Origin of the sequence: Oribacterium sp. P9 (genome assembly GCF_046365365.1) — a bacterium.
Classification (GTDB): Bacteria; Bacillota; Clostridia; order Lachnospirales; family Lachnospiraceae; genus Oribacterium.
In genome coordinates this window covers 1-115,343 of sequence record NZ_JBKEIS010000005.1, presented here as the reverse complement: position 1 = coordinate 115,343, position 115,343 = coordinate 1, and the positions used below count along the sequence as shown (strand labels likewise).

Below are 115,343 nucleotides of genomic sequence, written 5' to 3'. Positions count from 1 at the left end.
GATGTTCCTGTATCGTGATGAGTACTATAATAAAGATACGGAGCATCCGCATGAGGCGGAGGTCATCATCGCGAAGCAGCGTAACGGTCCGATCGGTACCGTCATCCTCGGATGGCAGGCAGAGTATACACGATTTGTAAACGCTGCCCTCGATCGCGACAATCACTGATCAGACGCAGGATGAGGATGTAAGAACGTGCGGCTTCTGCAGATTTCACCAGAATCAGACGGAAATCTGCGGTTGCACGTAAAAGTTTTATAAAATCTCATGTAGAGATTTGCATTTTATACCGCTTTCAGTTACTATAATCTGAATATAAATACCGGAGTTCTTCCGGTAGCGAAGGAGGCGCCATTATGAAAATTGAACGAATTGATGACAACTCCATCAGATGCACACTGACGAGCCTGGATCTGAGCTCTCGTAACATCAATCTCCGGGATATGACCTATGGGTCAGAAGCCGCGAAGCGACTGTTCACGGAGATGATGCAGAAAGCGCAGAACGAGGTCGGCTTCACCGCCGACAGCGGACCTCTGATGATCGAGGCCGTACCGCTTCAGGGCGGTTCGATTCAGCTCGTGATTTCAAAAGTAGATGATCCGGAAGAGCTCGACACACGCTTTTCGAAATTTACAGCGGCTGCCGCCGGCAGTCAGAGCGGCTGGATCTCTCAGCTCGCAAGTGAAATTCTCGAGGGTGCACATGGACTTCTTCAGGAAATGAAGGATAAGGCATCGCAGCAGGCGAATACACTGGATGGTGGAAACGCCGCGACGAGTGGACCGGACGGACATGCGGAAGCAGATGCGGATCGCCACGATGACGATACGGATGTTTATCGCATCTACGCCTTCCAGTCCCTGGATCGTGTCATCGATGCAGCGACTGCCATCGGTGACATCTATGATGGTCCGAATACCCTGTATAAGGACCCGCAGGACCATCACTTCTATCTCGTTCTTCATGCCGGAAAGGGTGGGGCCAATGCACTCAACCGTGCGTCTAATCTCCTCTCGGAGTATGGAAGCAAGCTGAAGGAGAATGAGCTATATGAGGCATATTTCAGTGAGCACTATGAGCTCTTCCTGAAGGAAAATGCCCTGCAGAAGCTGAGAAGCATCTGAGGATAGAAACATAGACAGGCTGCGGAACGCAGCCATGAAAGAGGAGAACACAATTATGACGATTACGAAGGATATGCGCATCGGCGATCTGCTTCAGATGAATGAGATGATCGCTCCATTTCTGATGCAGAACGGCATGGGCTGTGTGTACTGCCCGTCATCCATGATGGAGTCACTGGAAGAGGCCTGCATGGTGCACGGCATCGACTGTGATATGCTGACGGCCGACCTCAATGATGTACTGCTCGAGTACGAGGAGGCACAGAAGGCACAGCAGACAGAGCAGCCGGAAGCATAAATCCAAACCGAAACACAAAAACAGGGCGTCATGTGCGCCCTGTTTTTTTATACGCTCTGCAACCGTTCAGGCAGTACCGCCTCCTCCAGGTTCCCCACTGCCTGAATGGTTACGTATCCAGCATTCATATTTTATTTCGACTTCATCGAGAGTCCGCCGCTCAGCATATCGCCGGTGATGATGGCGAGCTCGTGTGGGGTCTCCTTCATGTTGCTCGAGAACCAGTACTGCAGCAGACTGATCAGTCCGCCGACGATGAAGGCATAGTAGCTGTCGAACTGCTCCGGGCGCTGCTTCTTCGTGATGAAGGACCACTCATTCAGGCACTTCTCACGGACCAGCTCCTTCAGACTGTTCAGGAAACGGATATCTCCGTTTTCGCCGATCAGGATGCGGATGAAATCGCCGTTTTTCATGCAGAGCGTATAGACACTCTCGAAGAAGCGGGTCGCGTCATCTGAAACACTCTTCTCGTCAAATTCGTTCAGCGTTTCCTTAAACTCCTCCAGGATATCATCCTCGGTCTTCTCCAGGAGATCGAAGACATCCTTATAGTGCAGATAGAAGGTGCCACGATTGACATCTGCGAGATCGGTGAGCTCTCGTACCGAGATATCCTTCACCTGCTTCACCAGCATCAGATTCGCCAGTGCACCCTTTAGTGCGGCTCTGGTCTTTCGGATACGACGATCCATCGTATCATTTTCTTTTATAGAACTTCCCATATCCATACCCTCCAAAGGCCATTAACAGCCTGAATATATAAATTTCGTGGTTTTTCACACGTGTTAGACACATATTATGAAAATGTTTATTTATAAACCAAGTGGCCAAAATTGACCATTGATAATTTGCACGCTCGTCTATATAATGGACAGTACCACAGAAATAGACATGTGTCAATAAATGAAACGCAGGTTAATAAAGAACTCGTATCAATTAAAACGCAAAATGTCGTGGATTCAGTGGCGGGACATACTAAAACTTGTTTTTTCATCGAAAAGACAGTGCAGGAGAGAGCAACATGAGCTTATTCAAGAAGAAAACGCAGGATACGGCCAGAGAAGCGTCTGTAAAGCAGGCACGAAATGAAATCCACCTTCCGGAGGATGAAGCCATCGAAGCCCACAAAAAGAAGAGGGAAGCGAAAAAAGCGAGGAAGCAGGAGTATAAGCACGGAAATCTCGCCGACTTCATCGTCGATCATAACAAGGGCATCCGAAATCTCATCATTCTGCTGGTGGTTTTCTTCGGTTTATGTTATCCACTCGTTTCGGTCAATTACGATCTGACGAAGTACCTTCCGAATGATGTGGATTCGAAGATCGCCATCAATAAGATGCGCGATGTCTTCGGCTATCCGGGTACCGGACGACTGATGCTGAAGGATGTCACTCTCTATGAGGCGAAGCAGTATAAGAATGAAATCGAGGCTATCGATGGTGTCGACCAGGTCATCTGGTGTGACCTGACGACGCAGGTCTATGGCTCCTCCGAGTTCATCAACTACGATGATATCGATGACTACTATAAGGATAACAACGCCGTCATGGATATCACCTTCGAAGAGGGCGATACCTCGAAGCGAACGCACAAGGCCATCCAGGAAATCGATGATCTGATCGGTGACCGCGGCTACCTCGTCGGCATGTCGCCGACGAATAAGTTCATCGAGGAAAACGTAAAGAAAGAGATGCAGCAGGTCATGGGCATCGTCGTCGTCCTGATCTTCATCATCCTCCTCTTTACGACGACCTCCTGGTTCGAACCGGTTCTCTTCCTGACGATCATCGGCTGTGCCATCGTACTGAATAAAGGAACGAACATCTTTCTCGGCGAGATCTCGTATATCACGAACAACATCTCGGATATCCTGCAGCTCGCCACCTCGATGGACTACGCGGTTTTCCTGCTCCATGCATATGAGCGACAGCGTGAGCAGGGCCTCGAAAAGGTCGCTGCGCTGAAGCAGGGCCTCATGAGTACCATCACGACCATCCTGGCCTCCTCACTGACCACCTTCTTCGGCTTCATCGTCCTCGTCTTCATGCGATTCAGCATCGGCTGGGACATGGGTATCGCGATGGCGAAGGGTATCATCTGTTCCCTTCTGATGGTCATCTTCCTGATGCCGTCCCTGCTGCTCAGCTGGTCTGACCGTATCGACCGCATGAAGCACAAGCCGTTCCTGCCGAAGTTTCACCGCTTCAGTATCGCGGTCAATAAATTAAGCCCGATCATCCTGGTGGCTGCCCTCGTGGTGGCCGGTCCGATCTACTTCGCACAGGGCATGAACAAGTTCATGTACGGCCCGGATGCGACGGGTGCCGGACCTGGAACCTCGATGTATGAAAACTCCGCGGCGATCGACGAGGAGTTCGGTCGAAGCAATCTGCTCGTCGCGATCTTCCCGGATACCGATCGGCTGAAGGAGAAGGAGCTCTGCGATAAACTGGAAGATCTTCCATACGTGAAGAATGTAACCGGCATGGAGGCTTACCTTCCGGAGGGACTTCCGGAGAGCTTCCTTCCGAGCTCTGTGACCGAGCTTTTCCATAAGGACGGCTATGCGCGACTGCTCATCTATATAAGAACGAAACCGGAATCCACGACCGCCTTCAAGTACTCGGATGAGGTCTCCGACATCATCAAGAGCTACTACCCGGGCGAGGCGTACATCACCGGTAACACCCCGACGACCCAGGATATGGAAACCGTCCTGATCCCGGATTATAACCTCGTCAACGGTCTCGCGATGATCTGTATTTTCATCGTCGTCGCGATCTCGTTCCACTCGGTCGTGATGCCGATCATCGCGATGATTCCGATCATGATGGCGATTTACGTGAACATGGCGTTCCCGTACTTCGCCGGCCGGGAGCTCATCTTCATCGCCTACGCCGTGGTCTCCTGCGTACAGCTCGGATCCACCATCGACTATGCGATTTCGTCGACCGAGAACTACCTGCAGACCCGTGCCGTCGAGCCGGATAAGCGGAAGGCTGCGATCCGTGCGACGCAGCTCAGCTTCCCGTCCATCCTGACATCGGGTGTCATCCTGATCGTCTGCGGTTATGTCATCAGCTTCATGTCGTCCATCCCGGCGATCAGCCAGGTAGGCCATCTCGTAGGACGAGGCGCGATTTTCTCCGTGACCTTCGTTACCCTCCTGATGCCGTGCCTCCTGCAGCTGGCCGACCGCTTCATCACCGTGCCGGCTGCCACCAAGCGTGCACGCCGTAGAGCCGCGATCAATGAAACGATCCTCGGTCTCCGCGAACGCCGCCGTGCCCGTCACCAGCGGGTGAAGGAGCTCCTCGGTGGACATGGCACAGCCACTTCCGAAGCCAATGTCTCCACCGCGAAGATAGATACCTCCGCCGGAAGCATTGACCAGGGCACAGCGTCCGAAGCCAATGTCTCCACCGCGAAGGGAGATACCTCCGCCGGCAGCATCACGAAAGACGAAGTGAAGGAAACCGCATCTGAAAACAGTGACCACGAAGCATCAAGCGAAAAGTGAAGGAGTGAGGACAATGAGAAAGCATTCAGTCCAGAAAATGATGAAAAAAACGGCGGCTTACACAGTGCTTTTAAGCTGCCTTACCACAAATATCCTGGTCGCACCGATGACGGCGTATGCCGGACAGGCGACCGCAGATGTCGATGAGACCCTGTACCTGAACCTCGACTACTATGGCAACGTCAGTGATGCCAATGTCGTGAAGGGCATCAACTTCAACGGCACAAGCAGCTACACGGACTTCGGTGACTATCTGAAGATCACCAACATGACCGATGAGCAGAAGCCGGAGATCAAGAACGGTTCCATCACCTTCGAGAAAAACAAGAACGGAAAGTTCTTCTTCCAGGGCGAGCTGAAGCCGGATAAGATCAAGGCACCGTGGACCTTCGACATCACCTATAAGCTGAACGGCGTGGTGACCGATGCGGATAAGATCGCCGGTGCGTCCGGCCTCGTCGAGATGGACATCGACTGCACGCCGAACAAGAGCGTGTCGAAGTACATGCAGGACAACATGATGCTCTTCGTGGCGATTCCGGTCGACATCCAGAAGTGCTATTCGGTCGATGCACCGGAGAGCCAGACCATGACCCTCGGCCAGTATACCGGTATCGTGTTCACTGCGCTCCCGGGCCAGGAGGGACACTTCCAGGTTCGTCTCGGTACCGATCAGTTCGAGTCGGTCGGCGCGATCTTCGCGATGACCCCGGGCACCGTCGGTGCGCTGAACAAGATTAAGGATCTCAAGGACATCAAGGATGATTTCCGTGATGATACGAACGCCATGCTCGACGACTTCGATAACGTCCTCGATGATGTGACCGATGTCAGCGCACAGCTGAAGATCACAAACCAGATCCTCGAGCAGCTGCAGTCCGGCAAGAATAAGATCCACGGTAACGCGCAGGTCATCTTCGATGGCAATGACGTCGCCATCCAGGATCTCCGCGACCTGAACGGCACCCTGACCCCGCTGAACGACGATCTCAAGACTGCGCAGTGGATGGTCTATGATGTCAATCAGAACCTGAACACCCTCGACTCGGATCTCATGGACTCGAGCGCGAAGCTGAAGAGCCTGAGCACGAAGCTCAAGCGGCTCGGCAGCTCCATGAGCGGGACAAGCATCGACAACCTGCAGATTAAGGATATGTCGGATGAAATCCATGGCGTGACATCGACGCTCGGACAGGTGAATACCGATATCAAGAATCTGACGGATTCTAAGAATCGGGAGGAGTTCAAGGCGAGTGCGTCGGAACTTGCAGTCGGTGCCGGACTTTCACATGTAAAGAATCATACAACGGGTGTAAACGCAAACACATCAGCATCTGCCGCAGTAACAGATGAAATCGAAACTCGTATTAAGAAGATTCAGAAAGCAGCTAAGATTGCGCAGAGCGGTCAGGAAAGCAATGAAGAATATGTAGCGAAGGTTAAAGAAGTATGTACGGAAGCAATAAAGAATGAGTTTTCATCTGCGCAAACTGAGGCCGGATCGAACCTAAATACGAATTTAGGCGAGGCTGTGTATGAGGCGCTTGTGGCCAGTGGTGAATTACCAGAAGCAGCCTTGACTGCGCAGAAGAACACCATCTATATCCTCGCAACTGCGCTTCAGAATATGGGTATCACCGATACGAAAACCATAACAAAGTCTGTGGGGACAGCACTTGCAACAGCAGCGTCTGGTGGAGATGTGGCAACAGCACTTGCGCCAACGCTCTCTGCATCATCGAGAGGTGAGGAAGCAAAGGAAAAGGCTGTTAAAGCCCTGATCCAGACAGAAACTCAGAAGGCAATAGTAAGCAGTGGCTTAACAGATCAAGAGAAGTATGCTTACGGTAATCATCTTAAGGATTTCACAAAACTTCAAGAGGATGCTTCGGCTCTTAATAAGACTGCAATTGGCTCCAGTGCATCGCAGCTTGTAGATGATGTGAATGGTCTTACCGGTGCCATCGAAGATATCCTGAATGCGACCGACAGTCTCGTCGACAGTGATGCGGCTGAGAATCTGGTCGACTACATCAACAGCGTCACATCGGATCTCAATGAGATCATGGACAATGGTGGTGCGGTGGCGTTCGATGCGGCGAAGACGCTGAATACGCTTCGCAGCGTGATCAGCGACATCGATGAGCTCATCGGCATCATGAATGCGTACTATAATGATGTGCAGAAGACCCTCGAAGATTCCGAGAATGTGCTGACCCAGATTCAGAAGACCTCCGGTGATGCGGCGACGGCGCTTCAGAACCTGAACTCGACGCTTCGCTCCGCAGAGCCTGACTTCTCTGCAGCGGCAGACAACTCCTTCAAGGTCGGTCACATGGCGATCGACAACACGAACAAGATCGTCGACGATACGAAGGATTTTAAGTCCACCGGACGCAATCTTCGTGATACGATTAATAACAAGCTCGATGAGGAGGAAGCAGACAACAACTTCCTGAACATGGACCCGGAGGCGACGAAGGTTTCCCTCACGAGTGATCAGAACCAGGAGCCGACCTCCATCGCGATCATCTGCCGTTCGGATGAGATTTCCGTCGACGATGACACGACGAAGACCCTCGATGCGGAGGTTCCGGATGCATCGACGACCCTCCTCGGCAGAATCAAGGCGGTATTTGTGAAGCTCTGGAACACGGTTCGTTCCCTGCTCGGCATGGACGACTAAAACGTAGAGGAAGAGAAGATCCCCGTGGCGTGGCGGATCCGCAGCGTGCGGCAGCCCGAACGACACGGTTTCGCCGCATCCCCCGCAGCGAGGGCTGATGGAAGCATTGGCCCAGGACGCGGGCGGATGGCGCGGAAAGGAAGCACTATGAAAAAGATACAGAAAACACTGATGATCACCGGTGCGCTCGCAGCACTGATGGCGTCGCCGGCACTGGCGATGATCAAGTCGATCGAGATCAACGCGGACACGGATTCTATCCCGAGCTACAGCGCGGGCACGGCGTTTTTCCCGGAGTACGAGGTATCGGATGACGACGCAGACGGGCTGACCGTGGCCTTCTCCCCAGAGGCCAGGTCGGCGATGGGCAGCGCGAATCCGACGATTCCGGCGACCGTGAAGTTCACGATCCAGAGCGACAGCGAGGATCTCGATGACGACCTCCGGATCATCGGCACCGGCATCCGCAGCACCTATGTGGATACCGTGTCGGTGGATAACTCCGAGGCGACGGGCCGCCTGCTGGTGTACCCGTTCTACGAGCTGATCGCACCGACCGTGACGATCAACGGCACAGAGGCACATTGGGCCGAGGTGCCATACGCCGGAAAATACGAGATCGTGACGACCTATGTAAATAAGAGCGGCAACGAAACCACGACGCATCATACGACGAAGAACTGTCACTATAGCATCGCGTCGGCGGTGGCCAATGCTTATAACGGTCAGGTCGGTGTCGCGGTGCGCGCGCTGCCGACGGGCGATGAGGGCTATCAGACGCTCACCGTCGCAAACGGCGGCATCGTGAACGGCGTCGCGAAGTGGGATGCACTCACGGAGTTTGCAAACCAGTACGAGCTGAAGATCAGCTATACGCTGAACGACGGAAAGAAGCAGACCACCCGCTGCAAGACCACGGACACAAGCAAGGATGTCAGCGCGTATGTGAATTCCGCGGCGAACAACTCGCTCGTGGTGACCGTGCGTGCCCTGCCGAAGCAGAACGACGCGGCGTACTACAACATCGCGACCTCTGAGTGGGGACGTGCCGGCGGATATACAGCGGACACCTCGGACTATGAGATCGACGATAAGTGGGCATTCCTTTCCAGCTATCAGGCGACGGTCGAGGGTGACTTCGCGACGAAGCTTCGTGGCAGCGCAGCCCGCTTCGGCACCACGGCCTCGACCGGCAGCCAGGACGGCGCCTGGAACCGTGTCGCCTACCACTGGCAGTACATCGTGAACGGCACAGCGTTTAACCAGGGCTGGCGCCAGATCAACGGCAGCTGGTATTACTTCGACCCAGACGGCTACATGCACACCGGCTGGCTCGAGTGGAACGGCCATTGGTACTACCTCGAGTCGAAGGTCGGCGCGACCTGCGGCACCATGTATACCGGCACACAGCAGATCGGCGGCGCGACCTACAGCTTCGCAGCCGACGGCATCTGCCTGAACAGATAATTTTATATACGTGAAGTCGGGTCCCCGGAGGGCTGTCTGCAGAAGCACGATGCTGACAGCCCTCCGGGGACCTTTTGTGAATTCGTGATATAAATATCAGATATGGCAGATTCCACTTAACATTCCTGAGAAACTCCGTTATACTGTTTGTCGACTTTACATAGGGAGAACAGGCAGGGAAGCCTGTAAGAGAAGATGAATAAACAGTGGTTTTCAAAGGGCTTACGCGATGGCATTCCGATCGCGGCGGGATATTTTGCAGTGTCGTTTGCGCTCGGCATCGCGGCGCGGAACGCAGGACTCAACGCGTTTCAGGCGACGCTCGCGAGCCTGCTGTGCAACGCCTCCGCAGGTGAGTTCGCGGGCTTCACGGTGATCGCGAGCAATGCCTCCTACCTCACCATGGCGGTGATCACGGCGATCACGAATGCGCGCTACCTTCTGATGTCAGCGGCACTCTCACAGAAGCTGCCGGCGGATACGAAGCTCGGTCATCGACTGCTGGTTGGTTTCTGGATCACGGATGAGATCTTCGGTGCCTCCGCGACGGTACCAGGCAAGCTGAATCCATTTTATAATTACGGACTCGCGGTGTGCGCGCTCAGCTTCTGGGCCCTCGGCACCTGCCTCGGCGTCGTGGTCGGCAACATCCTGCCGGCGAATGTCGTGAGTGCGCTCGGCGTACTCCTGTACGGCATGTTCCTCGCCATCATCATGCCGCCGGCGCGGAAGGATCGGATCGTACGTCTGCTGGTAGCGGTATCCATGCTGCTCAGCTTCATCTTTGCACGTGCACCATGGATCTCACAGCTCAGCGATGGCACGCGCATCATCATCCTGACCGTGCTGATCGCCGGTGCCGGCGCGGTTCTCTTCCCGATTTCCGATGAAGAGGAGAAGGCCCAGGGTGAGGGGGTCGATATCAGCGCGGCAGATATGAAGAGTGCGCTGGATACAGAAGTGGAGAAGCTCGAAGAAAATGTGGATAACGCGGTCACTGCAGGAAAGGAGGCCACGAAGTGATGCATCAGAAATATGTGTATATCTTTATCATGTTCTTCGTGTCGTTCCTGATCCGTGTGCTGCCGCTGACACTCATCCGGAAGGAAATCAAGAACCGGACGATCCGCTCGTTCCTCTACTATGTGCCGTACGTGACCCTGGCGGTCATGACCTTCCCGGCGATCATGGACGCGACCGCGCAGCCGATGGCGGGCCTCGCCTCGCTCCTGCTCGGCATGATCATCGCCTGGTACGGCGGCGGCCTCTTCCCGACCGCCATCGCCTGCAGCGTGACGGTATTCGTACTTGAGATGATACTGTAACGGAAGACGCCAGAGAACGACCACTGAAAGCCATACGTAGAGAACGTGAAGAATCAAAATCCTACCCCTTAGAAGTACTTGGAGTAATTTTTCCTTAGCACCCTCTGCAACGCTGAGTTTTCATCAAGAAAACTCAGTGATTGCAGAGGGCCTAGTACTTCTTAGGGGTAGGATTTTAGATTCTTCCGTTCTCGCAGTACTGTGCTTCCAGTGGTCGTCCTCTGGTGGCTTTCGCTACGTCTTCAATTCGGTATAAATATCACGCTTCGAGACACCGCGGTCCTTCGCGACGGCCTTCATGGCGTCCTTCTCGCTCATGCCCTGATCGAGGTAGTGCTGCATATGCTCCGTGAGCGGCATGGCGTTCCAGTTCGCCTGCGCCTCCTCGGTGATGGACTCCGGAGAGCGCCCCTCGATGACGAGCACATACTCGCCGAGCGGGTCCTCCTCCTGATACAGCGCGATGGCGTCGCCGAGGGTGGTACGGATCGCTTCCTCATGCTTCTTCGTGAGCTCACGACAGAGGGAGATGCGGCGCTCACGGCCGAGGACGTCCGCGAGATCCTGGAGGGTGACACGTAGCTTGTGTGGAGCCTCGTAGAGAATCATCGTGCGGGTCTCGGTGCGCAGCTCCTCGAGGATGCGCTGACGCTCCTTCTTGTTCGCCTTTTCCGTCGGCAGGAAGGCCTCGAAGGCGAAGCGGCGGGTCGGGAGCCCGGAGATGGTGAGGGCGGTGACGGCTGCGACCGGTCCCGGCAGCGAGGTGACGGTGATGCCGGCCTCGACGGCCTGCCGGACGAGCTCCTCCCCCGGATCGGAAACGCAAGGCGTGCCGGCGTCCGTGATGATCGCGACGTTTTTCCCGGCGAGCATATCCTGCACCAGCGCCCGGGCCTTGTCGTATTTATTAAATTCATGGTACGCCGTCATCGGCGTTTTGATCTCGAAATGATTTAACAGCTTGATCGAGTTTCGTGTATCCTCCGCGGCGATCACGTCGACGGACTGTAAGCACTTCACCACGCGAAAGGTCATATCATCGAGATTACCGATCGGTGTCGCGCATACATACAGTGTTCCTGCCATTGTAAACCTCCATAACTGCAGCTTCCTCCGGGACCGTCACAATCCGCGTCGCGAGAACATGGGCGGTCGACGACATTGACCGATCGGCATACGTGGCCGGCGCCCCCGGCGGGAGCTGCATCGTTAAGCTCCATTGTAAACGAAACGCTTCCTATAAACTATTAATTTTTTTCAGAATGTTTAAGATTTCAGCACATTACTTGCAAATATAGTAGTGCTCTGCTATATTACGAATGATTAAAAGGCTCTTCGGGGCTTTATTTTTTACTTACAGAGTATATAAAATCGGTCGCCGGTGCTGCGTATATGCGCATATATCCGCGTAGTCACGTACCGGACGATGATGAGGAGAAAAAAGATGAAGAAACTCATGGCGATGCTTGTCCTGGCAGCGACGATCTGTATGGCAGTTGCAGGATGTGGTAAGAAGGCAGATGATCAGACACAGGAGACCGTAAAGGCAGCGGAGACCGCGCCGGATGGTTCTGCGGTTACGAAGGCAGCTGCAGAGGTAGAGACCAATGCAGAGAATGGTCTCCCGGCGAATCGTCAGCCGGATGCGACGGCACCGGTCGTAGATACCGTGATGGTATATGCGATGGTCAATGGCAAGATGTCTCAGGTGATGGATTCCGTAGAGGAGCTCAACGAGCAGGCACTGCTTGATAAGCTGATCGAGCTGGGCACCGTCGCAGAGGGCACGACCCTCGTCAGCTTCGAGAAGGTCGATACGGGTGAGACCGTTCTGGCCGGCCCGGGTGCTCCGGAGGGACAGGATACCATGTCGGTACAGGATGGTGTACTGACACTGTCCGGTTTCAAGCCGGGTGAGGGCCTCGATGAGGTAACCGCAGAGAAGGCTGTAGCCGACACCTACGCTGCAAACTTCGAGCTGAACCAGTGCACGGTAACACTTCAGTAAGACACGAGACGAAAACACCGCAGGGCCTCCTGCGGCGTTTTTTCATATTCGGGGACCGATGAGAGGAGGAAGCATGAATTTTAAACGTTTGGCAGCCATGGTGCTCAGCGTCGTGATGATGCTCGGGGCGATCGCGTGGACCGGTGGTGCAGAGGCATACGCGGCGAGCGTCGTGGGCCGAGGCGTGACGCGGACGGGCAGCCCGGCGGGGGACAATGTCTCCGGCGCAGGCAGCAGCACCTCCGCGGGCAGTGCTTCGGGCGCAGACAGCGGCGAGCTTCGCGGTGCGTGGTTTTCCTACCTCGACTGGCAGAACATGCCGACGGATGAGGCGGGCTTCAAGGCCGCGGCAGATCAGGTGATGTCCGACATCCAGAAGAACGGCATGAATGCGATTTTCTGCCATGTGCATAGTCACTCGGATGCGTATTATCCGTCCTCCGTACTTCCGACATCGAAGTTTCTCCCTGGAAACGGCCGCTTCGACGCACTCCAGTACATGATTGACAGTGCGCACCGGCACGGTCTCAGCTTCCATGCGTGGTTCAACCCGTACCGCGTGACGGGCTACCAGATGAAGTGGTCGGATGTGCCGGCGGGCTCCATCGTGAAGCAGTGGTATGCGTCTGGCAACCGGAACGTGCTGCTCTTCGACGGGAACTATTACCTGAATCCGGCGCAGCCGGCGGTGCGTGATCTCGTCGTCTCTTCGATCCGCGAGGTACTCACGAAGTATGCGATCGATGGCGTGCAGTTCGACGACTACTTCTACCCGGATCTCGGAAAGGATGCCGCGACGAACTTCGATTACCCGGAGTACCAGCTCTACAGCGGGAACGCGTCGATCACGGAGTGGCGGAAGGCCAATGTCTCGGCCCTCATCGCCGCCGTGTACCAGACCGTGCATGCGGTCCGTCCGTCTGCGGTGTTCGGCGTGAGCCCGGTGGGACCGCTCCGGAATCTGCGAAGTGAGAAGAGTTACTTCGTAGACATTGACACATGGATGAGTCACACGGGCTACATCGACTACGTGCTCCCGCAGATCTACTTCGATTTCGAACAGAAGACCGGCAGCGGTGTGGCGTCGGATGCTGCGTATGCGACCTGCCTCGACAGCTGGCTGAAGCTTCGCCAGAAGACCGGCGGGAAGGTGAAGCTCTACGTCGGCCTCGCGCTCTATAAGTGCGGTACGAACAGCTGGGACGGCAATGCGAAGCCGGAGTGGCTCCGCCGCAGTGACATCCTCCTCCGGGAGGTGCAGCTCGCACGGCAGAGCGGCCAGGTGAGCGGCTTCGGCATCTATGCGTACCAGAACTTCGATGATGCCGCGGCACAGGCAGAGCTCGCGAACTTAAGGACGGTATTTCAGTGATGACCTGGACCGAATTCACCAGTCGATTTCCGATACAGTTAAATCAGCAGCAGGAGAGCGCCGTACAGTCCGTCGAGGGCCCGGTGCTTCTTCTCGCGGTGCCGGGCTCCGGTAAAACGACCGTGCTCGTGACACGGCTCGGCTACATGATTTTCTGTAAGGGCATCGCACCGGAGCGGATCCTGACGGTGACCTATACGGTAGCGGCGACGAAGGATATGGCGGAGCGCTTCGCATGCCGCTTCGGAGCGGAGATGGCCGGGCGCCTCGAGTTCCGCACCATCAACGGCATCTGTGCCCGTGTGATCCAGTACTGCAGCTGGAAGAGCGGCCGCACCGCGTTTTCGCTGCTCACCGATGAAAAGCGCATCGCTGCGATGCTCGCCGGCATCTACCAGCGGATCGAGCACAGCTATCCGACCGAGAGCGACCTGCAGAATGTCCGTACACTCATCACCTTCATCAAGAACCGTATGCTGGGTGAGGAGGAGATCCGGGCACTCGAAAAGGACGCGGAGATCCAGCTTCTTCGGATCTATAAGGCGTACAATGCTGAGCTCCGGGAGCATCAGCTCATGGATTACGACGACCAGATGGTCTATGCCTATACCATGCTCCAGCGCTTCCCGTGGCTGCGCGAGCATTTCCAGCAGCAGTACCCGTACATCTGTGTCGATGAGGCCCAGGACACCTCGAAGATCCAGCACGCCATCATCGCCCTCCTCGCGTCCCGGACCGAAAACCTCTTCATGGTCGGCGACGAGGATCAGAGCATCTACGGCTTCCGTGCGGCCTATCCCGATGCGCTTCTCGAGTTTGAGCAGCATCATCCCGGTGCCCGGGTCCTCCTGATGGAAGAGAATTTCCGTTCGGATGCCAGCATCGTCCGCGCCGCTGACCGCTTCATCCAGAAGAACACCCTGCGCCACGAAAAGCACATGCAGCCCGCCCGACCGAAGCAGCGCGAGATCCGGGAAATCCCGCTCGCGAACCGGAAGGCCCAGTACAGCTATCTCCTGAAGGTGGCGGAGGGCTGTACGGCCGCGTATGCAGCGGATCAGGAACAACGGGCGGTCGCAGCCGACGAAGTGAAGGAGAGAGCGGATGGCGGCCCGGCGACCGACACGCTGCACGCGGACAGGCGTAGAAGCTTGTCTCCGATCGCGGTCCTCTACCGGGATCACGAATGCGCGCTCCCACTGATCGACCTCCTCGAACGAAACGGCGTGCCATATAAGATGCGGAACGCCGATATCGGCTTCTTCACGAACCGGGTCGTACTCGACATCTGCAACATCATTCGCCTCGCTGAGAACCCGCTGAACACGGAGCTTTTCATGCAGCTCTACTACAAGCTCGGCACCTATCTGCGCAAGCAGGATGCGCAGAGCATCGCAGACATCAGTCAGCTCGAGGGACTCTCCGTCTGGGACGTAGCACTCAAACACGGCGGGCTCAATGCCTATACCAAGGGAAAGGTCCGCGCCATTCAGACCCATATGCGGAACCTGCGGAAGGAGAGCGCCGGCCGCGCGGTCCATCGCATCGTCGAGTACATGGGCTATCGTGAGTACATGGAGCGAAGCGAGATCAAGGACACGAAGCTTGACATCCTCCGCATCCTCGCGGATCAGGAGGACAGCCCGCGCCATCTCGTCGACCGCCTCGAGAAGCTCCGACAGGTCCTGAAGGAGAAGTCGTCGGAGCGGGACTGCCCGTTCATCCTCTCGACCATCCATGCCAGCAAGGGCCTCGAGTACGACAGCGTGTATCTCCTCGACGTCATCGACGGTGTCCTCCCGGCGCAGATTCCGAAGGACCTGAAAAAGGCCGAAAAGGCGGAGCTCGAAGCCTACGAAGAAGAGCGACGCCTCTTCTATGTCGGCATCACCCGCGCGAAGGACCAGCTGTACGTCTTCACGATGAAGACCCAGCACTCCGCCTTCTGCGATGAGCTCTTCCAGCGGACGCCGAAGAAGAGCAGCGTGAAGCCGGCCCCGACGTACAGCGGCACCGCACCGAGCAGCTGGGGCGGCTACATCAGCATCACCGGACGGAACCGGCGCTGAGGGCAACAGTTCAGGCAGAGGGCCCGAAATGCGTCATCGGTCGCCAGTCCCCATGCCGGTTGCTGTCGCCCGCGCCCTCGGCGCCGATTCTTGCATTTACGCCCTAAATAAATTATAGTTAATAAGTTAATGCACCCACATACGGTGCGCAGATCTATACATCAGGTCGCCTTCCATTCGGGCGCCCGGAAAGCGAGTACTATGGAAAAGAAACCTTACTACATCACCACGGCGATTGCCTATGCATCCGGCAAGCCGCATATCGGAAACACATATGAGATCGTCCTGGCTGACGCCATCGCACGATACAAGAGATTCCAGGGCTACGACGTCCAGTTCCAGACCGGAACCGACGAGCATGGCCAGAAGATCGAGGAGAAGGCCGCTGCTGCCGGCATGACACCGAAGGCCTTCGTCGACAAGACCGCAGGTGACATCAAGACCATCTGGGATCTTATGAACACCTCCTACGACAAGTTCATCCGTACCACCGACGACTACCACGAGAAGCAGGTACAGAAGATGTTCAAGAAGATGTACGACAAGGGCGACATCTACAAGTCCGAGTACGAGGGCTGGTACTGTACCCCATGTGAGTCCTTCTGGACCGATTCTCAGCTCGTGGACGGCAAGTGCCCGGACTGCGGACGCCCGGTACAGAAGGAGCGCGAGGAGGCTTACTTCTTCCGGATGAGCAAGTACGCGGACCGTCTCATGCAGTACTACGACGAGCATCCGGAGTTCATCCAGCCGGTATCCCGTAAGAACGAGATGGTCAACAACTTCCTGAAGCCGGGTCTCCAGGATCTCTGTGTCTCCAGAACCACCTTCAAGTGGGGCATCCCGGTCGTCGAGGATCCGAAGCACGTCGTATACGTATGGCTCGACGCGCTCACGAACTATATCACCGGTCTCGGCTATGATGCGGACGGAAACAGCGACCCGATGTTCGACAAGTTCTGGCCGGCGGATCTCCACCTCATCGGTAAGGACATCATCCGCTTCCATACCATCTACTGGCCGATCTTCCTGATGAGCCTCGACCTCCCGCTTCCGAAGAAGGTCTTCGGCCACCCGTGGCTCCTGACCGCTGCCGGCAAGTCACAGGAAGGCATCAAGATGTCGAAGTCCCGTGGTAACGTAATCTATGCCGACGACCTTGCGAAGCTCTTCGGTGTCGATGCCGTCCGTTTCTTCGTCATCCACGAGATGCCGTATGAGAACGATGGTGTCATCTCCTGGGAGCTCATGGTGGAGCGTTACAACTCCATGCTTGCAAACATCCTCGGAAACCTCGTGAAGCGTACCATCTCGATGAGCAACAAGTACTTCGACGGCGTCGTCGAGGATAAGGGCGTGACCGGTCCGATGGATGAGGACCTGAAGAACACCATCCTCCAGGCGGTGAAGACCACGAGCGAGAAGATGGATCAGCTCCGCGTCGCCGACGCCCTGACGGCTGTGTTCGATATCTTCCGTCGCTCCAACAAGTACATCGACGAGACGGAGCCGTGGGTGCTTGCGAAGGACCCGGCACAGGCCGATCGCTTAAAGACCGTTATGTACAACCTTACCGAGGCGCTCAACATCGGTGCGTCGCTCCTCGAGAGCTTCATGCCGGAGACCGCTGAGTCGATCCTTTCCGAGCTCCATGCCGAGAAGCGTGCCCTCGAGGACATGGATCGCTGGGGTCTCTACAAGTCCGGTACGAAGGTGACCGATGCACCGGCAACCCTCTTCGAGCGTAAGAAGGAAGAGGAGGTTATGGTCGAGGTCGAGAAGATCGAGGCAGCGCAGCGTGCACAGTACGAGGCGCAGCAGGCGAAGGATGCCGCCGTTTCTTCCGAGGCCAATGCAGGCGACCAGGCAGCAGATACCGACGCAGAAGGCGATGGCATGCCAGAGGAGATCCTCGAGAACGGTGACTGTGCACCGGATACGCACATCGCGACTCCGGAAGCAAAGCCGGAAATCACCTTCGAGGACTTCGATAAGGTCGAGCTCCGTATCGGAAAGATCCTTCACGCAGAGGAGGTTCCGAAGTCGAAGAAGCTCCTGAAGCTCAGTGTGCAGGTCGGTGCCGAGACACGTACGATTCTCAGCGGTATCAAGAAGTCCTACAAGCCGGAGGACCTCGTCGGTAAGCGCGTGATGATCGTCGCCAACCTCGCTCCGCGGAAGATCGCAGGTGAAGAGTCCCAGGGTATGATCGTAGCGGCAGAGGATGATGATGGAAACATTGCCCTTATGAGCCCGATGGCGAAGATGCCGAGCGGCTGTCTCATCGGCTGATGTATAAACACGACCGGCGCGCAGGAAACTGTGTTCCGGTCGTCGCTTAAAATTATGTCTACATATCAAAGTGTTTTAAAAAGCACCCGAAAAGGAATCGGACTGTCCGGTGGCCTCCTGAAGCTCTTCGCGACCCTCATGATGACCGCGTACAGCTTCGCGGTCGTCATCATCAAGAACGGCAAGCTCTACGGATACTCCAAGGAATACTATCAGATGGCGATCGCCACGGCGGAAGGGATGCGCTGGCTCCGACTCTACGACATCCTTCATTTCTGCGGCTTTTTCTGCTTCCCGATCTTCGCATTTCTCTGCGTCGAAGGTTTCATCCATACGTCCGACTTCTGGAAATATTTCGGACGTATGCTCGTGTTCGCACTGCTGAGCGAGGTTCCGTTCGACCTCTGTATGTACAACGAGACCTATCACTTCGCGCTGCAGAACCCGATGCTCACACTCGCACTCGGACTCCTCGTGATGTATGGCATGAAACAGAACCGGAAGCGCATAGAGCGGAAGTGGCTCTGTGTCGTGGCCGGCTGTGCCGCCGCCTATATCGCACATCTCCAGTTCGGCGTGTTTGCGATCCTCGGTATGGCACTCATGTATAATTTTCATAAGGAGAAGACCCTGCAGATTGCGAGTGGCGTCCTGACCACCGCCGCCGGCTCCGTCAGCGCCCACTTCCTGCCGGTCCTCTGCTTCCTGCCGATCGGGTTCTACAACGGCGAGCGTGGCCGCCTGCATCCGAAGTGGCTCTTCTACCTTTATTACCCGCTCCACCTCACCGCGTTCTACCTGATGATCTATATCGGTGCGTTACTTTAGAAAAAATTAATGGGGTCTGACCCCATTAATTTTTTCTTACATGAACTTAAGGATTTCGTAAGGGGGTCTGACCCCATTAAATTTTTATGAAAAAAGCAAGTGAAATTTTTGACACCCACGCACACCTCTGCGATGCGGCCTTCGATGATGAGCGCGAGGCGATCATCGCGGATCTCGGCGCCCATGGCGTCGGTGCGTTTACAGAGATCGGCTTCGATCTACCGTCGAGTCGCGCGGCGCTTGCGCTCGCGGAGCGCTATCCGCAGGTCTATGCGGCGGTGGGCTTCCATCCGGACCACAGTGATCATCTGCGCGACGAGGATGTGGAAACGCTTCGGCAGATGGTGGAAAATAATCAGAAAATCGTGGCGATCGGCGAGATCGGCCTGGACTACCACTATACACGTGAAGGTATTTTGCGGCGGGCCGCCGCTTCCGGACAGGAACCGGACCCGGAGAGTCTCGCGACGGCCGATCCGGAGCCGGAGATTCAGAAGGCCTGCTTCCGACGGATGCTCCAGCTTGCGCGTGCGCTCGGGCTTCCGATCAATGTGCACTCGCGGGAAGCAGCGCAGGATACCTACGATCTCATCGTGGAGGAGCACGGATATGAAAATTCCGGCATCATCCACTGCTTCGGTTATCCGGTGGAGATGGCCGAGCGCTTCGTGAAGCTCGGCTTATATGTCGGTGTCGGCGGTGTCGTCACCTTTAAGAATGCCCGAAAGCTGAAGGAAGTGGTGGCGCGCATCCCGATCGAGCGCATCGTCCTCGAGACGGACTGCCCGTACATGGCACCGGTACCGAAGCGCGGCACCCGGAACGATCCACGAAATCTCCCGTATGTCGTAGAGGAAATCGCGGCGCTTCGCCAGATGGATCCGGCGGAGGTCATCCGCATCACCACCGAAAACGCGAAGCGCGTGTATCGCATCAGTGAATAAAGAAAACGCAGGCGGTCGTCCTCCGCGTAACCATGGTCAATGGCTCCGGAAGAACGACCGCCTGCGTTTTTATATTCTTGACGTACTGTGTTTCCAGGAAGCATTCACGGTCGCGATCTGCTCGGCGGTGCGGTAGCTGCACGGCTTTTTTCTATAGTGACGGCCTACGGTTCTGGAGATACGTAAGCAGCGTCCGGCTGACGACGGAGCTCGCTGTTTTTGAGAAGGCGAGGCCGAGGGTGCGGCAGGAGGCCGGCTCGAGCGGGCGGGAGACGACGCCGGGACAGCCGAAGGCCTGCATGACGAGCTCCTGCGAGATGGTGACGCCGAGGCCGCTCCGCACGAAGGCCATGATGAGCGGATCGTCGCGGAAGCTGTAGGCGATGTCCGGTTTCACCGGACACTTATGGATGAGGTGCTGGATGTCGTTATCACAGCCCGGGGTCTCGATAATCAGTGGATACTGAAACAGCTGCGGCAGGGTCACGCTTTCCTGCGCTGCCAGCGGATGCCCTTCCGGGAACACCGCGCAGAGCGGGTCATCGAGGAGCGGATAGAAGGCGAGATCATCTGCGACGATCGACGAGAGGAAGCCGCAGTCGATCTGTCCGTGGATGATCCAGTCGCGGATCTCGTCGTAGTTTCCATCCAGGATCGCCATCTCCACCTTCGGATAGTGTTTCTTAAAATAATGTACGACCTCCGGCATCCAGCGGGTGGTGATGCTGGAAATGCTGCCGACGCGCAGCTTTCCCTCAACCTTATGGTTGATGTTGAACGCCGCCTGGCGCAGCCGGTCCTTCTGGTTCGCGAGCTCCCGCACATAGGGAAGCAGCCGTGTGCCGTTGTCGGTCAATGTCACGCCGCGGTTGATGCGGGCGAAGAGCTGTACGCCCAGTTCCTCCTCGAGCCCCGCCATCATCTGGCTGATGCCGGACTGCGTATAGTTCAGTGCCTCGGCGGCCTTCGAAAAGCTGCCGGTCTCGCAGACCTTCAGAAATATCTCATATCGATCCTTCAGTTCCCGCATGATCAGAATCTCCATTGCTGCTATTTGGGCCAGCCGACAAACGGCTTCACATGTCGTCGATGTGGCACATCTACCAGGTATCAGTAAAATTAATATCCCGTCATAAAATCATTCGTTTCACTGATATAATACCCCATGCTATCTTATATTGCAAAAGATTATAGTAATCAGGGAGTCTTATAACTATGGAAAAGAAGTCAAGCAGTTTCTCAGGACAGATCGGATTCGTCCTTGCGGCGGCCGGCAGTGCCGTCGGCGTCGGTAATCTCTGGCGTTTCCCGTACCTCGCAGCGAAGGACGGCGGTGGGCTCTTCCTGCTGGTCTATCTCGTGCTGGTGCTGACCTTCGGCTTCACGCTGCTGACCTCCGACATCGCGATCGGACGACGCACGAAGCAGAGCGCCATCGGTGCCTATGCGACGATGAATCCGAAGTGGAAATTCCTCGGCATCCTGACCTTTCTCGTGCCGGTGCTGATCATGACCTACTATGCGGTTATCGGCGGATGGATCACGAAGTATGCTGTTGCGTATCTTTCGGGGCATGCGGCCGCTACGGCAGAGGATGGCTACTTTACAGGCTTTATTACCTCCCCGGTTTCACCGGTGGTGTTCGCCCTTCTGTTCATGGGCATCACCGCTATTATCGTATATAACGGTGTAGAGGGCGGCATCGAGCGTGTATCCCGCTGCATGATGCCGATCCTGCTCGTGCTGGTGATTGTGATCGCGGGCTATGCATTGACCCTGCATCATGAAGATGCCTCCGGACAGGTGCGTACCGGCATGGATGGTCTCCGTTACTACCTCACCCCGCATCTCGAAGGCCTGACCCTCGGCCGCTTCCTGCAGATTCTGCTCGATGCGATGAGCCAGCTGTTCTTCTCCCTCAGTGTATCGATGGGCATCATGATCACCTACGGCTCCTATGTAAAGCCGGAGGTCAATCTGAACACCTCCGTGAATCAGATCGAGATCTTCGATACCGGCGTCGCACTGATCGCCGGCGCGATGATCATCCCGGCAGTGTATGTGTTCTCCGGTACGGAAGGCATGAGCGCCGGTCCGAGCCTGATGTTTGTGTCCCTTCCGAAGGTCTTTGCAGCGATGGGGAAGGCTGGCGTCTTCGTCGGCATACTTTTCTTCGTCACTGCGATCTTCGCGACGCTCACCTCCTGCATCTCCGTGCTCGAATCCATCACCGCGAACTGCATGGAGATCTTCCACACCGGTCGTAAGAAGACGGTGCTGGTACTGTCGGTCATCTACCTCGCAGCGTCAGCCATCATCGCCCTCGGCTACAGCATCTTCTACTTTGAAGTGCAGCTGCCGAACGGCTCTGTCGGCCAGCTGCTCGACATCATGGACTACGTCAGCAACAGCGTGATGATGCCCTTCATCGCACTGCTGTCTACCCTCCTGCTCGGCTGGGTTGTGACGCCGAACTACGTCGTCGATGAAATGGAGCGGAACGGCGAGACGTTCCACCGGAAAAAGCTCTACTGCATCATGATTCGCTTCGTGGCACCGTTCCTCATGCTGATCCTCTTTCTGCAGTCGACCGGCATCCTCGCATGATATACATTGTGAGGACGAGATGATCTGAATTATGTATAACAAAAATCCGAATCCTTCTCGATAAAGCGCATGCCATACATGATATGACGGCCGGAAGAAGGACTCGGATTTTTCTGCGTTTATGTAAACGAATCAGAGCACATGTGTGTAAATAAAAAACTTCGGGGCCAGGTGTATCCACGTCACATAGAAGGATCCTCTTAGTGCTGCTACGTTCCCGTCCTGACACGGTTCGAGGGATCTATTGCGTGGGGCCCAGCGCCCGAAGCATAGAAAGTATAGCTGAAAATCGCGGAAATGGCAAGCTGTACTTGACATCCTGTGATATAATACCTTGATTCATGGTAACAGTTTAGACAGGCAGGGGACCCGCAGGGGCGGCAACGGAACTGTTATGATTCATAGTGATGTGAGGTTTTTATGAGCTTTTCGAGTCTGATTTTCATAGCGCTGTTTCTGCCGGTTTTCATGATCGCTTCTGTGCTTGCGCGTGGAAATCAGCGGAAGAACCTCGTGCTGCTCCTCTTTTCTCTGATTTTCTATGCCTTCGCGGGGCTCACGAAGCTTGCGCTGCTCCTCATGGTGACGATGCTCGCCTGGTTCAGCGGGCAGCGCATCGGACGGGCGCTACAGTTCGCGGCTTCGGAAAATCCGGACTATCAGGAGGGCGATGATGATTTCCAGAGTCCGGACGCGGAGCGGATCCGTGTCGAGGGGCAGAGGCGTGCCCGTGCGTGGCTGATCCTCGCGCTCGTGCTGCTGATCGCGGTGCTTCTCTTTTATAAGCTTGCCGGACCGATCTGCAGGAGTCTGTTTCTGACCAATGCAGACGACCTGGACGCAGGTGGTGGTGCCACGACGGGAATGGCTGCGGCCATCCTCGCGTATGTCCGAAACATTGGCCTCCCACTCGGCATTTCCTTCTATATATTTAAGCTGATCAGCTACGTCGCCGACGTCTATACGAAAAAGACGGAGCCGGGCGATTTCTTCCATGTGCTGCTCTATACCGTGACCTTCCACCAGGTGGCGCAGGGCCCGATCACGCGCTTCGGCGAGATGGCCGAGGAGATGGACCATCGGCGCGCGGATGCCGAGGATCTGGTAGAGGGCCTCTGGCGCTTTATGGTGGGCCTCGCGAAGAAGACCGTACTCGCGGATCATCTCGGCACACTCGCGGAGACCTTCCTGCCGCTCGCCGGTAACACCACGTTCTCCGTCGGCGGTGCCTACCTCGGTGCGCTCTGCTACATGCTGCAGCTCTATCTTGATTTCTCAGCCTACTCCGACATGGCGCTCGGCCTCGGTCGGATGATCGGCTTCCACTATCCGGAAAACTTCAACTATCCATATATCGCGGTTTCTGTGCGTGACTTCTGGCGTCGCTGGCACATTTCGCTGAGCCGTTTCTTCCGGGATTATGTATACATCCCGCTGGGCGGGAATCGTGTATCGACCGGACGGCTGATGCTGAATCTGCTTGCCGTTTGGGCGTTGACCGGCTTCTGGCATGGCAGCAGCTGGAATTTTATCCTCTGGGGACTTTACTACTTCGTCTTCATCGCGATCGAGAATTTCGTGAAGAAATTCCAGAAAGCGAAGGCAGTGTCTGGCACAGACGCTACGGACGGCGCAGTTGCCGCTGCAGGCCCGGCTTCAGCTGCGGACACGAAGCGCAACGCGCAGGCACCGCGTCGCTCGCCGCTGCCGGCGCTCACGCGTGCGCTTGGTCACCTCTACACCCTGATCGTCGTGTTCTTCGGCTGGGTGCTGTTCCGCTTCAGTGATTTCCAGGTGCTGCGCGAGGTGCTCCGCACGATGTTCTTCCTGAGCGGACGTGCGACGGTCGATGCGGCGGAGCTTTTGACCCTCCGCAGTAATCTGTTCTTCCTGATCTTTTCCATCATCGCCTGCACACCACTCGGTGCCCGTCTCGCCGCGAAGCTGCGGGCGTTCTATGATGCGAGCCTTCAGCAGGAGGCGCGCGAGAAGCAGCAGCTCGAGCGTGAGAAGGCGCGTTATCAGAAGGAAACCGAGATCGATCAGCAGGTGCAGCGCCTCGACGCCAGCATCGAGGGTCTCGAGGAGGAAGACGCCGAGAATCACGAGCGCGTCGCTACCCGGATGAAGCGTCGCATCACGAAGAGCAGCGAAGCCCGTCGCCGGAGCGAGGGCCTGTACTACGGCCTCCGCCTCCTCCTGATGCTCCTGCTCCTCGCACTCTCCATCGTCTCGATGGTCGGCGCCAGCTACACCCCGTTCCTGTATAATCAGTTCTGATGTCTCCGGCGACCCGCGGGCGTCGCGCGTAAAGCGCTGCGCCCGTTCCACGTCCATGGCATCCCGCGACCGGCTGAGCCGCCGGCCTATCGAAAAGCATGAAACCAGTTTCTGAAAATGAACATGAAAAACCGCATAAAGAGATGCGCGGCGTTCAGATCGTTGCGGTCGCCGCAGCGCTGATCGCCACCGTACTTCTCGGCATTGGCCTCGCCCTGCCACTCCGCCCGACGTACTCTGCCTCCGAGAAGCGCGCCCTCGCGAGCTTTCCGACCGCGACCACGGAGACCCTCCTGTCCGGTGCGTACTTCACAGACCTCGCGACCTGGTTCTCCGACACCTTTCCGTGCCGCGAGACCCTGCTCAGCCTCGGCGCGAAGCTCGAGAGCCTCTATGGCCCGCAGGGTGAGTCCTTCTACGGAAACCGGTCCACGGCCGTCGCGGATACGATTCCGGAGACCGCCGAGTCGCTCGCGCCGGTCATGACCCTCGCCGCTGCGGAGCCGGAGGGCGCCGCGGATGAGGCCAATGCTTCGGCCACGCCATCGTCACTTGCACATGACAAGTCGGCGACGGGTGCGCTCGATCAGTATGCCGCCCTCGTCGAGACGAATGCCGACGGTACGCTGAAGGAGAAAAAGGCAGAAAAAGCGGAGGTGAACGGCGAGCAGGCCGGCAGCATCTACGTCACGAACCACCGCGGCTACGAAATCTACTATTATAATCAGGGCGGTGCAGTGAAGTATGCGTCCATGATCAACACCTATCGGGCGCGCTTCCCGAAGTGTGAGGTCTACGATATCCTCGTGCCGAACAGCTTCGGCGTCGAGCTCGACCGCAGCACGCAGGCGGCGCTCGGCTCCAGCAACATGGAGGACGCGTTCAACTACATCTACAGCATGATCGATCCGGAGGTCCATAAGGTGTCCGTCTTCGAGACGCTTCTGCAGCATAAGAACGAGTACATCTACTTCCATACCGACCACCACTGGACCGGACTCGGGGCGTACTATGCCTACATGCGCTTCTGCGATGCGAAGGGCATCGAGCCGCACAGCCTCCGGGACTACCAGAAGGAGAGCTTCGATGGCTTCTACGGCACCTTCTACTTCTCGACGAACCGCTCTGAGGCGCTAAATCAGAACCCGGATACTGTCGAGGCCTGGCTGCCGATCGCGACGAACGAGATGGAGTACATCAACCAGCTCGGCGAGCAGGGCCATGCCCAGGTCATCAACGACGTCACGAATTCGAACGCCGGCGACAAGTACAGCGCTTTCATCCATGGCGATAATCCGCTGACGGTCATCCATAATCCGCATCGAAGCGACGGCTCGGCCTGCGTCCTCATCAAGGAATCCTATGGCAATGCCTTCGCTCCGTACCTCGTGGATCACTATGAGGATGTCTATGTCGTCGACTATCGTCACTTCGAGGGCAGCATCGCGCAGCTGATCGAGGAGTACGGTGTGCAGGATATCATCTTCTTAAATAACGTGATGGCGCTCAGCGAGCGGGCATCCGGGATGATGATGGGACTGCTCGGGTGAGCGCCTGGAGGGCTGGCAGCAGAAACGCAGTACCCCGAGCTCGGAAGACTCTAAAATTCCAGTCCTCCGGGCTCTCATGCCCGAGCGGTTACCGGCAGCAGAAGCAAAAAGTACAAACGCTTGCAAAAGCGTGTACACTCACTTATAATTTATAAGATTTAACAGTCTGAATAATGCGGTTCTTATGCTCTGCGCATAGGAAACTTACAGGAGATATATGGAACAGTTTATCATGAAAGGTGGCACCCCTCTTCACGGCGAGGTCGTGATCGGCGGGGCGAAGAATGCCGCACTGGGCATCATCGCCGGCGCACTTTTAACAGATGAAGATGTGATTATAGAGAATCTGCCGGACGTGCGTGACATCAACGTTATGCTTGAGGCATTGAAGGAGATCGGCGCCGTCGTCGAGCGTATCGATCGTCATACCGCGAAGATCAGCGCCGTGGGCGTGACGAGCGTATCGATCGACGACGAGTACATCCGGAAGATCCGGGCATCCTACTACTTTATCGGCGCACTGCTGGGCAAGCATCACATGGCGGATGTTCCGCTTCCGGGCGGCTGTGCGATCGGTTCCCGTCCAATCGACCAGCACATCAAGGGCTTCCGGGCCCTCGGTGCGAAGGTAGAGATCCGGAACGGCTGTGTACAGGCCGCTGCCTCCGAAGGACTTCACTCCTCCCACATCTACCTCGACGTCGTATCCGTCGGCGCGACCATCAACATCATGCTGGCTGCCGTTCTCGCAGAGGGCAGAACCATCATCGAGAACGTGGCGAAGGAGCCGCACATCGTCGATGTCGCGAACTTCCTGAACTCGATGGGGGCCAACATCAAGGGCGCCGGTACGGATACGATCCGCATCCGTGGCGTCCGCCGCCTGCATGGCACGACCTACGCCGTCATCCCGGACCAGATCGAGGCAGGCACCTTCATGTGTGCCGCCGCGGCGACCCGTGGTGACATCCTGATCAAGAACGTCATCCCGAAGCACCTGGAGTCGATCACCGCGAAGCTGCTCGAGATGGGCAACACGGTCTATGAGTACGATGAGGCCGTACGCGTCGTGGGCGCGCCGGTGCAGCATCCGACCGATGTGAAGACGCTCCCGTATCCGGGCTTCCCGACCGACATGCAGCCGCAGATGTCCGTGACCCTGGCCCTCGCCGATGGCACCTCGGTCGTCACCGAATCCATCTTCGAGAACCGCTTCAAGTATGTCGATGAGCTCGCGCGTATGGGCTCGAACATCAAGGTGGAGGGGAACGTCTCCGTCATCGATGGTGTGAAGCGCTTTATGGGTGCCAGTGTCAATGCACTCGACCTCCGCGCTGGTGCCGCTCTCGTCATCGCCGGCCTCGCCGCAGATGGCATCACGACGGTCCGTGACATCGTCTACATCCAGCGTGGCTATGAGCACTTCGAGCAGAAGCTGCAGGCCCTCGGCGCACAGATCGAGCTGGTGGACAGTGAGCGCGAGGCGCAGAAGTTCCGGCTGAAGATCGGCTGACGTAGAAAGAGACAAATCATATAGCTTGTGTAGAATAGAAACTGTTTTCAACAGGGTCTGAAAGAACATCGCCGTGCAGGCGGCACAGCTTGGGATACGAAAAGACAGTGTTGAGTCCATGATTCGATACTGTCTTTTGTGAATTTATGAAGGAGAAATGATTATGGATCTAAGAGCCATCGCTTTTATTTTGTTCATTTTAATGTATGTGATTATGATTGCGAAGCCGAACTGGAAGATCTACGCGATCTGGGGCGTCGCCATCGTCTTTATGCTGGTCGGGATCCTCCGGCCGAATCCGCTGTACATCCTGTCGGTCATCAACTGGAACGTCCTTATGATGATCGGCGGCACGATGCTCGTCGTCTGGTTCTTCATCGAATCGAAGATGCCGAATCTGCTGGCGGATATCATCCTCGATAAGTGTGCAAATGTCATGTGGGTCATCATCCTGATGTCGCTGTTTGCCGGTGCGGTGTCGGCGTTTATCGATAATGTCGCTACCGTCCTCATGATCGCACCGGTGGCACTTGCGGTATGTAAGAAGCTCGATATCTCGCCGGTATCGATGATTCTGTCCATCGCCGTGTCCTCGAATCTGCAGGGTGCGGCGACGCTCGTCGGCGATACGACCTCCATCATGCTCGGTGACTATGCGAACATGAACTTCATGGAGTTCTTCTTCATGCATGGGCGTCCGGGTATTTTCTGGTCCGTCGAGTTCGGTGCACTGATGACGGTACCGGTGATGATTTTTCTCTTCCATAAGTATCGACAGCCGGTGGAGGCCAGCGAGAAGACCGTGGTGACGGATTACTTCCCGACGATCGCCCTGTGTGGTATCGTCGTTGCGCTCATCGTCGCGTCCTTCATCCCGAATACACCGGATATGATCAACGGTATCATCTGTATGACGATCGCGGCGATCTGTATGATCTGTGACTATGCGCGGCATCGGAGTCACCTCAACCTCAAGCATGCGATCGCTTCGGTGGATGCGGATACGCTGCTGATCCTCGCGGGGCTGTTTATCGTGATCCGTGGCATCACGGATGTCGGGATCATCGATGCGGCCGCAGACCTGATCGTACGTGCAGGTGGCAGCAACATCTTCATGCTTTATACGATCATCGTGTGGGGCTCGGTGCTGTTCTCTGCGTTTATCGATAACATCCCGTATGTGGCGACTATGCTGCCGATCATCACGGGCATCTGTCAGCTGCTCGGGATCGAGCCGTATCTTCTGTACTTCGGGCTGCTGACCGGTGCGACGCTCGGCGGCAACATCACGCCGATCGGTGCGAGTGCGAACATCACGGCGGTCGGTATGCTGAAGGCTGGTGGCTATGAGGTATCGTTCGGCGATTTCATGAAGATCGGATTGCCGTTTACGCTGGCGGCGGTGCTCACCGGGTATGCGTTTATCTGGGTGTTCTGGGCGTAATTTTTCAGACTTTTCCAGAAAAGGCCCCGGAGGGCCAGCAATTGAAACACAGTACTGCGAGTTCGGAAAACTCTTCGTATGGTTTCAGTTGCTGGTCCTCCGGGGCCTTTACTGTGTTTTGGCTTCGCTATTTGTATGTGGTGAAAAATTATCTGAATTAGTGATTGACAATTAATTAACAGGTATGTATACTACTTGTAGTTTGATTGATAAATAATTAACGATAATTAATTATCAATCGACGTGAGATAATTTGATCTATAGTTGTTGCCACAAAAAGGAGATCACACATGAGTAAGGAATTAAAGAATCCGGAGATCGTTAAGGACATGGATTCTCTGCAGGCGAAGATCGCGGTTGTCAGAGAAGCACAGGAGAAGTACGCAAACTTCACACAGGAGCAGGTAGATAAGATTTTCAACGCCGCTGCAACGGCTGCAAACCAGATGCGTATTCCGCTTGCACAAATGGCAGTAGAGGAGACCGGTATGGGTCTCGTCGAGGATAAGGTCATCAAGAACAACTACGCCGCTGAGTATATCTACAACAAGTATAAGAATACGAAGACCTGTGGTGTCATCGATGAGGATCCGGCTTTCGGAACCAAGACGATCGCAGAGCCGCTGGGTCTCGTAGCTGCAGTTATCCCGACGACGAACCCGACGTCGACCGCTATTTTCAAGACGCTGATCTGCTTAAAGACCAGAAATGGTATCATCATCAGCCCGCACCCAAGAGCGAAGAAGTGCACTACTTATGCTGCGAAGGTCGTTCTCGATGCTGCTGTCAAGGCAGGTGCTCCGGAGAACATCATTGGCTGGATCGATGAGCCGTCTCTTGAGATGACGGATGAGATCATGCATGACGCAGACTGCATCCTTGCAACCGGTGGTCCTGGCATGGTAAACGCAGCGTACAGCTCCGGTACACCGGCACTCGGTGTAGGTGCAGGTAATGACCCTTGCATCATCGATTCGACTGCAGATATCCAGATGGCCGTTTCTTCCATCCTTCATTCGAAGACCTTCGACTATGGTATGATCTGTGCTTCTGAGCAGACCTGCACCGTCGTAGCAGATGTGTATGATAAGGTAAAGAAGGAGTTTGAGTACAGAGGTGCGTACTTCCTGAGTAAGGAGGAGAAGGAGAAGGTTGGTAAGGTTATCATCATCAACGGCTCCATGAACGCAAAGATCGTCGGCCAGCCGGCATGGAAGATCGCCGAGATGTGCGGCATCGAGATTCCGCACTCGAAGAAGGTCCTCATCGCAGAGGTGACCGATAACTCGAAGGCAGAGCCGTTCGCACATGAGAAGCTCGCGCCGGTACTTGGTATGTATAAGGCGAAGGATTTTGACTCTGCACTTGTAAGCTGTGAGAAGCTTCTGATGGAGGGTGGTCCTGGACATACTGCTTCCCTCTTCATCGATCCACGTGAGACCGAGAAGATCGCAAAGCACGCACATGTGATGCATGCCTGCCGTATCCTCCTGAACCAGCCGTCTGCCCTGGGTGGTCTCGGTGATCTTTACAACTTCAAGCTCACTCCGTCTCTGACACTGGGCTGCGGCTCCTACGGTGGAAACTCTGTTTCTGAGAACGTCGGTGTCAAGCACCTGCTGAACTATAAGACTGTGACAGAGAGGAGAGAAAACATGCTCTGGTTCCGTACCCCATCTAAGGTTTACTTCAAGAAGGGCTGCATGCCAGTTGCCCTCGCTGAGTTAAAGGAAGTTTATGATAAGAAGAAGGTGTTCCTTGTAACCGACTCCTTCCTCGATTCTGCAGGATACATCAAGCCGATCACCGACAAGCTCCATGAGCTCGGCATCGACTACCGCGTATTCTCACACGTACAGCCGGATCCTACCCTGGCCAATGCTGAGGAAGGCGCTGAGCAGATGCGTCGTTATCAGCCGGATTGCATCATCGCCTTCGGTGGTGGTTCTGCGATGGATGCCGGTAAGATCATGTGGGTTCTCTATGAGCACCCGGATGTAACCTTCGCCGATATGTCGATGCGTTACATCGATATCCGTAAGAAGGTTTACCAGTTCCCGAAGATGGGTGAGAAGGCACTCTTCGTAGCCATCCCGACCTCTTCTGGTACCGGTTCTGAGGTGACTCCGTTCGCGGTTATCACCGACCAGACCACGGGCACCAAGTACCCGATCACGGACTACGAGCTGCTTCCGAACATGTCGATCATCGATACCGACAACATGATGACACAGCCACGCGGCCTCACCGCTGCATCCGGACTCGATGTTCTCGTACACGCACTCGAGGCATACGCTTCCATGATGGCTACACCGTATACGGATGGTCTCGCTCTTCAGGCGATGAAGCGCGTCTTCGAGTACCTGCCGACTGCTTTTAACGAGCCGACCAATGTCAAGGCCAGAGATGAGATGGCACACGCATCCTGCATGGCAGGTATGGCCTTCGCCAATGCCTTCCTCGGTGTCTGCCACTCCATGGCACACAAGCTCGGTGCTTACCACCACATCCCGCACGGCATCGCAAACGCACTCCTCCTCACCGAGGTCATCCGTTACAATGCTGCGGAGCAGCCAGCAAAGATGGGTACCTTCCCTCAGTATGAGTATCCGCACACACTCCACAGATATGCAGAGTGCGCACGTTTCTGCGGTGTCGTTGAGAAGGATGATGCCAAGGCTGTTCAGAAGTTCTGCGATAAGATCGTAGAGCTGAAGCGTACTGTCGGCATCAAGGAGCGCATCCAGGATTACAACGTAACCGAGGAGGATTTCCTGAAGACCCTCGACGAGATGAGCACCAACGCATTCGATGATCAGTGCACCGGTGCAAACCCGAGATACCCGCTGATCTCCGACATCAAGGAGATGTACAAGCTTGCATTCTACGGCAAGGCTTACCAGAAGAACGACGCAACACCAGTCGAGGTTCTTCCTTGCATGGATGAGTACACCGCTTAATCAAATCGTTTGAACCTTGTGGCAACAAGTTCATAAATAAAAGCCGTCCGGACGTTTCCGGGCGGCTTTTTATTGCGGTGTCTTAAGAATTTCGTAAGGGGGTCTGACCCCATAAACTTTCACCCATTTATTTCTTCCCGATGGGGATTTGCGTTGAATTCAGCGCCTTGAAAACGGGGATTTCTGAAGAATCTGGTACATTGAGAACGGGGATTCCTGCAGGATTCAGCATTTTACGAACGGGGATTCCTCTTCCTGGTCTAATGAAAGAAGCACCCGGGCCATATGACTCGGGTGCTTCTGTATGGAGAAAAATGAATAAGTAAAATAACGCGTTACGCGACCTTCACAGCGAGGCCGGCGGCATTCAGAGCTCTCTCGAGTACCGGGATGACGATGCAGACCGCGATCATCTTCGCGCAGTCACCTGGCAGGAACGGGATCACACACGCACCGAGCGCGCCACCGAGTGTCGCCATGGCAGCATTGCCCTGTGCACCCATGAGGTACATGAACCATGCAGTTCCGAAGATATAGAGAATCACCTCGCCGGCGAGCTGTGCGACGAAGAGAAGCAGGTACTTCTGGCCGCCCTTCTGCTCACGACCGAACTTGTGGTAGATGAGGCCGGTCAGGAATGCGAGGAAAAGATAACCGATGAGGTAACCGGAGGACGGCTTCACGAAGGAACCGAAGCCACCGCTGTAGCCGGCGAAGACCGGAAGACCGAAGGCACCGAGCAGAAGATAGATCAGCACGGAAAGGGTACCGTACTTCGCACCGAGAAGTGCACCGGCGAAGGCAGCCGCGAGGGTTGCGAGAGAAATCGGAACACCGCCTGGAAGCGGGATGGACATCGGAGACAGCACGCAGAGAAGTGCTGCACATAAGGCCGTCAGGGTCAGAGTTTTCGTGGTTGTATTCGTCATAAGAAGTTAACCTCACTTTTTCTGCAAGTTTACTGAACGTGAAAATTATAAGAAGTTAACCCGCAGATGTCAATAGGTTGCCAGCAGAAGATAGTGATTTCAGTTATAGCAACTATAGTTGAAATTTTATCGATGAATGGTATGTTTGTCTCATGATATTTTATTCAAATTGATTTGAACAAACAGAGAAACTATATCCGTCCCTCTAAAAAGAAGACCTGTATAACGGAAGAAAACACGAATCGAGGAATTCTTATGAACACATCGAAGCCTTTAAATGGAAGAGTTTTAATCAGCGATGGGCTGGGCAGAGACAGCTTCAACACCCAGCTCCTCTACTTTACCTGCTCGTCACTCAGCGCGGATGACGAGCGCATCTATCTGATTTCGGACCGGGACGGGCATCCGAATGTCTGGATGCATGACATGTTCCGCGGAACAGACCGGAAGCTGACGGATAATCAGAAGGGCATCCTGAAGAGCTACGTCTATTTCGATGGCACGCAGGACGAGGGCCTCGGAAAGGCCAGTGTCTGCCTCGACTACATCCGCGAGCGTATCTATTATATTCAGGATGACAAAATCTGCCGCAGTGATCGGGACGGCAACATCCGGGTGCTGAACCGCGTGCCGGATGGCCGCATGACCGCATTCACGCACGTCAGCCTGGACGGTACGAAGCTGTGCGTGCCGATGACGGATGGGCGCATCCTCGATTTCGATCCCGAGACCGAGGGTGAGGGCCTCGACAAGCGTCCGAAGTACAACATCGACCAGCGGGCACAGGACGAGGGCCTCAACTCGTATCTCTGCGTGTATGACACAGAGAGCGGTGCGCTGCTCTATGAAAAGACGATCCCGCGCTGCTGGATCACGCATGTGCAGTTCCACCCGCTCGATTCGGACATCATCATGTATAACCACGAGTGGTCCGCCTTTGACTGTGGCATCCGCCGTGTAAACATCTACGACCACCGACAGGACATCTTCTACCATGTTCGGACGGAAGGCGACGATACGAAGGGGAATTCGCGTGGCTATGCGCGGAGCCGGAACGACTGGGTCTGCCACGAGATGTGGACGGACGACGGTCGAAGCATCATCTACCACGGCGGCTATGATCACGGCCCGGCGATGGTTGGCCGTTGTGACATTGACTTCACACACACCGACGCAGATGGCCTGCCCGTCCGCAACTTCTGGGAGATCGCCCTGCCGGATGAGTACAATGCTTACGGCCACTTCCTGATGGACCACCGCGGCAATCTGACCTGCGACGGCTACTATCGCATGCCGGGTGAAAAAATCATCGAGCGCGAGAATTCGACCGACAACGGCCCGGATCCGCATCGAAAGGATGGCGCATATATCACGAAGGTCGAGCCGGACTGGGATGAGGGCATCCTCCACTGGGTTCCACTCTGTAAGCATGACTCTGACTGGCTCGGCCAGGACGCGCATCCGCACCCGATCTACGCCCACGCTGGCGACCGCGTCTTCTTCAACAGCCGTATGGCGCATACGGTCAATGTCTACGCCGTCTCGGCACGCACGCCGCAGGAAGTTCGCGAGGTGTGAAATTACAACATAATAGAAGCACCCAGGTCGTATGATCTAGGGGCTTCTTTATGGAGAAAAATGAATAAGGATGGCACGGAGCGAATAGCTCCTTTAGAGCAAAAAACGGGCACTCACGCCCCATAATATTTATTCATGCCAGATATTTTTTATTTACGTAAAGATTATACCATGTTATAGTTACCCCGATAAAACATGGATTCGGAGCCAATGGGGGCGCCTTCAGGAAAGAACGGGCGCACTATGTCTTGGTATCCGGATTTTTTAAACTAAACCAAATAAGCTGTTCCTGAAGGAGGAAATTTTATGTCTTATGTTGATGAAGTTTACGAAGGATTAAAGGCAAAGCATCCGCACGAGCCGGAGTTTCTCGAGGCTGCAAAGAGAATTCTCGAGTCTCTGGACCCGATCGTTTCGAAGAACGAGGATGTATACCGTAAGAATGCTCTTCTGGAGAGATTTGTCGAGCCGGAGAGAATCATTACGTTCAGAGTACCATGGACCGATGATAAGGGTGTAAATCACATAAATCTCGGCTACAGAGTACAGTTTAACTCCGCCATCGGACCATACAAGGGCGGTCTCCGTTTCCATCCGTCTGTAAACCAGTCGATTCTTAAGTTCCTTGGTATGGAGCAGATTCTGAAGAACTCCCTGACCAGCCTTCCGATCGGTGGTGGTAAGGGTGGTGCGGACTTCGACCCGCACGGCAAGTCGGATGCAGAGGTGATGCGTTTCTGCCAGAGCTTCATGACGGAGCTCTATAAGTATATCGGTAAGGATACCGACGTTCCGGCCGGTGATATCGGTGTCGGCGGACGTGAGGTAGGCTACCTCTATGGCCAGTACAAGAGACTTACCGGCCTCTATGAGGGCGTACTGACCGGCAAGGGTCTCACCTTCGGTGGTTCCCTCGCTCGTCCAGAGGCAACCGGCTATGGTCTCGTTTACATCACGGATGAGGTAGTCAAGGGTGCCGGCAAGGAGCTGAAGGGAAAGACCATCGTCGTTTCCGGTTCCGGTAATGTCGCACAGTATGCGATCCAGAAGGCTGAGGAGCTCGGTGCGAAGGTTGTTACCTGCTCTGACTCCAACGGCTATATCTATGATCCGAACGGCATCAACTTCGAGGTTCTCTGCCAGATCAAGCAGGTCGAGAGAGCGAGAATCAAGGAGTACGCAAAACGCGTTCCAGGTTCCGAGTACCACGAGGGTGAGCGTCCATGGGGCGTAAAGTGTGACATCGCACTTCCGTGTGCAACCCAGAACGAGGTCAACGGTGAGGACGCGAAGAAGCTCATCGACAACGGCTGCTGGTGTGTATGTGAGGGTGCAAACATGCCTTCCGACGAGGCTGCGATCGATACTTACCTCGCTGCGAAGATTCTCTATATGCCAGCTAAGGCAGCCAATGCTGGCGGCGTAGCGGTTTCTGCACTCGAGATGTCTCAGAACTCCGAGAGACTGAGCTGGAGCTTCGAGGAGGTCGACAGCAAGCTTCACGACATCATGGTGAACATCTATAAGAGCGTTTCAGAGACTGCAAAGAAGTATGGCTATGAGAACAACTTCGTCGTTGGTGCGAACATCGCCGGCTTCGAGAAGGTTGCAACGGCTATGCTTGCACAGGGCCTCGTATAAGAGATATAAAATTGCAGCATATAAAACGACGTCATAGAGAAATCTGTGACGTCGTTTTGTTTTGCTCTGCGATGTTCTGCAAAAGAACCCCAATATGGAGGGATAATGTGCTATAGTGTGTAGAACGATGTATGAAAACACCACACGCAGTTAGCAGGGGGAATTATGAACAGAGCGCAGCAGTATCGATATCAGCCCGGACATAGAGGGAGTGGGCTCTTTTCGTATCTGGATACGTTTTTCAGAAAGTATGCCGACAGGGAGTTCTTCTTTATGGGGAGAACTGTGGCATACTTTTTCTTTTTTGCGCTGCTGTTTACGCTGAGCGCGTTCGCTGCGACGGAGGGGAGTGCAGCGCAGGTGCAGTCGGAGGATGTGGTCACAGGATCTGCGTCGCTGGATGGGCCGTCGGCGGCAGCTTCTTCGGCAGAGGAGGCGTCGGCGCTGGAAACGTCAGCGAGTGCCTCTGATATGTATGTCAATGTCCGTGCGGCCTGGTACGAGGATTCCTACCACATCACGAATCCGGATGGCGGTCGCAGTGGCTACGGCTACGAGTACGAGCAGGCGGTGGCATCTTACACCGGCTGGGATTACATCTATGTGAAGGATGACTGGACGACGCTGTTTGAGAAGCTTGAGAGCGGGCAGATCGAGATCATGAGTGCCATTTCATATACCGACGAGCGTGCAGAGCATATGCTTTTCTCTGAGCAACCGATGGGGAAGGAGCGCTACTATCTGTACGTGGATCTGGAGCATTCCGACATTTCTCCGACGAAGCTTTCGAGTCTCGAGGGAAAGCGCATCGCGGTGATGGAGAAAACCGTTCAGTACACGCAGTTCTGTGCGTGGGAAAAGAAGCATGACATCACGACCATCCACGTGCCGGTCGACAGCATTGACGAAGCGAAGGCGCTGTTTGAAGCTGGGCAGCTGGACGGCGTGGTGTCGACGGAGACCTCTATCTGGGCGGATGCGGGGCTGACGGCCATCATCGACACGGGCAGCTCGGATATTTACTTCGGTATCTCGAAGAGCCGCCCGAATCTGAAGGAAAAGCTGGACGCAGCGATGCGCGCGATGGAGAGGGATAAGCCTTTCTATGCGAACGAGCTCTACAAGCGCTACATCGCGACACAGCAGCTCTCGCCGCTGACCGCGGAAGAGAAGGACTGGCTTTCGCAGCATGGCAGCATCCGCATCGGCTATCTGCGAAACGATCCGGGCTTCAGCGTGGAGGATCCGAAGACCGGGCAGGTGACGGGCGTGCTCAATGACTACATCCTGCACGCGACGGACTGTCTCAACGAGACCGTCCATTTCGAGATCGTCGGCTTCGATACGCTGCAGGCCGCGCTTTCGGCGGTGCAGAACGGGAAGATCGATATGGTCTTTCATGTCAGCCAGAATCCATACTACGCCGAGCGGAGTGGCGTGTCACTGTCGAACACCGTACTGTCCATCCCGCTCGCCGTCGTGACCGCGCAGGATGCCTTTAATGAAAGTATGACGAATACCATCGCGATCGTAAAGAGCGATGCGCAGGCCAAGTGGTATATTTCGAACAATTATCCGTTCTGGACGATCGCGAAATATGACGGCTACAAGGAAGCGGAGCAGGCGGTCAAGCGAGGAGATGCCGATGGTATGCTCATCCGCTCCGCTGAGGCTATGCAGTATGTCAATGATAAGGCGCTCCACAGCGTCTACCTCACCCAGGCGGAGGATGTCTCCTTCGCTGTGGATCGTGGAAACCGCGTACTGAACTCGATCCTTAACAAGACACTGAAGACCATGCAGACTGCGAAGCTGATCGGCGCGGTCTCGATGTATGAGGATGTGGCGAAAAAGGTTACACTGCTCGATTTCGTGAAGGATAATCTCCTGCCGGTGACGATATCCTGTCTGTCTCTCTTCCTTCTGATCCTTACGGTGATTCTCGGCTTCCTTCGGAATGCGCGCCTCGCCGCGGCCCGTGCGGAGCGGCTGAATGCGAAGCTACAGGAGAGCGAGCAGGAGCTGAAGCAGGCGCTCACCGAGGCTGAGAGTGCCAATGCGGCGAAAACCACCTTCCTGAATAGCATGTCGCACGATATTCGTACCCCGATGAATGCCATCATCGGCTTCACCAGACTTGCATCTGCGCAGCTCGAGCATCCGGAGAAGGTGCGGGATTACCTCGGGAAGATCGAGATGTCGAGTGAGCATCTGCTCTCCCTCATCAATGATGTTCTCGATATGAGCCGCATCGAGAGCGGCAAGGTGACACTGCAGGAGAAGCCGCTCCATCTGCCGACCCTCATGGAGGATCTCAGTACGATGATCCGACCGTCGCTCGAGGAGAAGCAGATCGATTTCCGGATGGAGCTGCAGGATGTCGAGAACGAGGATGTACTGGCCGATCCGTTGCGTCTCACGCAGATCCTTCTCAATCTGCTCAGCAACGCGGTGAAATATAACCGCATGAACGGCAGCGTCCGCTTCCTTCTGCGTCAGGAAAAGAGCGGGCTGGAGGGCCGTGCCTGCTATCACTTCATCGTGCGGGATACCGGTATCGGCATCAGCGAGCGCTTCCAGCAGCATCTTTTCGAGAACTTCTCACGTGAGGAGACCGCGACGGTCAGCGGCATCCAGGGCACCGGACTCGGCCTCGCCATCACGAAGAGGATGGTCGACATGATGGGTGGCACCATCGAACTCAGCAGCGCCGAAGGACAGGGCAGTACCTTCGATGTCGGCCTCTGCTTCTGCTGCTGTGTGCCGGCGGAGAGGACGTCCGCTTCGGATACCGCTGCTTCTGAACCGACGTCGGAAACGTCCGCTTCTGGACAGACGCTGATCTCGTCGACGTGTCACTCCAGCGGGGAGCGGATCACAGCTGAGCAGAAAGAGGCTGATTTCCGTGGCAGGAAGATCCTTCTCGTCGAGGATAACGAGCTCAACCAGGAGATCGCCACCGAAATCCTGAAGGAGGCCGGCTTCCTCGTCGAGGTCGCGGAGGATGGTGCCATCGCCGTCGGGAAGATGGCGGACGCTGCACCGGGACAGTATGATCTCATCCTGATGGATGTCCAGATGCCGGTCATGAACGGGTATGAAGCGACGCGCCAGATCCGCGCGATGGACAGCGCATACTGCCGTATGATCCCGATTCTCGCGATGACGGCGAACGCCTTCGAGGAGGATCGGATGCTGGCGACCGAGGCTGGTATGAATGGGTACTTGACGAAACCGATCGATGTTGAGAAAATGATGAAAACGATCGCGTCATTTTTATAAAGAGGGTAGATACATCCATGCATAAATTTTTGAGATCCGTCGGATTTTCAAAACTGAATACAGAGCTGCAGCTCGAGCCACTGCTCGTGCGGGCCGAGAATGAAAAGTATCGTGTACAGACGATCAATGCCGGGGAGGGTGTCGTGACCGAGGAGTATCAGCTTCCGGTGGCACCGTCCATGGGCATCACGCTGGTCGGTCAGCGCACGCCGGATGGCGTGTTTCACCGGGAATACTACTTTCCGTACATGCGTTCCTACGATGGGACACTGACGGAGGAGGGGGCCGTCGAGCGGCATCTCGAGAAGGAGACCTATGCCGGCGTGCTCGAGGATTTCCGTTCAGGCATCCCGCTGATCTTTTACATCACGAATTCGGTGCAGCTCACCGAGCTTCGCCGTATGCAGATGCCGCTGCGCGCGCGTCAGGCCTTTCTGACCGGTCTCGCAGAGAGCGGCAAGATCCTGCTTCCGGTCGAGAAGCGTCCGGAGGATCCGGAGATCGTGAAGCATCGTCAGAATGAGCGGAAGCGACTCTACGAGGCGGCCCGTCAGGGCGACCCGGAGGCGATCGATACGCTGACAGAGACCGATCTCAACCTTATGCACGAGGTGCAGCAGCGCTATCAGACGGAGGATCTCTACAGTCTCGTGGAGACCACCTTCATGCCGACCGGTGTCGAGTGCGATATGTACCAGATCCTCGGCGAGATTGTCTCTCTCCGGGTGAAGGAAAATGTCTACACCCACGAAAATGTGGTGGACATGAAGGTCAGCTGCAACGAGTGTATCTTCCATGTCGCCATCAACGAATCGGATCTCACGGGTGTGCCGGCGGTCGGCCGGCGCTTCAAGGGAAAGATCTGGATGCAGGGCTCGCTCGAGATCGTCGAGGAGACCGAATAGAATTTGACAGAGGCCCAGTGGACCGGCATCAGAAGCACAGTACTCCGAGCTTCTGATGCCGGACCGCTGGGGCCTCCTGTTTTATTTCTTTTTATTGCTGAATTATAAAAGAAAATACCACTAAACCATGCTAGAATAGAGCTGTTCAGAATTTGAGAGATAAACAGAGGAATTTACTATATGAAGAAAATGATTTCGTGGAATGTGAACGGGCTTCGGGCGGTCATGGGGAAGAACTTCATGGAGGTGTTTGAAAGCCTGGATGCGGATATCTTCTGTCTGCAGGAGACGAAGCTGCAGGAGGGGCAGCTGGAGCTGGACCTTCCGGGCTATCACATGTACTGGAACTATGCGAAGAAGAAGGGCTATTCCGGTACGGCGCTTTTTACGAAGGAGGAGCCGCTGTCCGTGACCTATGGCATGGGGATCGAGGAGCATGATCATGAGGGGCGTGTGATCACCGCGGAATTTCCGGATTACTATGTCCTGACCGTCTATGTGCCGAACTCCCAGAATGAGCTGAAGCGTCTTCCGTACCGTATGACGTGGGAGGATGCCTGGCGGCAGTACATCGGTGAACTGAATAAGAAAAAGCCGGTGATCTACTGCGGCGATCTGAATGTCGCCCACGAGGAGATCGACCTGAAGAACCCGGCGACGAATCATAAGAACGCCGGCTTCTCGGATGAGGAGCGTGCGAAGATGTCGCGGCTGCTCGATTCCGGCTTCATCGATACCTTCCGTCTGCTGTATCCGGATGCCACCGATGAGTACAGCTGGTGGTCCTATCGTATGAAGGCGCGTGAGCGGAATGTCGGCTGGCGTATCGACTATTTCATCGTCTCCGAGCAGCTCCGCGACCGGGTCAAGGGCGCGTCGATCCACCAGGAGATCTTCGGCTCCGACCACTGTCCGATCGAGCTGGACATCGAGATCTGAAGTGAAAATCCGAATTCATGAATGCTATAATAGGTGTATACGAAGGTTCGGATACATCGCAGCAGCACATGCCATGTAGGGGGAAATGCTTGGCGACACGAGGATAGAGAAAGACAACGACAACGAAGAAGGGACATCATGCTAGGCTTAAAGAAGGAAAATGACCATTACATCTTCGAGGCAGCGGTTCGTACAGAGCAGCTGTTTCTGAATCTATATCATAAAAACAGACGTGTCCGTCAGATCGCCTTCGATCCGGCGGATCGGATCGGAGATGTCTGGCATCTGGAGCTGCTGGTCACATCCGAATCACGAAGTGGCGAGGGGGACGCTTGCAGGGAAGCTGCGGGCGCAGCGGATGCGCAGGCGAGGGTGCACGAGAAGAGGCAGCCTGCATTGGCCCTCCCGCTCACGGAGCTCAGCTACTGCTACGAGGCGGATGGCCGCATCTTCACCGATCCGAACGGCACGGTGTTTGAGGGGCGGAAGAGCTTCGGGAATCTGAAGGATGGTACCCGCATCCTGAAGACGCCGATCGGTGAGGCGACGGCGATTCCGGAATCGAGTGAGGCCTGGCGACAGGATCGGGCGCTCGATCTGCCGTACGAGGACAGCATCATCTACCGCCTCCATGTGCGCGGCTTCACCGAGCACCACAGTTCCGGTCTCGACCATGAGCTCCGGGGAAGCTTCCAGGGCATCCTCGAGAAGATTCCGTACCTCGAGGCGCTCGGCGTCACGACGCTCGAGCTGATGCCACCGTACGAATTTAACGAGGTCATGCTCCCGGACTACGGACATGATAACCCATACGAGGTCGAGCTCCGCCCGACGGGCCGCATCAACTACTGGGGCTTCACGAAGGATGCCCTGCAGCTCGCACCGAAATCGAGCTTCACCTCCGACCACAAAAATCCGCGGAACGAGTTCCGAAAGCTCGTGCATACCCTGCACGCGCACGGCATGGAGCTCGTGGTCGACCTGTACTTTACCAGTGAAACCATCCCGGATCACATCGTGAACGTCATGCGCTACTGGCGCATCCACTATCACGTCGACGGCATCCACCTGATCGGTGCTGCGCCGTATAGTGTCATCGCCCGTGATCCGTGGCTGAGTCGCTTCAAGATCTGGGCCGACAGCTGGCAGGGCCAGATTCCGGAGATGCCGACCCATGGCGCTGCGCAGGTAGCCGCACCGGGGCGTTACCTCGCCGATTATAACGACGGTTTCCAGAACGACATGCGCCGCATCCTGAAGGGCGACGAGAGCATGCTGCCGACGCTCATGCAGCGCGTGCGCGAGAACCCGTCGAACCGGGCGAGCATCCAGTATATGGCCAATGTCTCGGGCATGAGTCTGATGGATGTCCTCTCCTATGATCGCAAGCACAACGAAGAGAATCATGAGGATAACCGCGACGGTACCGACCAGAACTACAGCTGGAACTGCGGCGAGGAGGGTCCGACCCGAAAGAAGTCCATCAAGCTTCTCCGGAAGAAGATGTGGCGGAACGCGTGGCTGCTGCTGATGCTGAGCCAGGGCACCCCGCTGATCCACGCGGGTGACGAGTTCGGTCAGTCCCGCCTCGGGAACAATAACCCGTACTGTCAGGATAATCCGACAAACTGGCTCGACTGGCGGCTCATCGATCGGAATCGGGAGCTCTACGATTTCGCGCGTTATGCGATTCAGTTCCGTAAGCAGCACCCGGTGTTCCATCAGGGCACAGCGCTTCGACAGATGGACTACCGCTCCGTCGGTATCCCGGACATCAGCTTCCATGGCGAGAACGCCTGGCGGCCGGACAGCGAGAACTTCCGCCGACAGCTCGGTGTCATGTATGCCGGTGCCTATGCCGGCGATGATACCTTCCTCGTGCTCTACAACATGCACTGGGAAAAGCACAGCTTCCTGCTGGCGCATCCGCCGCTCGGCATGAAGTGGGCCGCGGTGATCGATACCGCCATGGAGGAAACGAACGGCATCTATCCGGAGGAGAGGATGCTTCTCGAGGAGCGGTATACCGTAGAGCCGCGCTCCATCGTCGTACTGAAGGCGGTGAAGGATCCGGACTTTCAGCCGAAAAAGAAAGTACATAAACGCCATCTGAAGCAGCGGGCGACGGCATTAGCCCAGGAAACGCAGACGGAGACGGCAGCGGCAGGCGTGGCATCCGGGCACACGGCGACCGAGAAGAGGTCGCCTTCCGAAGTGAAGAAACATCCATCTGATGTATGAGATGAAGGAGATAAAGCATGAATGAGAGATTAGAAGAGATCATGAACTGGGCGGAGGTGGAGGACGTCACCTACGCGGAAACCGCGAATCCGAAGAAGATCCTCGGTGCGCACATCATCCCGGAGGGGCTGCTGGTACAGAGCTTCGTACCGACCGCAAAATCGATCGAGCTCGTGCTCGGCGGACAGCGCTATCCGATGGAGCTCGTCGATGAGGCCGGCTTCTTCGCGACCCTCCTGCCGGTGGAGGAGGCCTGGAACGAGGCACTTCCGGCCTATACCTACCACATCACCTATGACAACGACACGACGGAGGACACCGAGGATCCGTATGCCTTCCCGTCGACCTATACCGACCGTGATATCAAGAAGTATCAGGGCGGCATCTGGTATGACATCTATGAGAAGATGGGCGCGCATCCGATCCGGATCAACGGCGTCGATGGTGTCGCGTTCTCCGTATGGGCTCCGAACGCAGAGCGTGTTTCTGTCGTCGGCGACTTCAACCTCTGGGATGGCCGCCGCCATATGATGCAGCGCCTGGGCGATTCCGGCGTATTCGAGCTGTTCATCCCGCACCTCACCCCGGGCAGCCTCTATAAGTATGAGATCAAGTGTCACCACCAGGAGCCGTTCCTGAAGATCGACCCATATGCCTTCGGCTTCGAGCTTCGTCCGGGCAATGCCTCCATCGTGGAAGACATCGGACAGTTTACGTGGACGGATGCGGCGTGGCAGCAGCAGAAGGCGGAGCGCGGTGTCGCCGGCGTCAAGGAGGAAGCGATGTCGGTCTATGAGCTGCACCTCGGCTCCTTCGCACGGAAGCAGCAGGCGGTCAATGAGGACGGCACCACACAGCTCGGCTCGGAGTTCTACAACTACCGTGAGCTCGCGGTGAAGGTGGCGGATTATGTGAAGCAGGAGGGCTATACGCATGTTGAGCTCATGCCGGTGATGGAGCATCCGCTCGATGCGAGCTGGGGCTATCAGGTGACCGGCTACTACGCTCCGACAAGCCGTTACGGCACCCCGGAGGACTTCATGTACTTCATGAATTACATGCATGAGGCTGGCATCGGCGTCATCCTCGACTGGGTACCGGCGCACTTCCCGCGCGACAGCTGGGGGCTCGCACAGTTTGATGGATCGGGGCTCTATGAGAATCCGGATCCACGTCTCGCGAGCCACCCGCACTGGGGCACCCTGACCTTCAACTACCGGAAGAACGAGGTGTCGAACTTCCTGATCGGCAGTGCGATGTTCTGGGCAGACCGCTATCATGCCGATGGTATCCGCATGGATGCCGTGGCCTCCATGCTCTACCTCGACTATGGACGTCAGGGCGAGGACGCACCACGGAACATCTACGGCGGCAACGAGAACCTCGATGCGGTGGAGTTCCTGAAGCATCTGAACTCCCAGTTCCACAAGCGCTTCCCGGGCACCCTGCTCATCGCAGAGGAGTCCACGGCATGGCCGAACATCACCGGTGACGTCGAGCAGGACGGCCTCGGCTTCGACCTCAAGTGGAACATGGGCTTCATGAACGACTTCCTCAGCTACATGGGCACGGATCCGTTCTTCCGGAAGGGCAGCTATAACCAGCTCACCTTCTCGATGATCTATAACTACTCCGAGGACTTCATGCTCGTGCTCTCGCATGACGAGGTCGTGCATGGCAAGGGCTCGATGCTCGGGAAGATGCCGGGCGAGACCTTCGAGGAGAAGGCGCAGAATCTTCGTGCCGCGTATGGCTACTTCTGGACGCATCCGGGCAAGAAGCTTCTCTTCATGGGCCAGGACTTCGCGCAGTATGACGAGTGGTCCGAGAACCAGGAGCTCGAGTGGAATCTCCTCGAGTACCCGGTACACGAGGGCGTCCAGGACTTCGTACGGGATCTCAATGCTGTCTACCGGACACATCCGGCGCTCTGGCAGCAGGATTACGTCACGGACGGCTTCGAGTGGATTAACTGCTCCTACCAGGAGGAGTCCATGGTGATGTTCGTTCGAAAGACCGACAAGCCGGAGGAGACGATCCTCGTGGTATCGAACTTTGATAACGTCGCGCATCCGAAGTTCCGTGTCGGTGTTCCGTTCATGTGCTCCGCGAAGCCGCTCATCTCCAGTGATGATAAGAAGTACGGCGGAAGCGGCGCAGTGAAGCGCACGGCACATAAGGCTGTGAAGGCTGACTGGGATGAGCGGGACTACGCCGTCGATCTCGAGATCCCGGCGATGTCGACCACCATCTACCAGCTGACACCATGCGCGGAGCCGGCACCGAAGGCGACGGAAGCGAAGAAGGCAGCTGCAAAGAAGACCGCTGCGAAAAAGACGGTGTCGAAGAAGGCTGGATCGGAAGAGAAGGCAGCGCTCGTAAGTCCGAAGAAGACGACCCGGAAAAGGACGACGGTGCCGAAGCAGATGACGGAGGCGAAGGCCGCCGCAGCACAGGCTGTCGAGGCGGCGAAGGCGGATTCGAAGAAGCCGGCCGCGAAGTCGACGGGCACGAAGGCCGCGGTACAGCGAAAGAGCGTGCAGAAGGCTGCACTCGACCAGAAGCTGACGAAGCGTCGCAAGGGCTGATCCGTGATCAAAAAAACTGCACGATCCGCAGGAAGGGGCGGGACTTGTGACATCCTTTGATATAAGGAGGGGGTTGAGAGTGAAAAAAGCAGGAATTTTGATGCCGGTGTTCTCACTGCCGGGAAAGTACGGCATCGGAACACTTGGCGAGGAAGCATATCGTTTTATCGATTTATTATGTGAGACTGGAAATAAGATCTGGCAGATCCTGCCGATGGGCCCGACGGGCTTCGGTGATTCACCGTACCAGGCATTTTCCGCCTTCGCGGGGAATCCGTATTTCGTGGACCTCGACCTGCTGGTCGAGGAGGGACTGCTGAGCAGAGAGGAGCTCGCAGATCCGGAGGCGTTTGACTTCGGTGATGCGGTCGACTATGCGGCGCTTGCGCGCGCCGAGGACGCAGCGAGGGCACAGAAGCAGCCGGCGGCAGATAAAACCGAAGAAGGCGCAGATGTATCGGATGCGAAGAACGCGCCGGCCATCTGGTTCGCGCATGATCGTGATGTGGCGTTCCGCGACCTCCGTCGCTGGCTGAAGCAGCCGGCGAATGTACGGCAGGAGGCAGGCGTGCCGGTCGACAGCATTGAACGCGTCAACTATGGAAAGCTCTACAGCAGTAAGAACAAGGCACTGAAGCTTGCCTTCACGCATTTCAAGGAGCAGGGCGGTGATGTCGAGGCGCTTTTCGCAGAGCTTCGTCCGGAGACGGTCGAGTATTGCGTCTTCATGGCCATCAAGGATTCGCTTTCCGGCGCGAGCTGGGATGTCTGGCCGGAGGAGCTGCGCGACTGCGATCCGAAGGCGGTGGCTGCGTTCCGCGCAGAGCACGCGGACGAGGTCGCGTTCTACGCCTTCGTGCAGTATGAGTTTAATAAGCAGTGGGCGGCGCTTCGCGCCTACGCGGCGGCGAGGGGCATCGAGATCCTCGGGGATATCCCGATCTACTGTGCACCGGATTCTTCAGATGTCTGGGCGCATCGCGAGCTCTTCCAGTACACGAAGGACGGCCATCCTTCGAAGGTAGCGGGAGTTCCACCAGATGCCTTCTCTGCGAGCGGTCAGCTCTGGGGCAACCCGCTCTATGACTGGGCCGCGCATAAGAAGACGAAGTACGCCTGGTGGTGTGCGCGCATGGAGTACTGCCTCTCGATGTACGACTGTCTCCGCGTCGATCATTTCCGGGGCTTCGAGGCCTACTATGCGGTGCCGTTCGGTGATGACACGGCGGAAAACGGCGCGTGGGTGAAGGGCCCGGGCATGGGACTGTTCCGCGCGATGTACCAGCACTTCGGTACGAAGGACCTGCCGATCATCGCGGAGGACCTCGGTGTCATCACCGACGAGGTTCGGAAGCTGATGGCCGCGACCGGCTTCCCGGGTATGAAGGTGCTGCAGTTCGCCTGGGATTCGGGTGCGGGCAATGCTTATCTGCCACACAACTTCACCACGCCGAACTGTGTCTGCTACACAGGGACGCATGATAATGACACCCTTCGCCACTGGTTCGAGACCATCCCGGACTGGCAGCGGGACTATATGTACCAGTACATGAGTCGTTCTGGCAACGACTGGAATGCGATGCCGGAGCTGCTGATTAAGCGTGCGATGGCGTCCATCGCGGATACCGTGATCGTGCCGGTGGGTGACTACCTCGGCCTTGGCGGAGAGGCGCGCATCAACCAGCCGGGTACCGCCGGTCACAACTGGCAGTGGCGTATGACAGAGGACGCGTTCACTGAGCATGAAAAGCAGGTGATCTGTGGGATCCAGCGCACCTATGGTCGCTTCTATGAAGCGCCGGCGAAGCCAGAGAAGCCAGAGAAGTGACATCTATACAGGGCCCCGGAGGGTTGCCGGTAGAAGCACAGTACTCTGAGCTCGGAAGACTCTAAAATCCCATCTTCCGGGGGCTCTGAAAGAATACATACAGAAAAAGCTGGTCGATCCGACCAGCTTTTTTGATGAAGTTTAATTCACGGAGAAGTTCGCGGAGCTTTCGTTGTCGGCGAGGTCGCGGATATAGACGGTGATGGCGTCGCCGGCCATGGAGAAGGTGACGCGACCGGTCTGCTTATTGATGTCGGTCGGCTTTACGTTATTGCCGAGCGAGTCAACACCGTAGATCGAATCCCAGTTCACACCGGACTGGGTGTCGGAGACGGTGAACTCGAGGTAGCCGGCACCGAGATTGACGGACTCTTCATCGACGGTCGGACCGACGTCGTCGAGGAGATTGATCTGTACATAGGTCGTCTTCGACATGCCGTTGATGGACTTCGCGTTCAGGGTCAGGGTTCCGTTCTTCGTAACATCGGCGGTCCAGATCGAACCGGACTTCTCGAGCGGAAGCTCTGCGCCGTCCATGGTCGCGGTCAGCGACTTCAGCGGCACCAGGGAATCGACCTTGATTTCGATCGAAGCCGTCTGGTAATCCTTCGTATCCGGTTCGGTCGTCTCGATCGTCGGCTGCTGGATCACGAAGAGGAGAATCAGGCCGTTGATGATCAGGTACGGAAGCAGGTAGCAGAGGATGAAGTGCAGAACGCGCGACTTCGGTTTACTTTTTACGAGCTGTCCACGGGCGTCGTAGCGAAGCGACGGCCCCGGGGTGGATCTATAATTTTTCGCCATAATAACCTTCTTTTTAATAGGGATTGTGCCGCTAGTATAACAAAATGAAACTTGCGTTACAAGGGCACGGTTGTTATACTTATTTTACGATTTTCCTAATTTCTTCGTTTGACGAACATGATTTCAAATCGATGATTTCCGGAGCGGTCTTTCCCGTATCCATGAATTCCAGATTTTAAGATAGCGTTTTATACATTCCCTTAACGAAACAGTACAGGTATGCACGGAAGCTGAGTCATAGCTGCGGTGTTTTGGCCTTCGTTCGACATGTATTCCAGTATGCATCCGACAGAGGACCGACACAGCTGAAACAGCTTTCGGCTGGCAGAAAAAGTAAACAGCGGAGCGTTTCCGTAAACATAGCATGGTTTCAGAGAAACCATATGGAGGCAGTATGGCAGCAGAAGAAGAGAAGAAGACAGCGGTCGAGCGCAAGCCGAGAGGACGGAAGCCGAAAACTGCAGAGACAGTGGATGCGGCGGCAGTGGCAGAAGAGAGTAAGCCGAAGCGTACTACCCGAGCACGCAAGGTGAAGGAAGAGAAAAGTGCAGAGGTGGTTCCGGTGACCGAAGAAAGTAAGCCGAAGCGCACGACTCGTGCGCGGAAGCCGAAGACAGAGGAAGTTGCAGAGACAGCTCCGGTGGCCGAAGAACGTAAACCGAAGCGCACGACCCGCGCCAGAAAGACGGAGGAAGGCAGGGAGATGCTGGAAAGCGGTGAAGAAAGCACACCGAAGCGCACGACCCGCGGACGAAAGCCGAAGACAGCGGGAGTAGAAGCGCATGAGCAGAAGCGCACGACACGAGGTCGACAGTCTCAGAGCGGGGACACCGGTGAGGCTGCGACGCCAGAAGCAGTGGAGATGACGCTGTCGAAGAGCACAGAGGTGCAGACGACGGAAGCGGCTGCCGTACCGGAGAACTCCGGGGCGGTGGTGGTTGCAGAAGAAACGGGCGCAGCCGCTGTGGCGGAGCCTGCACAGGATCGTGCGGTAGTATCCGAAGCACCGGCGAAGGAAGCCACCCGAGCTTCGGCGGAGACATTGGCCGACGACACGAAGGGCAGAGCAGCAGAGCCGGGAAGTCTGGCCGAGCAGGCGGAACGTATCCGGGCACGGCGCGCGAAAGCATACGCCGGCCGTAGCAGTGGAGCGGCCGCGGGGCAGGGCGAGCGGATGGAGCGTGACAGCGATGCTGCAGCGTCGGATGCCATGTCGACAGCCCATGATGGTGAGACCGCGCGGACGGAAGTCGTTGAGAAGACGGACGAGCTCGACAACGAGACCCAGAAGGCACCGAGCGGTAATCCGTGCGGCGGCATCCTCGAGGTCATGCCGGACGGCTTCGGCTTTACGCGCTCGGATAACTTCATGCCGGGTGACAGTGATGTCTATGTGAATCCGGCGATCATCAAGCGTTACCGCCTGAAGACCGGCGATGTCATCCATGGTCTGTCGAGGGCGAAGAATCCGAACGAGCGCTATGCGGCGCTTTCCTACATCGAGACGGTCAATGGCAAGCCACTTTCCGAGATGTTCCGTCGGCGGAGCTTCGAGTCGCTGACCCCGATCTTCCCGAATCAGCGTATCCGCCTCGAGGTGCCGGGGGAGAGAACCTCGACCTCGCTTCGTATCCTCGACCTGCTGGCGCCGATCGGAAAGGGACAGCGTGGTATGATCGTATCGCCGCCGAAGGCTGGTAAGACGACGCTGCTGAAGCAGGTGGCGAAGGCCATCGTGAAGAACGAGCCGAAGATGCATCTGCTGATCCTCCTCATCGATGAGCGGCCGGAGGAGGTCACCGATATGAAGGAAGAGGTCGAGGGCGGCCTCGTCACCGTCATCTACTCGACCTTCGACGAGGTCCCGGAGCACCACAAGCGGGTGGCCGAGATGACCATCGAGCGTGCAAAGCGTCTCGTGGAGCAGGGCGAGGATGTCACCATCCTGCTCGATTCCATCACCCGTCTCGCGCGTGCCTATAATCTCGTGGTACCGGCGTCCGGACGTACGCTTTCGGGCGGTCTCGATCCGGCAGCGCTCCACATGCCGAAGCGCTTTTTTGGTGCGGCCCGTAATATGCGTGAAGGCGGATCCCTGACGATCCTGTCCACCGCACTCGTCGAAACCGGCTCCCGCATGGATGATGTTATCTACGAGGAGTTCAAGGGCACCGGCAACATGGAGCTCGTCCTGAACCGTGAGCTTCAGGAGCGCCGGATCTTCCCGGCCATCGACATCGTGAAATCCGGAACCCGTCGTGACGACCTGCTCCTCTCAGAGCTCGAGCAGAGAGCGGTCGACATCATTCATAAGCGCGTGTCGGATGAAAAGGCCAGCTCCGCGGAGGAGGTGATCCAGCTCTTCGAGCGCACCTCCAGTAACGAAGAGGTCTGCCAGTTCGTCGTAAACGGAAAACCGATTTCGAGCATGAACTCGCGGACAGGCAGTGGCTTCCGTGGAAATACGGATCTGAGTACAGGGCCGAAGCCGGGGATGAACTCAAATCCTGGAATGAAAACAAATGGAAATTCAAACAGCAGCACACAGAAGACCGGCGTAAAACCAGGCAGCAACCCGAACAGCCGCCTCGCGATTAAAATTAACCGCTGATACGCAGGCAGGCGCCGATTTCAGAAGTATTTTTATAACAGTTCAGCCGGGTTTATTTCTTAATCCAGTTGTGTTTTTAAGGGACGTCCAGACCGGGCGTCTCTTCTTGTTTGTTTGCCCACCCCATTCGACGTTCTGTATCTATTTACTTATCGGACCCGCCCCATGCAAACAAACAAAAATCGACGCCCATGCATCCTGACTGTGGGGAAATCTGATGAAAATCTGGGGATCGGAGTTTTAGGAAGGTAGCATGTGAATTGTACCCCTTGTCAAGAACACAAGAGATTTTAGTTGCCCCAATTTTTAGACAGCTACGTGTATCACTAATCATGACGATTTCCGAAGTTTTCACAAAAACTGTTGATAGCACTCTTGCGCCATTAGGTTTTATAATCTTTGTTACGAACAAGCGGTTTTCAGTCTGAGCGGCATTAGATGTTTTTCGCAAAGATAGGATTTCATAGAGCGATGCCATTATATTTTCTGGGATTTGTTACAAACGGGGCGTTTTCAAGAGTCGTGCCATTAAGTGACTTTTACAAATCATAGATTTCGGGGATCTGTGCCATTAGATTATTTCACAGACAGGGAAATATTCGAAGCTGTGACATTAAGTATTTGGCTTCATAGAGGGACAAAGAGGCGATTTATGAAGAAAAATCTGGTCGGAGATAAAGTCACTGCTTCCGAAAAGGGCGGTTTTGCGTCAAAAACCGGGTTTTTATGATGCAGGAACAAAACTGGATTCGTCGGCACCTGTATTTCCGTTTGGCTGTAATGAGAGTCAGTATCAGGCAGTTGTGAATGCTCTTTCAAATCGAATCAGTGTGATCGAAGGGCCTCCGGGGACAGGAAAGACACAGACAATTCTGAATATCATTGCAAACCTTATACTTCAGGGGAAAACCGTTCAGGTGGTCAGTAATAATAATTCCGCGATCGATAATGTGATGGAGAAGCTGGCTTCGTCGAAGTATAAGCTGGATTTTATGGTTGCCCAACTGGGACGTGATGAGCGTAAAAGTGCATTTATCGCAGCACAGACCGGAGCCTATCCGGATATGTCCGACTGGAAAAGCGCTGAGAATGCATCATCAGAATTTTCTGATTCTATCAGAGAAAAGTCCGTAGCACTGCAGGAAATCTTTCGTGAGAAGAATAGATTGGCTAAATTGCGTGAGGAACGAAATAGAGTTCAACTTGAATGCGAACATTTACATGCCCTGATTCAGGATAATGAACTCATTCTTTCGAGCAAGAATCTATCTTCTGATCAATTGATGGAATTCTGGCAGGAGTATCAGGATATTCAGGATGGAACGAAAAAAGCGGGCTTGATATATCGGCTTATGCGTAGGATTTCTCTGGGGATTCGCGTTGGAAAGCTTTTGAAAGAAGACACGGCAGGTGTTATTAACAAGCTGCAATATATATTTTATGAAACCCGGTTAAAAGAAATAGATACTGAAATATCAGATATTACCGTGAAATTTGAAAACGATGATGCGGATGCACGAATGGATGAACTTATAGAGCTTTCATTGTGTTGCTTTCGATCTCGCCTCGCAGAACGATATTCAGATAAAAATAGTCGCCGCGTTTTTGTAAAAGATGATTTATGGCAGCATCCGGAGGAATTTATAAAAGAATATCCGGTTGTACTGAGTACAACGTATACTGCTCGAAGCAGCTTGGGGAGACAGGCCCAGTTTGATTATGTCGTTATGGATGAGGCCTCACAGGTGGATGTTGCAACCGGTATGCTTGCGCTTTCCTGTGCAAAAAATGCGGTTATTGTCGGTGATACGAAACAGCTTTCTAATATTGTGAAAACGCAGCAAAGAAAACCACTGGAAACAATTTGGAATGCGCATAAAATAAGCGCAGAATATAATTTTGCAGAGTACAGTTTTCTGTCGTCGTTGTGTTCACTTATGAGTGAACGGATACCACAGGTTGTTTTACGCGAGCATTATCGTTGCCATCCGCAGATTATCGGCTTTTGTAACCAGAAGTTTTATAACGGTGACCTGATCGTCATGACGGATAGCAACGGAGAGAGTGCGCTGAAGCTTGTAACCACTGTGCCAGGAAACCATCAGCGTGACCATATGAACCAGAGGCAGATTGATGTGATCTGTAAGGAGATTCTGCCGGCACTGGATGAACCTGAGGATGAAGTCGGTATCATTGCTCCCTATCGTAATCAGGTTGCTCAGATGAAGAAGGAGCTGGGAGATACTGCGATAGAGGTTGCAACTGTACATAAGTTTCAGGGACGCGAAAAGAATGATATCATCCTGTCTACAGTTGACGACACGATTACAGAGTTTTCGGATGATCCAAATCTTCTGAACGTTGCGATTTCCAGGGCAAAGAAGCAGCTGATCCTTGTTGTAGCTGATCAGGAGCAACCGGCAGGAAGCAATATAGCCGACCTTATCGGATATATTCGCTATAACAACTGTGATGTGCAGCACAGTAAAATCAGTTCCGTTTTTGACTATTTATATAGTCAATACCCCGAAAGCAGGCTTGAGTATCTCAAACGGCATAAAAGAATTTCGGAATATGATTCAGAGAATCTTATGTACGCGCTGATTCAGGATGAACTGAAAAATTGCGGTAATGTTGCGCTTGGGGTGGTATGCCATCAGCCGTTGCAACTACTATTCCGTGATTGCTCCAGAATGAATGCTGAAGAACAGAGATTTGTGAATACTGGACTTTCCCACATTGATTTTCTGATTTTTAATAAGGTCAGCAAAGAGCCAATGCTTGCAATTGAAGTAGATGGTTTCCACTATCATAAGGATGGAACGAAGCAGGCAGAAAGAGATAAGCTGAAAAATCATATTCTTGAAGTCTACGGACTGCCACTCGTGAGATTTTCGACGAATGGTAGTGGGGAGAAGGAAAAATTAAGGGAAAAGATTGCAGAGATCACAGCATGAATACTGCTCGATTTCCATAGAATCATCGCGTGCGGCCCGGAAATTCTTACTGGCGAACCGGGTGAAATAGATGAAGATGGATGGCACTATCCAATAACCAGTTGTTTTCGAAATCGTGGATATTTTTAACACCATCTATCATTTTTGTGTACGGAGCTAAACTATCTAAGATTTTCAAATAGGGCGCTTATTGGATAGGTTTCTGCAAAATCAGGCATACGCATATAAGCGTACTATCGAATAATTCTCGCTTTTTTTAATGGTGGATATGCATTTTTGACTTCAGAGAAGAGTTTCTTTCGGCTGATATCTAATAAACCTTCTTTTTTGAAATACTGGATATGCGAGTGTGGATTCCTCTTAGGAAATAAGGCTTTTCGTATCCAGTATTTTTGAAATTGCCTAAGAGTGGATATTTTGCAGCCACCTGTCATGCTTACAGTCAAAAAACATATCCAGTATTTTTATAATCAAACCATATTGGATAGGAACGTTGGCCAGGGGCGACGAAGGGGCGGCAACGGAGTACTGTGCCTCCGTTGCTGCCCCTCCGGCTCTTGCCTGATCAGTACACGAGTGAACAGTAACAGTCGTTGTCTAATGCTTATCTAATGTCTGTACAATGTTTCGAACGTACTGTATAATGTCTGTACAATGTCCGGATGGTGAAATGGAGGAGCACTATGAAGATTTCGGAATTATTCCCTGATGTCGTAACGGAGGATACGGAATATGAGTTTAAAGCGCTTCTTAAGCAGGATAATCCTGTGAAATGGGCGAAGACCATCGTCGGATATGCGAATGATCAGGGTGGCATCATCTTTGTGGGTGTGTCCAATGATGGCGAAGCCTTCGGTCTGGATCTGAACGAAATCGATCAGACAAAAAATCTGGTGGCGAGGGTAAATGACCGGAATATTTTTCCTCACGTGAAAATCAGCTACATGATGCGAAGTGTAGATGAAACGGCAGATCATTTTGTGCTGGGGATGAAAGTGCTGCCTGCGGAATCCGTTGTCAGATATCGGGAAGGGGATTTCAACGAAACTGTATACATCCGAGGAAATGGTAATTCTACACCTGCAACACCAGAAGACATTATTTCATTATCCAAAAGACGTTATGGTGTGGACAATGAAACAACCGAGGTGCGCTATCGAGAGGAAGAGTGGACAGATTATCTGACGCTCTGCAGGGAGTATCGAAATGATGGTGCTGTGCCGTCTTTAAAAGAGTTGCAGAGTGAGGAAATCGTATCAAAGGATGGCTTTGCAAAATCAGGATTCATCATGTTCCGCGATGGGTATGATCGGGATGACACGATGATCTGCTGTCGTCTCTGGAAGGGGATGAATAAAGCCGGCACCGTGCTGGATAGTGCGAGATTCAAGGGCTCGATCGCGCTTGTCTTCGAGAATGCGCTGCGTTTTATCGAGCGAAATACGAAAAGCGGGTGGCAGAAGACGGCGAATGGTGGACGTAAGGAAATCCGTTCCTATCCGAAGGAGGCGATACGAGAGGCACTGGTGAATGCCATCGCACACCGTGATTACTCGATTTCCGGGACACAGATCGATGTGGATATCTATAATGACCGAATGGAAATCGTTTCTCCGGGATCATGGTTACTGCCGAAGGGATATGCGGAATATCCGGTAGGCTCGATACCGTCGATTCGAAGAAATTCGATTATCGCCGCTTGTCTGGATGCTGCAAACCTGATGGAGCGTGGAGGAACCGGATTTCTCACGATGATGGAGGCCTATAAGGCGTTCTCTGAACAGCTCCAGCCGGTGATTTCGATTTATCCGGGATTTTTAAATCTGAAATTATATGATGTTTTATATCGTGTGGATGAAGCACCGCGTTCGGTGGAGTATACGGCGAGTGAAAATAAAGTGTGGAAACTTCTGAAAGAAAATGGACCGATGAAGGTTAAAGATCTCCAGTGCGCCTATGGCTATTCGAATCGATCTCGATTTTTAAAGGATGTGATCAACCCGATGATTGAAAGGGGCGACATCTATCGGGATGGAAGCACGAAATCCCCGACCGCAGTCATTAAAATTAAGCGCTGAGGTCTTGCAATATTTTTCGCTTTATGGTAGCTTATAAAGGCTTAACTATTTTCTAAGCGGTCGAGTCTCGTGAGTGCACTGCATTCAGCGGCCGACACGCAAGCTGGCATGGTTGGGAACCATGCAGAAAGAGGTACGAGATGAAGGAAGGAATCCATCCAAAGTATTATCAGGCTACCGTTACCTGCAACTGCGGTAACACATTCGTAACTGGCTCCACAAAGCCGGAGATCCACGTCGAGGTTTGCTCGGCTTGCCACTCATTCTACACTGGTAAGGAGAAGGCATCCAGCCTGAAGGGTCAGATCGATAAGTTCAACAAGAAGTTTGGTCTTGCTTGATTTATACGAAGCTGAAAACACAGTCCCATACCTGTATCCGAGAGGTGCAGGTGTGGGATTTTTTTGTACAGATTCATGTATATGGCATCGTTTCTTTATACATATCCATGAGAGCGTCGCCCGCCGTCATAAAAGTTTCACTTTCCTGTTATTGAATTCATGTTTTCCATCGTTTACACTTAGGTGCGTGGAATTTTATAATCATGATGTGTTTTTCTTCCTTTTAGCAGGTATTTACTATTCTGGTACCTGTTCAGGAACAGGATATGAAGTAGTTTGAGAAGCAGATGTGAAAACATCACTTTTGATATAAAAAAAGAAATCCAGAAAGCGATATGACAGATACAGAAAAGAATTTTTCAAATGATACAACAAATGCAGAAGTCCCGGCAGAGAATAGGACGCCGTCATCGCTCCCACACACCCAGATCTACAGTGGTATCGGTGGTCAGGCCGTCATCGAGGGGATGATGATGCGAAACGGTCAGCGCTATTCGGTGGGCGTCCGGAAGCCGGATGGCTCCATCGCCGTGATGGAGGACACGTACATCTCCATGACGGATAAGCATCCGTTTCTGAAGGCACCGCTGATCCGTGGTGTCTTTTCCTTCGTAGATTCCATGGTGCTCGGCATGCGCTGCCTCACCTTCAGTGCATCCTTCCTCGAGGATGATCCGGAGGAGGCGGAGAAGGAGCCGACGAAATTCGAGGCCTGGCTGGACCGTACCTTCGGCGATAAGCTCGAGCCGGTGCTCGAAACGATCGTCATGATCTTTTCCTTCGTGGTCGCGATGCTCCTCTTCGTGATCTTTCCGACCTGGATCGCCGGCTTCCTGAAGCCGGTGTTGCCGCATGCATCGCTGCTCGGCCTCATCGAGGGCGTGATCCGTGTGCTGCTCTTTATCATCTATATTAAAGTGATCTCCCGTACGCCGGACATCGCGCGTACCTTCCAGTACCACGGTGCGGAGCATAAGTGCATCAACTGTGTCGAGCATGGCCTCCCGCTGACGGTGGATAACGTCGCCGCCTCCAGCAAGGAGCACAAGCGCTGCGGCACCAGCTTCATCGTCTATGTCATGCTGATCTCCATCCTGTTGTTCATGGTGATCCGCGTAGATACCCTCTGGATGCGCCTCCTCAGCCGGATTATCCTGATTCCGGTCATCGCCGGCGTCAGCTTCGAGGTGCTGCGCCTCGTCGGCACGCATGATAACGCGCTGACCCGACTTCTCTTTATCCCGGGTATGTGGATGCAGGGCCTCACCACGCGCGAACCGGACCGCGATGAGATCGAGGTGGCCATCGCCGCCGTCGAGCGCGTCTTCGACTGGCGCGCGTTCGAGAAGCAGACCTTCGGTCTCGACTTCTCCGACCGCCCATCCGACGTGCACTCCACCCTCGTGGACATCCCGGTCGTCGATGGAAAACCGGTGATCGAAAATTCATAGCGGATCGCATGCATCGATTCATCACGCAACGGCCTTTTCGAACGCACATAAGGAGATAGGTCATTATCTGCGCTGCATATTCTGCGAGGCTCATTGCATCATCATGTGCCGATTTTCGGATGCATTTGTGAAGGAGTATCATGCCGATCACCACGCTGCGTCAGCTTCTCGATGAAGCGACGGAAACACTGAACACCGCCCAGGTACCGGACCCGCGCTATGATGCGCGGGCTCTTCTGATGTCCGCCTATCAGCTCTCGCCTGCGCAGTATCTGCTCTACGAGCACGACGCGCCGGAGACCCTGATCCCGCGGGTGCTGCCCGACGCGGAGGCCCTGTCGGCTGCGGCTACTGTATTTCATGCCAATGTTGACCGCCGTAGTCGACGGGAACCCCTCCAGCAGATCCTCGGCACCGCCGGCTTCTATGGGCTCGACTTCCTCGTGACGAAGGACGTGCTCTGCCCGCGTGCCGACACCGAGACGCTCGTGGACGCGGTGCTCGGAAATCTCATGCCGGAGCAGATCGGGGCTGTACACGCAGCGCCGTCGGTCGACCCGACATGCGCAGCGCGCACGGAGGTGGAGAACCTGGCAGTGGACACGTCCTCTTCCGAGCACACGGTGGATAAGTGCCCTGATTTTCTGGCACATGTGGATAACGATGGCGCGTCGCTCCTCGATGTCTGCACCGGCTCCGGCTGTATCGCCATCGCCCTCACGAAATTCGGCACTTTCCGCGATACCACGGCGGTGGATATCTCCGACGCTGCGCTCGCCATCGCGCGCCAGAACGCCGAGCGACTGTTGATAACGGAGGCGGATACCGCCGCGACCATGACGCCGTGCGCTGTGTCGGCGGACGAAACCATGGTCGCTACGTCGACGCGGATGAACCCAGGTCCGCGGACGGAGGTGCATCTTCAGCACGCGGCGGTCGACTTCACCCTTCTGCGGAGTGACATGTTCTCTGCATTGGCCGAACGCACGGAAGATGGGGCGCTGAAGCGATACGACGTCATCGTCTCGAACCCGCCGTACATCCCATCGGCGGTGGTGGACGAGCTCGAGCCCGAGGTCCGGGACTACGAGCCGCGCATCGCCCTCGACGGCACCGCCGACGGACTGCGCTTCTACCGCATCCTCGCGGAGGAATCCGTCCGCTACCTGAAGCCCGGCGGGCGCATCTACCTCGAAATCGGCTACGACCAGGGCGAGCGCGTCCCGGCGCTCTTCGCAGCCGCCGGCTTTCGCGACATCACCGTCATCCGCGACTTCGGCGGAAATGACCGCGTGGTCGCTGCACATCTATAAATGAAGAATTGCAAAGTCGGAGGTCCGGAGGGGCGGCAACCGAGGCCATACGGAGAGACCGTGTAAAATCAAGCCGAGTCCCCTGGACTGACTGCTATGAAATATAAAGGAGTATTACCATGGATATGTTTGACCGTCTGGAGTCCATCTCCCGACACTATGAGGAAATCCAGCGCTTCATGACGGAGCCGGATATCGTAAACGATACAGAGAAATACCTGAGGCTGATGCGGGAGTCGAGTGAGCTTGAGCCGCTGTACACGACCTACAAGCGTTACCTCGAGGCCGTGGCCGGCGAGAAGGAGGCCCTCGAGATGCTGGCGTCCGAGAAGGATCCGGAGATGATCGAGCTCGCGAAGGCAGAGCTTGCCGAGGCGAAGGAAAACCAGCCGACCCTCATCAAGGAGCTCCAGATCCTCCTGCTTCCGAAGGACGAGAACGATGATAAGAACATCATCATGGAGATCCGTGGCGGTGCCGGCGGTGATGAGGCGGCGCTTTTCGCCGCAGAGCTCTACCGCATGTACATCAACTACGCGGAGCGTCGTGGCTATAAGACGGAGCTGATGTCGGTCAATGAAACCGGCATCGGCGGGATGAAGGAGGTGGTTTTCGTCGTCACCGGAAAGGGCGCGTACAGCCGTCTCAAGTATGAGGCGGGCGTGCACCGTGTACAGCGTGTGCCGGTGACCGAGTCCGGCGGACGTATCCACACCTCCACCGCAACGGTCGCTGTGATGCCGGAGGCTGAGGACGTCGATGTCGAGATCAATCCGGCGGATGTAAAGATGGAGGTCTTCCGTTCCTCCGGTGCCGGTGGACAGCACATCAATAAAACTTCATCTGCGGTACGACTCATCCACATCCCGACCGGTATGGTGGCCGAGTGTCAGGAGGAGCGTTCTCAGCTTCAGAACCGCGAGAAGGCGATGCGACTTCTTCGTGCGCGCCTATATGAAATAGAGTATAATAAAAAGCACGACGAGGCGGCGGAGGCCAAGCGCTCCCAGGTGGGCACGGGCGACCGTTCCGAGAAGATCCGTACCTACAACTTCCCGCAGGGACGTGTGACGGATCACCGGATCGGACTGACGCTGTACTCGATCGATAAGGTACTGAATGGAGACCTCGATCCGCTCCTCGACCCGATCATCGCCGCCGACCAGGCAGCGAAGCTCGCGGAGCTGAATCAGGAGGTTATCTGACATAAGCGATGATTCTGCACACCGGCTGTCTGGTGCTGCAGGATGCCGCCATTTTCTGCAGCATGTGGCGTGTCCGGAGCCGGGAAGCGCAGCGCCTGCAACAGGGGGCCGTGCGCCGGGATCGGACGCAGACAGAAGAAGGAGAAAAAAGTGGCCAGGGAAAGAATATCTGTGGATCCGCATCAGCGCTCCCGTCGCCGGCAGCAGCCGGGCGGTGGAAAGCACTTCATGCCGGCGATCATCGGACTTCTCATGCTCCTCGTGTTTGCCGGTGCCGCCGGTGGATACATCTATGAGAAAAAATATGCGCCGACGAAGGAGCTCGCCGACCAGGCGGACTACTTCGGTGTCAGCGGCGATGAGGTGACGATCTACCTCGATGAGGAGCAGCAGGCGGATGAGAACGGAAAGCTCGTGCTGGCGAAGTGTGTGAACGGCGGCGTCTTCCTCCCGTATGAGTGGGTGATGTCGAACCTGAACCGCCGTTTCTTCTGGGCCTCGGATGCGACGGAGGTCCTCTATACGATGCCGACCGAGACCCTGAAGTACGGGATCGGCGACACACTGAGCGATGGCTCGACGCCGTTCCTGAAGCTCGGAAACGGCACGGAAAATCTGTATCTGAACGTAAAGCTCGTCGCGGAACACACAAACATCCGCTTCACGAGCTACGTGAGCGCAGAGCAGAAGCGCATCTTCATCTTCGACGACTTCTCGCCGTATACCGAGGCGACCGTTCAGAAGAAGGAGGCGGTGCGTCTCCTCGGTGGCGTGAAATCACCGGTGCTGACGACGCTCGAGCAGGGGGCCAATGTTAAAATCCTCGAGGCGATGGAGAACTGGTCACGGGTTGAAACCGAAGACGGCTATATCGGCTGGCTCCGGAACAAGCGTCTCTCCGACGAGCGTTCGGTGACCCCGGAAAGCACGTTCACTGCGCCGGAATATACACATAAACTCCTCGATCAGAAGGTCGTGATGGGCTTCCATCAGGTGACCTCGCAGGCGGGCAACGCAAGCTTCGCGAGTGCGACCTCGCAGCCGGGCAGCACGATGAATGTCATCGCGCCGACCTGGTTCATCCTGAATTCCGATCAGGGTACCTTCACCTCCTACTGGAGTGCGGACTATGTGCAGGCAGCCCATGCAGCCGGCTACCAGGTCTGGGCCGTGGTCAATAACTTCGACGCCGGAAACATCGACGAGTCGGTCTTCCTCGAGAACACCGCGCTTCGTGCGCAGCTCGTCGCTTCCCTCGTGTCCACCGCCGTCGCGGGTGGCATCGATGGTCTCAACATTGACTTCGAGCTGATCCCGACCGGCCTCGGCCGCGCGTATATTCAGTTCATGCGGGAGCTCGGCGTCGCCTGCCGTGAGGCGGGACTCGTGCTGTCTGCGGACTGCTATGTACCATATAATTACAACAGTCACTACGACATCGAGGAGCTCGGCGAGTGCATCGACTACGTCGTCATCATGTGCTATGACGAGCACTATGCCGGCAGCGAGGAAGGCTCGGTGGCTTCGATCGATTACGTAAAGCGTGGCATCCGCGAAGCGAGCAGCGCCATGGACAGTGATCGCGTCATCATTGCCCTCCCATTCTATACACGCGTGTGGATCACCGGTGCGGATGGCAAGACCCGCTCCGAGGCGCTCAGCGTCCAGACCGCACTAAACTGGGTAGCGGAGAAGGGCGTGCAGCTCGAGTGGCAGGAGGACCTCGGCCAGAACTACGGCGAGATCACCGACGGCACGGAGATCAAGAAGGTCTGGATGGAGGATGATCAGTCCATGCAGCGGAAGGTCGATGCCGTGAAGGAAGCCGGCTGTGCGGGCGTCGCGGGCTGGAAGCTCGGACAGGAGCCGCAGAGTTTCTGGAGTATACTGAATCTCAATGCAGACAGCGCGGCACAGAACTGAGCCGTGGAATGTCGGCAGCGTGAGCGTGGACGCACTGCGCCTGAAGCGTGGTGCAGGTACAGAGAATATAGATGCGGATGCGCTTCGGCGCAGACGCTGAAAGATAGAAGGAAGTTAAGATGGAAACAATCGTAAAAGGTATGGAAGGCGTGCAGCAGGCGGCGGAAATCATCCGCCGGGGCGGCCTCGTGGCATTTCCGACCGAGACAGTCTATGGTCTCGGGGGCAATGCACTGGATCCGGAGGCGAGCCGGAAGATATATGCGGCGAAGGGACGGCCGTCGGATAACCCGCTGATCGTGCATGTCTCCTGTATCGACGAGGTCCCGCCGCTCGTGTCGGAATTTCCGGACAGCGCGCGGAAGCTGATGGAAGCGTTCTGGCCGGGACCGCTCACGATCGTGCTGCCGAAGGCGGCGATCGTGCCATATGAAACGACGGGCGGCCTCGAGACCGTCGCGATCCGCTGCCCGGAGAACCGCGTGACCCTCGCGTTTATCAAGGCGGCCGGTGTGCCGATCGCCGGACCGAGTGCAAACACCTCCGGCAAGCCGAGTCCGACGGAAGCGGCGCATGTGTACCATGATCTTCAGGGAAAGATCGAGATGATCCTCGATGACGGCCCGGTGGGTATCGGCGTCGAGTCTACCATCCTCGACCTCACCGGTGAGGTACCGACCCTGCTTCGACCAGGTGCGATCACCGTGGAGGAGCTGTCCGAGACGCTCGGCACCGAGGTCCGGATCGATCCGGCCATCATCGCCGGCGGCGTGAAGGAGGGTGTGCACCCGAAGGCACCAGGGATGAAGTACCGGCATTATGCGCCGAATGCGCGCATGGCGCTTGTGACGACCCGGCTATCGAAGGAGCGTGACTATGCGCTCTCCGAGGAGGAACGCGCGGAAGCCGATCAGATGGTGGCCGCCTGCATTGACCGACTCGTGGATGCGGACGAAGCCGCCGGCCTCCGGGTCGGGATCATCTGCTGCGAGGAGACGCGGGCGCGCTACCTCAGTGCGGGCGACCGCCGTGCGGACATCAAGGTGATCGGTCGCCGAAGCGATCCGCTGTCGATGACACATGAGCTGTTCCGTGTGCTGCGTGAGTTCGACGAGGACGGCACGGAGCGGATCTACGCCGAGAGCTACAGTGATCGCGGCGTGGGCTTCGCGCTCATGAACCGCATGCGGAAGTCCGCCGGGATGCTGGAGGTCTGCGCGGATGATCAGCCGACGGATGTTTTCCGGAACGGCATCTCCCCGCTCGCCGGCCTGCAGCCGCACGCGGATAAATAAAGGCAAGCGTTTAGACAGGGGCCCGGAGGATGGCAACGGAGGCACAGCACTCCGAGATCGGTGAGATCTAAGCCGGGGTCCCTGAGCTGAACCGTTACAAATAAAGGAGAATGAGATGGAAGAGAGTGGAAAGAGACGAGACTATATCACCTGGGATGAGTACTTCATGGGGGTCGCCGAGATGTCGGCGCGCCGTTCGAAGGACCCGAGTACCCAGGTGGGCGCCTGCATCGTGAGCCCGGAGAACAAGATTCTCTCGATGGGCTACAACGGCTTCCCGCAGGGCTGCTCCGATGACGCCTTCCCGTGGACGAAGATCCATGCGGAGGACGACCCGTACAATGCGAAGTACTTCTACTCGACGCATGCAGAGCTGAACGCGATCCTCAACTATCGCGGCGGTTCCCTCGAGGGCTGTAAGCTCTATGTCACGCTCTTCCCGTGCAACGAGTGTGCGAAGGCGCTGATCCAGGCTGGCATCCGGACGCTGATCTACTACTCTGATAAGTATGGCGACACGCCGTCGACCCGAGCCAGCAAGCGCATGCTCGATGCCGCCGGCGTCCGCTACTACCAGTACCAGCCGACCGGCCGCACCGTGACCCTGGCGCTGTGACGCCGGAATTTAATGGGGTCTAACCCCATTAAATTTTTCTAAACAGATTCTAAACTGGACTTTATGGGGTCAGACCCCCTTACGAAATTCTTAAGATGATGCCATGACGGGGTGATCGGAAAGAGGACGAGATGTTTGTAAAGGGAGAGAGCCCGGAGGCGCGGGAGAAGCGCGTCCGGGAGATCATGAAGCGGCTCGATGAGCATTATGGTGTCGAGCCGCCGATTTTTTTGAAAAGTGAAAATGCGTGGCAGCTGCTGTTCGCGACGATTCTGAGTGCACAGTGCACTGATGCCCGCGTCAATATGGTGACCGAGAAGCTGTTTAAGAAGTATACCTGTCTCGAGGATTTCGCCGAGGTGCCGATCGAGGAGCTCGAGGAGGACATCCGTTCCACCGGCTTCTACCATAACAAGGCGCGGAACATCAAGGCCTGCGCCGCCGATCTCCTCGCGCGCTATGACGGCGTCGTGCCCGACAGCATTGACGAGCTCACCTCGCTCCCGGGCGTCGGCCGCAAGACGGGGAACCTGATTCTCGGCCACATCTACAACAAGCCGGCGCTCGTCGTGGATACGCATGTGAAGCGCATCTCGAACCGTCTCGGACTCGCGGCGTCGAGCGACCCGACGCGCACCGAATTTCAGCTCATGGAGACGGTGCCGGAGGAGTTCTGGATCCGCTGGAACACGCACATCATCTCACTCGGACGGAGCTACTGTATGTCGGCGCGCCCGGACTGTGGCGCGTGCTTCCTTCGGGATCTCTGCCCGAGCTGCGACAACACGGAGCTGCTGGAGGCGACCCGCGCCGGCGTGACGAGCGGGAAGAGCCGGAAGAAGAAATAAAGGAAAGATTATGTCAGAATGTGAAATGTGTTTAAACTACGTCTACGATGACGACGATGAGGAGTATGTCTGCGAGGCCGACATCGACGAGGACGACATGGCCCACATGTGGGGCGGTCGCCGTCGGCACTGCCCGTACTGGCGCTCGAACGACGAGTACCGCACGGTCAAGCACCAGTCCATCGGCCACCTGCCAGGCTACAGCGACGCCGGGTATTTCGTGGATGATCAGAAGGAAGAACTGTCGGATGGGGAGGCGTAGGCCTTCGCGGAGTGTATGAGCGCGTCGGTGGCGCGCAGGTGTGTACGGCGTCGAATGCCCGGGCATGCCGGAGTGAGGGCGTGCGCGGGACTGGACTTCGGCGGCATGCCAGATGGAGAGCATGCGCGGTGCTGGGCTTCGGCGACATGCCGGGAAAGGTGATTTTATGCTACATGTTGTACTTCATGAACCGGAAATTCCGTTCAATACCGGTGCGATCGGTCGCACCTGCGTGGCGACCCACACGTCGCTTCATATGATCCGGCCGTACGGCTTCACCCTCGATGACCGCTACATCAAGCGTGCGGGCATGGACTACTGGGCGAAGCTCGATCTCCACGAGTACCTCGACTACGAGGACTTCCTCGCGCAGCACCCGGAGCTCCACTTCGCCGACGAGTTCGAGCCGGCCAATGCAGGCGATCCGGCAGCAGATGGTGCTGCGGATGCCTCGGCAGCTGGCGGAGCTGCGCAGGGCGATGGTGCCGGAAAGGATGGCGAGCCGGCGCCGGTGGATGTGGCGAGCCTTTGGGATGACGGCATGTACGCCGGTCAGGCGCACTGTGCGGACTGGTCTCAGGAGACCATCGAGACACCGAAGCTCTGGTTTGCGACCACGAAGGGCCGGCAGGTCTACAGCGACGTCCACTTCGGGCCGAATGACTACATCATGTTCGGAAAGGAATCCGCCGGCATCCCGGAGGAGATCCTCGTCCAGCACCCGAAGTCCTGCATCCGCATCCCGATGTGGGGTGACATGCGTTCCCTGAACCTCAGCAACTCCGCCGCGATCCTCCTCTACGAAGCCTACCGCCAGAACGACTTCGAAAACCTGGAAAAACGCGGAGAACTGCACCGGCTGCACTGGTAAATATCATGGGGTGCGCCGACAGGCGCGGGGACCCCATGATGCCCCCGGGCGGCGAGGCCGTTTTGCCACGAAGTTGGCAAAATCAAACGACAATGCCCGCGCCGTAGGCGCATATAATGGCATTGTCTCCTTGTAATCATGGGGTGCGCCGACAGGCGCAGTTAATGGGGTCCAGTTAATGGGGTCTGACCCCATTAAATTTTTCTAAACAGATTCTAAACTGGACTTTATGGGGTCAGACCCCATTACGAAATTCTTAAGATGAACGAATAGGTGGAAAGGAGTGCGCGATGGCGAGGAAAACTGAAAAGAAAGCCGGGCTGCCGATGGCAGTGACGCTGGTCGCGCTACTTCTTTTCGTCAGTGCCGTCGGGACCGTCCTGTACGTGAAGAAAGCGGGCAGCGGTGGGCCGGACGAGGCCGAAACGACGAGTGCAGCGGCAGACAGCAGCGCCGCTGACGTCGACGCTGCTGCCGGGGAGCCGGCGCCGGACGCTGCGGCGGCCGGTGATGAGGAAGGCGAGGATACGGCACTCATCGATGAGACGCTCGATAATGTGCCACACGCCTATCAGGCCTACCTCGAGGCGGTCGACGAGCTGGAAGCGAGCTTCGGCACACCGGCGGCGATCGAATCTGCCCAGGGCTACCTCGACCTCGACGCGAGCCACTTCGCAGATCTCAGCGGCCTCTGCCTCCTCGAGCTGATCGATTTCGACCGTGACGGCCTCGACGAGCTCGTGGCGGGCTATCGTGAGCCCACGGACGGCAGCTACCATTTCCGCGTTTACGGCTACGCGCAGGGCCAGCTTCACATGTACATCGATTCGATCATGGGCGGCGTCGGCCAGCCGGTGATCTACGAGCTCGCGACGGAGACCCTGAACGACGGCCAGGAGTACCTGATCACGCACGACGGCATCCGCGGTCACCGCATCTACGGCTTCGATGCGACGGGCCACTTTATGAAGCGCATCGAGATCGGCGCGCATCAGATCAACGGTGAGCCGGTCTATGACAACTCTGTCGTGAAGGCCATGCGCGCCTGGATCGCCGATGAGCAGACACGCTACCCGATGACGATGCTGCAGGATGCCGACGTCGCACTGCAGGCGATCGAAGCGACGCGTGCAGAACTGGAGGCCGGTGCAGCGCTGACCGATCCAGAGGTCCTCGAGGCCGAGGATCCGGCGTCGGCCAATGCAGACGACGCGGAGATCGTCAGCTACGCGGATGGTCCGACGGGCACGACCACGGATGGTCATCTGCATCTTGATCAGTCAGATGCGGCTCCGGATACGGAAGCGCATCTCGATTCGACGGAGGTCGGTCCTGCGGGTACAGACGAATCTGCATCCGAGCATGCGACGACGGCCGGCGATATCATCGGTGCAGCGAAGTCGACGGCTGAAACGACGGAAAGTGAGGATGCGGAGCCGCCGAAGCCACGTAACTGTACGGCGAAGCAGCTGCTGGCGCAGATCCACGACGTGACGGACGACAGCATTGCCGACTACCTCTATGGAGATTTCGATGGGGACGGCGTGCGCGACCTCGTCGCCCTCAGCCTGCACTGCACTCCGCCGAAGGAGACGGCTGCGAGCGACTGGAGCGCGATCTATGCGGCACCGGACGGAAGCGAGGACGGCGATGCGATGCGCTTCAGCAGCGGTACGGACTATACACTCAGCTGGTGGTTTGCGAATGGCGAGCAGGTTTATACCTTCGACAGCATGCGTGCCCCGGTGGTGACCGGCGCGAAACTTCTGAAGCTCGAGACGGATGTGGGACTCCAGCTTGCAGCGACGGTCTACTGGGAAGATGAGGACACGGATGCGGTGAACACGAGTGCCGGGACATCACTGTTTTCCGGCACCCACAGCGCAGCAGCCTATGCGGCGGACGCCGGCGCGAATCAAGGTGGACTCAGCGCCACCCGTCAGACCGACAGCACCAGCCTCATCTACCGCTTCGATGACAGTGGCGCGACGGAGCTCTTCCGTGAGGATGGCTACCGCCTCTCGAACCCGGGCGCGAACCGCATCGGTTTCTCCAGTGTTCACTACACGAAAGGAGACGACGGCAGTCTGAACGAAAGCTGCGCGTACGGGACACTCCGCTACAACACGGCGGACGACAGCTATCAGGAATATGCATTTTGATTCAGCGAGGGGACGAAGAATCCTCTCGCTGAATTTTTATAGAAATATATTGACATCCGCACAACATATGATAACATATTCATATGAACGATAATTCATTTGATGCGGCGTGACGATCGTCGCTGAACACATTGAAGGCACGCTCGAGGGAGCGCCGATACTGTGTCCGCATCCAGAATCCATCTATCTGATATCAAATCGCTATGAACGAAACGGAGGAAGCCATGCCGAACGCATACGACACAAAGAAAATATCTCATCTTATTCAGAATGTTTCCGAGGATGAGCTCAGCGATCTGGCAGAGCTTTTCAAGATTTTCGGGGATTCCACCCGGATCAAGATCCTGTTTGATCTCTTCCAGGGTGAGAAGAACGTCACAGAGATCTGTGATGACCTCGAGATGAACCAGTCCGCGGTTTCACATCAGCTGAAGATTCTGAAGGTGAGCAAGCTCATCACCTCCCGCCGGGATGGAAAGGCGGTGTACTACCGTCTGGCTGACGAGCATGTGAAGACGATCATCGCGATGGGTAAGGAGCATATCGAGGAGTAAAAACCGACGAAGAAAGGACCATTATGAAGAAGAAATTCAAGTGTGAGATCGATTGTGCAAACTGTGCAGCGAAGGTAGAGGATGCCATCAAGAAGCTCGATGGCGTGCAGGATGCGAAGGTAAACTTCATGCTTCAGAAGTTTACGCTCGAGGCCGCCGACGAGCAGTTCGACGCGATCCTCCAGCAGGCGATCGAGGTCGGAAAGAAGATCGAGCCGGATTTCGCCGTTGAGTTGTAATTCGCGCGTCTCGACTGCGCCCGCCTGTATGGGCATGCATATTTCCCACGCCCATACGGTGCAGCTGCGCCGGTGGACGTGGTTTTTTCGGACATTTTTCGAGATAAACCGGGCCACGGTGCATGAAAACAGCCACAAACAGCCGGAACCGAAGCTGATGTACAGCACGGAGACATGAAACTGACAGAAAAGAGGAGAGTTATGGAACCGAAATTAAAGAAGGAACTGCAGAAAATTCTCACCGCCCTCGCGATTTTCTTCGCCATGATGGTGGTGGATAAGACGGGCCTCTGCCCGCTGATCTTCGCGCACCGCCTCCCGAGCCTGATCGCGTACCTGATTCCGTACCTCCTGTGCGGCTATGACGTGGTCCGCAAGGCGCTCCTCGGCATCCGGAACCGCCAGCCGATGGACGAGTCGCTCCTCATGTTCGTGGCGACGATCGGTGCTTTCGCAACCGGTGAAAATTCCGAGGCCGTCGCCGTCATGGCCTTCTACCTCGTCGGCGAGTGGTTCCAGAAGTACGCCCTCGGAAAGTCCCGCAAGAACATCGCGAGTCTCATGGACATCGTTCCGGAGGAGGCCAATGTTGAGCGCGCGGACGGGTCCATCGAGACGGTGGATCCTGACGACGTCGAGATCGGCGACATCCTCGTGATCAAGCCGGGCGAGAAGATCCCGGTCGACGCCGAGGTCCTGAGCGGTGAGTCCATGGTGAACACCGCAGCGCTCACCGGCGAGTCCGTTCCGCGGAGCGTTCATGCGGGCGAGGCGGTCATCTCCGGCTGCATCAACGGTGAGGGACTCCTCCGCGTCCGGGCGACCAAGGCCTTCGAGGATTCCACAGTCTCGAAGATCCTCGAGCTCGTCGAGAACGCTTCCGAGAAGAAGTCGAAGACCGAGAATTTCATCACCCGCTTCGCCCGCGTCTACACCCCGATCGTCGTGTACTCCGCGATCGCCCTCGCGATCATCCCGTCGATCCTCACCCGCGATCCGGCGACCTGGATCTACCGTGCATGTACCTTCCTCGTCGTGTCCTGCCCGTGCGCCCTCGTGATCTCCGTTCCGCTCGCCTTCTTCGGCGGCATCGGCGCGGCCAGCTCGAACGGCGTGCTCGTGAAGGGCTCGAACTACCTCGAGCTGCTCTCGCACCTCCATACCGTCGTGTCGGATAAGACCGGTACCCTGACCGAAGGCAACTTCCAGGTGTCCGAGGTCCTGCCGGCTCCTGGCGTCGAAAAGGCCGAGCTTCTCCGCATGGCCGCCCTCGCCGAGGGCATGAGCACCCACCCGATCGCGAAGTCGATCCGCGACGCGTACGCGGCGGAGGTGCCGGGCGCGGAAATCAACACTGCCCTCGTTACGGACACGGTCAATGTCTCTGGCCAGGGTCTCATCGCGACCCTCCCGGGTCGCCGTATCTTCGTCGGCAACGCGAAGCTCATGCAGGCCTACGACATCGACTTCACGGAAGCGACGAACGCCGCCGCGACGGTATCGTATGTGGCCGTGGAAGAAGAACGCCGGTCGGCAGATACCAGCGCTGCGGCTGCCGTAGGCGGGAACCTCACGGGAAGTGACGGTGCAGACGGCGGAAGCATTGGCACTGGAAAAGAGAAGGGAAGCATCCGCTACCTCGGCGCGATCCTGATCCGGGATCAGCTGAAGCCGGAGGCGAAGGACGCCATCGCGGAGATGAAGCGCGAGGGCGTGCAGAGCGTCGTGATGCTCACCGGTGATCGAAAGGCGGTCGGTGAGGCGGTCGGACAGGAACTCGGACTCGACTGCGTCTATACCGAGCTGCTCCCGCAGGAGAAGGTCGAAAAGGTCGAAGCACTGCTCACGGAGCTCGACCGGCACGGACGGCAGCAGGACAGGGCAGAACTCGCCTTCGTCGGTGACGGCATCAACGACGCGCCGGTGCTGGCCCGCGCGGATGTCGGCATCGCGATGGGCTCGATGGGTTCCGACGCCGCGATCGAAGCCGCAGATGTCGTCATCATGGACGACGACCTCATGCGCATCCCGATCGTCATCCGCATCGCCCGCCGCACCGTCGCCATCTCGACCCAGAACATCGTCTTCGCCCTCCTCGTGAAGATCCTCATCCTCATCCTGACCGCCTTCGGCCTCACGAACATGTGGATCGCCGTCTTCGGAGACGTCGGCGTCGCCGTCCTCTGCATCCTGAACTCGATGCGACTGCTCACCATCAAGCGGACGATCTGAGAAAACAGAAGATCATACGAAAAAACAGCTGGAGACACATGGCGGTGTTCTCCGGCTGTTTTTTTACACTAGATTTAAGGCGGAGGCACTCGTAAAATATAATGCAACAGAAACACTTGAAGTGTGAATTGGAGATTCGTTATGGAGCAGGAAGAGTTAAGGTTTGGTGACATTGCCGGTATCTACTATGACTTCGTAGGGGAGAAGATGCCGAAGCAGATGGATCTTCTGGATACATGGTTTCCAGATCTGGTCATCGCGGTGGATGAATCGGATGGAAATACGAAGGTGCCTGCCGAGTATAAGGATCTGGAGTATAAGATCCATGCGGTGCGCTATAAGGGAAGACTGTATTCCGGAGAGAGTAAACGGGTCTCGCAGATTCTGGGCAGGCTGACCGGAACCGCTGCGGGAAATAAGGAGAAGGAGCGGAAAACAGCGGAGCTGATCCAGAAGCATGTCGTGGAACAGTTTATCGTCGATATGGAGCTGACGCCGCGTCTGAAGGATCATGTGGACGAGCTCTTTCAGCGCCTGACGGATGATCAGCTGGAGGAGATGTATCAGTTTCTTCTCGAGCATCTCTATGAGCTCATCCATTATCGGAAAAGCCTCGATGACTATCATCGAAAAACAGAACCATTCCCGTTTGACGATGAAGTGTTTGACAGCATCCTCTATAATGCGGCGTATCAGATGAATCTGGAGTCCTATGAAGGGCTTCGCAATGCCTACCTGTGGCTTCTGACCGGAGGGCTTCTGCGGAATGAAACAGGACGGATATTAAGAATGTATGACAGCTCGTTCATCGCCATTTATCGGCAGCAGGGAGCCACAGAAGATATCGAGGATAAGCTGAATTATTTATTTTATCCGGAGAATTACCACTCCTTTTATACGGGCGATGATCTCGATAAGCAGTTCCCCGGCATCGAGTGGTACTGCGACCAGTGCAGAGCACATCTGAATGAACAGGAAGGCTTCGACGATCATCTGCCGGAATGGACGTGCACACAGTGCGGATACATAAACCCGATCGGCATCGACCAGATCTATGAGACCGAAGAAGACTATCGACATGGCGTGCGCAAAGTAGATCACGTGGATTTCGCACATGCCATCGACGAGCGGCGGAAGGAAATCGAAGAAGAGAAAAATAAAAAATCATGATCCTGCCTTTGAACGTCTTTTATCGCATGGATTTTTGGAAAAAACTTGGGCATATAAATGAAGTGTTCCCCGGGGTACTCTATGTACAGGAGGGGAACAGAATGGAAAACAGGGGAGAAACGTACAGGAAAGAAGAAAAGCTGTATACGGTCGGTGAAGTCTGTGAGCAGATGGGCATTACCAGAAAAACGCTTTTCTATTATGATCAGATCGGACTGCTGAAGCCGTCCGAAAGAGTTTCCTCGCAGCAGGTGAAGCTGTATGACAACGAGAAAATCGCACGACTTCGATGCATTTTGCAGTATCGAGAGGCCGGGCTCCGCATTTCGGAAATCCGTGAGCTTCTCGACGATCAAAATGTACATCGTCTAAGTATTCTGCAGACGGCGATGACGCGTCTTCAAAAAGAGCGGGATGGTGTGGAACAGGAAATCGTCAATCTGACAAAGCTGATTGAAGCAGAAAAACGTGCAACTTCATCATGACGTATGTCCTTGACCGTTCCGTGGGGAACGGTGTCATAGTAAAGCCGGATACTTACAGAGAAATCAGTGAATATCCACAAGCGTATTTTATTGAATGTTCCTGCAGGCAATGCAGGAAACGTAAGAACAGCAAAGAAGGGGGATCATGATGGCTTTTTGTAAACAGTGTGGAAGTGAACTTGAAAATGGTGTGAAATTCTGCCCGAAATGTGGCGCAGCAGTTGAAAGTAGTGTGGAGGTTAATACCACACCGCCGACCGTTTCTGAATTCCGGCAGCAGCCGGAGGTAAAAGCAAAATCAGCCGATGCAGGGCATGGGCTCGCCATCGGCAGCCTGGTGTGCGGCATCATCGGCATCGTCTTATGGTTTTTCGGATATACTTGCCTTATTTCCGTCGTTCTGGGCATCGTAGGACTGGTGCTGGCCGGAAATGCGAAGAAGGAAGGAAACACAGAGGGAATCCGGACCGCAGGTTTCATCGTATCCCTGATTGCGCTGATTATCGGCATCATCATTACGATTTATCTCTGCCTGGTCGTAGCCCTGGTAGGAACCGCCGTAAATGGCGTTTTCAGTATGCTTCAGTGAATTCAGATAGAACAATATGGCTGTTGACGGAAATCACTGAATCGTATACGGAATGAATTTGGGTATACAGAAACCTGCCTTTTTGAAACTCTATAATATAGAGCGAAGGGCATGGATTCTTTTACCATATCAGTTGTGGCGAGACGACGAAAAGTTTCGCCCAACCTCCTTTCAGGCGGAGTAGTAGCAAGATACTGCTCCGCTTTTTGTAATGGTAGTTTTTTTCCCTTTTTTTCTTCTGTTTCAGAGTTAAAATGAATATGACATGCAATGATGAATATCAGCACAAGATGGAGGAATAGAGATGTTTGGTGCATTCGGCATTTTCAGTATGATCGTTGTTATTATGTTGATGATTCTTATGTTTAAGCTCACGCTGTTTACGTTCCGCGTCGTCGGCAAGGTGATCGGATGGGTCTGGGGGATCCTCGGATGGCTGATCGTCGGCATCCTGGCAGTGAGTGTATGCGGACTTGCAGTGGTTTTCCTGCCGATCATCCTGGTCGTCGGACTGTTTTCGATTTTCATGGCGATCGCAGGCTGACGATTTGAAATCATCATCAGAATAAGCTGGTTAGGCGAGGGCACGGAAGTTGACTTGATTTAATAACAGAGGAACAAGTTCTATGAATACATATAATAATCACGAAATCGTTGAATCTATGGACGATATGCATCTGAATTCACTTGTGGCGATGTCTCAGCAGGATGGTGAACATGACATTCAGAACCATATAGTGTTCAGCATCCCTGTTGCGGAGTTGTCAACATTGGGAGCGGGAATTTCTTTGCTTGTGCCGGCGTTTCATACGGTGACACAGACGATGTCGATTCCTGTAGATGGATTTTATAAGATTGCGAATGCAGCACCTGGAGATGTATTGAAAATAGCCCGAGATGGAAACGCCTGGGGTGCACTAAAAACAGCGGCAGGTAGATCGAAAATGGCAAAGTTCGAGCAGGTTGGCGCAGTGCCTGCCAGTGCACAAACGGTTGCCGCCTTTAATCCGGCAACGATGATGATGGCCGCGGCGATGTATTCGATTGAAAAGGACTTATCGGAAATCAGCGAAACGCAGAAGAAGATCCTGTCATTTCTTGAGGCGGAAAATGAATCTCAGATTGAAGCGGATGTAGATTCTTTGACGAACATCGCAGCTAACTACAAATATACCTGGGACAATGAGGTCTCCGTTGCAGGAAACCATAAGCTGGCGCTGGATATTCAGAACCGGGCCAGAAAAAATATCCGTCTGTATTCCAAGCAGATAGCGGGTACGATTTCGGCGAAACACATGATTGTGGCGCAGAAAGACATTGATCGGGCGCTGTCGGATCTGGAAAAGAAGTTTAAGTACTATAGGTTATCCTTGTTTATATTTTCACTGGCATCCTTGATGGGAATCATGTTAAGTGGCAATTTCGAGGAAGAATATATCGATAAGATAAAGGAGGAAATAGAAGCATTGTCGGATTCCTACCGTGAGCAGTTTGAAAAGGGGTCTCTGTATCTGGAGAGACTGGGCAATGCTGGCGCCGAGACAGCCATCGTAAAACGAGTCGCTTCGACAGGTAAAACGCTTGGAAAATTAATCGGAAGCATTCCGGTGGTCAAAGAAGGTTCTGTGGATGAATTCCTTCAGGAAAAAGGTGAACTGCTGCAAAATAAAGCGTGCGAGAGAGAAATGAAGGCGATCAGCACATTTTCTGCGTTAAGCAATCCTGGAACCAGAGTGTTTGTAAACAAAATGGAGGATATGATTCAGATCTATAACCATACTTCCAGTATTTGTGTGGATAAGCAGAATATCTATCTTATCGCGTGACATTTGCACTGCCGCGTCTCGATTTTTATGGCGATCGCGGGCTGAGATTATCGCTTAGCATATTACTTTAGGCTGCAGGATTTGTTTATTCATTGAGGAAGATTATGGAACAGAAGCATTCACTTCGAAGTGAAATCATCGTTGGAATCATAGGTGTGGTATTTATCGCCGGCATATGTATTCATGCATGGAAGGTAGCATTTTCGTCGAAGACGGAGAAGACTGCGGACCAGATCGAAACCACGGTGGACGATATATGGGATAAAGAGGCACAGGTCAATGCGGACGAAAAGCTCATCCTCTCGATGAAGGAAGCTGTGCTCGGTGAATCAGAGCAGCAGAAAAAGCTGCAGGTATTTATTCAGAAGGTGTCGGATGTAACGAAAATCACGGATGAAGGCGGAGCGCCGTTTAAGTGGGGAGAAAAATATCAGTACATCAAGTATTCCGGAACGGCCACCTATACGGTGGATCTCTCGAATTTCAATGAACAGCATCTCTCCGTCAATAAAGAACAGAAAACCCTCACGATCTATGTGCCGCATGCGGTGGAAAAGCTGGATATTGACGAGGATGAAACACAGGCTGGTGAAACGGAGCATGTGGGTATTTTCTCGATCGGTGATCTGAAGCTCACGGAGGATGCCCGGAAGGAAGTGATTCTGGACGTTCGAAAGCAGATGGAACAGAAACTGCTCGAAGAAAATGCCATGGAAAATGCGGATCGGATGGCGAAGATGAGCGTATGGGAAATCTATCAGCCGGTGGTTTCTAAAATCTGTCCGGATTATACCGTCGCTGTGGAATTTGAGAAAAACTGAGGGGATAGAAATGCTTGAAGAGAGAAGAATAAATCTGCCACTGATTATACTGATTATCTGCCTGCTGGGCGCTGTGTTTTCTGTGACATATCTTGGTACGACGTTTTCCAAACCGGAATCCTATGCGCCCATTACAGAGTCGCTGAACGAGAAGAAGGTCAATGTCGAAAAGCTGGCTGGGTCTGCAGTGGCAGCGTCCGCGGCCATTACCTTGATTCCGGGAGATATCGGAACGCCGATTGCGGAAAAGCTGGCGGATCTGTCCGGGTATTTTCTGATTATTCTATGCGTGATCTATATCGAGAAATTTCTGGTCGCACTGACCGGTTTTGTGGTATTTGAACTCCTATTGCCTATCGGTCTGGTACTTCTGGGTATCAGCGGTTATATTCGCTATCCACTGAAGAAAATGGCCCTGAAAATCATCGCGCTTTCTGTCGTATTAAGCCTCTGGGTTCCGATGAGCGTCTATATATCACATGTGATCGAAACACAGTACCACGATGAAATTCAGCAGACGCTGGAAAAAGCAGATGCCAATGCAGCTACACTGCAGGGCGTTTCAGACCAGGCAGATCAGGAGGATTCGAGCCTCTGGTCCACATTCGTTCAGAAAGTAAAGGGCGGCAGCGCCACGCTGATGTCAAAATTCAAGGACACCTTGAACGGTTTTGTAGATGCCATGGCCATCTATCTGGTGACCTCCTGTGTCATTCCGATTCTGACCCTGCTGCTGGAACTCTGGGTGATTAAAATGATCTTTCAGCTGAATGCACCGATACCCTGGGCTGAATGGAAATTTCAGAAAAACAGCTTATCTTGAAATTGCAGCGCAAACGAAAATTCAAGAAAACGGCTTTTCATGAAATTTCGAGACGAAATTGTCGTAGCAATTTCAAGTTCAGCGTTTCTGACTGGAAATCTGCCTTATCTGTTTCTCGATTTTTATGGCGATCGCATCATGAGATGCGATCGTCTGTCTTTTCGAAGCGATAACTCTGCCGGATATTCGGGTACTTCTCATGATCCACTTCTTCCATGAACATGTCATATGGACGGGCGAAGAGGCCCATGTCGTCATAGAGGGCCTGGTAGATCATGAGTGCTTCGCGGGTTTCGGAGTGTGTGGCGACACCGATGATGCGATACAGATAGCGGGTTTTATTTTCCGGTTTCGTCAGGTCAAGCGTCTCTCGTTTGAAGTGCCGGACGAGATCACCGGCGTGAAACGTTCTCAAATTCTCCATGGTTCTTATCCTCCATCTTCGTCAAAAATACGGCTTCCGCATAGCTTATAGTATGACAGCAGACCGGGCAGTTCAGATACAGAATGCGGCATAGAGCGGAACGATCTTCAGATTATTCTCTATGCCGAAGTTTTTCGCAGAAAGCTTGATGGCATACACAGGCTTGTAGCTGTCCATGTAAATCCGCAGGCTTTTCGCTCTGGTGTTGTCGGCAGATTTGACTTCGATCGGAATAAGCTGACCTTCGCGCTGAATCACAAAATCGATTTCAGCTCCACGCTCGGATGTCCAGTAGTAGCTACGGTAGCCGTTGATGGTGAGCTGAACATGAACATAGTTTTCCGTCATACCGCCTTTAAAGTCGTTGATTTCATCCACCATATAGAGGATATCATCGGCGGCGACATCCTTTTTCGCGCAGAGAAGTCCAAGATCAGATACATAGATTTTGAACGCATCGATATCCCGGTAGTTGTCAAGCGGCTTTTTGATCTGCTCCACCCGGTAGACCTGCGACACGATGCCGGACAGGCAGAGCCATTCGATCGCGTTTTCAAATTCAGAAGCGCGTGCGCCTTTCTTCAGCAGCTTATACTGGAAGCGGGTATTCGTTTTTGAGAGCTGCACTGTGATATTGTCGTAGGCCAGCCTCGTTTTTTTGATTTCATTCAGGGTATTATACTTGCTCATATCATTCAGATAGCTGGCAAGGATGGTATCCTGTGTATGCCGGACCAGAATATAATTTTTCGTGTTCACGAACTGCATCACACACTCTGGCATGCCGCCGACGACCAGATACTGACGATAGAACTGCATGGCTGCTTCGTGTAATGCAGACGGCAGCGGGGTATCGGTCTGGAAGCTCTGCCGGATTCTCTCCACCAGTTCCTTTTCACCGAGCGCCAGCATGAATTCTTCCATATCCATAGGATAGAGCGTTTTCATATCGACCTTTCCGACAGGAAAAGAGAATTTCGAGCGGTTCACTGCGACTCCGAGCAGACTGCCGGCGACGATGATGTGATAATCCGGCGCGCTCTCGCAGAAATACTTGAGAGAGGTCAATGCTCTTTCACAGAGCTGCACCTCATCAAATACGATCAGCGTTTTTTCTTTTACGATGGTCTGATCAGCGATACGGGAGAGGATAGGAATCAGATAATCCGGGCTGATGTCTTCATCGAAGGTCTCGCTCAGCTTCGGGTTTGTCTCAAAGTTAAAGTAGGCCACATTCTCATAGTGTGTACGTCCGAACTCGAGAATAGAATAGGTTTTCCCGACCTGCCTCGCCCCCTGTAAAATCAGAGGTTTGCGATGGCTGCTTTCTTTCCAGAATTCCAGAAAGTCAAAGATTTTTCTATACATGATCGGTCCTCCTTCGCTGTGATACATCCAGTATAGCAGATGCTCGCGCTAAATAGTGTAAAAAAACAGAAAAAGTTCGTGTAATAGCACATGAAAAAATATTAAAAAATTACACTAAATAACACGAATATTAAATAACTGGTATTTTAAGTTTGGTTTTATACAATGTTGTAAAAAATCAGCCGGATTTACAAATTCTTTCTTATAGCCAATAAAAAATGATAGTAATAACGTAGTGTTTGCTGATTATCATGAAAAACTATCGGCCACAGCAAAGTTTTTCCGCCTGTGGAGTAAAAACTATCGGTCACAGCAAAGTTTTTTCGGTTGAAAAGTAAAAACTATCGACCGCAGCAAAGCTTTTTTGCTGCACTGATATTACCTGCGCCTATAGCAGGTGAGAGCTTTTCCGTAATAGAATCCGCCCTGCGTCCATGATAGTCTAGTAAGAGGTGCCTCCGGCACCTGCGGACAGGACATCGCATCATGATGCCGCTCGTCCAGAAAGCAAAGGAGGCCATCGATGATCCAGCTTAGTACGACGCAGATTTTTCTTATGATTTTCATCCCGGGGCTCATCACGCAGCTCCTCCGGGCACTGCCGTTTGTGATGTTCGGACGCCGCGCGATTTCGCCGACGATTCGTACACTCGGCGCGACCCTGCCCTTCGTCATCATGGCGGTGCTGGTCGTCTACTGTTTGAAATCGATCCCGACCGGCAGCCTGAAGGAGAACCTCGAGCTGATCGCTGCGGTTCTGATGGTCGCGGGTCTTCACCTCATAAAAAAGAACACGGTCCTCTCGATCAGCGTGGGAACCGTGTTCTATATGGTGCTGGTGCACCTGATCTAATATCGGATGCCAATGTCGCTGTCGCCGCTTCATCGCTGTCCGCGGTGATCGTCGGCTGCCGGCGCATGGTTGTGCAGACACAGCAGCTACGGGATCGGGTGCCAGCATGGCCGATCTTACATCAGGAGCTGCGCGCTGAGCTCCATCACGCCGGTGAGAACCATGACGAGGATCGGGTCCCAGTGAAGCTTCCGGAGCATCACGAGGGCGATCAGAAACCAGGCGCACATGCGGACGTCAAGGGTGCTCGGCAGGCCGATGGCCGGCAGGAGGATCAGGAGCCCTGCGGTGAAGATGAGGGCGACGACCGCCGGGCGGAGCGTTTTCAGGACGCCCTGCAGGAGGCTCAGTTTCCTGTACTTTGTGTAGATGATGGCGATGATCGTGACGACGACGCAGCTCGGTAGAACATCCCCGAGGGTCGCCGCGACGGCACCGAGCGGGCCCGCCATCTGGAGACCGATGAAGGTCGCGGCGTTGATTGCGATCGGGCCGGGCGTCATCTGGGAAATCGTGACGAGATCGGTGAAGTCCGCCATGCTGATCCAGTGATAGTGGTTCACGACCTCCTCCTGGATCAGTGGCATCGCGGCATAACCACCGCCGAAGCTGAAGGCACCGATGCGGAGAAAGGCGAGGAAAAGCTGGAGATAGATCATGACTGCACCTCCTCACCTTTATTTCGCCAGAGTGTTACGGCGACGCCGAGGGCGATGACCGCGAGGATGATCCAGATCGTGGAGATGCCGAGGATGTAGTTCGCGACGAAGGCGGCGAGCATGATGACGAGGGATGACCACTTTTTATCGACCAGTACGCCGCTCGCCATGTCCCAGGTGACGGACATGATGACCGCGCTGACGCCGCAGCGCATGCCGGACAGCATGTGGTGGATCATGAAATTCGAGCGGAAGGCGGAGTAGAAGAGGGAGATGACGCTCAGCATCAGGAAGGGTGGGATGACGGCGCCGAGCACCGAGAGCAGGATGCCGGGGAAGCCGCAGATCTTGTAGCCTACGACGATCGCGCCATTGACCGCGATCGGGCCCGGTGCGGACTGTGCGATCGCGACGAGATCCAGCATTTCGTCCTCGCTGATCCAGTGCAGGTCGTCGACGAACTTCTTTTTCAGCAGCGACACGATGACATAGCCGCCCCCGAAGGTGAAGGCGCTGAGATACAGGGTCTCGAAGAAGAGCTTCCGGAGACGCGCGCCGGAGCCTGGAGCTATATCGGTAGATTTATTTATTGATTCACTCACGTCAGGATACCTCGTTTATTCTCTGGGTGATTTCAGGATGAACCGTGACAGAGACTGGAAAAGGGGCCTCTGCTGGTAGTATAAGCAGGGATTCGTTATATTTCAACGATCCATAGTATAGGACCAAACGAAATATATTATATTGCATAGATTTCAAAAAATCATATAGGGTTTTAGCGAGCCTGCTTCGAAAATAATAGACCATATCTATGAAAAATGGCCTTTCGTGAAAAATAATATATAAAAGTCTCGGAAATCCATAGGAAACGGGCGCACGGGTATATGAAATTTTCTGAAATGCTCATAATAATATAGTGAGCATCCTCCGGGAGCGAAGGGTGCTGCCAAAATGTATATTATTTTTTCGTATTATTCAAAGTTCATGTTTCTACGAAAAAACACGCATTTTCGAAACTTCTATATATAATGTAAAACGACTTGTTAATTCTGTGTCAAATTAACAATGTTCAAGTTTTTCATCGCATGTTATACTTTTTATAACTGGGCGATTTTATGTATATTTTTTTCAGGAGGAAAATATATGGTTACAAATGATAGGGGTGCGGTTTCCATCAAGCATGCTGTCATGGAGGGGCTCGCACGCGAGCTCTGGGAGCATGACGAGATCACACCAGATGCAGAGAATCAGCTGATTATGTCGATTTCACCGGGACCTCACGCAACATGGCGCTGCTGTGTCTACAAGGAGCGTGAGATTCTGAGATGGAGAATCCGTCTTTCTGAGAACATGGATGCAAATCCATACACGACGGAGAAGAATCCGAACGTCGTACAGGTCATCGATCCGGCCTGCGAGGAGTGTCCGCTATCCACTTATTCTGTAACCGATAACTGCCGTCTCTGCCTTGGTAAGGCGTGCCAGAACAGCTGCCGCTTCGGTGCGATCACCATGACCGAGTCGAGAGCGCACATCGATCCGAACAAGTGTAAGGAGTGTGGTATGTGTGCGAACGCGTGTCCATATGGTGCCATCGCGCATCTGGAGCGTCCGTGCCGTAAGCCGTGTCCGGTCAATGCCATCAGCTACGACGAGAACGGCATCTGTAAGATCGACGATAAGAAGTGCATCCGCTGTGGTCAGTGTATCCACAGCTGTCCGTTCGGCGCGATCGCATCGAAGATCGATGTGCTCGATGTCATCCGTGACATCAAGGCCGGCAAGGAAGTCTTCGCGATGTGTGCACCGGCGATCGAGGGTCAGTTCGGTAAGGACATCACCATGGGCTCCATCCGTGAGGCACTGAAGGAAGTCGGCTTCACCGACATGGTCGAGGTCGGTCTCGGCGGCGATATGACCGCAGCGTACGAGGCAGAGGAGTGGTCCGAGGCACGTAAGGAAGGTAAGAAGATGACGACCTCCTGCTGTCCGGCATTCATCAACATGCTGCGTATGCATTTCCCGGAGCAGTTTAAGGAGAACATGTCGGAGACCGTTTCCCCGATGTGCGCGATTTCCAGATACCTGAAGGCGACCCACCCGGGCTGCACGACTGTATTTATCGGACCGTGCATCGCGAAGAAGTCCGAGTCCCATGAGATGGGGATCGAGGGCAATGCAGACTACGTTCTCACATTTGGCGAGATGACCACGATGATGGCCTCGAAGAATGTGGAGATGAAGCCGGTGGTTGATCCGTATCAGGAGTCGTCCATCTGGGGCAAGAGCTTCGCAACATCCGGCGGCGTTGCAAACGCGGTTATGGAGGTGATGCGTGAGCGGAACGAGGATACGACCGGTATCAAGCTTCGTGCAGCAGCCGGTGGCAAGGAGTGCAACGTTGCGCTGACACTTCTCAAGCTCGGCAAGCTCCCGGAGGATTTCATCGAGGGTATGGTCTGCGAGGGCGGTTGCGTCGGTGGCCCAAGTAAGCACAAGACGGAGATGGAGCTTCGGAAGTCCCGTCAGGATCTTCTGAACCAGGCCGATGATCGTAAGATCCTCGATAACCTCGAGAAGTATCCGATGGATAAGTTCTCCATGATGCGTGGACATATGGCTCCGCCACACAGCGAGACGAAATAATTTCTAAATAAACCGAAGGGCGACTGTCAGAAGCGCAGTACTCCGAGGTCGGAAAAATCAAAAATTGGCCCCTAAGAACCAGTAGGCCCTCCGCAAACGACTGAGTTTTCTTTATGAAAACTCAGTGTTGCGAAGGGTGCTAAGGAAAATTACTCCAACTGGTTCTAAGGGGCCAATTTTGATTTATTCACGGCCTCTGCGTATGGCTTCTGACAGTCGCCCTTCGGCAGTATTTAAGAATTTAACTTAGTGCCGCGGACGATGTGTGCCGAGGCCGACGACGGTTTCCGTCTGGTTGATGAGGTCGATGACCTTCTCGATGGCGAGTTTTCCGTCCTTCAGCTCGAGGACCATCGCACCGCAGTTCGGGACGATGCCGCCGTCCCAGTAATCCGCGTCGCTCAGGTTCCGGACGATGCTCTCGACGCCGCGGAGGATACCGCCGTGGCAGGTCACCATCACGCGCTCATATTTGCCCTCGTTCGGGTAGATATACGTATCGAGGAAGTGCTCGATACGGTCCTTCACCTCGCGGATTGACTCGCCGCCCGGCAGTGGTGCCACGGTATCCGGGTACGCGAACCAGCGCTTCAGATGATCGAGAATCTCTTTCTCCGCCTCGGTATGCGGCACATCATCGCGCATCTCGATGCCCTCTCCGGTACCGAACGCGATCTCCTGGAGATCGTCGAGTGGTTCAATGCTGAGATCAGGGTGATTCTTCAGGATGATCTCGGCCGTCTTCTTCGCACGCACGAGCGGACTCGAGAATACTCGATCGAAATGCACATCCTTCAGTGCCTCCGCCGCGATGCGCGCGCCGGCGAGTCCCACATCATTTAACGGAATATCCTTCCGTCCCTGCAGACGATGCTGCTGATTCCACATCGTTTCTCCATGTCTGATCATATATATTTCCATCATCGTTTCCTCGCTGTCTATATGTTCTGGTGCATGATTCGCATGGACTGAAGTATATCATATTTCGACGGAAATAAGTAGTCATCAGATCGCTGAAGCGAATGAATTGTATTTATTTCTGTACAATGGCATGTAAACTGAAAAACTGGCATCTTTAAACGTTTACAACATTTACGGAAACATGGTATAAATAAATATTAGAGTAGTTAGAAAAGATAACATGGAAAATTCCGCTAAAGACAGCAGTGACATCGTGACGTTTTTATACGATTAGGGCTTGTTAATGGCTGGAAAAGCAAGGGCACGCGAGCGTAGTTTATGGGGTCAGACCCCCTTACGAAATTCTTAAGATGACGCCAGTGCCCGTTTTCCCGTATAAAAGCGAGCCCAATACTGAGAACTGGATCGGTGTCCCTGGCGCAGGTAAAACGGTACCGATCATTGTGAGCCGGGCAGATGGTAGTTATTATGTTCACACATCAACGACGGCATCGAGAACAAATAAAGGTAAAACGTATGTGACGATTTCAGACCATCTGAGTCAATCGTCTGTTAAAGACGGCGGCTATATTTCGGGTGCGAAATATGACACACTTGCAGAGGGCTTAGTGCCGCTTAGGGTCCCTGGCTTAGATTTTACCGGCTTCGAAGTACTGTGCTTCTGTTGTCGCCCCTCCGGGCTTTCATCTGGAACCGCATGATTTGCCGGAATTTCACCTGCGTTTCGCCGTTTTTTGCCCTTTTCCGGATTGTTTCCCGCCCGGCTCTTCCTATATAATGAGTAAATGACATTATAGAAATGAAAGGGGGATCGCGATGACGGACATGTATTTTCTCGTGCTTACCGCGATCAATTTATTTGCGCTCGCATTTATGTGTGTGCTGGTGAGCCTGAATGATACCTTAAATCCGAAGCAGACCCGCGGCTTCCTGTACACCTTTCTGCTGATTGCATTGATCTCGATCCTGGAGCTGATTACGGTGCTGGTAGACGGAGGGCCACGCTGGATGCGGCCCATCAACATCATCTCAAACTACCTGGGCTTCAGCCTGACACCCGCGGTGCCGCTCGTCATGGTCTACACGATCGATCAGAGCGGACAGATCAGTGAGAGTCTGAAGGTGGCGACCGCGCTGGAAATCGTGTACTTTCTGATCATGACCGTCTCGCTCTTCACGGGCGGACTGGTGTTTACGGTGGACGCGGCCAACCAATACTCGCGACTGGGCGGCTTCCCGGTCTACATGCTGATGTATTACGCCGGTATCGTCTTCCTGATGTACCATCTCCTTGAGATGGCGCGCTTTTTCCAGAACCGTGGCCGGGAGCTCATCTATGCGCTGGCGCTGTTTCTCGCGCTGGGAACGCTCGTGCAGATCCGGCTGCCGGGGATCCACGTGACCTGGCTCTGCGTGACCATACTGTCGATCCTGTACTACCTCTACTGCAACGAGATGTGGAACCAGCTCGATGGTCTGACAGGACTGCTCAGCCAGAAGAACTATCTGAACCGGACGCTGAATCTGCACGAAGAGGACCGGATGCTGATCGTACTCGACCTCGACGATTTCAAGCATATCAATGATACCTACGGGCATCTCGCGGGTGACCGCTGTCTCCGTGAAATCGCGCAGTGTCTGAAGAAGGCCTACGGCCGCTATGGCAACTGCTACCGCATCGGTGGTGACGAGTTCTGCGTGCTGCTCTGGAATCCGGAGAAGGAGGTCTTCTGCCGGGAGAAGTTCTACTGGAACCTGACGAAGCAGCGTGTGAAGACCTCGATTCTGCCGAATGTTTCGTACGGAAGTGCCCTCCTCGATGCGTATGAGAGCATCCGCGATACGAAGGCCCGCGCCGACCAGAAGATGTACCAGAATAAGAAGGAACATAAGGCGGAGAAACACTTCACGTAAAGCAGCAGGCCGCCGGCGTCCGCAAAACCCGATCTCCGACCTGCGCCGGAACATGTTCATAAAATCGTAAGAAAGCAGCTGATTGACAATCGGCTGCTTTCTTTTTATACTTCAGCTGTACTAATACAATTAATACACTTAATTCACTCAAATCACACGAATTAAATGAATCACCTGGCTACGCTTCTGCCGGATCTGATGCATTTGATTCACAGATTCAGGAAACGTACTGGAAAGGGGATAGCGGATATGATTCTCATCGATTACAAGGATCGACGTCCTCTCTATGAGCAGATCGTGGAAAAGCTGTCGGATCTGATGGTCCGGGGCGTGCTCGCGCAGGACAGCCAGCTGCCGTCCGTCCGAAGCCTCGCGACGGAGCTGTCGATCAATCCGAATACGATCCAGCGGGCGTATGCGGAGCTCGAGCGACAGGGCTATATCTACTCGGTGAAGGGACGCGGCAGCTTCGTGGCGGAAAATCACCAGATTCGAGCGAAGAAGCAGGTCGAAATCTGGCGGGAGCTCGCACTGCTGGTTGAGGACGCACGGAACGCCGGCATCACGATGGAGGCATTTCAGGCGCAGGTGGCGCAGAATTACGAACTGAATCCGGGCACAGGCGCAGGCCAGGGCACAGGTACAGAAACAGGATCTGGTGCGGGCCAGGGCGCAGGCACAGAAACAGAATCTGGCGCAGGCTCGGAATACGAAACAGAAACAGGAGGCAGAAGATGATAAAGGCGGACAATCTGACCAAGCGCTTTCAGGGCGTGACCGCAGTGGATCATATCCATGCGGAGATTCAGGATGGCACTGTGTTCGGTCTGATCGGCACGAACGGTGCCGGGAAGAGCACCTTCCTCCGGATGGCGGCAGGGATCCTGAAGCCGGATGAAGGCACGATCACCCTCGATGGGGAGGCGGTTTTCGAGGATATACGGGTGAAGGCGAGATGCTTCTATATCCCGGATGAGCCATATTTTCTCGGAAACGGTACAGCGGACGATATGAAGACATTTTACCAGGGGATCTACCCGAATTTTGATACGGACCGCTTCGGCAGGCTCCTGAAGAGCTTCGAGCTCGACGGACGCCGGAAGATCCAGACCTTTTCGAAGGGCATGAAGAAGCAGCTTGCGGTGCTGCTCGGCATCTGCGCCGGCACGGATTATCTTTTCTGTGATGAGACCTTCGACGGCCTCGATCCGGTGATGCGGCAGACCGTGAAGAGCCTCTTCGCAAACGACATCGAGGAGAGGCACCTGACACCGGTGATCGCCTCGCACAACCTGCGTGAGCTCGAGGATATCTGCGATCACGTGGGGCTCCTGCATCGGGGCGGCATGCTGCTTTCTAAGGACCTCGACGATATGAAGATGAATATTCATAAGATTCAGTGCGTGCTGCCTGCCGGGCTCGACCGCACGAACCTGCAGGATCTCGACATCATGACGACGGAGCAGCGTGGAAGCCTGCTGACGCTCACGGTGCGGGGACAGAAGGAGGAGATCCAGGCGCGGATGCAGAGCTATCATCCGGTCTTTTTCGAGATGATCCCGCTCTCCCTGGAGGAAATCTTTATCAGCGAAACGGAGGTGGCCGGTTATGACATCAAGAAGCTTATTTTTTAAATACATGAAGGAAAATACGAAGCAGCGCATCTGGAACCTGGCGCTCGTCCTGCTCCTGTGCTTCTTCGCCTTCCCGGTGACGACGGCGCTCTGGAGCAGCACGGCCTTCCGACCGGAGAATCTGAACAGCAGTCTCCCGGCGGATCTCGCACGGACACAGGCGCAGAGGGACTTCACGCGCGACATGCTGCGGATGTACTCCATGAAGGGTGGCGCACTCGCGTTCATGCTGACGATTGCCGCAGTGGTGCTGGCGGCCTCCGGCTTCGCGTACCTGCACTCGAAAAAGAAAACGGATTTCTACCATAGCCTTCCGATCCGACGGGAGATGCTGTACGCGGTGACCTGCCTGAACGGCTTTCTCTACATGGCCGTCGCCTATCTCGGCTTCCTGACGATCGCCGCCGTTATGATCCGCGTGAAGGGCGTGCCGTTCGACTGGGGCAGCCTGTACCTCGCGAGCGTCGAGCACCTGTGCTTCTTCGCCCTCGTGTACATGACCGCGATTCTCAGCATGCTGCTGACCGGAAATCTGGTGGTGGGCCTGCTGGGGACCGGCGTGCTTTTCAGCTGGGGACCGGTGATCTGCATGACGATCTCGGCGTATTTTTCGGAGTATTTCACGACCTTTTACGGCGACGACAGCTTCCTGCTGGCGCTTAGTGAGCGGACCTCCCCGGTCGCCTGGTATGTGAAGGCCTGCATGTCTTCGCAGCCTGGACGTATGGCGCTGTGGGCAATGCTGGCAGCGGCAGTGCTGTTCCTCCTCGGTATGCTCCTCTATCGCCGACGTCCGTCCGAGGCAGCCGGCCACGCGATGGCTTTTCCGATTACGGAGCCGATCATCCGCTTCCTGATCGCCGTGCCGTCGTCACTCCTGCTCGGCGCGATGTTCCACTCGATGATGTGCGAGGATGGCTGGACCGTGTTCGGTCTCGTCTGCGGACTCCTTCTCGTGAGCTGCATCATCGAAATCATCTATCACTTCGATTTCAAGAGTCTGTTTGCGCATAAGCGACAGCTCCTTGTGAGTGCAGTCTTTGTCGGCGTCGTCTTCGCGATCTTCCGCTTCGACCTCTTCGGCTACGACCGCTACCTGCCGGCGACAGAGAAGCTTGCGTCCGGCGGCATCTACAGCGACCTCCTCGACCCGGATGCGACGAGCCAGTACCACTCGACGGTGGAATATACCGAGGGCTGGTATGGCGTAACGTTTGACGCGATGCCGTCCTCGACGCTGGCGGATGAGATGCAGATCTCGGACGATCAGGGGCTCGAACTCCTCCATACGATCGCAGCGCAGGGTGTGCACGATGCGGCACAGGCCCGAGACCGCTTCCTGCGGGGCGGCGGGCGCTCCTATGATCTCGAGGAGGGCGATGAGGCGTTTCATAACGTCACGATCGCTTGGCACCTCCGGAACGGGCGGACCGTCTACCGCAGCTATCGGGTCAATGTCTCCGGCGTGAGAGCAGCGCTCGAGTCGGTTTATGATCTCGACGCCTACAAGACGGCGATGTATCCGGTACTGTCGCTGTCCGCGGACGACGTCGCGGGCATCAACTATAAGGAAGAGGACGAGTGCAGCCACGTGAAGCTCGCCGGAGCCGACGTGAAGGCGGCGCTGCTCGCGGCGTACCAGGAGGAGCTGAAGGCGCTGACGAGCGAGACCAGAGCGCACGAGATGCCGATCGCGGAGATCCAGTTTAAGACGAACGAGCAGCAGGCGCTCATCCAGAAGCTGCGCGACGAAGGCGGCAACTACACGCTTTTCAACTACTATTACTACTACCCGATCTACCCGTCCTTTACGAAGACCATCGCGCTTCTCCGGGCGTGCGGTGTCGAGGTCGGCGGGATGGTGACTCCGGAAAAGACCGCGAGCATCACGCTCTCGTATCAGGGCGTTGCAGTTTCGGAAGAGGAGATGGCACCGGCGGATACAGAACTCGGCCAGCGCCAGCGGAAGTACCTGAGTGACGACAGCCGTGCGATGCTGACCGTGACGGACCCGGAGCAGATTCGGGAAATCCTCGCGGCCTCCGCTTCACACTCGGTCGTTTCTCTGAATCCGCTCATGGAAACCGATTGCGGCATGGAAATCGTCGTGGATATGAAGCGGTCGGATACGAAGTTTACTGTGAACGTGGGTCAGCTGAGGAGCAGTGATGTGGCGACGGGAACGGATGCAGATGCGTTCGAGACTGCAGACGATGGCGATCTGGATACGTTCGATGACGAGGACGCGTACGATCTGGAAGAGGATGAGGAAGTCGAGGAAGAGGACCGCGGCTCCTTCGTAAGAAACTTCTACTACGGACAGATCCCGCAGTTCGTCATCGACGAATTCGGGCTGACACCGGACATCATGGAGAAGAATAAAGTATAAACGTTAGAGAAGGGAAGCCCGGCGGGACTTCCCTTCTTTTCGCTTCCGTAGCGTCTGGTTTCACAGAAATTCTGCTTACTGGAAATGCATGGTGATGGTTCCAACGTCCTTATTATAGTGGCAGGTGCTGCTTCAGGTACTCTGATGGGGTGACGCCGGTGGTTTTCATAAAGAGCTTCGTGAAGTAACGGGTGCTGAAATAGCCGACGCTTTCGGCGAGTTCTCGTACAGTCCGGCACCTGCCGGCGGCGACCATCTCGATGGCCTTCTGCATACGCACGTTCGTGAGATAGTCCGTGAAGTTCTCGCCGGTTTTCATCTTATAGGTCTTACTCAGATAATTCGGAGAGATGCCGAGGAGATCGGAAATCGTGTTGATGCCGATCTGATTCATATAGTTTTCGTCGACGTACCGATTGATTTTTTCGATGGTATCCGGGGTACTGTCGGAGTTATGTAGCTGCTGGATACTGTCGGTAAGCTGTGCGATCGAGCTGGTTTCGATGCGATGATGGAAGGTCAGATCAAAGACGCGAGCGAGGGATGCGTCACAGCGTGCGAGCAGTGCATCTCCGTTTTCCAGATTTCGCATCTCCGAGAGCGTCTTATGCAAAGTCACGGAGTCCTGCAGCTGCAGAGCGAGAATCGCCTTATCCAGCAGTGTGGAAAGCGGGAGATACGTCTCCTGCTCCTTCAGCTCATCAAGGAACATGCATTTTCCTAAGGATGTGCAGAGGTGAATGCTCTCGAGCTTCTGCACATAGGTGATGCGACGTAGTAAGTCCTCGATAGAATCTGCATAGTAGACGAATCCGGTTGCGAGGCAGGAGGAGAGCTTCTGGAAGTCCTCCGGGATGTGGGTGATGAGTGTGCGCGGCAGCTGGCCCGTCGTGATATAGATGAGCTCGCCACTCGGCAGGAAACCACAGCCGCACGGGAAGGAATACTTCTCTGACAGGGCAGTAAGAGAGGTGGACAGCAGATCGAAATTATTCTTTTTCGAGGACTTCGGATCATGATCGAAGTAGAAGATCATGACGGTGTAGGGTGGCTGCACATATTTCGGCTGCTGAATAAACTGGATGGAGAAGTAGAGATCGAGGATTTTTTTACATTCAAGCTCGTAATCCTTCTGGTACGCCGAAATCTCCTTTTGCTTGAGCTGCATGATTTTTTCCATGACCTTCTGTATATCTTCGAGCGCCGCCGGCTTTAGAATATAGTCGATGGCACCATAGGTCAGGGCTTTCTGTGCATAGGCGAACTCTGCATAGCCGGTCAGCATCACGACCGGAATATCCTTCGTATGAAACTGCGCGAAGGCGTCGAGTCCGGACAGCTTCGGCATGTGGATGTCGAGGAAAATGACATCCGGTGTATGGTCTTCGACATAGAGCAGCAGCTCTTCGCCGTTCGTAACCTCGATGAAGCTGTGCTGTTCCGGATACAGCTCCTCGATCATGCTTTTTAATCCCAAACGTGGTAGACGCTCGTCATCTGCCAGTATGATATTCATAGTCTATCCTTTCTGTTTCCGCGAACATGATTCCGCAGTTTCCGATCGTCTGGTGTCTACGCTTCGCCATAGAATGGAAGTCCTGCGTCACTACCCTGCGCTTATATCCGGGTACCGATGCCCTTCATCGGAATATACACCGTAAAACTCGTAATACCATCCTCGAGCGTGATATCCAGTCGTGCGTCCGGATCGAAAATCTTCAGTCGATTTTCGACATTCATGATGCCGACATGCTTCGAAGAGCGTAGCGTATCGAGGTCGATCGGAATACCGTTATTTTTTATCGAAAGCACCAGTGTGCCATGGTCAATGCAGGCAGCCGTCCAGATGGTGATCGACCGTCCATCCGGATCCATGCCGTGCTTCATCGCATTTTCGACGAAGGGCTGAATCAACAGACGTGGAATCTCAATCTCGCGGGTAGCCTCCGCACATTCGCAGACATAGGTGATACGCTCATCGAAACGAAGCTTCATGAGCTCGCAGTACTGAGTACAGAACTGAAGCTCCTGCGCGACAGTGGTCGTTTTTGAGTTGCTACAGGTATAGCGGAAGATATGCGTTAACTGCAGAATGCCGGCCTCCAGCTCCTTTTTCATTCCGAGACGATTCAGAGAGACGAAGCAGTTCAGCGTGTTATAGAGGAAGTGCGGATTGATCTGACTCTGTAGTGCCCGGTATTCCGCTTCCTGTCGCTGAATCTCGTTTTTATAGGAACGCTGAATATAGAGATCCAGCTGATGAATCATTTCATTCAGATGCTCTCCGATCATCGTAAACTCGTCCGCGACATAGAAATCGTTTCGCGCCATGAGTTCCTCCGGGATATGAATATCGAGATTTCCATTCGATGCAGATTCCATCGCGCTCAGAATTGAGTTCAGCACGATGGTCGTCTTCTGAGAGTTCTTCCGGAAGAAGAGACAGCCGGCGATGATGGTCAGTACACCGAGAATCGCCGCGAGAATCCAGATAAGGAGAATCGACTTCATGTTGTCATGGTAAGAGGACAGAAACACAAGCGTCCATGGCATCCCCTTGATGCTGCGCTGATAGCGGAGATAGGTATCACCGGAGGTCCGGATCTTAGCGTCTTCGCGCAGAAGATAAGGCACCGCTTCGTCATCCAGATAACCTTCGTGATAAATCGGTTTTCCATTCTGATCTACGATGATAAATCCGGAGTGCGGGGTCAGCTCGACACTGTCAAACATGCCCCGGATTGGTGCGAGCGACGAGTCGATGCGCAGGACACCAAGCTTTCGCTTCGTATTAATATTCTTCACCGTATGAAACGTTGCGATGACCTCGGACTGCGTATTCATAAATGGCAGTGGTTCCGTGATGGAGTAGCGAAACGGCTCATCGAGCAAAAATCCATCTGCAAACCAGTACTGATCATTATAGCGAAAGTCCGCCGTCTCCAGCAGATCCCGATTCCGACTCGTCGTCAGAATCATCTGGTTCTTCGGATTTTTCGGCATGAACGAAATCGAGAGGATATCATCGCGCGAAGTGATTATCAGACGCTGCATACAGAAGATATAGTTCTGCCGGTAGGACCCGATGCGATAGTTTGCCGGCCCCTCCACCGTGTACTGCGCGTTATCGACAGCGGTATAAAAATTAATGATGTCATCATAAATATACGGCGTCAGTGCCATATGCTGCAGATCGGAAAAGTAGGTGCTCATATTACTGGAAATTTCGTACAGCGTCGTCGAGAAGTAGGTCTCGTTTTCCTTCTGAATCCGGTTTTGCAGGTAAAAGGCGAGGCAGGACGAGAGGATCGAAATCGGCAGGATGATACTGAAAAGAAAAAGCAGGATGAGTTTGTTCTGAAAGCTCTGTGATCGGCGCATCTTTCTCCTCTGTCAAAATCCACAAAAAATTTGAGTGCTTATAATTCCTATTTATAATATTTGAATCAATCCGCCGCGTCAACTGTCTCCCGGGCGTAGACATGGTCCGAATCCAAGAAGAGGTAACCGTTCAGACAGAGTGAAGTCAAGGCGTGGCTCGGCGGACAGTAACAGAAAAGGGTACCAAAGTGTAGAATTGAGTCACTTCAAGATGAATCTGTGTCCTGTTACTATGGATGTACATGAAAAAGCGCGCTTACCACACGAAGAAACGAAAGAAAAGGAAGGAAATGATTATGAAGAAATTCGCTACCTCCATGCTGATCGCAGCGATGGCAGTTACATCTGTAGCATGTTCGAAGGCTCCGGAAGAGCCGAAGACCACCGAGGCCGCTGAGACGACCGCAAAGGCAGAGCAGGCAGACAAGGAAGAGAAGGATGCGCCGAAGAGTGACGTTACCCTCGAGTTCTTATACAACCTGAATGGTGAGGCTATCAGTGATGAGGTGCAGGCAGTCTGCAAGCAGTTCACAGAAGAGACCGGTATCGGCGTTGAGGCGATCATGCCAGGAAGTAACTTCTCTGACATCATGAAGACCAGAATGGCTTCTCAGCAGCTTCCGGACGTATGGACGACCCATGGCTGGGCAGTCGCACGTTACGCTGAGTACCTTGCACCGCTGAACGATTTCGAGTTCGCAAACCATATTTCATCCTCCATCGCAGAGCAGATCACCGATGCAGAGGGTAACCTCTATACTCTTCCGATCGACATGGATCTGACCGGTATTGTATACAACGTAAACGTACTGAATGAGGCTGGTGTCAATGTAGACGACCTTAAGACATGGGATGACTTCGATGCAGCCTGCGAGAAGGTAAAAGCCATCGGCAAGACTCCGATCCAGATCGGTGGTAAGGATAGCTATACCGTCGGTAATCTGATGGATTTCATCGCTCCGACCTTCATCTCCAACGAGGATGAAGCAAATCAGCAGGCACTGCTTGACGGTTCCTTCGACTGGTCGAAGTGGAACGTAGTCGTTGATAAGGTTGCCGGCTGGAATGAGGCTGGTTACTTCAACAAGGATGCCGTAACTTCTGACTTCATGACCGGCGTGAAGGCGATGGCAGCAGAGAAGTCTGCATTTATGTTCCATTCCGCTTCTGCCATTACTGAGATGTATGTACAGAATCCGGATACCGAGCTCGGATTCATGCCACTGCCTGCACGTGAGACTGGTTTAAAGACCTCCCTTATGACGGGTGAGCATTTCGCAATCGGTATGTCGAAGACGACAGAGCACCCAGAGGAAGTAAAGCAGTTCATGGAGTTCATGGCGAGAGAGGACATCTGTGGAAGACTTGCAACCAAGTGCGGTATGCCTTCTGGTCTTGATAACGTAGAGAGTGATACCGGCCGTCTCGAGGCATTCTACGGCAAGTATGCAAACAACCCTGAGATCCTGAACATTCCTTACTTCGATCGTAAGTACCTTCCAAGCGGTATGTGGAATGACCTTTGTGTAACTGGTGGCACCATTCTTTCCGGACAGAAGAACGCAACAGAAGATGCTGTCGCTCAGATGAAGAACAGCTACGAAGAGAAGAAGGCACAGGAGTAATGAAATGAAGGTACAAAAAAAGGGAGTAATTAATCTTTTTTACATTCCTGCTGTTGTACTGTTCCTGGTTTTCGTAATCTATCCGTTCCTGCATGGTATAAGAATATCCTTTACCAACTGGAACGGATATTCGCAGACCATGAAGTTTGTGGGAATGAATAACTACGTTCGCCTCCTGAAGGATCCGAACGTAAAGACCGCACTGGTCAATACACTGATTTATGGTATCGTGAGTACGATCATCCAGAATATCCTGGGACTCGCGTATGCCCTGTTCCTGAATACGAAGTTCCGGGGACGTGCCATCGTTCGAACCGTCATTTACATGCCGGTCATGATCGCCTCTCTCATCATGGGTTACATCATGTACTTCGTATTCCAGTATGATGGTGGTGCACTGAACGACATCCTCATCTGGCTCGGACGTGAGCCGGTAGATCTTCTGTCGAGCTCGAACGCGGCCATCGCCATCATCGTCATCGTTAACTCCATCCAGTTCGTGGGTGTCTCCATGGTTATCTACCTCGCCGGCTTACAGAACGTGCCGAGCATGTACTATGAGGCTGCGAAGCTGGACGGTGCCAATGCTGTTGAGATCTTCAAGAATATCTCTCTGCCGCTTCTGATGCCGGCCATTTCGTCGTCGACCATCCTGAACCTTATCGGTGGACTGAAGCTCTTCGATCTCGTTATGGCGCTCACCAGTGGTGGACCTGGATTCTCTACCCACTCACTGTCAACACTCGTAACCAACCAGTACTTCTCGGCCCAGTCCGCAGGCTATGCATCCGCCATCGGTATCGTATCCTTCCTGCTGATCATGGTCATCAGTAACGTGGTTATCAAATTCTTCGACAAGCGGGAGGTGGATGTATAATGCAGAAGAAATCAAATCTGTGGAAATATCTACTGGCGATTTTTATCGTTTTTGTCCACATCATCCCGATCTACATGGTGATCGGTCTTGCATTCAAGTCACCGTATGACCACTCCTCGAGATGGGTACTTCCGGGCTACATCTATACGAAGAACCTCTATACTGCGCTCGAAAAGAGCGGCATGATGCTGGCCCTGAAGAATACCATCCTGATCACCGGTGTATCGATCATCCTGATCACCGTCATCGGTGCGATGGCCGCTTACCCGATTTCGAGAAATAAGAGTAAGCTGAATGTCATCGTAAAGGGTTTCATCATGGGTGTCATGATGATTCCACCACTCAGCATCCTGGTACCGCTCTACTCCTTCATGGCGAACATCGGCGGTATCAATACCTACTGGGGCATCATCGTGGCCCTCGTTACCTTCCAGTTACCGACCAGTATCTTCCTGTATAGTAACTTTATCCAGTCGATTCCGGTAGCGCTGGAAGAAGCAGCAGCCATCGACGGCTGCGGACCGATTCAGATCTTCTTTAAGATCATCCTTCCGCAGTTAAAGCCGGTGACCGCATCGGTTATCATCATCACCGGTGTGTACTGCTGGAATAACTATCAGTTTGCACTGTACCTTCTTCAGTCACCGAAGATGAAGACCGTTACACTGGCGATCGCCGGATTCTTCTCCGCCGATGCAGCGAACATGAACGGTGCCGCTGCGGCCGCGTTCATCGGTATCCTGCCGGTTATCGTACTCTTCCTCTTCCTGCAGAAGTATTTCATCCAGGGTATGGTAGATAGCGCAATTAAATAAAATATGTTTATGGCCAGGCCAATCACGCAATGAAATAGAAGTAATTGTCGAGGCCTGGCTATCGTTGTAGAAATAGATGGAGGCCGTTATGGGCATCACTTTTAATGAAGAAAAAAAGGTGTTTCTGTTAAAAACAAAGAACACCAGCTACCAGTTCCGCGTGGCGGAATTCGGATTTCTGGAGCATTTATATTACGGAAGGAGAGTGGAGGAGGCCGTGGATTACATCCCGGTCCGCCTTCGCCATGGTTTCGAGGCGAATCCGTATGAGATGAAGCAGGACCGTACACTGTGTCTCGACGTACTCGAGCAGGAGTATCCTGGCTTCGGCGTATCTGATTTCAAGACATCTGCATGCAGTATCATCCACGCAGATGGATCCAACTGTATTGATTTTCGTTACGTTTCGCATCGCATCTATAACGGGAAGTATACGATCGAAGGCATGCCATCTCTTCGGAACAAGGGGGATGACTGGATGACGCTCGAGGTCGTACTGCAGGATGTCGCAACGAAGGTAGAAGTGACCCTGTTCTACGGTGTACTGGAGAGCTGTGATGTCATCACGAGACATGCGGTGATTCGAAATCTCGAAGATACCGAAATTACACTGCATGCAGCCCACTCCACCTGCCTCAGCTTCCCGACCGATGAGATGGACCAGATCGATTTTTACGGCAGCTGGGGACATGAGCGAAATGCACAGCGAACACCGGTCCGTCATGGCAAGACCGTCGTGGACAGTATCCGTGGCATTTCGAGTCACTACTATAATCCGACCATCGTGTTATGTGATCACGAGACGACGGAGACGGCTGGTGACTGCTATGGCGTCGCCCTCGTCTACAGTGGAAACTTCCAGATTACGGTTGAGGTCAATGACTTCAAGCAGACACGTGTGGTGGCCGGCATCCATCCGGACACCTTCTACTGGAAGCTGAATCCGGGTGAAACCTTTGCGACCCCGGAGGCAGTGATGTCTTTCAGCGCAGCAGGTCTCACCGGATTAAGCCATCATTATCATGATGTCGTACGGCACTTCCTGATTCCGGGACAGTTCGAGAATCAGCGCTGTCCGGTACTCCTCAACAACTGGGAAGCGACGATGATCGACTTCGATGAAGAGCAGCTTATGCAGATCGCAAGTGCAGGTAAGGAGCTCGGCGTCGAGATGTTCGTCATGGACGACGGCTGGTTTGGGCGAAGAACGAATGAGTTCCGTGGACTCGGTGACTGGCAGTGCAATCTGGAAAAGCTTCCGAGCGGCATCGCCGGCTTCTCGAAGCGGATTCATGGTCTCGGACTCAAGTTCGGCATCTGGATCGAACCGGAGATGATAAGTGAAGACTCCCGGCTTTATGAAGAGCATCCGGACTGGTGCATCGCTATCCCAGGCAGAAAGCCGACCAGGCAGCGGTATCAGCTGATTCTCGATTACAGTCGCGATGAAGTCGTCGAGTACATATTTGATCAGATTTATAATGAGTTCAAGGACGCGGAAATCGACTACATCAAGTGGGATATGAACCGCAGCATGACCGATCGTTTTTCACAGGCACTGCCGGCAGAACGACAGGGTGAGCTCTGTCACCGTTATGTGCTCGGCTTCTATAAGCTGATGGAGAAGCTCACCACGACCTTTCCGCAGATTCGTTTCGAGGGCTGCTGTGGTGGCGGCGGACGTTTCGATATGGGTGTTCTGTACTACGCACCGCAGATCTGGTGCTCCGATGATACAGATGCCATCGAACGGATCTGTATCCAGCATGGTACCTCCTTCTTCTATCCACCATCTGTGATGGGGGCACATGTTTCTGTCTGCCCGAACCAGCAGACCGGCCGTAGCGTATCGATCGATACGAGAGCCGCGCTTGCCTACTACGGCACCTTCGGCTATGAGCTCGATCCAAATGAGCTGAATGATGAAGAGAAGGAAGCTGTGAAGCGCCAGATTCAGTACTATCAGGAGCATGCGCTGACAAGCGCGTTTGGTAAGTACTACCGTCTGACCGGCGTGGGGCATGAATTCGTCGCCTTCATGTCGGTGGCGGATGATCAGAAGAGCGCCGTCTTCAGCTTCGTACAGCGACGTACCAGCGCGAACAAGGGCATCATTTACATCAAGCTGCGTGGTCTCAACGAAGCTGCGGTTTACACGATCCCGGAGCTCGGCCTAGAGTTAAGTGGTGCGAGCCTTATGTATGCCGGACTTCCGATGCCGGTGATCAAGGCAGACAACACAGCGAAGACCTTTACGCTGATTCAGAAGTGAATAGAAGTGAATAGAAGTATCATAGAATGAAAGACGTAGCCCGCCACGGGTATCTGCAGATGAGTTGCGCATCGGAGAGCTCTTCGGGCGTAGCTCTGCCGTGGATTGGAAACGTCAGATGGGTAGAGTATCAGGAGGATAAGAAAATGAAATTACGTTCACAGGAAGTACGTACACTGGCTCCGGAGAATGATCCGCTGAAGATGGGTATGGGCTGGAAGGTCGAGGACCTCGGTAAGCCGCAGATCATGGTGGAGAGCACCTTCGGCGACAGCCATCCGGGCAGCGCGCACCTCGATCAGTTCGTGAAGCAGGCGGTGCAGGCTGTCAACGAAAACGGTGGTAAGGCGGCCCGTTACTTCGCAACCGATATGTGTGATGGCATCGCACAGGGCCATGACGGCATCAATTACTCACTCGCACACCGCGATGCGATCACAAACCTCGTGGAGGCACAGGCAAACGCCAGCGTATATGACGGCGGTGTCTTCATCGCAAGCTGTGATAAGTCCATGCCGGCCATGCTGATGAGCATCGGTCGTCTCAAGGACATGAGTGCCATCGTTGTGACCGGTGGTGTTATGGAGGCGCATACCCTTCCGAAGGAGTACGTCGTTAACGATCCTGCCTGCGCGATCAACGAGCTTCTGACCCTCGAGCAGATCGGCAAGTTCGACGCCTGGGAGAAGACCGGCGTGATCCCGAACAGCCAGCTCGATTACTATAAGCACAACGCCTGCCCGAGCTGTGGCGCCTGCTCCTTCATGGGCACCGCCTCCACGATGCAGGTCATGGCAGAGGCCCTCGGGCTGATGCTTCCGGGCACCGCTCTGATGCCAGCCACTGCTCCGGAGCTCCGGCAGGCAGCGTATGATGCTGGCAAGCAGCTTATGGAGCTTGTGAAGAAGGGCATCACCGCAAAGGACATCGTGACGAAGGAGAGCTTCGAGAACGCGATCATGGTCCATGCCGCGATTTCCGGTTCGACCAATGCAACCATGCATCTTCCGGCCATCGCACATGAGTTCGGCATCGAGATCGATGCGGAGACCTTCGACCGTATGCACCGTGGCGCACATTATCTTCTGAACATCCGTCCGTCCGGCGACTGGCCTGCACAGTACTTCTACTATGCAGGTGGCGTGCCACGCGTCATGGAGGAGATCAAGTCGATGCTCCACCTCGACGTCATGACCGTCACCGGCAAGACCCTCGGTGAGAACCTCGAGGAGCTGAAGAAGAACGGCTTCTACGAGCACTGCGATGAGATCCTGAAGGAGAAGACGGCTGGACTGAACCGTGAGGTTACCCGCGAGGATATCATCCACAGCTTCGATAACGCAAAGGGCACCAACGGCAGCATTGCCATCCTCAAGGGGAACCTGGCACCAGAGGGCTGTGTCATCAAGCATACGGCCTGCCCGAAGGAGATGATGAAGGCGACGCTGACCGCGAAGCCATATGACAGTGAGGAAGCCTGCATTGCCGCCGTACTTGACGGTGAAGTGAAGCCGGGCGATGCGATCTTCATCCGCTACGAGGGACCGCGAGGCAGCGGCATGCCGGAGATGTTCTACACCGGTGAGGCGATCTGCGCGGATCCGAAGCTCGCATCCAGTGTCGCACTAATCACGGATGGTCGTTTCTCCGGCGCGAGCCGTGGTCCGGTGATCGGACATGTCAGCCCGGAGGCCGCGGTCGGCGGACCGATCGCCCTCGTGGAGAAGGGCGATCTCATCCAGATCGATGTGGAGCAGCGCCTGCTCGCCATCGTCGGTGTCAAGGGTGAGAAGAAGACGCCGGAAGAGATGGAGGCCATCCTCGCCGAGCGTCGCGCGAAGTGGCAGCCGAAGCCACAGAAGTACACGAAGGGCCTGCTGAAGCTCTATGCTCAGCACGCCGTCAGCCCGATGAAGGGCGCATACATGGAGTGATGTCGCTTCTTTGCAATGCAGACGCGGTGCACGCGGTGTAGGTAAGGAGCCGGCGGGATATCCCGCCGGCTTTTCAGCGCCTTTTTTCGCCTTAAGGTATGGAATCCTCGCCGACATGTGATACACTATGTGAAAGTATGGCCAGTCCACACATGAAAAAGATTCTTCCATAGAAAGAACAGGAGACATATATGAAAAAGGCGTTAATTACAGGTATCACAGGTCAGGATGGTTCCTATCTTGCAGAGCTTCTGCTGGAGAAGGGCTACGAGGTGCACGGTATCATCCGTCGTGCGTCGGTTTCCACGACCGAGCGCATCGACCACATCCTCGATCGGCTGATCATCCATGAGGGCGATCTGTCTGATTCCTCCAGCATCATCCGTATCGTGCTTCAGGTGAAGCCGGACGAGATCTATAACCTCGCGGCGCAGTCCCATGTACAGGTGTCCTTCGAGGCTGCCGAGTACACCGGTGACGTCGACGCGCTCGGTGTGCTTCGTATCCTCGAGGCCGTACACACCGCGGGTCTCGATAAGACCTGTCGTGTTTACCAGGCATCCACTTCCGAGCTCTTCGGTAAGGTCGAGGCGGTTCCACAGTCCGAGACGACCCCGTTCCATCCATTTAGCCCGTATGCGGTTGCGAAGCAGTACGGCTTCTGGATGATGCGTCAGTACCGTGACGCCTACGGCATCTTCGCCTGCAACGGCATCCTTTTCAACCACGAGTCTGAGCGCCGCGGTGACAATTTCGTCACTCGTAAGATCACACTCGCAGCCGGTCGTATCGCCTGCGGTCTCCAGGATCACCTCGAGCTCGGCAACCTGGATTCCCTCCGTGACTGGGGTTACGCGAAGGACTACGTCGAGTGCATGTGGCTGATTCTCCAGCAGGACGAGCCGGATGATTACGTCATCGCAACCGGCGTGCAGCACACCGTTCGTGAGTTCACCACGCTTGCATTTGCGCATGATGGCATCGAGCTCGAGTGGCGCGGCGAGGGCATCGACGAGAAGGGCTACGATAAGAAGACCGGTAAGATGCTCGTCAGCGTGAACCCGAAATGGTACCGTCCGACTGACGTCGTAAACCTCTTAGGTGACCCGACGAAGGCAAGAACCAAGCTCGGCTGGAATCCGCAGAAGACCAGCTACGAGGAGCTCTGCCAGATCATGGCCGAGCACGATCTTCAGCTCGCGAAGAAGGAAGCGGGGCTCCAGTAAGATCGGACGCCCATCGATGGCAGGCAGTGCCATCGAAGTGAACAGAGAAACATTGGCATGGGCAGGCGGCGCAGATCGAAACGTCGGCCTGCTCATGTGATTTATATGGAGAAGTATATGGAAAAAGTCCTGATTTTTGGCGCGGGCGGCTTCGTCGGAAGCTACCTCTCGCGCGAGTTTCTCGAGCATGGCTACGCCGTGGTCGGGAGTGATAAGGCCACGCGCGGGCAGCTGCCGCCGGAGGTCGCGTTCCACCCGGCGGATCTTCTGAACGCGGAAGAAGTTGAATCGCTGGTCAATGCTGTCGGCCCGGACGTCGTCATTAACCTCGCCGCCATCAGCAGCGTCGGGGCTTCGTGGGGCATCCCGCAGACGACGATCGAGGTGAACGTGGTCGGTGCGCTCAACATCCTCGAGGCCGCACGAAAGGCAGAGAAGAAGCCGCGCATCCTCTTCGTCGGCTCCAGCGAGGAGTACGTGATCACAGAGCAGGCGATCGATGAGGAAACGGAGCTCAACGCCAGCAACCCGTATGGCATCTCGAAGGTGACGCAGGAAAATTTCGCGGCGCTCTACCGCGCGCACTATGGACTTCAGGTCTACTGCGTGCGTCCGTTTAATCACACCGGCGTCGGCCAGCGCGATTCCTTCGTCCTCCCAAGCTTCTGTAAGCAGGTGGCGGAGATCGAGAAGAGCGGACAGCCAGGTACCATCCAGGTCGGCAATCTCAACATCGAGCGCGACTTCAGCCACGTGAAGGACATCGTCCGCGCATACCGCATGATCGTCGAGCAGGACGACTGCCGCGCCATCTATAACGTCGGCTCCGGCACGGCGTATAACCTGACGGAGCTGCTTCAGTACGTCACGAAGCTCAGTCACCAGCCGATCTCCATCGAAGTCGACCCGGCACGCTTCCGTCCGTCCGACCAGCCACGCATCTGCTGCGACCACAGCCGCATCACCGAAGAACTCGGCTGGACCCCGGAATACAGCGTTTACGACGCACTGAAAGAAATGTACGACGCATTTCTAAATGCCTGAGCGCCTGCGATGTACTCCAGGAAATGTACGACGCATTTCTGAATTCCGGAGCACCTGCGACAGGTCATGGAGGAAAAAGCAGGGGGTCCGGACAGGGATGTGTATCGGAACTGAAAATCAAAGATCGAAGTATCCGAAGCCGGCGGGAGATCCCGCCGGCTTCATTTATATATCGAAAAATTCGTGCAACAGGAATTTATTGCCGCACAGATATGGCTGGAGTAAAATGCAGAGTGAATTTTCGCATGGCAGAATTACAAAAATTAGGCAAAATAAACATAAAATCTGCATTTTTTTAAACATGCTTTGTAAAAAAATACTCAAAATTGAGTGAAAACATATTGACAGTCACTATATAACGTTATATGATGGCAGTACATTATAAGACGTCTTAAAGCAGTGAAGCACTATGGCAAATTTGGAGGAATAATTATGAAGCAGGAGCACATTGATCAGATCAACAAGGCCGTTGCGGCCGTTGCAGCAAAGAAGCACATTAACCACTTCTATTTCGTAGCATGTGGTGGTTCCCAGGCATTTATGATGCCGGCACAGTTTATGTTTGATAAGGAGCTGGAGACCCCGTCAGGTATCTATACATCGAACCAGTTTGTACATGAAGTGCCGAAGGCATTAGGCGAGGATTCCGTCGTTATTACATGTTCTCATTCGGGAAATACACCAGAGACTGTCAAGGCAACCGAGATGGCAAGATCCATGGGTGCAACGACGATCGCATTATCGAACCTTGTGGATTCTCCACTGTGGAACGCAGCAGAATATCCGATCCACTATGAATGGGGCAAGGATGCAGATGCAAGTGATTTGAATAAGGCTGTATTATATTCTCTGGTTTTCCGTATTCTGGATGCAGTTGCTCCGTGCGATAAGTATAAGGAAGGTATCGCATCTGTAGAGAATATCAATGATGTTCTCGAGAAGGCAAAGGCTCTGTATGCTGATAAGCTGAAGGAGTGGGGCAAGAAGTATAAGAGAGAGAAGATGATTTACACCATGGGCAGCGGCGCTTGCTATGGCGAGACATATTCTTTCGCAATCTGCCTGCTGATGGAGATGCAGTGGATCCACTCGAATTGCATTCACAGTGGTGAGTACTTCCACGGCCCATTCGAGGTAACTGATTTTGACGTACCATTTATCATCGTGAAGGGCATCGGTTCTACCAGACCGCTGGATGAGAGAGCATACAATTTCTGTAAGAAATATTCTGATTGCATTATGCTGATTGATTGTGAGGACTTCGATATGACCGGCATTGCAGAGAGTGTAAGAGAGTACTTTGCACCACTGGTAGCAGGCGCTGTTCTTCGCTCACTTGCAGATGAGTTTGCATATCAGAGAGGTCATGACCTTGGCGTTCGCCGTTATATGTGGAAGATGGAATACTAATCAGATATAAGGACGAAAGAACGACGGGGGTTCTGACAGGAAGATGAGTCAGGATTTCCGTCGTTCTGTCATAAATACAGATAAGGAGAAAGCGACATATGAAAATGAAGCGTGCTTTTGCTGCACTTATGGCAGCAGTAATGGGACTTTCCTTAGCAGCTTGCGGTAGCAGTTCCGGAACGGATACAACGACGGCAGCCAACGGCGCAGCGGCAACGGATGACGGAAAGGTTGTGATCAATTTCTTCCACCGCTGGCCGAATGATCCGAAGAACTCGATGTTTAAGGAGCTGGTTCAGGAATATATGGATGAGAACCCGAATGTAACCATTAACATGGATTGCATTCTGAATGATCAGTATAAAGAAAAAATCCGTATGATTGTAAGTACAGATGAAGTGCCGGATATTTTCTCTTCCTGGTCAGGAACATTTGCACAGGAGATGATCGCTTCCGGCAATGTTGCCTCATTAAACGATATGTATGAGTCCGATAAGGATTGGTCTTCGCAGATCGCACCGGCGAGTGTTGAAAAATTCACATTTGATGGACAGATCTACGGAGTACCATGGTCACAGGATGGTAAGGTATTCTATTACAACAAGAAGGTTTTTGAAGAGAATAATATCAGTATTCCGACAACCTGGAATGAGTTCATCGCTGTACTGGATCAGCTAAAGGCAGCAGGTTATGAGACTCCGATCATCGCGGGTCTGTCTGATGGCTTCGAGTCCCTGCATTATTTAGGCACGATGAACCAGAGAATGATCGATCCGGAGACGCTGGCGAAGGATTATGATCCTGCAACCGGAGAGTTTACAGATCCTGGTTACACTGAAGTGCTGAAGAAATGGCAGCAGTTAACATCCTATATGGGAGAGACCAGCACCGCGATTAATCATGAGACCGCCAGAAACACCTATTTTGCAACCGGTGAGGCGCCGATCATGTATTTGCAGTTTGCAGAGATTCCGATGCTTGAGAAGTCCCTTCCGGATGATTTCGAGTATGGATTCTTTAATTTCCCTGCATTTGAGGATGGCAAGGGCGATCCGAAGGAGCTGACCGGTGCACCGGAAGGCTTCATGATCAGCAATAAGGCGAAGAATCCGGAAGAGTGCCAGAAGTTCTTAAAGTGGCTGGTAAGCAAGAAGGGCGGAGAGGCTCTGACAACACAGTGCGGTGATCTTTCCTCTGTTGCAGGTGCAGTAGATGAGACGAATGCACTGCCGTCACAGTTAGAGGCGATGGATATCATCAAGAACGCAAGCAAGCTCACCCCATGGTTTGATAATGCATGCGATCCTGGCGTATATACCGTATACCAGCAGGTAGCACAGGCGATTGCGACAGGTGATGAAACACCGGAGAGCGGTATGCAGGAAGTACAGCAGGCTGCAGCATCCTTACATTAAAGAAACACGCGGCCCGATGGTCGTAAAATAGTGAATATGAATCCGTTCGAGGCAGGGAATCACCTGCTTCGGACGTGATGAAAAGATGGGATGGATGATTTTGACGAAGAAGAAAAATTTAGAAGCATTTATTTTTGCAATACCAGCACTCGTGATACTCGGTATCTTTGTGTATTTCCCACTGATTAAAAATATTATCTACAGCTTCCAGTCATTTACACTTTCTTCGGTAACCAAGGAATGGGTAGGACTGGCAAATTATCAGCAGCTTTTTACCGACAAGACTATCCTTGCCTGTCTGAAAAATAATATTCTTTATGCATTAATTTCCATTATCATACAGGTAGGATTCGGCCTCGTTCTGGCGGCAGTGCTGGAGGACGTCGTATTCCAGCGAGTTGCCCCGTTTTTCAGAAGTGTATATTTTATCCCGACGGTTATTTCGATGACCGTTGTGTGTCTGCTATTTAAATTTGTTTATAATCCTCAAATGGGATTGCTGAACAGCTTTTTACAGGCGATTGGACTAGATAATCTCGCGAAAGTCTGGTTGGGAAGCAAAAAAACAGCGATGTATGCAGTCATTGCGGTATCGCAGTGGCAGAGTACCGGATATACGACCATGCTGTTTATCGTGGCGATTCAGAAGATTCCGCATGATTTATATCAGGCTGCTGAGGTTGATGGCGCAAGTAAAATCGAACGGTTTTTCTATATCACCGTTCCGCAGGTAAAGCAGATGTTCTTTGTAACCATGATTTTAACCGTCGTGGGTGCATTTACCGTCTTTAACGAGCCGTATATTTTAACGGGTGGTGGTCCTGGTACCGCAACGATGGTTCTGTCTCTGCACATGTATCAGACGGGATTCATCAAGCAGAATATGGGGTATGCATCCGCGATTGCGATGCTGATCTTCGTGATTACAGCCGTATTATCTTCCGTACAGTTCTTTAGTTATGGAACGGATAAGGAGAATGGCGATGAGTAAAATACAGCAAAATAGAAACAAAATCGGAGTAGGCGAAGTACTATGTTTTGTTGTGCTCTGTATTTTAGCAATCCTGATTATTTATCCTCTGTGCTGGATTCTGATGTCTTCCTTTAAGGACTATCAGGGAATCTATGGAGATGTATGGGGACTTCCGAAAAAATGGCTCTGGGAAAATTACGTAACGGCGTGGAATAAGGGTATTTCCCAGTATTTTGTAAACAGCTTGATCGTTACGATCGCGACTCTGGCAGGCGTAGTATTTGTTTCTTCTTTTGCAGCATTCGGCGTATGTCAGATTAAGGGAAAGATTGGAAATTTTGTATTTTTATTCTGTCTGTGCGGACTCCTTCTTTCCCCACAGGTATGTCTGCTTCCGCTGTTTATGCTGCTGAAGGCGTTAAAGCTGAAGAACACCCTGGGTGCGATGATTTTACCATACATTGCGTTCCGTCTTCCGGTTTCCATCATGCTGATCCGCTCGTTCTTTATCGGTATTTCAAAAGAAATGGAAGAGGCAGCCATCCTGGACGGAGCAACACTGTTCCAGATTTATAAAGAGATTTATCTGCCGCTTTCGAAGCCGATCATGTCAACTGTGGTCATCATGACGACGTACTATGCATGGAATGAATTCGTTTTTGCGACGATTTTTGTAGACAGTTCAAAACTCAGAACCATTCCGGTAGGTCTGATGGCCTTCAGTGACGGACTCATGACAGAATGGGGCGTTGTTCTGGCTGGTATGGTGATCGCCTGCCTCCCAATCATGATTCTGTTTATCGCGATGCAGAAGAACTTCGTTCGAGGCATGATGGCAGGATCTGTAAAGGGCTGATTTCAAGCAGATAATCGACAGGTTAGTGTGATAAGTAATGGGACAGAGTGCCGGACATGAATATGGAGGTTTGAGAAGATATGAAATTAATCGCAATCGGCGACAATGTAACGGATTGCTATATGGATGAGGGTGTGTATTTTCCAGGCGGCAATGCAGTGAACGTAGCTGTAAACTGTAAGAAAAACGGAGCGGAAAAAGTAAATTACATCGGCGTTTTCGGTGATGACGAGCGTGCAGATTATATTAAGCAGTGCCTGACAGAAGAGGGTGTTACGTATGACCGATCCAGAAAGGTATATGCACATTCGGCTCAGCCGAGAGTGTACCTGAAGGATGGAGACCGTGTGTTTGCAGCAGGCGTTCGTGACAGCTGTCAGCATCTATTCTCGATTAAAATCGTGAAGGAAGATGAGGAAATCATCAAGGAGTATGATATCTGCCATACCAGCTGCTACTCGAACTTAGAGTATGAGCTTCCGGCACTGGCGGAACTCTGCGCAGTTTCCTTCGATTTCTCAGATAAAAAGGATGAGGAGTATCTGAAGAGAACCTGCCCATATGTAAGCTATGCGTTTTTCTCCGGTTCGGACATGACGGAAGAAGAGTGCGAAGCGCTTTTAAAGCATGTGCATACATTCGGAACGAAAATTGTAGGCATTACCAGAGGATCGAAGGGCTCGATGTTCTATGATGGAGAGAAGGTATATCATCAGGGAATCAAAAAAGTAGAAGCCATCGATACCATGGGTGCAGGAGATAGCTTCATCGCCGGTTTCTTAACAGCACATGGTGATGGAAAAACGATGGAAGAGGCACTCGATTATGCGGCAGAGCGTTCTGCGCTTACCTGTACGATTCGTGGCGGTTTCGGACATCCACATCCGATGTGAGTTTTGCAATAATGAATTGTAAGAAGAATGGACTGGTGTTGACATGACAACAGTCCATTTTGATGTATGGAAAGCATGCTGATAGATGATAAATCCATGACTTTCTTTCGTGATTATGTAAAAAGGTAGAGGAGATATACTATGCTTCATATGGATTATCATGTACACTGTAAAAATTCTCCGGATAGCAGTGAGCCACTGGATGAAATCTGTCAAGGTGCAGTGGATGCCGGGCTTACGGAAATCATGGTCACGGATCATTATGAGTTATTCACCGATGATTATGGGCGTGCGGCGTTTGATCCTGCATATCTGGATCAATGTCTGGATTCGGTCATGGAATGCAGAGAAAAGTATAAAGACCGTCTCTATGTGGGTTTTGGAACCGAATTAGGACAGATTCATCTGCAGCAGAAAGCCGCAGACTTCATTACAGCTACCTATCCGTTTGATTTTGTGATTGCGTCCTTTCATAAAATTGACAATTTGGATTTGAAAGGATACGATTACCATAATGTAAGTTGTGATAGCTTAAAAGGGCGATATCTGGAAGGACTACTGAAAATTGCTGAAACGGGAGACTTCGACTGTCTCGGTCATGTGGATCTGATCAAGCGCTATGCTGCCGGACAGGGAATCAGCATTCGCTTAGAGGATGACGAAGAGGCGGTCAGGGAACTGTTCCGGATTTTAGTACGCAGAAATAAAGGGATTGAAATCAATACATCAGGACTTCGACAGGCTGTACATGAACAGTTTCCATCGAATACTCTTATAAAGTGGTACAAGGACGAGGGCGGAACCATCATAACGCTTGGGTCGGATGCACATCGCAGACAGGATGTTGGTGCAGGAATCCAGGAGGCGGAGAAGATACTACAGAGCTTGGGATTTCCTTATATTAGCAGGTTCAAGGAAAGAAGACTATTACAAGAGAAAATAAACTAAGGGAGAGAATAGCCGATGCTGGATCAGAATACGTCAATTCCGTTATACGAACAAATGAAAATTTCAATCAGGAGAGACATTGAAAGAAAAAAATATGCACCGGGAGATCGTATGCCGAGCGAGCCGGAGCTGGAAGAGCAGTACCGTGTCAGTCGAATCACAGTGCGTAGAGCGATCAAAGAGCTGTGCGATGAAAATGTACTGATCAAACGACAGGGGAAGGGAACGTTTGTGATAGGCGAAGAAAACAACGCGGCCAGACTGGATCAGGAAACCTTAGGCTTTCACGAGTCAATTCGACGAAATGGAAAAAGCGCAAGATCGGAAGTTATAAAAAAAGAGATTATCAAGGTTAAAAAGGAGTATGCCGGTGATTTGGAAATCGATCCGGACGATGATGTAATCTTTTTACAGCGGGTCATGTATGCGGATAAAAAGCCGATTATGATTGACAACAGTTATATTCCGCTTAAACGTTTCCCTGGAATTTTCGAAAAATTAACAGAGGATTTTTCGCTAATTGAGATACTGGAGAAGGACTATGGCGTGAAGCCCAAAAAGTATTATCGGGTATTAAAGGTTCGGAAAGCAAATGAAGAGATGAGCCGGCTGCTGAACTGCCAGCTGGGTGATCCTGTCTTTGATCTTTTTAAACTGACCTTTGATACACGTGACAATGCGCAGTATATCTCCATATCGTTACTGAATGGAGCAGATACATACTATGTGATGTCCAATGATGCCGGAAATGAAATCAAGCATAGTGGCTTAAGATGGAAAGTATAGATTCACCGATTTAAATGGCCTCCGTTTAGGAGGCTGCTTTTTGTTACTGGTGCGAAAACTTCGGGCTAAGCCCCAGGGAAATGCGAAGTATATATTCACTATAAAACATGTTAAAATGTACATAAGTATGTCCGGTGCAGGGACAGAGAGCTATACGGCTGCGCCGATGGGGGACGTGATGAGGTCTGGAATTCGTAATTTCATTATGAAAAACTGTTTTTTATATAAGCGCAGTACTCTAAAATATCATACGCGAACATTTTTTACACTGCTGCTCTGTATGTCGCTGTTGCTCACGCTGAGCGCGGGCGCGACGCCGGTCTATGCAGAGCAGACGAGCGCTGCGACCGCAGCGCCGGCATCCGGCACCGAAACATCGCCGCCGCCCACGCCGCCGGCATGAACGGCCACCTCGCGAAGCCGATCGACATGGACGAAGTCGTGAAGGTCATCTGCCGCGTTTTAACGGGCTCTGACCCTATGAAGAAAAACTTGCAGAATTCTTAAGCCGGTCGAAAGGGGGTCAGACCCCTCTCGGATTCAGGTAGGCATCCTCGTAACGTCTTAAGCCGGTCGCAAGGGTGGTCAGACCCCCTTGCGAAACGGGGCGGTTTGACTGAACATGCAAAATCTGAAAAAATCAGTTCCGTTTCAGCTTTTTCTGCGCTATAATATACAGCTGTAGCGGGGACATAGCTCAGTTGGGAGAGCGTTGCGTTCGCAACGCAAAGGTCGCGGGTTCGAATCCCGTTGTCTCCATAGAGTGGATCGTATTCGAAGCATCGGATACGATCCTTTTTTATGCCAATGTTTCGGCCATCCACATCCTCACTTCTGCGCCTGTCCGTCCGAAAAGGACCCTCCATATAGGAGAGCCCTTCATCTTCGCGCTAGGCGCGTCACTTCACATCACTTCTGCAGCACCTGCTTTTCGTTCTCCTGCACGCGCCGCTCGAGCGCTGTATACTGCCGGAGCTCGTCCTCTGTAAATCCCCGGAACTTCGCCTGCTCGTAGTCGCGCTCCGCGGCCGCGATATCCTGCAGCACTGCATCCGACGCCGGCAGCAGCTCGAGACGGATCTTCCGCGGCGCGCGTTTTTTCTTCGTCATTCCGTCCGCGTCTGCATCCTGTGCCTCGCCACGCTTTCCGAAAAGACCAGTCGCCTCGGCTATTTCCACCGCGTCACGCCGTTTCCTCGGCACGTCGACCACCTCGAGCATCCCGCGTGCGACCAGCTTCTGCAGCGCGCTGCGCAGATCCCCGCGGCTCATATGCATCAGCTCCGCAAGATCCTTCCGGCTCAGCGCCTTTCCCGCATCCTTTCGATCAGTCGCCTCCACGGCATCTTCCCGCGCCGGCATCTGCGCTTCAGCCCCTCGAGCGAGCGCCTTTCCCGCGTCCTTCCGATACAGCAGCAGCGACAGTTCCGCCATCGTCATATCATACTTCAGCGCCACCGACTCGAGATAGCGCTCGAGCAGCTTCCGGTCCCGGTACTTCTCCACGATGATCCCATCCTCCGAAATCACCTCCTGCAGCGCCTGGCTCCGCTCCTCACCGAGCTTCTGCGTCCCCGGAATCGTCGCCGGGAACACGAAACCATCCTTCGCCGCATCCACCAGAAAATGATAGACCTGCAGCCGCTTCCGCTCATACGCCTCCTCATCCAGCACATGCTTGAAGAAGTCGTTGTAGCACTCGAACATCGCGAGCTTCATCTCCACCGTCCGCGCGAAGCTGATCTTCTGATTCACCAGTGAGCCCTTCGTCTTCACATAATAGTAGACCGGCGTCCGCAGCGCATAGAACGTCGTCGCATAGCGCACATACTCGAGATTAAACAGGAAATCCTCGCACCAGCTGAGCTTCGCATCCATCCGGATCCCGTGCGCCTCCACGAGCGAGCGTCGGTACAGCTTATTCCACAGCACCCCATAGTAGTAGTCCGCCGGATTCTCCATCATAAAGCCCACGAACGCTTCACGCCCGATCACCTGGTCAGTGTCAATGTCTCCTTTCCGCGACACCATCTTTCCGACGACACGATAGAAGTCCGCGATCACCATGTCGCAGCCCGTCTCCTCGGCTGCCCGCACCATCAGCTTCGTCGCATCCGCTGTCAGCCAGTCATCACTGTCCACAAACTGCAGAAACGTCCCCCGCGCCCGCACGATCGCCTGGTTTCGCGTATCCGACACCCCCGAATTCTCCTTATGCACGACCACCACGCGCGCATCCGCCCGCGCATACCCGTCGCAGATCTCCCCGGACCGATCCTTACTTCCATCATCCATGAGGATCAGCTCGAAATCCCGAAACTCCTGATTCAGAATACTGTCCACACAGCGCGCGAGACTCTTCTCCGCGTTATACACCGGCACGATGATACTGACCTTCGGCTCCATAGGCACCTCCATCAAAAAACTACTTCTAGTTGTACCATAAAACCCTCTCGCTGACACTCGTATATTTCTGCTCACTTTTCTAGGCTCATGCCTCCGTCCTCCACCCCGTCACTCCGCGCCGAAACGTCGATTCCCTCATGAAAGTGGCACGAAGCCCTGAATATTCGCTCATGAAAGTGGCAGAGCAGCAGAAAAGAACGCTCATAAAAGTGGCAGAGTACGGAAATCTGAGAGGAAAAAGAAGGTGCCTTGGTGTATAATTTTCCTTATGAAATTCCGTAGCACAGGAAACAGGAGATAAAACATGGTAGGAAACTATAAAGTTATTACGCTCTGCGGTAGCACCCGCTTCAAAGAGCAGTTCATGGAGGCCCAGAAGCGGCTGACGCTCGAAGGCAATATTGTCATCAGCGTCGGCCTCTTCGGCCACGCCGGGGACCAGGAAGTCTGGGACGGCATGGACGAGGGCACCCTCTCGAAAACGAAGGAAATGCTCGACGACATGCACAAACGGAAAATCGACATGGCTGACGAAATCTACGTCATCAACGTCGGCGGCTACATCGGCGACAGCACCCGCTCGGAAATCCAGTACGCCGAAGAGCACGGGAAAAACGTCCGGTACTATCAGGATGTATAAGCATACAGCTTGCGGAATGTAAAAAATTTTGTCGCTGGACCGCGATATGATCATAGTACAGAAGAGCATCTGCAGCATATAGACAGGAGGAACGGATTATGAATACACAGCAGATCATCGGCTTTCACAACCCGGATGAGGAATACGGATATTTGAGTAACTGGTATCGGTCGGATTTCGAAAAGGACGGCATCCGGTTCTCTTCTATGGAGCAGTACATGATGTACCAGAAGGCGCGCTGCTTCCGGGACGAGAAGGTCGCCGCAGAAATCCTGAAAACCGATGACGTCGGCCGCATCAAGGAACTGGGCCGCCAGGTTTCAAACTATGATGAAAGCAGATGGAACGGCATGCGCCAGATCCTCGTCTATGAAGGCCTCCTCGCGAAGTTCGAGCAGAACGAAGACCTGAAGGCCCAGCTCAAATCCACCGGCGACGCCATCCTCGCAGAGTGCGCCGTCAAGGACCGCATCTGGGGCATCGGCTTATCGATGAAGGACCCGGACCGACTCGACGTGAAAAAGTGGCGCGGAACGAACCTGCTGGGGTATGCACTCATGATCGTAAGAGAACGGGTGTGAAGAGTGCGAAGGTAAGAAACGAAAGGGAAAGACATCATGAATAAACAGCAGCTGGCTGCCAAAATCTGGGAATCCGCAAACCGTATGCGTTCGAAGATCGAGGCGAATGAATATAAGGACTATATCCTCGGCTTTATCTTTTATAAGTATCTGTCCGACAAGGAGGAGCAGTGGCTCTACCAGCGTGATTACGACGCGGACAGCATCCGTGAGTATGTAAATGAGGAGGCCGATGATCAGTACTCCAGTAAATCGAGCGCGCAGCAGAGCCTCGGCTACTTCATCGCCTATAAGGATCTGTTCTCCACCTGGATTCACATGGGCTCCGACTTTTCAGTGGACAATGTCCGCACCGGGCTATCGTCATTTAACCGTTTGATTTCGCCATCGCATAAAAAGGTCTTCGAGGGAATCTTCAACACACTGGAGACAGGACTGTCGAAGCTCGGTGAGAATACGAAATCGCAGACGAAGGCCGTCAGCGACCTGATCCAGCTGATCAACGAGATTCCGATGAGCGGTAAGCAGGATTATGATGTCCTCGGCTTCATCTACGAGTATCTGATTTCGAACTTTGCAGCGAATGCCGGTAAGAAGGCAGGCGAATTCTATACACCGCATGAGGTTTCACTGTTGATGTCAGAAATCGTGGCAGATCATCTGCAGGGAAGAAGTGAAATCAAAATTTACGAAATAAAGACTATTGGATTGATACAAAGATACGATACGCGCAGACAACAGAATAGGCTTAA

The 115,343-nt window shown here is 54.0% G+C and carries 87 protein-coding genes, 1 tRNA gene, 1 other RNA gene and 4 pseudogenes (1 of these 93 running past the window's edge); 79 read left to right on the top strand and 14 right to left on the bottom strand.

Annotated features, from left to right (window positions below; genetic code table 11):
* From dnaB to ACK8P7_RS05170, 3 genes are all read left to right on the top strand, one after another.
* Positions 1 to 169, top strand: the 3' end of a protein-coding gene (gene dnaB, locus ACK8P7_RS05180; RefSeq protein ID WP_410043160.1) for a replicative DNA helicase. Its footprint begins 1,190 nt before the window's first position; the window shows 169 of its 1,359 coding nt (coding positions 1,191-1,359); the start codon falls outside the window, past its left edge; its stop codon occupies positions 167 to 169.
* A 188-nt stretch (positions 170 to 357) separates the two neighbouring features.
* Positions 358 to 1,128: an adaptor protein MecA gene (locus tag ACK8P7_RS05175; RefSeq protein ID WP_410043159.1), complete on the top strand. Its 771-nt coding sequence runs from the start codon at positions 358 to 360 to the stop codon at positions 1,126 to 1,128.
* A gap of 55 nt (positions 1,129 to 1,183) precedes the next feature.
* On the top strand, positions 1,184 to 1,426 hold the full coding sequence (locus ACK8P7_RS05170; protein WP_410043158.1) for a DUF1858 domain-containing protein: 243 nt from the start codon (positions 1,184 to 1,186) through the stop codon (positions 1,424 to 1,426).
* A gap of 131 nt (positions 1,427 to 1,557) precedes the next feature.
* Here ACK8P7_RS05170 and ACK8P7_RS05165 read toward each other — a convergent pair whose 3' ends face one another.
* Positions 1,558 to 2,151, bottom strand: coding sequence for a TetR/AcrR family transcriptional regulator (locus tag ACK8P7_RS05165; RefSeq protein ID WP_410043157.1), 594 nt, complete (start codon positions 2,149 to 2,151; stop codon positions 1,558 to 1,560).
* Positions 2,152 to 2,450: 299 nt separating this feature from the next.
* On the opposite strand from ACK8P7_RS05165, the gene ACK8P7_RS05160 reads away from it, so the two are divergent.
* The 5 genes from ACK8P7_RS05160 to ACK8P7_RS05140 all read left to right on the top strand — a co-directional run bounded on the left by ACK8P7_RS05160 (position 2,451) and on the right by ACK8P7_RS05140 (position 10,427).
* Complete coding sequence (locus ACK8P7_RS05160) at positions 2,451 to 4,949, top strand: efflux RND transporter permease subunit (protein ID WP_410043156.1); 2,499 nt, start codon at positions 2,451 to 2,453, stop codon at positions 4,947 to 4,949.
* Positions 4,950 to 4,986: 37 nt separating this feature from the next.
* Positions 4,987 to 7,635 (top strand): hypothetical protein, encoded by a 2,649-nt coding sequence (locus ACK8P7_RS05155; RefSeq protein ID WP_410043155.1) that lies wholly within the window; start codon positions 4,987 to 4,989, stop codon positions 7,633 to 7,635.
* Between the two features lie 147 nt (positions 7,636 to 7,782).
* Complete coding sequence (locus ACK8P7_RS05150) at positions 7,783 to 9,102, top strand: hypothetical protein (protein ID WP_410043154.1); 1,320 nt, start codon at positions 7,783 to 7,785, stop codon at positions 9,100 to 9,102.
* 195 nt (positions 9,103 to 9,297) lie between these two features.
* Positions 9,298 to 10,125: an AzlC family ABC transporter permease gene (locus tag ACK8P7_RS05145; RefSeq protein WP_410043153.1), complete on the top strand. Its 828-nt coding sequence runs from the start codon at positions 9,298 to 9,300 to the stop codon at positions 10,123 to 10,125.
* Positions 10,125 to 10,427: an AzlD domain-containing protein gene (locus ACK8P7_RS05140; protein WP_410043152.1), complete on the top strand. Its 303-nt coding sequence runs from the start codon at positions 10,125 to 10,127 to the stop codon at positions 10,425 to 10,427. Before ACK8P7_RS05145 ends, ACK8P7_RS05140 begins: the two co-directional genes overlap by 1 nt.
* A gap of 234 nt (positions 10,428 to 10,661) precedes the next feature.
* On the opposite strand, the gene rsmI is transcribed toward ACK8P7_RS05140, so the two are convergent.
* Positions 10,662 to 11,513 carry a 16S rRNA (cytidine(1402)-2'-O)-methyltransferase gene (gene rsmI / locus ACK8P7_RS05135; protein WP_410043151.1) on the bottom strand — a complete coding sequence of 284 codons (852 nt, stop codon included), beginning with the start codon at positions 11,511 to 11,513 and terminating at the stop codon, positions 10,662 to 10,664.
* Positions 11,514 to 11,871: 358 nt separating this feature from the next.
* Here rsmI and ACK8P7_RS05130 point away from each other — a divergent pair, with 358 nt between their 5' ends.
* From ACK8P7_RS05130 to ACK8P7_RS05105, 6 genes are all read left to right on the top strand, one after another.
* The gene (locus ACK8P7_RS05130) at positions 11,872 to 12,435 is read left to right on the top strand and encodes a hypothetical protein (protein ID WP_410043150.1); all 564 of its coding nucleotides are present in this window, start codon (positions 11,872 to 11,874) and stop codon (positions 12,433 to 12,435) included.
* 73 nt (positions 12,436 to 12,508) lie between these two features.
* Positions 12,509 to 13,807: a glycoside hydrolase family 10 protein gene (locus ACK8P7_RS05125; RefSeq protein WP_410043149.1), complete on the top strand. Its 1,299-nt coding sequence runs from the start codon at positions 12,509 to 12,511 to the stop codon at positions 13,805 to 13,807.
* Positions 13,807 to 15,876, top strand: a complete 2,070-nt coding sequence (locus ACK8P7_RS05120; RefSeq protein WP_410043148.1) for an ATP-dependent helicase — start codon at positions 13,807 to 13,809, stop codon at positions 15,874 to 15,876. Before ACK8P7_RS05125 ends, ACK8P7_RS05120 begins: the two co-directional genes overlap by 1 nt.
* Positions 15,877 to 16,077: 201 nt before the next feature.
* On the top strand, positions 16,078 to 18,168 hold the full coding sequence (gene metG / locus ACK8P7_RS05115) for a methionine--tRNA ligase (RefSeq protein ID WP_410043147.1): 2,091 nt from the start codon (positions 16,078 to 16,080) through the stop codon (positions 18,166 to 18,168).
* 54 nt (positions 18,169 to 18,222) lie between these two features.
* Positions 18,223 to 18,996, top strand: coding sequence for a TraX family protein (locus ACK8P7_RS05110; protein WP_410043146.1), 774 nt, complete (start codon positions 18,223 to 18,225; stop codon positions 18,994 to 18,996).
* Positions 18,997 to 19,082: 86 nt separating this feature from the next.
* Positions 19,083 to 19,940 (top strand): TatD family hydrolase, encoded by an 858-nt coding sequence (locus tag ACK8P7_RS05105; RefSeq protein WP_410043145.1) that lies wholly within the window; start codon positions 19,083 to 19,085, stop codon positions 19,938 to 19,940.
* Between the two features lie 151 nt (positions 19,941 to 20,091).
* Here ACK8P7_RS05105 and ACK8P7_RS05100 read toward each other — a convergent pair whose 3' ends face one another.
* A complete protein-coding gene (locus tag ACK8P7_RS05100; protein ID WP_410043144.1) occupies positions 20,092 to 20,985 on the bottom strand; it encodes a LysR family transcriptional regulator in 894 nt (297 codons plus the stop codon).
* Positions 20,986 to 21,155: 170 nt separating this feature from the next.
* On the opposite strand from ACK8P7_RS05100, the gene ACK8P7_RS05095 reads away from it, so the two are divergent.
* The gene (locus ACK8P7_RS05095; RefSeq protein WP_410043143.1) at positions 21,156 to 22,547 is read left to right on the top strand and encodes a sodium-dependent transporter; all 1,392 of its coding nucleotides are present in this window, start codon (positions 21,156 to 21,158) and stop codon (positions 22,545 to 22,547) included.
* A gap of 162 nt (positions 22,548 to 22,709) precedes the next feature.
* On the opposite strand, the gene ffs is transcribed toward ACK8P7_RS05095, so the two are convergent.
* An RNA gene (gene ffs / locus ACK8P7_RS05090) (signal recognition particle sRNA small type) lies at positions 22,710 to 22,808 on the bottom strand.
* A 159-nt stretch (positions 22,809 to 22,967) separates the two neighbouring features.
* On the opposite strand from ffs, the gene ACK8P7_RS05085 reads away from it, so the two are divergent.
* The 5 genes and pseudogenes from ACK8P7_RS05085 to adhE all read left to right on the top strand — a co-directional run.
* Positions 22,968 to 24,827 (top strand): MBOAT family O-acyltransferase, encoded by a 1,860-nt coding sequence (locus tag ACK8P7_RS05085; protein ID WP_410043142.1) that lies wholly within the window; start codon positions 22,968 to 22,970, stop codon positions 24,825 to 24,827.
* A 143-nt stretch (positions 24,828 to 24,970) separates the two neighbouring features.
* Entirely contained in the window at positions 24,971 to 26,377 is a 1,407-nt protein-coding gene (locus ACK8P7_RS05080) for a DHHW family protein (protein ID WP_410043141.1), read from the top strand.
* A gap of 217 nt (positions 26,378 to 26,594) precedes the next feature.
* On the top strand, positions 26,595 to 27,890 hold the full coding sequence (locus ACK8P7_RS05075; protein WP_410043140.1) for a UDP-N-acetylglucosamine 1-carboxyvinyltransferase: 1,296 nt from the start codon (positions 26,595 to 26,597) through the stop codon (positions 27,888 to 27,890).
* 163 nt (positions 27,891 to 28,053) lie between these two features.
* Complete coding sequence (locus ACK8P7_RS05070; protein WP_410043139.1) at positions 28,054 to 29,334, top strand: SLC13 family permease; 1,281 nt, start codon at positions 28,054 to 28,056, stop codon at positions 29,332 to 29,334.
* A gap of 290 nt (positions 29,335 to 29,624) precedes the next feature.
* Positions 29,625 to 32,228, top strand: a pseudogene (gene adhE / locus ACK8P7_RS05065) (bifunctional acetaldehyde-CoA/alcohol dehydrogenase); the annotation flags it as partial.
* Positions 32,229 to 32,629: 401 nt separating this feature from the next.
* Here the strand turns inward: adhE and ACK8P7_RS05060 are convergent.
* Positions 32,630 to 33,223, bottom strand: a complete 594-nt coding sequence (locus ACK8P7_RS05060; protein WP_410043138.1) for a biotin transporter BioY — start codon at positions 33,221 to 33,223, stop codon at positions 32,630 to 32,632.
* 255 nt (positions 33,224 to 33,478) lie between these two features.
* Here ACK8P7_RS05060 and ACK8P7_RS05055 point away from each other — a divergent pair, with 255 nt between their 5' ends.
* From ACK8P7_RS05055 to malQ, 8 genes are all read left to right on the top strand, one after another.
* The gene (locus ACK8P7_RS05055; protein WP_410043137.1) at positions 33,479 to 34,801 is read left to right on the top strand and encodes a hypothetical protein; all 1,323 of its coding nucleotides are present in this window, start codon (positions 33,479 to 33,481) and stop codon (positions 34,799 to 34,801) included.
* 306 nt (positions 34,802 to 35,107) lie between these two features.
* Positions 35,108 to 36,442, top strand: a complete 1,335-nt coding sequence (gene gdhA / locus ACK8P7_RS05050) for an NADP-specific glutamate dehydrogenase (protein WP_410043136.1) — start codon at positions 35,108 to 35,110, stop codon at positions 36,440 to 36,442.
* A 285-nt stretch (positions 36,443 to 36,727) separates the two neighbouring features.
* Complete coding sequence (locus ACK8P7_RS05045) at positions 36,728 to 39,724, top strand: response regulator (RefSeq protein ID WP_410043135.1); 2,997 nt, start codon at positions 36,728 to 36,730, stop codon at positions 39,722 to 39,724.
* Positions 39,725 to 39,741: 17 nt separating this feature from the next.
* Entirely contained in the window at positions 39,742 to 40,629 is an 888-nt protein-coding gene (locus ACK8P7_RS05040) for a DUF3881 family protein (protein ID WP_410043134.1), read from the top strand.
* Between the two features lie 180 nt (positions 40,630 to 40,809).
* Positions 40,810 to 41,568, top strand: coding sequence for an exodeoxyribonuclease III (locus ACK8P7_RS05035; RefSeq protein WP_410043133.1), 759 nt, complete (start codon positions 40,810 to 40,812; stop codon positions 41,566 to 41,568).
* Between the two features lie 138 nt (positions 41,569 to 41,706).
* Entirely contained in the window at positions 41,707 to 43,809 is a 2,103-nt protein-coding gene (locus ACK8P7_RS05030; RefSeq protein ID WP_410043132.1) for an alpha-amylase, read from the top strand.
* A 17-nt stretch (positions 43,810 to 43,826) separates the two neighbouring features.
* Positions 43,827 to 46,397: a 1,4-alpha-glucan branching protein GlgB gene (gene glgB / locus ACK8P7_RS05025; protein ID WP_410043131.1), complete on the top strand. Its 2,571-nt coding sequence runs from the start codon at positions 43,827 to 43,829 to the stop codon at positions 46,395 to 46,397.
* Positions 46,398 to 46,476: 79 nt separating this feature from the next.
* Entirely contained in the window at positions 46,477 to 48,225 is a 1,749-nt protein-coding gene (malQ, locus tag ACK8P7_RS05020) for a 4-alpha-glucanotransferase (RefSeq protein ID WP_410043130.1), read from the top strand.
* A 141-nt stretch (positions 48,226 to 48,366) separates the two neighbouring features.
* Here the strand turns inward: malQ and ACK8P7_RS05015 are convergent, their stop codons facing one another.
* A complete protein-coding gene (locus ACK8P7_RS05015; protein WP_410043129.1) occupies positions 48,367 to 49,029 on the bottom strand; it encodes a hypothetical protein in 663 nt (220 codons plus the stop codon).
* 394 nt (positions 49,030 to 49,423) lie between these two features.
* On the opposite strand from ACK8P7_RS05015, the gene rho reads away from it, so the two are divergent.
* The 26 genes and pseudogenes from rho to ACK8P7_RS04885 all read left to right on the top strand — a co-directional run bounded on the left by rho (position 49,424) and on the right by ACK8P7_RS04885 (position 77,701).
* Positions 49,424 to 51,640 carry a transcription termination factor Rho gene (gene rho, locus ACK8P7_RS05010; RefSeq protein WP_410043128.1) on the top strand — a complete coding sequence of 739 codons (2,217 nt, stop codon included), beginning with the start codon at positions 49,424 to 49,426 and terminating at the stop codon, positions 51,638 to 51,640.
* A gap of 704 nt (positions 51,641 to 52,344) precedes the next feature.
* Positions 52,345 to 54,597, top strand: a complete 2,253-nt coding sequence (locus ACK8P7_RS05005; protein WP_410043127.1) for an AAA domain-containing protein — start codon at positions 52,345 to 52,347, stop codon at positions 54,595 to 54,597.
* Positions 54,598 to 55,280: 683 nt separating this feature from the next.
* Complete coding sequence (locus ACK8P7_RS05000) at positions 55,281 to 56,675, top strand: RNA-binding domain-containing protein (protein ID WP_410043126.1); 1,395 nt, start codon at positions 55,281 to 55,283, stop codon at positions 56,673 to 56,675.
* A 140-nt stretch (positions 56,676 to 56,815) separates the two neighbouring features.
* Positions 56,816 to 57,016 carry a 50S ribosomal protein L31 gene (rpmE, locus tag ACK8P7_RS04995; RefSeq protein WP_410043125.1) on the top strand — a complete coding sequence of 67 codons (201 nt, stop codon included), beginning with the start codon at positions 56,816 to 56,818 and terminating at the stop codon, positions 57,014 to 57,016.
* Between the two features lie 467 nt (positions 57,017 to 57,483).
* Positions 57,484 to 58,467, top strand: a complete 984-nt coding sequence (locus ACK8P7_RS04990) for a DUF1385 domain-containing protein (RefSeq protein ID WP_410043183.1) — start codon at positions 57,484 to 57,486, stop codon at positions 58,465 to 58,467.
* 140 nt (positions 58,468 to 58,607) lie between these two features.
* Positions 58,608 to 59,780, top strand: a complete 1,173-nt coding sequence (locus tag ACK8P7_RS04985) for a N5-glutamine methyltransferase family protein (RefSeq protein ID WP_410043124.1) — start codon at positions 58,608 to 58,610, stop codon at positions 59,778 to 59,780.
* 125 nt (positions 59,781 to 59,905) lie between these two features.
* Positions 59,906 to 60,985: a peptide chain release factor 1 gene (gene prfA, locus ACK8P7_RS04980; RefSeq protein WP_410043182.1), complete on the top strand. Its 1,080-nt coding sequence runs from the start codon at positions 59,906 to 59,908 to the stop codon at positions 60,983 to 60,985.
* A gap of 171 nt (positions 60,986 to 61,156) precedes the next feature.
* Entirely contained in the window at positions 61,157 to 62,908 is a 1,752-nt protein-coding gene (locus ACK8P7_RS04975) for a glycosyl hydrolase family 18 protein (RefSeq protein ID WP_410043123.1), read from the top strand.
* A 119-nt stretch (positions 62,909 to 63,027) separates the two neighbouring features.
* On the top strand, positions 63,028 to 64,203 hold the full coding sequence (locus ACK8P7_RS04970) for an L-threonylcarbamoyladenylate synthase (protein WP_410043122.1): 1,176 nt from the start codon (positions 63,028 to 63,030) through the stop codon (positions 64,201 to 64,203).
* A gap of 115 nt (positions 64,204 to 64,318) precedes the next feature.
* On the top strand, positions 64,319 to 64,819 hold the full coding sequence (locus tag ACK8P7_RS04965; protein ID WP_410043121.1) for a deoxycytidylate deaminase: 501 nt from the start codon (positions 64,319 to 64,321) through the stop codon (positions 64,817 to 64,819).
* A gap of 131 nt (positions 64,820 to 64,950) precedes the next feature.
* Positions 64,951 to 65,667, top strand: a complete 717-nt coding sequence (gene nth, locus ACK8P7_RS04960) for an endonuclease III (protein WP_410043120.1) — start codon at positions 64,951 to 64,953, stop codon at positions 65,665 to 65,667.
* Between the two features lie 25 nt (positions 65,668 to 65,692).
* Positions 65,693 to 65,929, top strand: a complete 237-nt coding sequence (locus ACK8P7_RS04955) for a DUF6472 family protein (protein ID WP_410043119.1) — start codon at positions 65,693 to 65,695, stop codon at positions 65,927 to 65,929.
* A gap of 166 nt (positions 65,930 to 66,095) precedes the next feature.
* Positions 66,096 to 66,308, top strand: a pseudogene (locus tag ACK8P7_RS04950) (tRNA (cytidine(34)-2'-O)-methyltransferase); the annotation flags it as partial.
* A 222-nt stretch (positions 66,309 to 66,530) separates the two neighbouring features.
* Positions 66,531 to 66,800 (top strand): annotated as a pseudogene (locus tag ACK8P7_RS04945) (tRNA (cytidine(34)-2'-O)-methyltransferase); the annotation flags it as partial.
* Positions 66,801 to 67,090: 290 nt separating this feature from the next.
* Complete coding sequence (locus ACK8P7_RS04940) at positions 67,091 to 68,962, top strand: hypothetical protein (protein WP_410043118.1); 1,872 nt, start codon at positions 67,091 to 67,093, stop codon at positions 68,960 to 68,962.
* A 224-nt stretch (positions 68,963 to 69,186) separates the two neighbouring features.
* A complete protein-coding gene (locus ACK8P7_RS04935; protein ID WP_410043181.1) occupies positions 69,187 to 69,516 on the top strand; it encodes an ArsR/SmtB family transcription factor in 330 nt (109 codons plus the stop codon).
* Between the two features lie 23 nt (positions 69,517 to 69,539).
* Positions 69,540 to 69,755 (top strand): cation transporter, encoded by a 216-nt coding sequence (locus ACK8P7_RS04930; RefSeq protein ID WP_410043117.1) that lies wholly within the window; start codon positions 69,540 to 69,542, stop codon positions 69,753 to 69,755.
* Between the two features lie 201 nt (positions 69,756 to 69,956).
* Positions 69,957 to 71,987, top strand: a complete 2,031-nt coding sequence (locus ACK8P7_RS04925; RefSeq protein WP_410043116.1) for a heavy metal translocating P-type ATPase — start codon at positions 69,957 to 69,959, stop codon at positions 71,985 to 71,987.
* Positions 71,988 to 72,128: 141 nt separating this feature from the next.
* A complete protein-coding gene (locus tag ACK8P7_RS04920) occupies positions 72,129 to 73,157 on the top strand; it encodes a hypothetical protein (protein ID WP_410043115.1) in 1,029 nt (342 codons plus the stop codon).
* A complete protein-coding gene (locus ACK8P7_RS04915) occupies positions 73,154 to 73,642 on the top strand; it encodes a MerR family transcriptional regulator (protein WP_410043114.1) in 489 nt (162 codons plus the stop codon). The genes ACK8P7_RS04920 and ACK8P7_RS04915 overlap by 4 nt, the downstream gene beginning before the upstream one ends.
* Positions 73,643 to 73,787: 145 nt before the next feature.
* A pseudogene (locus ACK8P7_RS04910) lies at positions 73,788 to 73,856 on the top strand (zinc-ribbon domain-containing protein); the annotation flags it as partial.
* 18 nt (positions 73,857 to 73,874) lie between these two features.
* Entirely contained in the window at positions 73,875 to 74,231 is a 357-nt protein-coding gene (locus ACK8P7_RS04905) for a hypothetical protein (RefSeq protein ID WP_410043185.1), read from the top strand.
* Positions 74,232 to 74,562: 331 nt separating this feature from the next.
* Positions 74,563 to 74,775 carry a hypothetical protein gene (locus ACK8P7_RS04900; RefSeq protein ID WP_410043113.1) on the top strand — a complete coding sequence of 71 codons (213 nt, stop codon included), beginning with the start codon at positions 74,563 to 74,565 and terminating at the stop codon, positions 74,773 to 74,775.
* 82 nt (positions 74,776 to 74,857) lie between these two features.
* On the top strand, positions 74,858 to 76,057 hold the full coding sequence (locus tag ACK8P7_RS04895; protein ID WP_410043112.1) for a hypothetical protein: 1,200 nt from the start codon (positions 74,858 to 74,860) through the stop codon (positions 76,055 to 76,057).
* Positions 76,058 to 76,161: 104 nt separating this feature from the next.
* Entirely contained in the window at positions 76,162 to 76,878 is a 717-nt protein-coding gene (locus ACK8P7_RS04890) for a DUF4230 domain-containing protein (RefSeq protein ID WP_410043111.1), read from the top strand.
* Positions 76,879 to 76,888: 10 nt separating this feature from the next.
* Complete coding sequence (locus ACK8P7_RS04885) at positions 76,889 to 77,701, top strand: beta-carotene 15,15'-monooxygenase (protein ID WP_410043110.1); 813 nt, start codon at positions 76,889 to 76,891, stop codon at positions 77,699 to 77,701.
* A gap of 136 nt (positions 77,702 to 77,837) precedes the next feature.
* On the opposite strand, the gene ACK8P7_RS04880 is transcribed toward ACK8P7_RS04885, so the two are convergent.
* Positions 77,838 to 78,125 carry a DUF1653 domain-containing protein gene (locus tag ACK8P7_RS04880; protein WP_410043109.1) on the bottom strand — a complete coding sequence of 96 codons (288 nt, stop codon included), beginning with the start codon at positions 78,123 to 78,125 and terminating at the stop codon, positions 77,838 to 77,840.
* Between the two features lie 72 nt (positions 78,126 to 78,197).
* On the bottom strand, positions 78,198 to 79,493 hold the full coding sequence (locus ACK8P7_RS04875; RefSeq protein ID WP_410043108.1) for an ATP-binding protein: 1,296 nt from the start codon (positions 79,491 to 79,493) through the stop codon (positions 78,198 to 78,200).
* Between the two features lie 523 nt (positions 79,494 to 80,016).
* Here ACK8P7_RS04875 and ACK8P7_RS04870 point away from each other — a divergent pair.
* Positions 80,017 to 80,346, top strand: a complete 330-nt coding sequence (locus tag ACK8P7_RS04870; RefSeq protein WP_410043107.1) for a branched-chain amino acid transporter permease — start codon at positions 80,017 to 80,019, stop codon at positions 80,344 to 80,346.
* A 116-nt stretch (positions 80,347 to 80,462) separates the two neighbouring features.
* Here ACK8P7_RS04870 and ACK8P7_RS04865 read toward each other — a convergent pair whose 3' ends face one another.
* Positions 80,463 to 81,005 carry a chromate transporter gene (locus tag ACK8P7_RS04865; RefSeq protein ID WP_410043106.1) on the bottom strand — a complete coding sequence of 181 codons (543 nt, stop codon included), beginning with the start codon at positions 81,003 to 81,005 and terminating at the stop codon, positions 80,463 to 80,465.
* Positions 81,002 to 81,607, bottom strand: a complete 606-nt coding sequence (locus ACK8P7_RS04860) for a chromate transporter (protein WP_410043105.1) — start codon at positions 81,605 to 81,607, stop codon at positions 81,002 to 81,004. The genes ACK8P7_RS04865 and ACK8P7_RS04860 overlap by 4 nt, the downstream gene beginning before the upstream one ends.
* Positions 81,608 to 82,148: 541 nt before the next feature.
* Here ACK8P7_RS04860 and ACK8P7_RS04855 point away from each other — a divergent pair.
* Complete coding sequence (locus ACK8P7_RS04855) at positions 82,149 to 83,651, top strand: 4Fe-4S dicluster domain-containing protein (protein WP_410043104.1); 1,503 nt, start codon at positions 82,149 to 82,151, stop codon at positions 83,649 to 83,651.
* Between the two features lie 246 nt (positions 83,652 to 83,897).
* On the opposite strand, the gene ACK8P7_RS04850 is transcribed toward ACK8P7_RS04855, so the two are convergent.
* Positions 83,898 to 84,560, bottom strand: a complete 663-nt coding sequence (locus ACK8P7_RS04850; RefSeq protein ID WP_410043103.1) for a histidine phosphatase family protein — start codon at positions 84,558 to 84,560, stop codon at positions 83,898 to 83,900.
* 828 nt (positions 84,561 to 85,388) lie between these two features.
* On the opposite strand from ACK8P7_RS04850, the gene ACK8P7_RS04845 reads away from it, so the two are divergent.
* The 4 genes from ACK8P7_RS04845 (at position 85,389) to ACK8P7_RS04830 (ending at position 90,509) form a co-directional block, all read left to right on the top strand.
* On the top strand, positions 85,389 to 86,486 hold the full coding sequence (locus ACK8P7_RS04845) for a GGDEF domain-containing protein (protein WP_410043102.1): 1,098 nt from the start codon (positions 85,389 to 85,391) through the stop codon (positions 86,484 to 86,486).
* A gap of 249 nt (positions 86,487 to 86,735) precedes the next feature.
* Entirely contained in the window at positions 86,736 to 87,224 is a 489-nt protein-coding gene (locus ACK8P7_RS04840) for a GntR family transcriptional regulator (protein WP_410043101.1), read from the top strand.
* The gene (locus ACK8P7_RS04835; protein ID WP_410043100.1) at positions 87,221 to 88,120 is read left to right on the top strand and encodes an ABC transporter ATP-binding protein; all 900 of its coding nucleotides are present in this window, start codon (positions 87,221 to 87,223) and stop codon (positions 88,118 to 88,120) included. The genes ACK8P7_RS04840 and ACK8P7_RS04835 overlap by 4 nt, the downstream gene beginning before the upstream one ends.
* Positions 88,095 to 90,509, top strand: a complete 2,415-nt coding sequence (locus tag ACK8P7_RS04830; protein ID WP_410043099.1) for a DUF6449 domain-containing protein — start codon at positions 88,095 to 88,097, stop codon at positions 90,507 to 90,509. The genes ACK8P7_RS04835 and ACK8P7_RS04830 overlap by 26 nt, the downstream gene beginning before the upstream one ends.
* A 112-nt stretch (positions 90,510 to 90,621) precedes the next feature.
* On the opposite strand, the gene ACK8P7_RS04825 is transcribed toward ACK8P7_RS04830, so the two are convergent.
* Together ACK8P7_RS04825 and ACK8P7_RS04820 are read right to left on the bottom strand one after the other, a co-directional pair.
* Entirely contained in the window at positions 90,622 to 92,025 is a 1,404-nt protein-coding gene (locus ACK8P7_RS04825) for a response regulator (protein WP_410043098.1), read from the bottom strand.
* Positions 92,026 to 92,126: 101 nt separating this feature from the next.
* Entirely contained in the window at positions 92,127 to 93,890 is a 1,764-nt protein-coding gene (locus ACK8P7_RS04820; RefSeq protein ID WP_410043097.1) for a sensor histidine kinase, read from the bottom strand.
* 296 nt (positions 93,891 to 94,186) lie between these two features.
* Here ACK8P7_RS04820 and ACK8P7_RS04815 point away from each other — a divergent pair, with 296 nt between their 5' ends.
* The 16 genes from ACK8P7_RS04815 (at position 94,187) to ACK8P7_RS04740 (ending at position 111,723) form a co-directional block, all read left to right on the top strand.
* Positions 94,187 to 95,515 (top strand): ABC transporter substrate-binding protein, encoded by a 1,329-nt coding sequence (locus tag ACK8P7_RS04815; RefSeq protein ID WP_410043096.1) that lies wholly within the window; start codon positions 94,187 to 94,189, stop codon positions 95,513 to 95,515.
* Between the two features lie 4 nt (positions 95,516 to 95,519).
* Complete coding sequence (locus tag ACK8P7_RS04810) at positions 95,520 to 96,392, top strand: carbohydrate ABC transporter permease (RefSeq protein WP_410043095.1); 873 nt, start codon at positions 95,520 to 95,522, stop codon at positions 96,390 to 96,392.
* Positions 96,392 to 97,207, top strand: coding sequence for a carbohydrate ABC transporter permease (locus ACK8P7_RS04805; protein ID WP_410043094.1), 816 nt, complete (start codon positions 96,392 to 96,394; stop codon positions 97,205 to 97,207). The genes ACK8P7_RS04810 and ACK8P7_RS04805 overlap by 1 nt, the downstream gene beginning before the upstream one ends.
* Positions 97,208 to 97,295: 88 nt before the next feature.
* Positions 97,296 to 99,479 carry an alpha-galactosidase gene (locus ACK8P7_RS04800; RefSeq protein ID WP_410043093.1) on the top strand — a complete coding sequence of 728 codons (2,184 nt, stop codon included), beginning with the start codon at positions 97,296 to 97,298 and terminating at the stop codon, positions 99,477 to 99,479.
* A 146-nt stretch (positions 99,480 to 99,625) separates the two neighbouring features.
* A complete protein-coding gene (gene ilvD / locus ACK8P7_RS04795) occupies positions 99,626 to 101,413 on the top strand; it encodes a dihydroxy-acid dehydratase (RefSeq protein WP_410043092.1) in 1,788 nt (595 codons plus the stop codon).
* Between the two features lie 191 nt (positions 101,414 to 101,604).
* A complete protein-coding gene (gene gmd, locus ACK8P7_RS04790) occupies positions 101,605 to 102,639 on the top strand; it encodes a GDP-mannose 4,6-dehydratase (protein WP_410043091.1) in 1,035 nt (344 codons plus the stop codon).
* Positions 102,640 to 102,744: 105 nt separating this feature from the next.
* Positions 102,745 to 103,683 (top strand): GDP-mannose 4,6-dehydratase, encoded by a 939-nt coding sequence (locus ACK8P7_RS04785; protein WP_410043090.1) that lies wholly within the window; start codon positions 102,745 to 102,747, stop codon positions 103,681 to 103,683.
* Positions 103,684 to 104,115: 432 nt separating this feature from the next.
* Positions 104,116 to 105,093, top strand: a complete 978-nt coding sequence (locus ACK8P7_RS04780) for an SIS domain-containing protein (RefSeq protein ID WP_410043089.1) — start codon at positions 104,116 to 104,118, stop codon at positions 105,091 to 105,093.
* A gap of 128 nt (positions 105,094 to 105,221) precedes the next feature.
* A complete protein-coding gene (locus ACK8P7_RS04775) occupies positions 105,222 to 106,508 on the top strand; it encodes an ABC transporter substrate-binding protein (RefSeq protein WP_410043088.1) in 1,287 nt (428 codons plus the stop codon).
* Between the two features lie 100 nt (positions 106,509 to 106,608).
* Positions 106,609 to 107,499 (top strand): carbohydrate ABC transporter permease, encoded by an 891-nt coding sequence (locus ACK8P7_RS04770; RefSeq protein WP_410043087.1) that lies wholly within the window; start codon positions 106,609 to 106,611, stop codon positions 107,497 to 107,499.
* Positions 107,492 to 108,337: a carbohydrate ABC transporter permease gene (locus ACK8P7_RS04765; protein WP_410043086.1), complete on the top strand. Its 846-nt coding sequence runs from the start codon at positions 107,492 to 107,494 to the stop codon at positions 108,335 to 108,337. The genes ACK8P7_RS04770 and ACK8P7_RS04765 overlap by 8 nt, the downstream gene beginning before the upstream one ends.
* An 80-nt stretch (positions 108,338 to 108,417) precedes the next feature.
* The gene (locus ACK8P7_RS04760) at positions 108,418 to 109,230 is read left to right on the top strand and encodes a PfkB family carbohydrate kinase (protein WP_410043085.1); all 813 of its coding nucleotides are present in this window, start codon (positions 108,418 to 108,420) and stop codon (positions 109,228 to 109,230) included.
* A gap of 141 nt (positions 109,231 to 109,371) precedes the next feature.
* A complete protein-coding gene (locus tag ACK8P7_RS04755; RefSeq protein ID WP_410043084.1) occupies positions 109,372 to 110,178 on the top strand; it encodes a histidinol-phosphatase HisJ family protein in 807 nt (268 codons plus the stop codon).
* A gap of 15 nt (positions 110,179 to 110,193) precedes the next feature.
* A complete protein-coding gene (locus ACK8P7_RS04750; protein WP_410043083.1) occupies positions 110,194 to 110,964 on the top strand; it encodes a GntR family transcriptional regulator in 771 nt (256 codons plus the stop codon).
* A 40-nt stretch (positions 110,965 to 111,004) separates the two neighbouring features.
* Positions 111,005 to 111,367 carry a hypothetical protein gene (locus ACK8P7_RS04745; protein ID WP_410043082.1) on the top strand — a complete coding sequence of 121 codons (363 nt, stop codon included), beginning with the start codon at positions 111,005 to 111,007 and terminating at the stop codon, positions 111,365 to 111,367.
* A gap of 283 nt (positions 111,368 to 111,650) precedes the next feature.
* Positions 111,651 to 111,723, top strand: a tRNA-Ala gene (locus ACK8P7_RS04740).
* 150 nt (positions 111,724 to 111,873) lie between these two features.
* Here ACK8P7_RS04740 and ACK8P7_RS04735 read toward each other — a convergent pair.
* The gene (locus ACK8P7_RS04735) at positions 111,874 to 113,370 is read right to left on the bottom strand and encodes a glycosyltransferase (protein ID WP_410043081.1); all 1,497 of its coding nucleotides are present in this window, start codon (positions 113,368 to 113,370) and stop codon (positions 111,874 to 111,876) included.
* 304 nt (positions 113,371 to 113,674) lie between these two features.
* Here ACK8P7_RS04735 and ACK8P7_RS04730 point away from each other — a divergent pair, with 304 nt between their 5' ends.
* From ACK8P7_RS04730 to ACK8P7_RS04720, 3 genes are all read left to right on the top strand, one after another.
* Positions 113,675 to 114,010, top strand: coding sequence for a hypothetical protein (locus ACK8P7_RS04730; protein WP_410043080.1), 336 nt, complete (start codon positions 113,675 to 113,677; stop codon positions 114,008 to 114,010).
* 98 nt (positions 114,011 to 114,108) lie between these two features.
* Positions 114,109 to 114,591, top strand: a complete 483-nt coding sequence (locus tag ACK8P7_RS04725) for an NADAR family protein (RefSeq protein ID WP_410043079.1) — start codon at positions 114,109 to 114,111, stop codon at positions 114,589 to 114,591.
* 36 nt (positions 114,592 to 114,627) lie between these two features.
* A partial coding sequence (locus ACK8P7_RS04720; protein ID WP_410043078.1) for a type I restriction-modification system subunit M N-terminal domain-containing protein occupies positions 114,628 to 115,343 on the top strand: 716 nt, incomplete at its 3' end.

Coding starts and splice junctions, on each gene's coding strand:
- ACK8P7_RS05175 (WP_410043159.1), top strand. CDS start 358: ATGAAAATTGAACGAATTGATGACAACTCCATCAGATGCACACTGACG.
- ACK8P7_RS05170 (WP_410043158.1), top strand. CDS start 1,184: ATGACGATTACGAAGGATATGCGCATCGGCGATCTGCTTCAGATGAAT.
- ACK8P7_RS05165 (WP_410043157.1), bottom strand. CDS start 2,151: ATGGGAAGTTCTATAAAAGAAAATGATACGATGGATCGTCGTATCCGA.
- ACK8P7_RS05160 (WP_410043156.1), top strand. CDS start 2,451: ATGAGCTTATTCAAGAAGAAAACGCAGGATACGGCCAGAGAAGCGTCT.
- ACK8P7_RS05155 (WP_410043155.1), top strand. CDS start 4,987: ATGATGAAAAAAACGGCGGCTTACACAGTGCTTTTAAGCTGCCTTACC.
- ACK8P7_RS05150 (WP_410043154.1), top strand. CDS start 7,783: ATGAAAAAGATACAGAAAACACTGATGATCACCGGTGCGCTCGCAGCA.
- ACK8P7_RS05145 (WP_410043153.1), top strand. CDS start 9,298: ATGAATAAACAGTGGTTTTCAAAGGGCTTACGCGATGGCATTCCGATC.
- ACK8P7_RS05140 (WP_410043152.1), top strand. CDS start 10,125: ATGCATCAGAAATATGTGTATATCTTTATCATGTTCTTCGTGTCGTTC.
- rsmI (WP_410043151.1), bottom strand. CDS start 11,513: ATGGCAGGAACACTGTATGTATGCGCGACACCGATCGGTAATCTCGAT.
- ACK8P7_RS05130 (WP_410043150.1), top strand. CDS start 11,872: ATGAAGAAACTCATGGCGATGCTTGTCCTGGCAGCGACGATCTGTATG.
- ACK8P7_RS05125 (WP_410043149.1), top strand. CDS start 12,509: ATGAATTTTAAACGTTTGGCAGCCATGGTGCTCAGCGTCGTGATGATG.
- ACK8P7_RS05120 (WP_410043148.1), top strand. CDS start 13,807: ATGACCTGGACCGAATTCACCAGTCGATTTCCGATACAGTTAAATCAG.
- metG (WP_410043147.1), top strand. CDS start 16,078: ATGGAAAAGAAACCTTACTACATCACCACGGCGATTGCCTATGCATCC.
- ACK8P7_RS05110 (WP_410043146.1), top strand. CDS start 18,223: ATGTCTACATATCAAAGTGTTTTAAAAAGCACCCGAAAAGGAATCGGA.
- ACK8P7_RS05105 (WP_410043145.1), top strand. CDS start 19,083: ATGAAAAAAGCAAGTGAAATTTTTGACACCCACGCACACCTCTGCGAT.
- ACK8P7_RS05100 (WP_410043144.1), bottom strand. CDS start 20,985: ATGGAGATTCTGATCATGCGGGAACTGAAGGATCGATATGAGATATTT.
- ACK8P7_RS05095 (WP_410043143.1), top strand. CDS start 21,156: ATGGAAAAGAAGTCAAGCAGTTTCTCAGGACAGATCGGATTCGTCCTT.
- ACK8P7_RS05085 (WP_410043142.1), top strand. CDS start 22,968: ATGAGCTTTTCGAGTCTGATTTTCATAGCGCTGTTTCTGCCGGTTTTC.
- ACK8P7_RS05080 (WP_410043141.1), top strand. CDS start 24,971: ATGCGCGGCGTTCAGATCGTTGCGGTCGCCGCAGCGCTGATCGCCACC.
- ACK8P7_RS05075 (WP_410043140.1), top strand. CDS start 26,595: ATGGAACAGTTTATCATGAAAGGTGGCACCCCTCTTCACGGCGAGGTC.
- ACK8P7_RS05070 (WP_410043139.1), top strand. CDS start 28,054: ATGGATCTAAGAGCCATCGCTTTTATTTTGTTCATTTTAATGTATGTG.
- ACK8P7_RS05060 (WP_410043138.1), bottom strand. CDS start 33,223: ATGACGAATACAACCACGAAAACTCTGACCCTGACGGCCTTATGTGCA.
- ACK8P7_RS05055 (WP_410043137.1), top strand. CDS start 33,479: ATGAACACATCGAAGCCTTTAAATGGAAGAGTTTTAATCAGCGATGGG.
- gdhA (WP_410043136.1), top strand. CDS start 35,108: ATGTCTTATGTTGATGAAGTTTACGAAGGATTAAAGGCAAAGCATCCG.
- ACK8P7_RS05040 (WP_410043134.1), top strand. CDS start 39,742: ATGCATAAATTTTTGAGATCCGTCGGATTTTCAAAACTGAATACAGAG.
- ACK8P7_RS05035 (WP_410043133.1), top strand. CDS start 40,810: ATGAAGAAAATGATTTCGTGGAATGTGAACGGGCTTCGGGCGGTCATG.
- ACK8P7_RS05030 (WP_410043132.1), top strand. CDS start 41,707: ATGCTAGGCTTAAAGAAGGAAAATGACCATTACATCTTCGAGGCAGCG.
- glgB (WP_410043131.1), top strand. CDS start 43,827: ATGAATGAGAGATTAGAAGAGATCATGAACTGGGCGGAGGTGGAGGAC.
- ACK8P7_RS05015 (WP_410043129.1), bottom strand. CDS start 49,029: ATGGCGAAAAATTATAGATCCACCCCGGGGCCGTCGCTTCGCTACGAC.
- rho (WP_410043128.1), top strand. CDS start 49,424: ATGGCAGCAGAAGAAGAGAAGAAGACAGCGGTCGAGCGCAAGCCGAGA.
- ACK8P7_RS05000 (WP_410043126.1), top strand. CDS start 55,281: ATGAAGATTTCGGAATTATTCCCTGATGTCGTAACGGAGGATACGGAA.
- rpmE (WP_410043125.1), top strand. CDS start 56,816: ATGAAGGAAGGAATCCATCCAAAGTATTATCAGGCTACCGTTACCTGC.
- ACK8P7_RS04990 (WP_410043183.1), top strand. CDS start 57,484: ATGATGATGCGAAACGGTCAGCGCTATTCGGTGGGCGTCCGGAAGCCG.
- ACK8P7_RS04985 (WP_410043124.1), top strand. CDS start 58,608: ATGCCGATCACCACGCTGCGTCAGCTTCTCGATGAAGCGACGGAAACA.
- prfA (WP_410043182.1), top strand. CDS start 59,906: ATGTTTGACCGTCTGGAGTCCATCTCCCGACACTATGAGGAAATCCAG.
- ACK8P7_RS04970 (WP_410043122.1), top strand. CDS start 63,028: ATGGAAACAATCGTAAAAGGTATGGAAGGCGTGCAGCAGGCGGCGGAA.
- ACK8P7_RS04965 (WP_410043121.1), top strand. CDS start 64,319: ATGGAAGAGAGTGGAAAGAGACGAGACTATATCACCTGGGATGAGTAC.
- nth (WP_410043120.1), top strand. CDS start 64,951: ATGTTTGTAAAGGGAGAGAGCCCGGAGGCGCGGGAGAAGCGCGTCCGG.
- ACK8P7_RS04955 (WP_410043119.1), top strand. CDS start 65,693: ATGTGTTTAAACTACGTCTACGATGACGACGATGAGGAGTATGTCTGC.
- ACK8P7_RS04940 (WP_410043118.1), top strand. CDS start 67,091: ATGGCGAGGAAAACTGAAAAGAAAGCCGGGCTGCCGATGGCAGTGACG.
- ACK8P7_RS04935 (WP_410043181.1), top strand. CDS start 69,187: ATGCCGAACGCATACGACACAAAGAAAATATCTCATCTTATTCAGAAT.
- ACK8P7_RS04930 (WP_410043117.1), top strand. CDS start 69,540: ATGAAGAAGAAATTCAAGTGTGAGATCGATTGTGCAAACTGTGCAGCG.
- ACK8P7_RS04925 (WP_410043116.1), top strand. CDS start 69,957: ATGGAACCGAAATTAAAGAAGGAACTGCAGAAAATTCTCACCGCCCTC.
- ACK8P7_RS04920 (WP_410043115.1), top strand. CDS start 72,129: ATGGAGCAGGAAGAGTTAAGGTTTGGTGACATTGCCGGTATCTACTAT.
- ACK8P7_RS04915 (WP_410043114.1), top strand. CDS start 73,154: ATGATCCTGCCTTTGAACGTCTTTTATCGCATGGATTTTTGGAAAAAA.
- ACK8P7_RS04900 (WP_410043113.1), top strand. CDS start 74,563: ATGATCGTTGTTATTATGTTGATGATTCTTATGTTTAAGCTCACGCTG.
- ACK8P7_RS04895 (WP_410043112.1), top strand. CDS start 74,858: ATGAATACATATAATAATCACGAAATCGTTGAATCTATGGACGATATG.
- ACK8P7_RS04890 (WP_410043111.1), top strand. CDS start 76,162: ATGGAACAGAAGCATTCACTTCGAAGTGAAATCATCGTTGGAATCATA.
- ACK8P7_RS04885 (WP_410043110.1), top strand. CDS start 76,889: ATGCTTGAAGAGAGAAGAATAAATCTGCCACTGATTATACTGATTATC.
- ACK8P7_RS04880 (WP_410043109.1), bottom strand. CDS start 78,125: ATGGAGAATTTGAGAACGTTTCACGCCGGTGATCTCGTCCGGCACTTC.
- ACK8P7_RS04875 (WP_410043108.1), bottom strand. CDS start 79,493: ATGTATAGAAAAATCTTTGACTTTCTGGAATTCTGGAAAGAAAGCAGC.
- ACK8P7_RS04870 (WP_410043107.1), top strand. CDS start 80,017: ATGATCCAGCTTAGTACGACGCAGATTTTTCTTATGATTTTCATCCCG.
- ACK8P7_RS04865 (WP_410043106.1), bottom strand. CDS start 81,005: ATGATCTATCTCCAGCTTTTCCTCGCCTTTCTCCGCATCGGTGCCTTC.
- ACK8P7_RS04855 (WP_410043104.1), top strand. CDS start 82,149: ATGGTTACAAATGATAGGGGTGCGGTTTCCATCAAGCATGCTGTCATG.
- ACK8P7_RS04850 (WP_410043103.1), bottom strand. CDS start 84,560: ATGATCAGACATGGAGAAACGATGTGGAATCAGCAGCATCGTCTGCAG.
- ACK8P7_RS04845 (WP_410043102.1), top strand. CDS start 85,389: ATGACGGACATGTATTTTCTCGTGCTTACCGCGATCAATTTATTTGCG.
- ACK8P7_RS04840 (WP_410043101.1), top strand. CDS start 86,736: ATGATTCTCATCGATTACAAGGATCGACGTCCTCTCTATGAGCAGATC.
- ACK8P7_RS04835 (WP_410043100.1), top strand. CDS start 87,221: ATGATAAAGGCGGACAATCTGACCAAGCGCTTTCAGGGCGTGACCGCA.
- ACK8P7_RS04830 (WP_410043099.1), top strand. CDS start 88,095: ATGACATCAAGAAGCTTATTTTTTAAATACATGAAGGAAAATACGAAG.
- ACK8P7_RS04825 (WP_410043098.1), bottom strand. CDS start 92,025: ATGAATATCATACTGGCAGATGACGAGCGTCTACCACGTTTGGGATTA.
- ACK8P7_RS04820 (WP_410043097.1), bottom strand. CDS start 93,890: ATGCGCCGATCACAGAGCTTTCAGAACAAACTCATCCTGCTTTTTCTT.
- ACK8P7_RS04815 (WP_410043096.1), top strand. CDS start 94,187: ATGAAGAAATTCGCTACCTCCATGCTGATCGCAGCGATGGCAGTTACA.
- ACK8P7_RS04810 (WP_410043095.1), top strand. CDS start 95,520: ATGAAGGTACAAAAAAAGGGAGTAATTAATCTTTTTTACATTCCTGCT.
- ACK8P7_RS04805 (WP_410043094.1), top strand. CDS start 96,392: ATGCAGAAGAAATCAAATCTGTGGAAATATCTACTGGCGATTTTTATC.
- ACK8P7_RS04800 (WP_410043093.1), top strand. CDS start 97,296: ATGGGCATCACTTTTAATGAAGAAAAAAAGGTGTTTCTGTTAAAAACA.
- ilvD (WP_410043092.1), top strand. CDS start 99,626: ATGAAATTACGTTCACAGGAAGTACGTACACTGGCTCCGGAGAATGAT.
- gmd (WP_410043091.1), top strand. CDS start 101,605: ATGAAAAAGGCGTTAATTACAGGTATCACAGGTCAGGATGGTTCCTAT.
- ACK8P7_RS04785 (WP_410043090.1), top strand. CDS start 102,745: ATGGAGAAGTATATGGAAAAAGTCCTGATTTTTGGCGCGGGCGGCTTC.
- ACK8P7_RS04780 (WP_410043089.1), top strand. CDS start 104,116: ATGAAGCAGGAGCACATTGATCAGATCAACAAGGCCGTTGCGGCCGTT.
- ACK8P7_RS04775 (WP_410043088.1), top strand. CDS start 105,222: ATGGCAGCAGTAATGGGACTTTCCTTAGCAGCTTGCGGTAGCAGTTCC.
- ACK8P7_RS04765 (WP_410043086.1), top strand. CDS start 107,492: ATGAGTAAAATACAGCAAAATAGAAACAAAATCGGAGTAGGCGAAGTA.
- ACK8P7_RS04760 (WP_410043085.1), top strand. CDS start 108,418: ATGAAATTAATCGCAATCGGCGACAATGTAACGGATTGCTATATGGAT.
- ACK8P7_RS04755 (WP_410043084.1), top strand. CDS start 109,372: ATGCTTCATATGGATTATCATGTACACTGTAAAAATTCTCCGGATAGC.
- ACK8P7_RS04750 (WP_410043083.1), top strand. CDS start 110,194: ATGCTGGATCAGAATACGTCAATTCCGTTATACGAACAAATGAAAATT.
- ACK8P7_RS04735 (WP_410043081.1), bottom strand. CDS start 113,370: ATGGAGCCGAAGGTCAGTATCATCGTGCCGGTGTATAACGCGGAGAAG.
- ACK8P7_RS04730 (WP_410043080.1), top strand. CDS start 113,675: ATGGTAGGAAACTATAAAGTTATTACGCTCTGCGGTAGCACCCGCTTC.
- ACK8P7_RS04725 (WP_410043079.1), top strand. CDS start 114,109: ATGAATACACAGCAGATCATCGGCTTTCACAACCCGGATGAGGAATAC.